Source organism: Priestia sp. MDV22-iso46 (genome assembly GCF_058629175.1).
Map to the genome: position 1 here is coordinate 346,029 of NZ_JBZVWT010000002.1, position 115,343 is coordinate 461,371.

The 115,343-nt window shown below is 38.5% G+C and carries 122 protein-coding genes, 1 riboswitch and 1 other annotated feature (2 of these 124 cut by a window edge); of the genes, 111 read left to right on the forward strand and 11 right to left on the reverse strand.

Annotated elements, in window-relative coordinates; translation table 11 throughout:
* On the forward strand, nt 1-961 hold the 3' portion of the coding sequence (locus AC4NPH_RS13730; protein ID WP_013059067.1) for a spore germination protein. It extends 521 nt beyond the left edge of the window; 961 of the gene's 1,482 nt are visible here — the last part of the coding sequence; the start codon falls outside the window, past its left edge; its stop codon occupies nt 959-961.
* Nucleotides 962-1,099: 138 nt separating this feature from the next.
* A complete protein-coding gene (gene lysA, locus AC4NPH_RS13735; RefSeq protein WP_013059066.1) occupies nt 1,100-2,419 on the forward strand; it encodes a diaminopimelate decarboxylase in 1,320 nt (439 codons plus the stop codon).
* Between the two features lie 50 nt (nt 2,420-2,469).
* On the opposite strand, the gene AC4NPH_RS13740 is transcribed toward lysA, so the two are convergent.
* Nucleotides 2,470-3,345, reverse strand: a complete 876-nt coding sequence (locus AC4NPH_RS13740; protein ID WP_013059065.1) for a DUF1002 domain-containing protein — start codon at nt 3,343-3,345, stop codon at nt 2,470-2,472.
* Between the two features lie 388 nt (nt 3,346-3,733).
* Between AC4NPH_RS13740 and AC4NPH_RS13745 the strand changes: the two genes are divergently transcribed.
* Nucleotides 3,734-4,168 (forward strand): peptidylprolyl isomerase, encoded by a 435-nt coding sequence (locus tag AC4NPH_RS13745; protein ID WP_013059064.1) that lies wholly within the window; start codon nt 3,734-3,736, stop codon nt 4,166-4,168.
* 244 nt (nt 4,169-4,412) lie between these two features.
* Nucleotides 4,413-4,766 carry a GNAT family N-acetyltransferase gene (locus AC4NPH_RS13750; protein WP_013059063.1) on the forward strand — a complete coding sequence of 118 codons (354 nt, stop codon included), beginning with the start codon at nt 4,413-4,415 and terminating at the stop codon, nt 4,764-4,766.
* A 75-nt stretch (nt 4,767-4,841) separates the two neighbouring features.
* Here AC4NPH_RS13750 and AC4NPH_RS13755 read toward each other — a convergent pair whose 3' ends face one another.
* Together AC4NPH_RS13755 and AC4NPH_RS13760 are read right to left on the reverse strand one after the other, a co-directional pair.
* Nucleotides 4,842-5,363, reverse strand: a complete 522-nt coding sequence (locus AC4NPH_RS13755; RefSeq protein ID WP_014458309.1) for a DUF309 domain-containing protein — start codon at nt 5,361-5,363, stop codon at nt 4,842-4,844.
* 132 nt (nt 5,364-5,495) lie between these two features.
* Nucleotides 5,496-5,594, reverse strand: a complete 99-nt coding sequence (locus AC4NPH_RS13760) for a YjcZ family sporulation protein (protein WP_170836726.1) — start codon at nt 5,592-5,594, stop codon at nt 5,496-5,498.
* A 198-nt stretch (nt 5,595-5,792) separates the two neighbouring features.
* Here AC4NPH_RS13760 and AC4NPH_RS13765 point away from each other — a divergent pair, with 198 nt between their 5' ends.
* The 12 genes from AC4NPH_RS13765 to AC4NPH_RS13820 all read left to right on the forward strand — a co-directional run bounded on the left by AC4NPH_RS13765 (nt 5,793) and on the right by AC4NPH_RS13820 (nt 17,559).
* Complete coding sequence (locus AC4NPH_RS13765; RefSeq protein ID WP_013059060.1) at nt 5,793-6,548, forward strand: segregation/condensation protein A; 756 nt, start codon at nt 5,793-5,795, stop codon at nt 6,546-6,548.
* Entirely contained in the window at nt 6,545-7,117 is a 573-nt protein-coding gene (scpB, locus tag AC4NPH_RS13770; protein WP_013059059.1) for an SMC-Scp complex subunit ScpB, read from the forward strand. Before AC4NPH_RS13765 ends, scpB begins: the two co-directional genes overlap by 4 nt.
* 118 nt (nt 7,118-7,235) lie before the next feature.
* On the forward strand, nt 7,236-8,384 hold the full coding sequence (locus AC4NPH_RS13775; protein WP_029320329.1) for a D-alanyl-D-alanine carboxypeptidase family protein: 1,149 nt from the start codon (nt 7,236-7,238) through the stop codon (nt 8,382-8,384).
* Entirely contained in the window at nt 8,377-8,976 is a 600-nt protein-coding gene (locus tag AC4NPH_RS13780) for a nucleoside recognition domain-containing protein (protein ID WP_013059057.1), read from the forward strand. Before AC4NPH_RS13775 ends, AC4NPH_RS13780 begins: the two co-directional genes overlap by 8 nt.
* Nucleotides 8,973-9,506, forward strand: coding sequence for a spore maturation protein (locus tag AC4NPH_RS13785; protein WP_013059056.1), 534 nt, complete (start codon nt 8,973-8,975; stop codon nt 9,504-9,506). Before AC4NPH_RS13780 ends, AC4NPH_RS13785 begins: the two co-directional genes overlap by 4 nt.
* Before the next feature lie 86 nt (nt 9,507-9,592).
* The gene (locus tag AC4NPH_RS13790) at nt 9,593-10,318 is read left to right on the forward strand and encodes a pseudouridine synthase (protein WP_013059055.1); all 726 of its coding nucleotides are present in this window, start codon (nt 9,593-9,595) and stop codon (nt 10,316-10,318) included.
* A gap of 197 nt (nt 10,319-10,515) precedes the next feature.
* Nucleotides 10,516-11,037, forward strand: a complete 522-nt coding sequence (gene resA, locus AC4NPH_RS13795) for a thiol-disulfide oxidoreductase ResA (protein WP_013059054.1) — start codon at nt 10,516-10,518, stop codon at nt 11,035-11,037.
* A 12-nt stretch (nt 11,038-11,049) separates the two neighbouring features.
* Nucleotides 11,050-12,672 carry a cytochrome c biogenesis protein ResB gene (gene resB / locus AC4NPH_RS13800; RefSeq protein WP_013059053.1) on the forward strand — a complete coding sequence of 541 codons (1,623 nt, stop codon included), beginning with the start codon at nt 11,050-11,052 and terminating at the stop codon, nt 12,670-12,672.
* A gap of 11 nt (nt 12,673-12,683) precedes the next feature.
* Complete coding sequence (gene ccsB / locus AC4NPH_RS13805) at nt 12,684-13,862, forward strand: c-type cytochrome biogenesis protein CcsB (protein ID WP_013059052.1); 1,179 nt, start codon at nt 12,684-12,686, stop codon at nt 13,860-13,862.
* Nucleotides 13,863-14,211: 349 nt separating this feature from the next.
* The gene (locus tag AC4NPH_RS13810; protein ID WP_013059051.1) at nt 14,212-14,928 is read left to right on the forward strand and encodes a response regulator transcription factor; all 717 of its coding nucleotides are present in this window, start codon (nt 14,212-14,214) and stop codon (nt 14,926-14,928) included.
* The gene (locus AC4NPH_RS13815; protein ID WP_028410715.1) at nt 14,928-16,700 is read left to right on the forward strand and encodes an ATP-binding protein; all 1,773 of its coding nucleotides are present in this window, start codon (nt 14,928-14,930) and stop codon (nt 16,698-16,700) included. The genes AC4NPH_RS13810 and AC4NPH_RS13815 overlap by 1 nt, the downstream gene beginning before the upstream one ends.
* A gap of 169 nt (nt 16,701-16,869) precedes the next feature.
* Nucleotides 16,870-17,559 (forward strand): peptidoglycan DD-metalloendopeptidase family protein, encoded by a 690-nt coding sequence (locus AC4NPH_RS13820; protein WP_013059049.1) that lies wholly within the window; start codon nt 16,870-16,872, stop codon nt 17,557-17,559.
* Between the two features lie 31 nt (nt 17,560-17,590).
* Here AC4NPH_RS13820 and serA read toward each other — a convergent pair whose 3' ends face one another.
* Nucleotides 17,591-19,165, reverse strand: a complete 1,575-nt coding sequence (gene serA, locus AC4NPH_RS13825; RefSeq protein ID WP_055992936.1) for a phosphoglycerate dehydrogenase — start codon at nt 19,163-19,165, stop codon at nt 17,591-17,593.
* A gap of 298 nt (nt 19,166-19,463) precedes the next feature.
* Nucleotides 19,464-19,606: riboswitch (FMN riboswitch) on the forward strand.
* A 154-nt stretch (nt 19,607-19,760) separates the two neighbouring features.
* Between serA and AC4NPH_RS13830 the strand changes: the two genes are divergently transcribed.
* Nucleotides 19,761-20,336: an ECF transporter S component gene (locus AC4NPH_RS13830; RefSeq protein ID WP_013059047.1), complete on the forward strand. Its 576-nt coding sequence runs from the start codon at nt 19,761-19,763 to the stop codon at nt 20,334-20,336.
* Nucleotides 20,337-20,414: 78 nt separating this feature from the next.
* Here AC4NPH_RS13830 and AC4NPH_RS13835 read toward each other — a convergent pair whose 3' ends face one another.
* Nucleotides 20,415-20,663, reverse strand: coding sequence for a ferredoxin (locus AC4NPH_RS13835; protein WP_013059046.1), 249 nt, complete (start codon nt 20,661-20,663; stop codon nt 20,415-20,417).
* A gap of 257 nt (nt 20,664-20,920) precedes the next feature.
* Between AC4NPH_RS13835 and AC4NPH_RS13840 the strand changes: the two genes are divergently transcribed.
* The 10 genes from AC4NPH_RS13840 (at nt 20,921) to AC4NPH_RS13885 (ending at nt 30,345) form a co-directional block, all read left to right on the forward strand.
* Nucleotides 20,921-21,970 (forward strand): YpbB family protein, encoded by a 1,050-nt coding sequence (locus tag AC4NPH_RS13840; protein WP_013059045.1) that lies wholly within the window; start codon nt 20,921-20,923, stop codon nt 21,968-21,970.
* 23 nt (nt 21,971-21,993) lie between these two features.
* Nucleotides 21,994-23,511, forward strand: coding sequence for a RecQ family ATP-dependent DNA helicase (locus AC4NPH_RS13845; protein ID WP_063672643.1), 1,518 nt, complete (start codon nt 21,994-21,996; stop codon nt 23,509-23,511).
* Nucleotides 23,511-24,116 carry a CPBP family intramembrane glutamic endopeptidase gene (locus AC4NPH_RS13850; protein WP_098239138.1) on the forward strand — a complete coding sequence of 202 codons (606 nt, stop codon included), beginning with the start codon at nt 23,511-23,513 and terminating at the stop codon, nt 24,114-24,116. The genes AC4NPH_RS13845 and AC4NPH_RS13850 overlap by 1 nt, the downstream gene beginning before the upstream one ends.
* Before the next feature lie 88 nt (nt 24,117-24,204).
* Nucleotides 24,205-24,660: a DUF2663 family protein gene (locus AC4NPH_RS13855; protein WP_063672639.1), complete on the forward strand. Its 456-nt coding sequence runs from the start codon at nt 24,205-24,207 to the stop codon at nt 24,658-24,660.
* A 54-nt stretch (nt 24,661-24,714) separates the two neighbouring features.
* The gene (locus AC4NPH_RS13860) at nt 24,715-25,089 is read left to right on the forward strand and encodes a hypothetical protein (RefSeq protein ID WP_013059041.1); all 375 of its coding nucleotides are present in this window, start codon (nt 24,715-24,717) and stop codon (nt 25,087-25,089) included.
* 20 nt (nt 25,090-25,109) lie between these two features.
* The gene (locus AC4NPH_RS13865; RefSeq protein ID WP_063672637.1) at nt 25,110-25,877 is read left to right on the forward strand and encodes a metallophosphoesterase; all 768 of its coding nucleotides are present in this window, start codon (nt 25,110-25,112) and stop codon (nt 25,875-25,877) included.
* A 107-nt stretch (nt 25,878-25,984) separates the two neighbouring features.
* Nucleotides 25,985-26,896 carry a MerR family transcriptional regulator gene (locus tag AC4NPH_RS13870; RefSeq protein ID WP_013059039.1) on the forward strand — a complete coding sequence of 304 codons (912 nt, stop codon included), beginning with the start codon at nt 25,985-25,987 and terminating at the stop codon, nt 26,894-26,896.
* A gap of 127 nt (nt 26,897-27,023) precedes the next feature.
* Nucleotides 27,024-27,626, forward strand: coding sequence for a genetic competence negative regulator (locus tag AC4NPH_RS13875; protein ID WP_013059038.1), 603 nt, complete (start codon nt 27,024-27,026; stop codon nt 27,624-27,626).
* Nucleotides 27,627-27,983: 357 nt separating this feature from the next.
* Complete coding sequence (locus tag AC4NPH_RS13880) at nt 27,984-29,249, forward strand: Glu/Leu/Phe/Val family dehydrogenase (protein WP_370506064.1); 1,266 nt, start codon at nt 27,984-27,986, stop codon at nt 29,247-29,249.
* Between the two features lie 124 nt (nt 29,250-29,373).
* Nucleotides 29,374-30,345 carry a YpdA family putative bacillithiol disulfide reductase gene (locus AC4NPH_RS13885; protein ID WP_057273987.1) on the forward strand — a complete coding sequence of 324 codons (972 nt, stop codon included), beginning with the start codon at nt 29,374-29,376 and terminating at the stop codon, nt 30,343-30,345.
* 19 nt (nt 30,346-30,364) lie between these two features.
* Here the strand turns inward: AC4NPH_RS13885 and AC4NPH_RS13890 are convergent, their stop codons facing one another.
* Entirely contained in the window at nt 30,365-31,336 is a 972-nt protein-coding gene (locus AC4NPH_RS13890; protein ID WP_029320392.1) for an asparaginase, read from the reverse strand.
* A gap of 198 nt (nt 31,337-31,534) precedes the next feature.
* On the opposite strand from AC4NPH_RS13890, the gene prsW reads away from it, so the two are divergent.
* From prsW to AC4NPH_RS13940, 10 genes are all read left to right on the forward strand, one after another.
* Nucleotides 31,535-32,185: a glutamic-type intramembrane protease PrsW gene (gene prsW, locus AC4NPH_RS13895; protein ID WP_013059034.1), complete on the forward strand. Its 651-nt coding sequence runs from the start codon at nt 31,535-31,537 to the stop codon at nt 32,183-32,185.
* 146 nt (nt 32,186-32,331) lie between these two features.
* Nucleotides 32,332-33,264, forward strand: a complete 933-nt coding sequence (gene sleB / locus AC4NPH_RS13900; protein WP_013059033.1) for a spore cortex-lytic enzyme — start codon at nt 32,332-32,334, stop codon at nt 33,262-33,264.
* Between the two features lie 17 nt (nt 33,265-33,281).
* Nucleotides 33,282-34,631: a germination protein YpeB gene (ypeB, locus tag AC4NPH_RS13905; RefSeq protein ID WP_029320395.1), complete on the forward strand. Its 1,350-nt coding sequence runs from the start codon at nt 33,282-33,284 to the stop codon at nt 34,629-34,631.
* A 155-nt stretch (nt 34,632-34,786) separates the two neighbouring features.
* A complete protein-coding gene (locus AC4NPH_RS13910; protein WP_098314827.1) occupies nt 34,787-35,452 on the forward strand; it encodes a flagellar brake protein in 666 nt (221 codons plus the stop codon).
* Between the two features lie 69 nt (nt 35,453-35,521).
* Nucleotides 35,522-35,698: a YpfB family protein gene (locus AC4NPH_RS13915; RefSeq protein ID WP_013059030.1), complete on the forward strand. Its 177-nt coding sequence runs from the start codon at nt 35,522-35,524 to the stop codon at nt 35,696-35,698.
* A gap of 162 nt (nt 35,699-35,860) precedes the next feature.
* Nucleotides 35,861-36,535 carry a (d)CMP kinase gene (gene cmk / locus AC4NPH_RS13920; RefSeq protein ID WP_013059029.1) on the forward strand — a complete coding sequence of 225 codons (675 nt, stop codon included), beginning with the start codon at nt 35,861-35,863 and terminating at the stop codon, nt 36,533-36,535.
* A complete protein-coding gene (locus AC4NPH_RS13925; RefSeq protein WP_013059028.1) occupies nt 36,532-37,119 on the forward strand; it encodes a lysophospholipid acyltransferase family protein in 588 nt (195 codons plus the stop codon). The genes cmk and AC4NPH_RS13925 overlap by 4 nt, the downstream gene beginning before the upstream one ends.
* Nucleotides 37,120-37,281: 162 nt before the next feature.
* Entirely contained in the window at nt 37,282-38,418 is a 1,137-nt protein-coding gene (gene rpsA / locus AC4NPH_RS13930) for a 30S ribosomal protein S1 (RefSeq protein ID WP_013059027.1), read from the forward strand.
* A 16-nt stretch (nt 38,419-38,434) separates the two neighbouring features.
* Nucleotides 38,435-39,487 (forward strand): type 2 isopentenyl-diphosphate Delta-isomerase, encoded by a 1,053-nt coding sequence (fni, locus tag AC4NPH_RS13935; protein ID WP_098314825.1) that lies wholly within the window; start codon nt 38,435-38,437, stop codon nt 39,485-39,487.
* 177 nt (nt 39,488-39,664) lie between these two features.
* Nucleotides 39,665-40,879: an MFS transporter gene (locus AC4NPH_RS13940; RefSeq protein ID WP_013059025.1), complete on the forward strand. Its 1,215-nt coding sequence runs from the start codon at nt 39,665-39,667 to the stop codon at nt 40,877-40,879.
* A 30-nt stretch (nt 40,880-40,909) separates the two neighbouring features.
* Here the strand turns inward: AC4NPH_RS13940 and AC4NPH_RS13945 are convergent, their stop codons facing one another.
* On the reverse strand, nt 40,910-41,047 hold the full coding sequence (locus tag AC4NPH_RS13945) for a YpzI family protein (protein ID WP_013059024.1): 138 nt from the start codon (nt 41,045-41,047) through the stop codon (nt 40,910-40,912).
* A gap of 120 nt (nt 41,048-41,167) precedes the next feature.
* Here AC4NPH_RS13945 and AC4NPH_RS13950 point away from each other — a divergent pair, with 120 nt between their 5' ends.
* The 37 genes from AC4NPH_RS13950 to AC4NPH_RS14130 all read left to right on the forward strand — a co-directional run bounded on the left by AC4NPH_RS13950 (nt 41,168) and on the right by AC4NPH_RS14130 (nt 73,835).
* Nucleotides 41,168-41,773 (forward strand): YphA family membrane protein, encoded by a 606-nt coding sequence (locus tag AC4NPH_RS13950; RefSeq protein ID WP_013059023.1) that lies wholly within the window; start codon nt 41,168-41,170, stop codon nt 41,771-41,773.
* Nucleotides 41,774-42,070: 297 nt separating this feature from the next.
* A complete protein-coding gene (gene der / locus AC4NPH_RS13955; RefSeq protein WP_013059022.1) occupies nt 42,071-43,381 on the forward strand; it encodes a ribosome biogenesis GTPase Der in 1,311 nt (436 codons plus the stop codon).
* 17 nt (nt 43,382-43,398) lie between these two features.
* Nucleotides 43,399-44,430 carry an NAD(P)H-dependent glycerol-3-phosphate dehydrogenase gene (locus AC4NPH_RS13960; protein ID WP_013059021.1) on the forward strand — a complete coding sequence of 344 codons (1,032 nt, stop codon included), beginning with the start codon at nt 43,399-43,401 and terminating at the stop codon, nt 44,428-44,430.
* A 315-nt stretch (nt 44,431-44,745) separates the two neighbouring features.
* Nucleotides 44,746-44,949, forward strand: coding sequence for a DUF2768 domain-containing protein (locus AC4NPH_RS13965; protein ID WP_013059020.1), 204 nt, complete (start codon nt 44,746-44,748; stop codon nt 44,947-44,949).
* Between the two features lie 24 nt (nt 44,950-44,973).
* Nucleotides 44,974-45,696, forward strand: coding sequence for a YphF family lipoprotein (locus AC4NPH_RS13970; RefSeq protein WP_098197240.1), 723 nt, complete (start codon nt 44,974-44,976; stop codon nt 45,694-45,696).
* Between the two features lie 229 nt (nt 45,697-45,925).
* Complete coding sequence (gene spoIVA / locus AC4NPH_RS13975) at nt 45,926-47,404, forward strand: stage IV sporulation protein A (RefSeq protein WP_013059017.1); 1,479 nt, start codon at nt 45,926-45,928, stop codon at nt 47,402-47,404.
* A 373-nt stretch (nt 47,405-47,777) separates the two neighbouring features.
* Nucleotides 47,778-48,050 (forward strand): HU family DNA-binding protein, encoded by a 273-nt coding sequence (locus tag AC4NPH_RS13980; RefSeq protein WP_013059016.1) that lies wholly within the window; start codon nt 47,778-47,780, stop codon nt 48,048-48,050.
* Nucleotides 48,051-48,198: 148 nt separating this feature from the next.
* Nucleotides 48,199-48,765 (forward strand): GTP cyclohydrolase I FolE, encoded by a 567-nt coding sequence (gene folE, locus AC4NPH_RS13985; RefSeq protein WP_013059015.1) that lies wholly within the window; start codon nt 48,199-48,201, stop codon nt 48,763-48,765.
* A gap of 25 nt (nt 48,766-48,790) precedes the next feature.
* Nucleotides 48,791-49,021, forward strand: coding sequence for a trp RNA-binding attenuation protein MtrB (gene mtrB, locus AC4NPH_RS13990; RefSeq protein ID WP_013059014.1), 231 nt, complete (start codon nt 48,791-48,793; stop codon nt 49,019-49,021).
* 278 nt (nt 49,022-49,299) lie between these two features.
* Nucleotides 49,300-50,094, forward strand: a complete 795-nt coding sequence (locus AC4NPH_RS13995) for a heptaprenyl diphosphate synthase component 1 (RefSeq protein WP_013059013.1) — start codon at nt 49,300-49,302, stop codon at nt 50,092-50,094.
* Between the two features lie 4 nt (nt 50,095-50,098).
* Complete coding sequence (locus AC4NPH_RS14000) at nt 50,099-50,803, forward strand: demethylmenaquinone methyltransferase (protein WP_013059012.1); 705 nt, start codon at nt 50,099-50,101, stop codon at nt 50,801-50,803.
* Nucleotides 50,804-50,884: 81 nt separating this feature from the next.
* A complete protein-coding gene (gene hepT, locus AC4NPH_RS14005) occupies nt 50,885-51,850 on the forward strand; it encodes a heptaprenyl diphosphate synthase component II (protein ID WP_013084891.1) in 966 nt (321 codons plus the stop codon).
* A 115-nt stretch (nt 51,851-51,965) separates the two neighbouring features.
* Nucleotides 51,966-52,415, forward strand: coding sequence for a nucleoside-diphosphate kinase (ndk, locus tag AC4NPH_RS14010; RefSeq protein ID WP_013059010.1), 450 nt, complete (start codon nt 51,966-51,968; stop codon nt 52,413-52,415).
* Between the two features lie 210 nt (nt 52,416-52,625).
* Nucleotides 52,626-53,408 carry a CheR family methyltransferase gene (locus tag AC4NPH_RS14015; RefSeq protein ID WP_053487716.1) on the forward strand — a complete coding sequence of 261 codons (783 nt, stop codon included), beginning with the start codon at nt 52,626-52,628 and terminating at the stop codon, nt 53,406-53,408.
* 134 nt (nt 53,409-53,542) lie between these two features.
* On the forward strand, nt 53,543-54,715 hold the full coding sequence (gene aroC, locus AC4NPH_RS14020; protein ID WP_013059008.1) for a chorismate synthase: 1,173 nt from the start codon (nt 53,543-53,545) through the stop codon (nt 54,713-54,715).
* Nucleotides 54,715-55,797, forward strand: coding sequence for a 3-dehydroquinate synthase (aroB, locus tag AC4NPH_RS14025; protein WP_491938790.1), 1,083 nt, complete (start codon nt 54,715-54,717; stop codon nt 55,795-55,797). The genes aroC and aroB overlap by 1 nt, the downstream gene beginning before the upstream one ends.
* Before the next feature lie 283 nt (nt 55,798-56,080).
* On the forward strand, nt 56,081-57,595 hold the full coding sequence (gene trpE / locus AC4NPH_RS14030; protein WP_013059006.1) for an anthranilate synthase component I: 1,515 nt from the start codon (nt 56,081-56,083) through the stop codon (nt 57,593-57,595).
* Entirely contained in the window at nt 57,588-58,613 is a 1,026-nt protein-coding gene (gene trpD, locus AC4NPH_RS14035) for an anthranilate phosphoribosyltransferase (RefSeq protein ID WP_013059005.1), read from the forward strand. Before trpE ends, trpD begins: the two co-directional genes overlap by 8 nt.
* Nucleotides 58,603-59,370 (forward strand): indole-3-glycerol phosphate synthase TrpC, encoded by a 768-nt coding sequence (gene trpC, locus AC4NPH_RS14040; RefSeq protein ID WP_013059004.1) that lies wholly within the window; start codon nt 58,603-58,605, stop codon nt 59,368-59,370. Before trpD ends, trpC begins: the two co-directional genes overlap by 11 nt.
* Nucleotides 59,360-59,986 carry a phosphoribosylanthranilate isomerase gene (locus AC4NPH_RS14045; protein ID WP_013059003.1) on the forward strand — a complete coding sequence of 209 codons (627 nt, stop codon included), beginning with the start codon at nt 59,360-59,362 and terminating at the stop codon, nt 59,984-59,986. Before trpC ends, AC4NPH_RS14045 begins: the two co-directional genes overlap by 11 nt.
* Entirely contained in the window at nt 59,983-61,197 is a 1,215-nt protein-coding gene (trpB, locus tag AC4NPH_RS14050; RefSeq protein ID WP_013059002.1) for a tryptophan synthase subunit beta, read from the forward strand. Before AC4NPH_RS14045 ends, trpB begins: the two co-directional genes overlap by 4 nt.
* Complete coding sequence (gene trpA / locus AC4NPH_RS14055) at nt 61,184-61,999, forward strand: tryptophan synthase subunit alpha (protein WP_013059001.1); 816 nt, start codon at nt 61,184-61,186, stop codon at nt 61,997-61,999. Before trpB ends, trpA begins: the two co-directional genes overlap by 14 nt.
* A 4-nt stretch (nt 62,000-62,003) precedes the next feature.
* On the forward strand, nt 62,004-63,107 hold the full coding sequence (hisC, locus tag AC4NPH_RS14060) for a histidinol-phosphate transaminase (RefSeq protein ID WP_098197238.1): 1,104 nt from the start codon (nt 62,004-62,006) through the stop codon (nt 63,105-63,107).
* Nucleotides 63,108-63,179: 72 nt separating this feature from the next.
* A complete protein-coding gene (locus tag AC4NPH_RS14065; RefSeq protein WP_029320451.1) occupies nt 63,180-64,283 on the forward strand; it encodes a prephenate dehydrogenase in 1,104 nt (367 codons plus the stop codon).
* Nucleotides 64,284-64,304: 21 nt separating this feature from the next.
* Nucleotides 64,305-65,594 (forward strand): 3-phosphoshikimate 1-carboxyvinyltransferase, encoded by a 1,290-nt coding sequence (gene aroA, locus AC4NPH_RS14070; RefSeq protein ID WP_055992957.1) that lies wholly within the window; start codon nt 64,305-64,307, stop codon nt 65,592-65,594.
* Between the two features lie 334 nt (nt 65,595-65,928).
* Complete coding sequence (locus tag AC4NPH_RS14075; RefSeq protein ID WP_278254607.1) at nt 65,929-67,191, forward strand: tetratricopeptide repeat protein; 1,263 nt, start codon at nt 65,929-65,931, stop codon at nt 67,189-67,191.
* 97 nt (nt 67,192-67,288) lie between these two features.
* Nucleotides 67,289-67,834 (forward strand): ReoY family proteolytic degradation factor, encoded by a 546-nt coding sequence (locus tag AC4NPH_RS14080; protein ID WP_013058996.1) that lies wholly within the window; start codon nt 67,289-67,291, stop codon nt 67,832-67,834.
* Nucleotides 67,835-67,951: 117 nt separating this feature from the next.
* The gene (locus AC4NPH_RS14085; protein WP_223268969.1) at nt 67,952-68,410 is read left to right on the forward strand and encodes a YpiF family protein; all 459 of its coding nucleotides are present in this window, start codon (nt 67,952-67,954) and stop codon (nt 68,408-68,410) included.
* Nucleotides 68,411-68,614: 204 nt separating this feature from the next.
* The gene (locus tag AC4NPH_RS14090; RefSeq protein ID WP_013058993.1) at nt 68,615-69,115 is read left to right on the forward strand and encodes a QcrA and Rieske domain-containing protein; all 501 of its coding nucleotides are present in this window, start codon (nt 68,615-68,617) and stop codon (nt 69,113-69,115) included.
* Nucleotides 69,116-69,118: 3 nt separating this feature from the next.
* Nucleotides 69,119-69,793, forward strand: coding sequence for a menaquinol-cytochrome c reductase cytochrome b subunit (gene qcrB / locus AC4NPH_RS14095; protein ID WP_013058992.1), 675 nt, complete (start codon nt 69,119-69,121; stop codon nt 69,791-69,793).
* Between the two features lie 110 nt (nt 69,794-69,903).
* The gene (locus tag AC4NPH_RS14100; RefSeq protein WP_013058991.1) at nt 69,904-70,671 is read left to right on the forward strand and encodes a menaquinol-cytochrome c reductase cytochrome b/c subunit; all 768 of its coding nucleotides are present in this window, start codon (nt 69,904-69,906) and stop codon (nt 70,669-70,671) included.
* Between the two features lie 135 nt (nt 70,672-70,806).
* The gene (gene lhaT, locus AC4NPH_RS14105; protein WP_013058990.1) at nt 70,807-71,394 is read left to right on the forward strand and encodes a lipoprotein heptaprenylglyceryl N-acetyltransferase LhaT; all 588 of its coding nucleotides are present in this window, start codon (nt 70,807-70,809) and stop codon (nt 71,392-71,394) included.
* Nucleotides 71,395-71,476: 82 nt separating this feature from the next.
* Entirely contained in the window at nt 71,477-71,887 is a 411-nt protein-coding gene (locus AC4NPH_RS14110; RefSeq protein ID WP_013058989.1) for a YlbD family protein, read from the forward strand.
* Between the two features lie 5 nt (nt 71,888-71,892).
* Nucleotides 71,893-72,129 (forward strand): YlbE-like family protein, encoded by a 237-nt coding sequence (locus tag AC4NPH_RS14115; RefSeq protein WP_013058988.1) that lies wholly within the window; start codon nt 71,893-71,895, stop codon nt 72,127-72,129.
* A 99-nt stretch (nt 72,130-72,228) separates the two neighbouring features.
* Complete coding sequence (locus AC4NPH_RS14120; RefSeq protein WP_098197237.1) at nt 72,229-72,615, forward strand: carbohydrate-binding protein; 387 nt, start codon at nt 72,229-72,231, stop codon at nt 72,613-72,615.
* Nucleotides 72,616-72,715: 100 nt separating this feature from the next.
* Nucleotides 72,716-73,162, forward strand: coding sequence for a YlbF/YmcA family competence regulator (locus tag AC4NPH_RS14125; protein WP_013058986.1), 447 nt, complete (start codon nt 72,716-72,718; stop codon nt 73,160-73,162).
* A gap of 397 nt (nt 73,163-73,559) precedes the next feature.
* Nucleotides 73,560-73,835 carry a YlbG family protein gene (locus tag AC4NPH_RS14130; protein ID WP_013058985.1) on the forward strand — a complete coding sequence of 92 codons (276 nt, stop codon included), beginning with the start codon at nt 73,560-73,562 and terminating at the stop codon, nt 73,833-73,835.
* A 79-nt stretch (nt 73,836-73,914) separates the two neighbouring features.
* Here the strand turns inward: AC4NPH_RS14130 and AC4NPH_RS14135 are convergent, their stop codons facing one another.
* On the reverse strand, nt 73,915-74,301 hold the full coding sequence (locus tag AC4NPH_RS14135) for a DUF7147 family protein (RefSeq protein ID WP_013058984.1): 387 nt from the start codon (nt 74,299-74,301) through the stop codon (nt 73,915-73,917).
* Between the two features lie 612 nt (nt 74,302-74,913).
* Here AC4NPH_RS14135 and rsmD point away from each other — a divergent pair.
* Both rsmD and coaD read left to right on the forward strand, forming a co-directional pair.
* Complete coding sequence (gene rsmD / locus AC4NPH_RS14140; RefSeq protein WP_013058983.1) at nt 74,914-75,483, forward strand: 16S rRNA (guanine(966)-N(2))-methyltransferase RsmD; 570 nt, start codon at nt 74,914-74,916, stop codon at nt 75,481-75,483.
* Nucleotides 75,484-75,518: 35 nt separating this feature from the next.
* Nucleotides 75,519-76,013 (forward strand): pantetheine-phosphate adenylyltransferase, encoded by a 495-nt coding sequence (coaD, locus tag AC4NPH_RS14145; protein WP_013058982.1) that lies wholly within the window; start codon nt 75,519-75,521, stop codon nt 76,011-76,013.
* A gap of 59 nt (nt 76,014-76,072) precedes the next feature.
* Here the strand turns inward: coaD and ylbJ are convergent, their stop codons facing one another.
* Nucleotides 76,073-77,281, reverse strand: coding sequence for a sporulation integral membrane protein YlbJ (gene ylbJ, locus AC4NPH_RS14150; protein ID WP_063672625.1), 1,209 nt, complete (start codon nt 77,279-77,281; stop codon nt 76,073-76,075).
* A 466-nt stretch (nt 77,282-77,747) separates the two neighbouring features.
* On the opposite strand from ylbJ, the gene AC4NPH_RS14155 reads away from it, so the two are divergent.
* Nucleotides 77,748-78,545: a patatin-like phospholipase family protein gene (locus AC4NPH_RS14155; RefSeq protein WP_013058980.1), complete on the forward strand. Its 798-nt coding sequence runs from the start codon at nt 77,748-77,750 to the stop codon at nt 78,543-78,545.
* Nucleotides 78,535-79,551: a SepM family pheromone-processing serine protease gene (locus AC4NPH_RS14160; protein WP_272812415.1), complete on the forward strand. Its 1,017-nt coding sequence runs from the start codon at nt 78,535-78,537 to the stop codon at nt 79,549-79,551. Before AC4NPH_RS14155 ends, AC4NPH_RS14160 begins: the two co-directional genes overlap by 11 nt.
* 27 nt (nt 79,552-79,578) lie before the next feature.
* Here AC4NPH_RS14160 and AC4NPH_RS14165 read toward each other — a convergent pair whose 3' ends face one another.
* Nucleotides 79,579-80,778, reverse strand: a complete 1,200-nt coding sequence (locus AC4NPH_RS14165; protein ID WP_025750385.1) for a nucleotidyltransferase — start codon at nt 80,776-80,778, stop codon at nt 79,579-79,581.
* Between the two features lie 179 nt (nt 80,779-80,957).
* Between AC4NPH_RS14165 and AC4NPH_RS14170 the strand changes: the two genes are divergently transcribed.
* From AC4NPH_RS14170 to AC4NPH_RS14185, 4 genes are all read left to right on the forward strand, one after another.
* Nucleotides 80,958-81,476, forward strand: coding sequence for a YceD family protein (locus tag AC4NPH_RS14170; protein ID WP_013058977.1), 519 nt, complete (start codon nt 80,958-80,960; stop codon nt 81,474-81,476).
* A 65-nt stretch (nt 81,477-81,541) separates the two neighbouring features.
* Complete coding sequence (rpmF, locus tag AC4NPH_RS14175; protein ID WP_013058976.1) at nt 81,542-81,715, forward strand: 50S ribosomal protein L32; 174 nt, start codon at nt 81,542-81,544, stop codon at nt 81,713-81,715.
* A 169-nt stretch (nt 81,716-81,884) separates the two neighbouring features.
* Nucleotides 81,885-82,652 (forward strand): enoyl-CoA hydratase/isomerase family protein, encoded by a 768-nt coding sequence (locus AC4NPH_RS14180; protein ID WP_013084864.1) that lies wholly within the window; start codon nt 81,885-81,887, stop codon nt 82,650-82,652.
* Between the two features lie 178 nt (nt 82,653-82,830).
* The gene (locus AC4NPH_RS14185) at nt 82,831-83,433 is read left to right on the forward strand and encodes an RsfA family transcriptional regulator (protein ID WP_013058974.1); all 603 of its coding nucleotides are present in this window, start codon (nt 82,831-82,833) and stop codon (nt 83,431-83,433) included.
* Between the two features lie 81 nt (nt 83,434-83,514).
* On the opposite strand, the gene AC4NPH_RS14190 is transcribed toward AC4NPH_RS14185, so the two are convergent.
* The gene (locus tag AC4NPH_RS14190; RefSeq protein WP_013058973.1) at nt 83,515-83,985 is read right to left on the reverse strand and encodes an N-acetyltransferase; all 471 of its coding nucleotides are present in this window, start codon (nt 83,983-83,985) and stop codon (nt 83,515-83,517) included.
* Between the two features lie 313 nt (nt 83,986-84,298).
* Between AC4NPH_RS14190 and AC4NPH_RS14195 the strand changes: the two genes are divergently transcribed.
* The 29 genes from AC4NPH_RS14195 to ileS form a co-directional block, all read left to right on the forward strand.
* Nucleotides 84,299-85,651, forward strand: a complete 1,353-nt coding sequence (locus tag AC4NPH_RS14195) for an acetyl-CoA carboxylase biotin carboxylase subunit (RefSeq protein WP_013058972.1) — start codon at nt 84,299-84,301, stop codon at nt 85,649-85,651.
* Complete coding sequence (locus AC4NPH_RS14200; protein WP_013058971.1) at nt 85,648-85,860, forward strand: biotin/lipoyl-containing protein; 213 nt, start codon at nt 85,648-85,650, stop codon at nt 85,858-85,860. The genes AC4NPH_RS14195 and AC4NPH_RS14200 overlap by 4 nt, the downstream gene beginning before the upstream one ends.
* Nucleotides 85,861-85,879: 19 nt before the next feature.
* A complete protein-coding gene (locus AC4NPH_RS14205) occupies nt 85,880-87,421 on the forward strand; it encodes an acyl-CoA carboxylase subunit beta (protein ID WP_098197236.1) in 1,542 nt (513 codons plus the stop codon).
* Nucleotides 87,422-87,579: 158 nt separating this feature from the next.
* Complete coding sequence (locus AC4NPH_RS14210) at nt 87,580-88,461, forward strand: 2-dehydropantoate 2-reductase (RefSeq protein ID WP_013058969.1); 882 nt, start codon at nt 87,580-87,582, stop codon at nt 88,459-88,461.
* Nucleotide 88,462: 1 nt separating this feature from the next.
* Nucleotides 88,463-88,846 carry a DUF3397 domain-containing protein gene (locus AC4NPH_RS14215; RefSeq protein ID WP_491938791.1) on the forward strand — a complete coding sequence of 128 codons (384 nt, stop codon included), beginning with the start codon at nt 88,463-88,465 and terminating at the stop codon, nt 88,844-88,846.
* 90 nt (nt 88,847-88,936) lie between these two features.
* A complete protein-coding gene (gene bshC, locus AC4NPH_RS14220) occupies nt 88,937-90,562 on the forward strand; it encodes a bacillithiol biosynthesis cysteine-adding enzyme BshC (RefSeq protein ID WP_029320486.1) in 1,626 nt (541 codons plus the stop codon).
* Nucleotides 90,563-90,895: 333 nt separating this feature from the next.
* The gene (gene rsmH / locus AC4NPH_RS14225; RefSeq protein WP_013058966.1) at nt 90,896-91,831 is read left to right on the forward strand and encodes a 16S rRNA (cytosine(1402)-N(4))-methyltransferase RsmH; all 936 of its coding nucleotides are present in this window, start codon (nt 90,896-90,898) and stop codon (nt 91,829-91,831) included.
* A 33-nt stretch (nt 91,832-91,864) separates the two neighbouring features.
* Complete coding sequence (gene ftsL / locus AC4NPH_RS14230) at nt 91,865-92,224, forward strand: cell division protein FtsL (RefSeq protein ID WP_098197235.1); 360 nt, start codon at nt 91,865-91,867, stop codon at nt 92,222-92,224.
* Between the two features lie 5 nt (nt 92,225-92,229).
* The gene (locus AC4NPH_RS14235) at nt 92,230-94,488 is read left to right on the forward strand and encodes a penicillin-binding protein (RefSeq protein WP_013058964.1); all 2,259 of its coding nucleotides are present in this window, start codon (nt 92,230-92,232) and stop codon (nt 94,486-94,488) included.
* Nucleotides 94,489-94,557: 69 nt separating this feature from the next.
* On the forward strand, nt 94,558-96,474 hold the full coding sequence (locus AC4NPH_RS14240; RefSeq protein ID WP_013084856.1) for a stage V sporulation protein D: 1,917 nt from the start codon (nt 94,558-94,560) through the stop codon (nt 96,472-96,474).
* A gap of 211 nt (nt 96,475-96,685) precedes the next feature.
* A complete protein-coding gene (locus AC4NPH_RS14245; protein ID WP_013058962.1) occupies nt 96,686-98,149 on the forward strand; it encodes a UDP-N-acetylmuramoyl-L-alanyl-D-glutamate--2,6-diaminopimelate ligase in 1,464 nt (487 codons plus the stop codon).
* Nucleotides 98,150-98,210: 61 nt separating this feature from the next.
* Complete coding sequence (mraY, locus tag AC4NPH_RS14250; RefSeq protein WP_013058961.1) at nt 98,211-99,185, forward strand: phospho-N-acetylmuramoyl-pentapeptide-transferase; 975 nt, start codon at nt 98,211-98,213, stop codon at nt 99,183-99,185.
* On the forward strand, nt 99,186-100,535 hold the full coding sequence (gene murD, locus AC4NPH_RS14255) for a UDP-N-acetylmuramoyl-L-alanine--D-glutamate ligase (RefSeq protein ID WP_013058960.1): 1,350 nt from the start codon (nt 99,186-99,188) through the stop codon (nt 100,533-100,535).
* A 61-nt stretch (nt 100,536-100,596) separates the two neighbouring features.
* On the forward strand, nt 100,597-101,697 hold the full coding sequence (gene spoVE / locus AC4NPH_RS14260; RefSeq protein ID WP_013058959.1) for a stage V sporulation protein E: 1,101 nt from the start codon (nt 100,597-100,599) through the stop codon (nt 101,695-101,697).
* A 540-nt stretch (nt 101,698-102,237) separates the two neighbouring features.
* On the forward strand, nt 102,238-103,143 hold the full coding sequence (gene murB, locus AC4NPH_RS14265) for a UDP-N-acetylmuramate dehydrogenase (RefSeq protein ID WP_013058958.1): 906 nt from the start codon (nt 102,238-102,240) through the stop codon (nt 103,141-103,143).
* 153 nt (nt 103,144-103,296) lie between these two features.
* A complete protein-coding gene (locus AC4NPH_RS14270; RefSeq protein ID WP_335481635.1) occupies nt 103,297-104,055 on the forward strand; it encodes a cell division protein FtsQ/DivIB in 759 nt (252 codons plus the stop codon).
* A gap of 425 nt (nt 104,056-104,480) precedes the next feature.
* Nucleotides 104,481-105,776, forward strand: a complete 1,296-nt coding sequence (gene ftsA / locus AC4NPH_RS14275; protein WP_013058956.1) for a cell division protein FtsA — start codon at nt 104,481-104,483, stop codon at nt 105,774-105,776.
* A gap of 41 nt (nt 105,777-105,817) precedes the next feature.
* Nucleotides 105,818-106,975, forward strand: a complete 1,158-nt coding sequence (gene ftsZ / locus AC4NPH_RS14280; protein ID WP_013058955.1) for a cell division protein FtsZ — start codon at nt 105,818-105,820, stop codon at nt 106,973-106,975.
* Nucleotides 106,976-107,251: 276 nt separating this feature from the next.
* Nucleotides 107,252-108,175 carry a sigma-E processing peptidase SpoIIGA gene (spoIIGA, locus tag AC4NPH_RS14285; RefSeq protein ID WP_053487710.1) on the forward strand — a complete coding sequence of 308 codons (924 nt, stop codon included), beginning with the start codon at nt 107,252-107,254 and terminating at the stop codon, nt 108,173-108,175.
* Nucleotides 108,176-108,205: 30 nt separating this feature from the next.
* Nucleotides 108,206-108,925 carry an RNA polymerase sporulation sigma factor SigE gene (sigE, locus tag AC4NPH_RS14290; protein WP_013058953.1) on the forward strand — a complete coding sequence of 240 codons (720 nt, stop codon included), beginning with the start codon at nt 108,206-108,208 and terminating at the stop codon, nt 108,923-108,925.
* Between the two features lie 148 nt (nt 108,926-109,073).
* Nucleotides 109,074-109,853 (forward strand): RNA polymerase sporulation sigma factor SigG, encoded by a 780-nt coding sequence (gene sigG, locus AC4NPH_RS14295; RefSeq protein WP_013058952.1) that lies wholly within the window; start codon nt 109,074-109,076, stop codon nt 109,851-109,853.
* A gap of 348 nt (nt 109,854-110,201) precedes the next feature.
* A complete protein-coding gene (locus tag AC4NPH_RS14300) occupies nt 110,202-110,456 on the forward strand; it encodes a YlmC/YmxH family sporulation protein (protein WP_013058951.1) in 255 nt (84 codons plus the stop codon).
* A gap of 74 nt (nt 110,457-110,530) precedes the next feature.
* Entirely contained in the window at nt 110,531-111,352 is an 822-nt protein-coding gene (gene pgeF / locus AC4NPH_RS14305; protein ID WP_029320498.1) for a peptidoglycan editing factor PgeF, read from the forward strand.
* Nucleotides 111,353-111,359: 7 nt separating this feature from the next.
* Nucleotides 111,360-112,043 (forward strand): YggS family pyridoxal phosphate-dependent enzyme, encoded by a 684-nt coding sequence (locus AC4NPH_RS14310; RefSeq protein ID WP_053487709.1) that lies wholly within the window; start codon nt 111,360-111,362, stop codon nt 112,041-112,043.
* 16 nt (nt 112,044-112,059) lie between these two features.
* Entirely contained in the window at nt 112,060-112,524 is a 465-nt protein-coding gene (locus tag AC4NPH_RS14315) for a cell division protein SepF (RefSeq protein WP_013058948.1), read from the forward strand.
* 3 nt (nt 112,525-112,527) lie between these two features.
* The gene (locus tag AC4NPH_RS14320; RefSeq protein WP_053487708.1) at nt 112,528-112,797 is read left to right on the forward strand and encodes a YggT family protein; all 270 of its coding nucleotides are present in this window, start codon (nt 112,528-112,530) and stop codon (nt 112,795-112,797) included.
* 50 nt (nt 112,798-112,847) lie between these two features.
* Nucleotides 112,848-113,621, forward strand: a complete 774-nt coding sequence (locus AC4NPH_RS14325) for a YlmH family RNA-binding protein (RefSeq protein ID WP_013058946.1) — start codon at nt 112,848-112,850, stop codon at nt 113,619-113,621.
* Nucleotides 113,622-113,705: 84 nt separating this feature from the next.
* Nucleotides 113,706-114,200 (forward strand): DivIVA domain-containing protein, encoded by a 495-nt coding sequence (locus AC4NPH_RS14330; RefSeq protein ID WP_013058945.1) that lies wholly within the window; start codon nt 113,706-113,708, stop codon nt 114,198-114,200.
* Nucleotides 114,201-114,269: 69 nt separating this feature from the next.
* Nucleotides 114,270-114,490 (forward strand) — a binding site (T-box leader).
* 71 nt (nt 114,491-114,561) lie between these two features.
* Nucleotides 114,562-115,343, forward strand: the 5' end (the start) of a protein-coding gene (ileS, locus tag AC4NPH_RS14335; RefSeq protein WP_098793012.1) for an isoleucine--tRNA ligase. It continues 1,984 nt past the right edge of the window; 782 of the gene's 2,766 nt are visible here — the first part of the coding sequence; its start codon is at nt 114,562-114,564; its stop codon lies beyond the right edge, outside the window.

Genomic DNA, 115,343 nt, shown 5'->3' on the forward strand with positions numbered 1-115,343 from the left:
TATGAAGGTAGGCGAACGTTCGAAACTGGACGTAGCGATTGGGTACATAAAGGGGGTAGCTGATCCAGGACTGGTTAAACTGATAAAAGATGAACTGGAAGCTATCGATGTAGATGGTTTGCCGATGGCTGACAAATCCATTGAAGAGTTTTTAGTCAAACAAGGAATTAATCCTTTTCCAATGGTACGCTATACAGAACGCCCTGACACAGCAGCAGCTCATGTACTAGAGGGGCATGTCATTATTATTACCGATACATCACCAAGCGTTATTATTACACCAACTACGCTGTTTCATCACGTGCAGCATGCAGAAGAATACAGGCAGTCTCCTTCTGTAGGTACCTTTATACGCTGGATACGGTTTTTAGGAATTCTTGCGTCTCTTTTCTTATTACCGCTATGGCTGTTATTTGTACTTGAGCCAGATCTGCTGCCGGCAAAATTGCAGTTTATTGGACCAAACGAAACAACAAATATTCCGACAGTTATCCAGATTTTCTTAGCCGATCTAGGGGTTGAATTCCTGAGGATGGCCGCCATTCATACGCCGACACCGCTTGCTACTGCGATGGGTTTAATTGCTGCAGCACTCATTGGACAGATTGCCATTGATGTAGGATTGTTTGTTCCGGAAGTTATTCTTTATGTAGCTATTGCGTCCATTGGTTCTTTTTCAACGCCAAGCTATGAGTTAGCAGTGGCAAATAAGATGCTGAGATTGTTTTTATTAATTTTTGTTGCGGCATTTCATACTCCAGGATTCCTTATTGCGACAACGGCTATCATTCTCTACATGGTACGTCTAAAATCATTGAATACGCCTTATTTGTGGCCGTTTCTTCCATTTAATCCGCAGGCTTTATGGCAGATTATCATTCGCACACCGGTTCCTGGAGCAAATCCGCGACCTAGTATTGTGCATCCGCAGGATAAAGACCGCCAGCCTGCAAAACCTTAAACAAAATATGTGGTTGAAACCTGTATGAAGATGTGATAGATTTGTTTTAAATATGGAAAATAATAAATATTTAGACAGTTAGCAGCAAATTGCCGTTAACTGTCTTTTTTACACTATACACAGGAACGGGGTCTAAACATGTTTTTACACGGAACAAGTCGCATAAATAAGCAGGGTCATCTTGAAATTGGTGGAGTTGATACGGTTGAATTAGCATCAAATTTTGGGACACCCCTTTACGTATATGACGTGGCTTTAATTCGGCAGCGTGCTAGAGGATTTAAAGAAACATTTGAAAAGCATGGGGTAAAAGCACAGGTCGCTTATGCAAGCAAAGCTTTTTCTACAATTGCCATGGTCCAAGTCGTTCATGAAGAAGGTCTTTCGTTAGACGTTGTTTCGGGAGGAGAACTGTATACGGCTTTAGCAGCTGACTTTCCGAAAGAACGGATTCATTTTCATGGAAACAATAAAAGCCGAGCAGAACTAGAAATGGCCATCAAAGAAGATGTAGGATGCATTGTAGTTGATAATTTTTATGAAATTGCATTGCTTCAGGAAATAACGGAACAGTATCAAAAAAAGATGCCTGTTCTTCTCAGATTAACACCCGGCATTGAAGCTCATACACATGATTATATCTTGACAGGGCAGGAAGACTCGAAGTTTGGGTTTGATCTTCAAAACGGTCAAGCAGACGAAGCTGTGCGTCTTGTGCAAAATAGCAAGGGGCTAGAACTTTTAGGTATTCACTGTCATATAGGATCTCAAATTTTTGAAACAACCGGATTTATTATGGCGACTCAAAAGCTTTTTGCAAAAATGAAAGAGTGGAAACAACGTATAGAATTTGTTCCGCAAGTATTAAATTTAGGCGGCGGCTTTGGCATTCGTTATACGGAAGAAGATCAGCCTATTCCTGTTTCGCAGTATGTGGAAGTTATTATAGAAGAGGTCAAAAAGCAGTCTAAACAGTTAGAGGTAGAAATCCCTGAAATTTGGATTGAGCCCGGCCGCTCTCTTGTAGGAGATGCTGGAACTACTCTGTATTCAATTGGTTCTCGTAAGCATGTACCTAATGTACGTGAATATGTAGCCATTGATGGAGGAATGAACGACAATATCCGTCCTGCGCTGTATCAAGCGAAATATGAAGCGGTCATTGCCAATCGAATGAATGATGAGAGTGATGAGCTTGTATCTATTGCGGGTAAGTGCTGCGAATCGGGGGATATGCTGATGTGGGATGTACACCTTCCAAAAGCAAACCCAGATGATTTATTAGCGATGTTTTGTACAGGCGCATACGGTTATTCTATGGCAAGTCACTATAACCGTTTGCCAAAGCCAGCTGTCGTGTTCGTAGAAGATGGAGAAGCACAGCTAGTCGTAAAACGCGAAACGTATGAAGACATTGTAAAAAATGACGTGAAATACAAAGTGACGGTAAAAAAGTAACGAGTGATTAACGTAAAAAAAAGAGCCTCTTGTTCAAGAGGCTCTTTTTTTTATGAGAATAACGATTTAATAGCATTAATAATATCAACAAAGAATTGCTTTAATTTATCAAGAAATGATTGGCCTTCTTCTGACTGAAGAAATGTTGTTACTTTTTCCTTTGTCGCGGAAAGTTGGTCTTTTACTTGATTCCAATCGATATTCATATCTTTTAAACGATTGAAAAAGTCAACAAGTGTATTAAGCTCTGAATCTGTTAATTTAATACCTAAATCATCAGCCACTCGCTGAATTAACGTGCGTAAATCGTCCTTTGTTTGAGGATTTTCTTTGGCAATTTCTTCTTTAATCGTTGCCATAAACTGCGCTGCTTTTTCTTTACCGATTTTTTCACCAAGCTCAGATGTCTGGACCATCTCTTCATTGGCTGCTTTTTTTACTTCTTCTGGGATTTTTTGATCTGTTTGAACTTCATATGCTTTCATAATACCTGTTAAAGCAGCTGTACCAGATACTTCAAATGGAGCGGTAATCTGGATTTTTGCATCTTTAACGCCGGCGGTCATCAAAGCATTAATATACATGTCGTCTGTAATACCATTAATATTTTGAGTTGATACGCTTAAACCTGAATCTTTTGAACCAAGGGTAATACTAGAAGATGAAATAGCACGAGATCCAATAGTAGCCTTTGGAATAAAGTCACCTAAATATTCATGCTCTTCTTGGTTTGTCACGGTTACTGTTTGAGCATTGCTTGGCGCATCAAGGTCATTTAATACCTGTTGCTTCTGAGAGCTGGTTAAGTCCTGACCTAATGTAATAATAACATCGCCCGGAGCGGCATCTGCAAAACTTTTTAAGGGTGCGGTTAGGAATAGAAGAAGACCTAATGTCACCATCATTGCTTTTATCGTTAATTTCAAACCTTTTTCCTCCTTTAATCCCATACTTGCCCTATTATAATACGGGCAGGTCTGAAGTAACAGAGTCAATTCATCATTTTCCCATAAATCAGTCTAGAGGCGTAGATTTCTATATGAAATGAAATCTATGTATCTCCATCACTGTATTAGACGGATGATACTATAAAAAGTTTCATCTCACAACTACTATTTTTTATTTAGAGCCCTACGAGAAGAAAGTGAAAAAGTGCATTCATTGAATTCATGAGCTTGTTTGTAGTAGAATAGAGTGAGTTTATAAATGTAAGTGTTCTACTCTAGGTGGCACTTACAATTTTTACGTTTTGCCGCTTTGATAGGGAAAACAGAGCCTATAGCGGTACTAATACATATATTGGAGGTCATTCATATGAAAAAAGCAAGTATTCTAATGGAAAATGGCGAAAAAATTCTAATCGATTTATTTCCGAACGAAGCACCAGGAACAGTAGAAAACTTTGAAAAGTTAGCTAATGAAGGATTCTACAACGGCGTAACGTTCCACCGCGTTATCCCTGGATTTGTTTCTCAAGGAGGAGACCCAACTGGTACAGGTGCTGGCGGCCCTGGCTACTCAATTAAATGTGAAACAGAAGGAAACCCTCACAAACACGAAGCGGGTTCTCTATCAATGGCACATGCTGGTAAAGACACAGGCGGCAGTCAGTTCTTTCTTGTTCATGAGCCACAGCCTCATTTGAACGGTGTTCACACTGTATTTGGAAAAGTAACAGAAGGACTTGATACAGTGTTAAAAATGAAAAATGGCGACGTAATGAAAGAAGTAAAAGTCTGGGAAGAATAAGAGCATACTGCTATAAATGGATATTAGCTAATAAAACGTCATAACAACCTTTTACAGGGGGTTACGGCGTTTTTTCTTCGCGCAACAGCTCAAAAAGCGTAATAGATTAGGTTTCTCATACACGCATGACATAGGACAAGCTTTTGTGTAATATTGCTATTTACTTATAAATTTTGTATGATAAAAGCAGTAAAAAACGCAGCGCATTAATTTGTAGGAAAGTTTGAGGACGAGGGAGAATCGTATGCTTATTCGCTATAAACGAAACTATGAAAAAATTGCCATGGGTCTTCTATCGTTTGTACCTACGGAAAAAGATTTAAAAAAACTTCAACAAACGATGAAAGAATATGAGCAAAACGAACATTGGCAGCTGTATCTTTGGAAGCAAGAAGAAGATATTATTGGGATTGTTGGCATTTCCATGCTCGATAAAAGTTTGATTGAGGTTCAACACGTCAGTGTAAACCCTTCACACCGCCAACAGGGCATTGGCAAAAAAATGATTAAAGCTCTTAAAGAAATGTATACGACTGCACAAATTAAGCCGAGTGAAATCATCGCTCCGTTTTATGAAAAGTGTCAGGCGGATGAATAAAGAAAAGCATGATTAGGTGAGGTGCGAAAGCTTCTTTCACATCTTAGTCATCATAAAACAACAGGTAGCTAGAAGCTACCTGTTGTTTTGTTTTGCCAATAAGTTCGCTTGTCTTTCCGCAATCACATCTGACCGATCTCGCGTGCTGTGACGATGAACAATCGCATCATTTTGCAGATTAGAAGCTGATAACCAGACAAGCTGTTTATCAGTGCTTCTTTGTTTGCAAGCTCGTAATAATGCTGGATCTTCAATGGGCAAGTTAATACTTTTATATGGCTGATAGGTATCGATTAAAGCTAATTGTTTGCGAAGAAGTTTAAGCAGTGAAGGATAATTAAGTCCAAGCTGTGCAATATTTTCTTCTTCCTTCGTTAAAATTGCCAGCGCCTTTTGCATCGTTCTTTTGGCTCCGGCGAAATTTTGGCGTCGATGATGATAGAGTGAAACAGCAATTTGAATAAGGCCAACCCAAATAATATTGCGGTGTCCTCTTTCGTCTTTTTTCCAGTGTTCTTCTAGCAGTTCATGACATTCAAAGTAATCCCGGTCGCCATGAAAATGAACTAAATAATCAATATAGGCTTGTGAATACAATCTTGTTCCCTCCTGGTAAGACTCTATATGTAGTGTATCACAAAAATTAGCTATTCATCAGCGCGGTGCCTTTAAAGAGACAAACGTGCTCAAGGTATGGCGAACACGTTTGTTTTTATTCAATATGTGTGGTTAGAAGCGTAAGCAAGAACAACCAACAATAATTAATAAAATAAACAGTACAACAATTAAAGCGAAACCGCTACCGTATCCACAAGATTTTTCACCCATGCGAGTTCCTCCTTCAGCCATTTCAAAATCTTATTACCTTGACATCATATGTATATTTAAACTTTTTGTATGGGCAAATGACCTATTTTTACGTTAATTTGTATTGGACATGTGTCTATAATCCTCTATACTAATGATAGTAACGTTATATAAAGCAGCAGAAATGATAAGCAATTGAAAAGTGTTGGTGAGATAAAAGTGGAGTATAGTGTAAAAGTAGATGCGTTTGAAGGACCTTTAGATCTTCTTCTGCATTTGATTAACCGATTTGAAATTGATATTTACGATATCCCAGTAGCGACAATTACTGAGCAATATATGATGTTTATACATACAATGAATGAGCTTCAGCTAGACGTTGCCAGTGAGTATCTAGTCATGGCAGCAACTTTGCTTCAAATTAAAAGTAAAATGCTTCTGCCTACGTATGAAGAAGATATGGATGAAATTGAAATGGTCGATGAAGAAGATCCGCGTGAAGAATTGATGCAGCGCTTAATTGAATATCGAAAGTTTAAAGAAGCGGCGGTAGAGCTTCAAAAGCTGGAAGAAGACCAAAGTCATGTGTATACAAAACCTCCAAGTAATGTGCAAATAAATGCAGAAGAACGTACGCAGCCTCAGGATGAAGGATTGGATATATCACTGTATGATATGCTAAGTGCTTTTCAAAAGTTGATGAAACGAAAGCAAAACAAAAAGCCTATGCAGACGAAAATAGCAAGGCAAGACATTCCAATTGATAAGCGCATGAGTGAAATTGTGAACGAATTAAAAGCCTTTAAAGGGAAAAAAAGTTTTTATCAGCTGTTTCCTTATCAAGAGCGTGATCATATTGTTGTAACGTTTTTAGCTGTGCTGGAATTAATGAAAGAAAATGAAATCGTTGTGGAACAGCAGCACAATCTAGACGAGCTTTATGTATCGTATCGAGAAAGGAATGAAGAGGAATGACAACGAATAATCTACAGGCTATTATTGAGAGCTTACTTTTTGTTTCTGGTGATGAAGGTCTATCCATTAGCCGGTTAGCTGAGATTATAGAAAAGCCTCATGAAGACATTCAAGGTGCTTTGGAGAGCTTAGAGCAAGAGTGTAAGTTCAGAGGAGTTACACTTGTTGAAATAGGAGGGGCCTATCAGCTTGTCACAAAAAAAGAGTATGCACCATATATTGAGAAGCTCGTAGAAGCTCCCGCTAATCAATCATTATCACAAGCAGCGCTTGAAACGTTAGCTATTGTAGCGTATAAGCAGCCAATTACAAGAGCTGAAATCGAAGAGATTCGCGGAGTGAAAACGGAAAGACCTCTTCAAACTTTAATTGGAAAGGTTTTATTAAAAGAAGTGGGACGAGCGGAAGGCGCAGGGCGGGCCATCTTATACGGAACGACAAAAGAATTTTTAGGCTATTTTGGCCTTAAAAGTATCGAAGAGCTGCCGCCGCTTCCAGAAGATTTATTACAAGAAGGAACCGATCAAGAAGCAGATTTGTTTTTTCAATCGTTTCAAGAAATGAAGTGAAAATGTAAAAGAACATAGAGTTTTTTCTATGTTCTTTTTTGTATGGACAAATCTTTTCATTCATAACCAAAAAAGACGAGCATAAACTTGTACAAACAGGTAGAGGGACGGGGATGACATGAAAAGAAGCAAAAAAAGTATCATCTATCTATTTATTGTATTGCTATGTCTCAGCGGTTGGCCTTCCACATCATCTGCAGCGGGGAGCGTAAGTGCTCATAGTGCTATTTTGATGGAACAGAAATCAGGGAGAGTGTTATATGCTAAAAATGCAGATCAAGTTAGCCGAATTGCTAGCATTACAAAAATTATGACAGCAATACTGGCGATTGAATCTGGCAAAATAAATAAAACAGTTACCGTGAGCCACAGCGCAGTTGGTGTTGAAGGTTCTTCTGTGTATTTAGTTGAAGGTGAAAAAATAAAATTAAAAGATTTAGTATATGGCTTGATGCTTCGTTCAGGTAATGATGCTGCTGTAGCTATCGCAGAAGCCGTTGGAGGAAGCGAAGATGGATTTGTTTATTTGATGAATAAAAAAGCAGAAGAAATTGGCATGACAAATACAACATTTCAAAATCCGCATGGATTAGACGATCATGAAAATCATCGCTCAACCGCGCACGATATGGCTCTGCTCATGCGCTATGCAATGAATAATAAAATTTTCAAAGAGATTTCAGGAACAAAAGTCTATCGAATGAAGCATCCTGAAGAGAAATGGGATCGAGTGTGGAAAAACAAAAATAAACTGCTGACAACACTGTATGCATACTGTACTGGCGGAAAAACAGGGTATACAAAATTAGCAAAACGAACGCTTGTGACAACTGCTACAAAAGATGGAATGGATTTAATTGCTGTAACGATCAATGCCCCAGATGATTGGAACGATCACATTTCCATGTATGAAAATGCATTTGATAAATATGATATGACCAGTTTAGCTGCAAAAGGAGAATTGGCAGATATAAAGGATTCTTTCTATAAAGATCAGTTGTATATTAAACGAAATGTCGTCTATCCTCTCACAAAGAAAGAACAAAGTTCTGTAGAAGTGAAAACAACGTTAATTCAGCCTAAAAAGCAGTGGAAAGAAACAGGGGAAGTTCCAAATGTGGTAGGAAAGCTCGATATTTATAGAAGTGGAGAGACGATTGACAGTGTTCCAATTTATTTCGAAAAGCAGTCCGAGCAGCAAAAAGGTTTTTTTGATAAAGTGAAGCGATTAATGTTTATTCAGTCTGGAGCCAAAACAGATGGTTAATATTATTTGGATGCTGCTGACCATTATCGGAATTGTTTTTGCGATTATAAATGGAAAAATTGGTGATGTAAATAAAGCAATTTTTCAAGGAGCAGGCGAAGCAGTGACCATCAGCATTGGGTTAATCAGCGTGCTGGTCTTTTGGTTAGGGATGATGAATATTGCTCAAAGTGCAGGGCTTCTCGACAAGTTAGCGAAACTGTTTCGACCCATCATTACAAGACTTTTCCCTGATGTTCCAAAAGATCATCCGGCCTTAGGGTACATATTGTCCAATATGATGGCGAATATGTTTGGACTCGGGAATGCGGCAACTCCTCTTGGCATTAAAGCGATGGAGCAGCTTAAAAAGCTAAACGGCGATAGAGACGAAGCAAGCCGTTCTATGATCACACTTTTAGCACTTAACACAACCAGTTTAACACTTATACCAACCACAGTTATTGCAATTCGAATTACGTATAACTCGGCTAATCCTACTGAAATTGTCGGTACCACACTTTTAGCAACTGTTGTAGCTACGATAGGAGCTATCATCATTGATCGCTTCTTTTATTATCGACGTACACGAAAAGGAGGAAAACGAAAATGACTATGCTTAATCAAGTATCATTGATGTTTATTCCTCTTATTGTAGGATGCATTTTACTTTATGGAACCTATAAAAAAATTCCTACGTATGAAAAGTTTGTAGAGGGAGGGAAAGACGGATTACAAATTGCTTTTTCCATCATTCCTTACTTAGTCGGCATGTTAGTGAGCATCTCTATTTTTCGAGCTTCAGGAGCCCTTGATTTTTTCTTATCTATTTTAAAACCTATGCTGCAAGCAGTCGGCGTTCCGGCTGAAATTGTACCTTTAGCTCTTATCAAACCGATATCTGGAACGGCTGCTCTTGGTATCACGACGGATCTAATTTCTACATACGGACCTGATTCTTTTATCGGTCGTTTGGCATCGACCATGCAGGGAAGTACAGATACCACATTTTATATTTTAACGGTTTATTTCGGAGCGGTTGGCATTAAAAAAATGGGAGATGCGCTGAAGGTTGGTTTACTGGCAGATTTGGTAGGAATTATTGCCTCAGTTGTCATTGTAATCCTTGTGTTTGGCCGGTAAGAAATCGAAAATTCTACCTCTGAGTGGCAAATAGACTTGTGTATTACTTCGTAAACAAGTAAGATGTTACAAGAGGTGAAGTGTTAATGGAACGATTACAAAAAGTGATTGCTCACGCAGGTGTAGCATCAAGACGTAAAGCTGAAGAATTAATCGGCCAAGGCCGAGTGAAAGTAAATGGAAAAGTTGTAAGAGAATTGGGCACGAAAGTAGGTCCTAACGATAAAATTGAAGTAGACGAAGTGCCGGTAGAAAGCGAAGCGCCCGTTTATTTTATGTTATACAAACCAAGAGGCGTAATTTCAGCTGCTAACGACGACAAGGGAAGAAAAACAGTCGTTGACTTCTTTCCACATGTAGAAGAAAGAATTTATCCAATTGGACGTCTAGACTATGATACGTCGGGTTTACTTCTTTTAACAAACGACGGTGAATTTGCTAATCAGCTAATGCACCCTAAATTTGAAGTGGATAAAGTTTATGTGGCTAAAATTAAAGGAATTCCAAGTCGTGAAAAAATCAGACAGCTGCAGCGCGGTGTGATGCTAGAGGACGGAAAAACAGCACCAGCTCGTGCAAAAGTTCTTTCTATTGATAAAAGCAAGCAGACGGCGATTGTGGAATTGACGATTCATGAAGGGAAAAATCGTCAAGTACGTCGCATGTTCGATGCAATTGGGCATTCTGTCTTAAAATTAAAACGTGAACGCTACGGACCTTTAGATTTACGCGGATTAAATGCAGGCGAAGCTCGTGAGCTTACAGCGCATGAAGTCAAACAATTATATTCAATGTCTCAAACAGGTAAGTAATTTTCACTTACCTGTTTTTTTTATGAAAAATGTCGTGAATTAGAAAAACAAGCAAGGTTTTTTGAAAAAATGTCGAACTTGTAGAATGAGAGGAAGACTTCACAGAAACGTCGAAATATTATTGGAAAGCCACTACCACAAAAATGATATAATGATAGAAAAAAGCGTATTGAAAGCGGTTAAAAGGAGTTCGTGCCATGAAAAAAAAGCGCTTGATTATTCGAACAGTTATATTGGCAGTTTTGCTGTGCGCGGTTGGATATACCCTTTATGCTCAATTTTTTGCTGATAAACAAAAGGTATCAGTAGGAGATAAGGCACCTGACTTTATATTAAGAGATGTTAATGGAGAAACTCATCAGCTATCAGATTACAAAGGCAAAGGAGTTTTTTTGAATTTTTGGGGAACATGGTGCAAGCCCTGTAAACAAGAGATGCCGGCTATGGAGAAGCAGTATGCATCATATAAAAAGCAAGGTGTTGAAATTCTAGCTGTTAACGTTGCAGAAACGAATATAGCAGTAGAGCAATTTGCTAAACAATATGAGCTATCTTTTCCGATTTTGATGGATAAAGATTCACAAGTTTTGGGTGCATACGGAATAGATCCTCTGCCGACTACATTTTTAATTGATAAAAACGGAAAGATTGTAGACAGTTTTATTGGGGGATTGGAAGAATCTAAAATAAAAGAATATATGGAAGAAATTAAACCATAGGGAGTGTTGACAATGAAACACGTAAAATGTGAATGTGGACACGTTAACCCGCATGGTACGATTTTGTGTGAAGCCTGTGGTAAGCCGATTGCAGAAGAAACAACTGATAAATTAGTAGATATGCGTTATGAAGGAAGCGCAAGGCGATCGCAAACGTACAATAAAACAGTTATCGATAAAATATGGAACTTTTTCTCTTCTGTAAAAGTAGGTATTTGGATCATTATTGTGACGCTTGTTGCGTCTGCAGTCGGAACCATTTATCCTCAAGAAGCTTACATACCTCCTAATGTGACAGCAGATGAGTATTACCAAAAGGAATATGGATGGACAGGAGAACTTTATTATAAGTTAGGTTTTCATCATCTCTATGAATCGTGGTGGTACTTGCTTTTAATTGCTGCTTTAGGGATGTCGTTAGTCATTTGCAGTTTAGATCGAGTCGTGCCTTTGTACCGAGCTCTAAAAAAGCAGAGTGTAACAAAACATCCAAACTTCTTAAAAAGACAGCGTTTATATAGCACTTCATCATTGTGGACGGATCAAGATTATGAACATGTAAAAAGCATGCTTAAAAAAAGAAGATACTCCATTCGTGAAGAAAACGGCAATCTGCTGGCTGAAAAAGGACGCTTCTCAAGATGGGGTCCATATATTAATCATATCGGTCTCATTATCTTTTTACTAGGTGCTATGCTTAGATTTGTACCAGGTATGTATATAGATGAAGTTCTTTGGATCCGTGAAGGTGAAACAAAAGTTATTCCTGGGACGAACGGAGAGTATTTTTTGAAAAACCATCGTTTTACTGTTGAAACGTATGATAAAGATAGCGAAAGCGCCGTGTTCCAAGAAGCAATTGATCGTGCAGGGAATAATAAAGTAGCCAAAAAATATGAAGCGGATGTTAGTTTGTATAAGCGCGAAGGAAAGCTTATACCGGGAGCAGATCCAAAGTTAAAGAAAATAAAAGATTCAGAGATTCGGGTGAATCAGCCGCTTAAGTTTGAAGGATATGCCATGTACCAAGTGGACTTCAAGTTAAATGAGTTTAGCTCTATGTCTTTCCATTTAACAGATAAAAATGCAAATAGAAACGTTGGTTCACTTACAGTAGATTTACATAATCCAAAAGAAACATATGATTTAAAAAACGGATATAAAGTCAAGCTCATGAGTTACTTTCCAGACTTTTTCTTTGATGATGAAGGAAATCCAAATACAAAGACCAGAGTGCCTAACAATCCGGCTTTTGTATTTAAAATGATTACGCCTCAGCATAAAAAAGGGGAAGTTGCTTTTGTTGGAATTAGAGAGAACTTGGAGCCGCTAGGAAATAACGATTATAAAATGACCTTTGCTGGTGTGGAAACGAAAAATGTAACGGGATTAACCGTTCGCAGAGACTATACGCTTTGGTTTTTAGGAATTGGCGGAGCAATCTTTATGATTGGTGTGATTCAAGGGATGTATTGGAATCATCGCCGCATGTGGATTCAAAAAGTCAATAATGAGATATGGTTGGCCGCACATACAAATAAAAACTGGTATGGGCTTAAAAAAGAACTAAATGGTTTATTAGAATCAACATCCCTTACACAGCTGAAGGACCAAAATGATAAAGAAACAAAATAGGAGGAAAAAGCATGGATTACGCGAGTATAAGTAGTAATTTACTGTATGTGGCGTTTATTGCTTATTTAGTTGCAACCTTTTTTTTCGGAGGAGCTATTCGAGATAAGCGAGCAGCTCAAAAGAAAACAAAGTGGGCAACGTTTGGAATTGCGGTTACCATCATCGGCTTTATTGCACAGATTGGCTACTTTATTACAAGGTGGATTGCATCAGGCCACGCTCCTGTTAGTAATTTATTTGAATTTACGACGTTTTTTGGCATGATGCTTGTTGGCGCATTTATTGTTATTTACTTTATTTATCGTCTTAGCATGCTTGGACTGTTTGCATTGCCGGTGGCTCTTTTGATCATTGCTTATGCAAGCATGTTTCCAACTGAAATTACGCCGCTGATACCGGCTCTCCAAACGAATTGGCTGCATATTCACGTTACAACTGCTGCTACGGGTGAAGCCGTGCTTTCCATTAGCTTTGTTGCAGGATTGATTTATTTAATCAAAACGATTGACCAATCCAAGCGAAATAAAAAAGCATTTTGGCTGGAATTCATCCTGTATACGCTTATTAGTACGCTTGGGTTTGTAGCGGTGACGCTGACTTTTAATGCGGCTCACTACGAGTCATCATTTAATTGGGTTAATAAAAGTGGAGAACAAGAGCAAGTCGTATATCATATGGTTCCGCTAGTGGGACCGCATCAAAGTGAGTGGACAGACGGGAACGATATACAGCCGCTTATTGATATGCCCGCTATTATCAATGCTAAAAAATTAAATACGGTTATTTGGTCGTTAGCCGGTGGCTTTGTCTTATATTGGCTGATTCGTCTTATTTTACGGAAGCGAATTGGAGCTGCGCTGCAGCCGCTTGTGAAGCAGGTAAACAGCGACTTGCTTGATGAAGTAAGCTACAGAGCAGTGGCGATTGGATTTCCTATTTTTACACTAGGAGCACTTATTTTCGCTATGATTTGGGCTCAGATGGCCTGGACGCGCTTTTGGGGGTGGGACCCTAAAGAGGTGTGGGCGCTGATCACCTTTTTATTTTACGCCGCTTTTCTTCATCTTCGGCTGTCTAAAGGGTGGCACGGTGAAAAATCAGCTTGGCTGGCAGTTGGCGGGTTTGCCATCATTATGTTCAACTTAGTTGCTGTGAACCTAATTATTGCAGGTTTACATTCATATGCGTAACCTTTAAAAATAGAATAGAGGCTGAAACAAAGATATTTTAGTTGAAGGAAGATCCGAACGAATGAGATTCTTGATGGAGAATCTCATTCGTTCGGATTTTTTCATTGAGATGGTGAACGTAGGGTTCATGTATGTAGGTGCTTATAGCCGTGCAACAAGCGATCCCTACTAGCTTCTTTATTTTATTTATTCAGCTGTAGATTGCATGGATTTCGTTGCGTCTCAGCTTCTTTTGGGTAAAAAAAGCTGTTTTTTGTAAAGGTGTTCACGAATTGTCACATTGTTTGGGTATCATAAGTAGAACTCGCCGGTTTTTTTTTGTACACTAAGACTAGGAGGTTGAAAATACATGCAAAACGAACAAAGATTACTGCTAGTAGACGATGAAGATCGCATTAGACGATTGTTAAAAATGTACTTAGAAAAAGAAGGATACATCATTGAAGAAGCAGCCGATGGGCATGAAGCAATCGAAAAAGCGTTACACATAGATTATGATTTGATTGTATTAGATTTAATGATGCCCGGCATAGACGGTATTGAGGTTTGTAAACAAATTCGGGAGAAAAAAGCAACTCCTATTATCATGCTTACAGCTAAAGGGGAAGAAGTAAACAGAGTCCAAGGGTTTGAAGTAGGTACAGATGATTATATCGTTAAGCCGTTTAGCCCAAGAGAAGTGGTTCTTCGCGTAAAAGCACTGCTTCGACGTTCTTCTCAAGCAACGTTTATTCAACCAGAAACGAGCGTGAAAAATCTTATTGTCTTTGATCACTTAACGATTGATAATGATGCACATCGCGTTACAGCAGACGGAAAAGAAGTTAACTTAACTCCAAAAGAATATGAATTATTATGCTATCTCGCAAAAACGCCAGATAAAGTATATGACAGAGAGCAGCTGCTGCGTGAAGTATGGCATTATGATTTCTTTGGAGATCTTCGTACGGTAGATACGCACGTCAAGCGTTTGCGTGAAAAGTTAAATCGTGTATCGTCACAAGCGGCGAAAATGATTGTAACCGTTTGGGGAGTAGGGTATAAATTTGAGGTTGAAAATAACTGATGTTTTGGAGAAGTGTAGTTGGTAAACTATGGTTTACTATCCTATTGCTCGTCACGCTTGTTTTATTTATTTTGACCATTTTACTGCTTCAGTTTTTTGAAAATTATCATGTTGTAGATGCAGAAAACCGTTTAACTAAAACGGCTGCTAAAATCTCTACCATTGTGCAGGAAACGGACGATGAAAAACTAGGACTATCGATTGCTCGTGAACTTGCAGACCAAGCAAGTGTAGTTATTGTTCAAGACAAAGATTTTTATTGGCATTCCACACATCCTGATAAAGAAAATAAGAAAGCTATTTCGGCCATTGTTAAACAAAACGATCAGCTAAATCAAGTGGTTGAAAAAGGTAAAGTAATACGGGAAAAAATGTACATGACTACAAAGAAAGACACGAGTGATGAGCCTTTAATGTTTGTTGTCGGTGTACCTTTAATGAAAGATAACAAACCAACAGGCGGCGTTTATTTGTATCAATCTCTTTCTGAAATTGAAGAACCCGCTCAATATACGACTAAGTTCATTTTATTGGCTGCAGGTATTGCTATTATTTTAACTACTATCTTTGCTTTTTTCTTATCCACTCGAATTACAGCGCCTCTTAGAAAAATGAGGCAGGCGGCATTTGAAGTAACAAAAGGCAACTTTGATACAAAAGTACCTATTTTAACTCACGATGAAATTGGAGAGTTAGCGATTGCTTTTAATCAAATGGGCAGGCAGTTAAAGTTTAACCTCAATGCGCTCAATCAGGAAAAAGAGCAGCTTTCAAGTATTTTAAGCAGTATGGCAGACGGTGTTATTACGTTTAGTAGAGACGGATCGATTTTAATTACCAATCCTCCAGCGGAGCATTTTCTTCAGACTTGGTATTACGAGCAGGATGTCAACAATCAGCAGGTCCCTGAGCTTCCAGCAAACGTCGTCCATTTGTTTCAAACGGTAGTAGAGACTGAAACGGAGCGAAGTGCAGAATTGAAAATTCAAGGGAAAACGTGGGTCATTTTAATGTCACCGCTCTATAATCAAACGAAAATTCGCGGTGCTGTAGCTGTACTACGTGATATGTCTGAAGAGCGTAAACTTGATAAATCGAGAAAAGATTTTATTGCAAACGTGTCTCATGAATTGCGTACACCTATTTCTATGCTTCAAGGTTATAGTGAAGCTATTATTGACGATATTGCAAGTACGGATGAAGAAAAGAAAGAAATTGCACAGGTGATTTATGATGAATCACTCCGTATGGGCCGGCTTGTAAATGAACTTTTAGATTTGGCGCGAATGGAAGCGGGACATGTGCAGCTTCACTTAGAATCTGTAGCAATGGTTGAATTTACAGAACGTGTTTTGCGTAAGTTTCAAGGGTTAGCTAAAGAAAAACATATTAAACTGTCTCTTAATGGAAAAATAGAAGATGAATTTGAAGCGATGATTGATTCAGACCGTATGGAACAAGTGCTGACAAACTTAATTGATAATGCGATTCGTCATACGGATGACTACGGAGAAGTAAAGCTGCATCTTGATAAAAGTCAATCCGAAATCCATCTTTCTGTTCAAGATACAGGAGCAGGCATTCCGAAAGAAGATCTTCCATTTGTATTTGAACGATTTTATAAAGCGGATAAAGCCAGAACAAGAGGGAAGTCAGGAACTGGTCTTGGGCTTGCAATCGCCAAAAATATTGTGGAGGCACATCAAGGGATCATTGCGGTTGAAAGTGAATTAAATGAAGGAACAACTTTCTTTATTAAACTGCCAAAGTAAGCACATGCTAAATAACAGTTTGTTCGGCTGAAATAATAAGAATAGCAAAGAGATGTGATTCAGTGGAAAATCACATCTCTTTATTTTTTCTATAAACAAGTCTAAAAGAGAAGGAATTGGCATATAGTATGTTTTGTGTGCAATGATCTACATAGGAGGTTCTTTCTTCATGATTGACGTGTTAAGAAGAATATTGGTTGTATTAGTAATGGGATTGTGTATAGGTCTTTTATTTTTGGGCGGGCAAATGGTAAAAGCAGAAGAGAAGCAGTGGGAGTGGCCGGTTGAAGGAGTCTTAACTGATATATTTGGTTCTCGTCACGCCAAACACTTTGGAATTGATATAGCAGCACCTGTTGGTACACAGGTGTATGCTGTTGCAAAAGGAGTGGTGAGCCGCTCTTACTATTCAAATACATACGGACAGGTTGTTTTTATCAAACAAACAAATGGATACGAAACGGTCTATGCTCATCTAGAGGAACGTTTTGTTGCAGAAGGAAATCGTGTAGCCGCAGGTCAAAACATTGGACGAGTTGGCAATACAGGGCGATCTTCAGGTGCACATTTGCATTTTGAAGTTCATCAAGAAAGTTGGAATCCGGATAAAACCAATGCAGTAAACCCACTTGCCAAATTGGACAAGCAAAAACTATCGGCATACGTAAAAAGCGATTTAGCTGCCACGGTTTTTCAGCAGTTACATCAGACTTCTGATAACTGTATTCTTATCCATCAAGGAGATACATTATCTGAGCTCGCAGTCAAATATGAAGTAGATATTGATCAGCTAAGAAAGTGGAATCATTTAGAAAATACGATGTTAAATGCAGGACAAGTGTTAAAGATAAGTCCATAAAAAAAGAGCCGCTAAGGCTCTTTTTTTAATGTCACAATTCAATACGCTGTATGGTCACAATTTCGCTTGTTTGTTTTAACGAGGAAATGACAGAATCATCTAAAAGTTTATCAAACGTAAGCATCATAATGGCTTCTCCGCCTTTTTGCTTACGGCCCACTTGCATGGTAGCAATGTTAATACGTAAATCTCCAAGTACTTTCCCTACATTTCCAATAACTCCGGGCTGATCACTGTGACGGATATAAAGAAGATGTCCTTCCGGATAAAAATCAATATCAAACGAATCAATATTAATAATTCGAGGTCCATAGCCTGCTATATAGGTGCCCGTAATGGTAAATATACGCTGTTCCCCTGTTACGGTAACGTCAATCATATTGGAATATCCTTGCGTATCTTCCGATGTTTTTTCACCAAATGTAATTCCTCGTTCTTTGGCAATCATAGAAGCATTGACTTCGTTAACAGGTGAGTCGATCCGATGAGTTAAAAAGCCTGATAACAAGCTCCGTGTAATATAAGTGGTTTCCAAATCCGTCACTGTACCTCCGTAGGAGATAGAGATATGCTGAACAGGTTCTCGCATGCATTGAGATAAAATGGCTCCCATTTGTTTAGTAAGGCTCGTAAACGGCTGAATTTTTTCAAAAACTTCTTTAGAAAGCGTTGGCAAATTAATGGATGAGCTTACAGGATTACCTTCTAGAAAACGCAGAACGTCATGTGCCACGTCCTCAGCAACGTTAAGCTGGGCTTCTTTTGTAGAAGCTCCTAAATGGGGAGTTGTAATAACTTGATCAAAATGTAACAAAGGGTTATCAATCGGCGGCTCAACTTCAAATACGTCAATAGCTGCACCTTGAACATGGCCAATTTCTAAATAATGAACTAAGGCTTTTTCATCAATGATTCCGCCGCGCGCGCAGTTTAATAAAAACACACCCTTCTTTGTTTTGGCTAATGTGTCATGATTGAGCAATCCCTTTGTTTCTTTCGTAAGCGGAGTGTGCACGGTAATTACATCCGCTGCTGCTAGTAATTCATCCAGGGATAATAGTTCTACTCCTAGCTTTTCAGCTCGGGAAGAGGTTAAAAAAGGATCGTAAACGTGAACGCTCATATTGAAGGCTTTTGCGCGTTTGGCAAGTTCTGAGCCAATTCGTCCAAATCCGATAATGCCCAGGTGTTTACGATTAAGCTCTGTTCCAACAAATGCTGAGCGGTTCCATTCGCGCGCTTTAACTGAAGCATTTCCTTGGGGGATATGACGAAACAAGCTAGCCATCATAGCAAATGTATGTTCCGCCGTTGAAATGGTATTTCCGTTCGGCGCGTTAATAACGACAACCCCTCGTTTGGTTGAGGCTTCAATATCAATATTATCGACCCCAACTCCAGCGCGAGCAACAATTTTTAAATTCGGCATTTTTGCCAGCAAATCCTCTGTAACCGTCGTAGCACTCCGTACTAAAAGCGCATCGTACGTATGCAAATCATTCTCAACTTCTTCAACTTTTTTTCGCGTAAGATTCACATGAGGAGCTTCAAGTAGTGGAGCAAGACCTTCATTGCTAATTGAATCAGCTACTAACACATTATACATGACGTGAACATCTCCCTTGGATTTTACTATCATCAAATATTTGATAATTTACCATGTTAAAAAAATTCTGTCAATTGTATTTTTCAAACTTTACGATTAGTTATCAAATACACAATTATAAGCGTAAATTGGAACTATAAATATGTCATAACGCTGTTGGTTATGCACTTATTTCCTTATTTTACATATAAAAACAGTAATGAAGTTTATAAAAGACATCAATTTAATATGAATTAAAAAACTTCTTTATTTACTTTTAATTCGAGATAACATATAATAAATTCATAATTAAATATTGGTCTATCTTCGGGGCAGGGTGAAATTCCCGACCGGCGGTAAAAAACAAATTGTTTTGAGCCCGCGAGCTTATATGTAATACATACGAGCAGATTTGGTGAAACTCCAAAGCCGACAGTACAGTCTGGATGGGAGAAGGTGGAGGTTCAGCGTTCAAAACCTAATGTGATGAACGTTTATTAAATATGCCTGCCATGTCTCCTCTCAACGAATCATTTGTTGGGAGGTTTTTGCGTGGGGATATAAAGTTGAACCTTTCTTCTTTGAAGAGTGGATCACAAAGAAGGAGAGAGGCAAGATGCAACAAAGTAAGAAAACTCAAAAGCTGGTTGTACTAGGAATGTTAAGTAGTATTGCTTATATTTTAATGATGATTAATTTTCCAATTCCTGGATTACCTCCGTTTTTAACAATTGATTTTAGCGAAATTCCTGCACTCGTAGCAGCACTTGTATTCGGACCGATGGCTGCTGTTATAGTAGAAGGAATAAAAAATTTATTGAATTATTTAATTCAAGGAAGTGCTACAGGGGTTCCAGTTGGTCAAGTGGCGAACTTTGTGGCTGGTTTACTGTTCGTTCTTCCTGTATCATACATGTTCAACCGATTTAAAACGGCTAAAGGCGTAACGATAGGTTTGGTTACGGGTACGGTGGTAATGACGGTACTCATGGCTGTCTTAAATTATTATGTCTTCTTACCAGCGTATACAATCTTCTTACAATCGCCAGAAATGTCTAGTGAACAAGCACGTCAATATATCGTTGCAGGTATTTTGCCGTTTAACTTAATAAAAGGAGCAGCAACAGGGGTTATCTTTGTCTTATTGTTTTCAAAAATGAAGCAATGGATCACGCGTCGCATTGCTGTTTAATTCAATCGCTCTCCCGGGGAGGGCGATTTTTATATATAAAAAAACCTGCAGCATGTACACTACAGGTTTGCTCAATACTTATTCGAATTTATTAGCATCGCCTTCGAATTTTTCATCCGCTACGCGAATTGAATCCGTAGGGCAGCCTTCCATTGCATCCATCATATCATCTTCTAGATCTTCTGGAATTTCTACTACACCTTGGTTATCATCTAATGTTACGAATGCAATACCTTCATCATCATAATCATAAATGTCTGGTGCTGCTGCTCCGCAAGCGCCGCATGCGATGCAAGTATCTTTATCAACAATTGTATATTTTGGCATAACAAGACCTCCTGTAAAGTGTTCGAAAATTTCTCATTATATAATCTCTTCGCGAATCAAGAGTGAAATTTCTCCTTATTCATTGTAAAATGATTTATAAAACTTTTCAATAGAAAAGTCACTGAGAATGCTTATCAAATCAAGGTTTCTTCACTTACCCAAACGTTTTGATACATAAAGGAAAGAGCTAAAAAGCCTTTATCTCACATGCTATTGGTCACTTTTGGTACAATGAATGAGAAAGGAAGTTGACACCTTTGAATTATATTCAAGTTAGCATTTTATTTTGTATAAAACAGTTAAAAGGTGAGCGAACCGCCTATGGTATTTATCATTTATTAACAGGTAAAAAGTCAGCTCAAACGATTCAAGACGGAAAAATTTTTGGAATTTCGTTTCTTTTTCAGTCATTTGTTTACTTAGATAAACGGTCTTTTGAAACCTGCGTTGCATATTTAAAAGAACAGCAGTATATTGAAGAAACTGAAAATCAAAAGTATGTGATGACAGATAAGGGACAAGCACGCCTTGAAGATGAACTGACGGCTCGACCCTTTCATCCAGCTTTAGACGGATGGAAATTCGCAAGCAGTACTCAATTATTTTTAGCAAGAATCACTTTGTTCATTCAGACCTTATCAAACCTACAGTATTTTCAAAAAGGGTTTTTACCCATTTCCAAAAATCCTGAGGTTATTCAATGGGTCAAAACTTATATTATGTCTCAAAAGCAAACGCGTCAAGAGTTAGCGGCCGAGCTATTCGAAGAGCTCCGAACGTGCTTGAAAGGTTGTACGGAACGGGACGCGTCTCTTTTTGTTTTGCAACTGACTGGATACCAAAGAGTAGGCTTTACAAAAAATCAGTTAGCATATCAATATGAACTCGATGAGCATTATGTTCATATTCAACTTTTAGGGGTTATTCACCATATCATTGAAAAAGTGAGTAAAAATAATGAAAGCTTTCATGTACTTTCTTCTTTTTTACGTGATCTATATTTAGAATTGCCTTTGACAAGCTCGACGTTAAAAACGTATAGCTGGCTTCAAAAAGGCAAGACGCTTGAAGAAATTGCTTATATAAGGCGTTTAAAAGAAAGTACAATTGAAGATCATATTGCAGAATTAGCTCTGTTTGTTCCATCTTTTTCAATCGATGCATACGTATCGCCTAAGCAGCAGGAAGAAATTGTCTCAGCCTTTGAAGGTTTGCGTACAAATAAATTAAAGGTGATAAAGGAAGAAGTAAAAGACGACGTTACCTATTTTCAGATTCGTCTCGTATTAGCAAAACATTTTACCTGATACTAAAAAAAGTGGTGTTTGATGTGAAGATAGAACAACTTCTACAGAAACAATTTGGCTATAGCCAATTTCGACTAGGACAAAAAGAGATTATTCAAGATATTTTAACGGGTCATAATGTGTTAGCGGTTCTTCCTACAGGAACAGGAAAATCATTGTGCTATCAGCTCCCAGCTTATTTGTTGAACCGACCGGTGCTGATTGTATCTCCTTTAATTTCACTGATGGAAGATCAAGTTCAACAACTAAAGGCAAGCGGAGAAAAGCGAGTTATTGCCTTAAATAGTTTCCTACAACAAGAAGAAAAACAACGAGCGCTAAAAAATTTAGCTTTTTATCGTTTTATTTATGCATCTCCTGAAATTTTGCAAAATGCTGTTGTAGTAGAAGCATTAAAGCAGGCAAAGGTAGGCCTTTTCGTTGTGGACGAGGCGCACTGTATTTCTCAGTGGGGACATGATTTTCGTTTAGATTATCTACAGCTAGGAGATATATGGAAGGAACTTGGCAGTCCGCTATGTCTGGCATTAACGGGAACTGCGACTAGGGAAGTAGTGGAAGATATTAAGCGCTACTTATCGCTTCCTGCTGTCAACGAGCACATCTATTCCATGAATCGAAGTAATATTGCGATGAAAGTTGATTTTGTTGCAAGTATTGAAGAAAAAAAAGAGAAGTTACTGATGTACGTTAGTGAACTGCAAGGTCCGGGAATTATCTATTGTTCCAGCCGATCTTGGACAGAAGCATTAACACAGCTTCTAAAGGAAAATGGGATACAGCGAGTGCAGTATTACCATGGGGGAATGGAACCGAATGAAAGAATGCTTGTTCAACAGCAATTTTTAGAAAATCAGCTTGATATCATTTGCTGCACAAGTGCATTTGGAATGGGGGTTAACAAATCGAATGTTCGCTTTGTTATTCATTTTCATACACCTACGCAGCTAGAAGCATATGTACAGGAAATTGGAAGAAGTGGACGCGATCAGCGAAACAGTATTGCGATCTTGCTTTATGCTGAAGGAGACGATGATTTTGCTCATTCTTTACTTGAAATTGAGCTTCCTTCTTCAGATACCATCTTATACTGCTTGTCGTATTTACGAAACCATGATCAGGCCATTCCTTTAAAACAAGTAGAGTCTCACTTTCTTTATACAGTGGGTGTTCAAGAAACACATTGGCGATTTATTCGTTATTATTTGTACAGAGAAAATGTAGTGGAAAATGAACATGTTGAACCCTGGAAAATTCCTGAATCGCTGCATGAAACGATTGTTACAGCTGTAAATAAACGTCTTCGAAACAAACATGACAAGTATCGTGCGATGAAGGGGTTTATTGAGACAAAAGAATGCCGTCGTCACGTGCTGCTTGGCTATTTCGATGAAACGGGAAAATCAGAGCTTGAGAATTGTTGCGATTGCTGCGGCTTGGATTTAGAAAACTATAAAAAAACAAATGGTGAGCAGGAGCAATGGACATTTCAAGGCTGGGAATTAGAATTAGCTCGTTTGCTTCGTCAAGGAGAGATATAATGGTAAAATCACAGCAAGAGCTTATTTCATCCATGACAGATGCAGAGCTAGTTAAAAATTTATATGTAACACAGCTGCTCATCTGCTTCATTGCTTTAGGCATCGGTTTTTTTACATTCGATTCGTGGAATTCCTTTTTGCAGTTTTTTCAGCTGGATTGGTCTTCTATTTTATTGTACGGGGGAGGGACAGCTCTCTTGGTAGTAGGAGGAGATATACTTCTAATGAAATGCGTACCTGAGCATTTATACGATGACGGAGGGATCAATGAACGTTTATTTGCTAATCGTTCTGTTCCTCATCTGGTTCTTATTTGCCTAATCGTTGCATGTTCAGAAGAAATACTATTTCGAGGGGTTATACAAGTTCAGTTTGGCCTTTTTTGGGCGAGTATCGTATTTGCACTCGTTCACATTCGATATTTAAAAAAGTGGTTTCTTTTTATTTCGGTTGTGTTTTTAAGCTTTTTAATAGGGTTACTTTTTTGTTGGACTGAAAATTTGTATGTCACGATTTTTACTCATTTTCTCATTGATTTTTTATTAGGCCTGCAGATACGAAAATCAAAAGGGGAATCTGCACAGCCAGAAGAACTAATGCAGTAAAGGTTAAGGAAACAGCCATTATTTTCAGTGCTACCCACATAATCTTTTATGTTCCCTCATATGTTGTACTAGCATACGAGGGGGTGGAATGATGGAAAACAAAGTGATAGACTTTGAAAGCGATGAAACACTTCAATATATATTAGCGAGCGTTATTAAAAGAAAAGAGACAGTCAATAAGCTGAAAGCTAAAGAGAAACAATGGAAGCTCTTGTTTTTAGCCAGTGTAACGGCTGTTATTAGCTACTTTTTTTTCATATTTCAAAGCGGTTTTTTTACGACGTTTAGCGAATTTTTTTCATTTTTGTTAGGCAACATGGGGCATTTGATGTTTCTATTGCTTACCGTCTCACTTTACTTTTATACTGTACAGCTGCGGAAAAAAAGCGAGAAAGCAGAAAAGACTTTTCAAGATTTGCGCTGTGAGATTATTAAAAGAAGCAAAGAGTTATGGGCGACGCCTGAAACATGGGAGCACCGAAAAGAAACGTTCCGCTGGATGCAGTCAACCTATGGAATTAATTTATATCATGAAAACAAATAGAATCGCATGAAAAAGCCTCTTTTTACATAGAAGTTTAGTGAAGGGGGTTTTTTTGTGAGGGATTGGTTTAACTTGCTGGCTGCGTGGTTATGCAGTTATTATATCAGCAGTTTAACGGCTGTAGGCTCAAAAGCTTCGTTAACCTATTTACTTATTCAAATGATTTTACATCCGTTAGATGTGTTTAGTGTTATAATCTTGTTTTTTACGGCTCTTTTTTGCCTGTCGGCGGCAGTTCGTAAAGTGTTTCTGCAAAGTCGGTTGCTTCTAAAAGGCTATAAGGTAAAATGGCATGAATACCTTGTTTCATGTCTATGTGTGATAGGAATTTTATCGTTAAGTGCAATTGCGCTTTATCAAGTAGTAGGTTTGTTAACAATTGCGATAATTTATGCCCTTTCTTCTTTAACAGAAACACACCGGGTATAAAATGAAAAGAAGGAGAATATATGGTTATTCTTTTAATTGTTTTAGCGTTAGGCATAGGCTTGCTGATTTTTATGTTTTCAGAAGCCCATCGTACATATGTCGAAGAAAGAACGATTCATTTATCAAGATTTCCTGAAAATCAGCAGCCTTTGCGCCTGTTTTTTATATCGGATATACATAAGCGAACAGTTTCGTCGAAGCTGTTGGAAAAAATACCGGGCGAAGTAGATTTTGTGATCATAGGCGGTGATTTATTAGAAGGAGGAGTCCCTTTATTGCGGGCTCGTCAAAATATTCAAAAGCTTAAAACGCTAGGACCCGTCTATTTTGTGTGGGGAAATAATGATTACGAAGTAAGTCAAATGCAATTGAAGCAGATGCTTAAAGATGAAGGAGTTATTGCCCTTAAAAACGAGCATGTCTTTGCCATTTCTAAATATGGTACTACATGCCATTTTGCGGGGGTAGATGATTTATCAGAAGGTCAGATAAATCTAAAGAGAGCTGTTTCTTCCATTGAACCTGAACAGCTTACCATTCTTCTAAGCCACAATCCTGATGTTATCTATTATGTAGATGAAGAATCAAAAGTAGATTTAATTTTGAGCGGACATACACACGGGGGACAGATACGCTTATTTAATTTTGGTATGTATGAATTAGGAGGGCTGAAAGAAAAACGAAAGATTCCTCTTTTTGTCAGTAACGGATATGGTACAACCTCATTGCCTCTCCGTTTACAAGCTAGAGCCCAAACGCATTATATCACTTTAAAAAGGAAAGAATAGCCTTGAACAAAATCTTTACATAGCATATACAAATTTTACACACAGGATAACTTATCCTATAATTCAATTAATAGATACAGTTCACGAAGAGTAGTTGGAGGTTACGTATGGCTCACGAAGGGAAGTATAATATTAAAGCCATCTCAAATATGGTCGGAATCCAGCCGGGAACTTTGCGTGCATGGGAACGACGTTATCAAATTTTAAATCCTGTCCGCAACGATTCGGGGCATCGGTTATATACAGAGGAAGATTTGCGGAAATTAAAATGGCTCACGGAAAAAGTGAGCGGAGGTTTTACCATAAGTCAAGCGGTTTCGTTATTAGAAACGGAAAGTAGTACAGTAGGAACGTTTGAAGAAGAAGGAGAAGTAGATTCCCCTCAAAAAATTAGGGATGAGCTGTTAACGATGCTTTTATCTTTTGAAGAAGGAAAAGCACAGGATTTAATTAATCATGCTTTTAGCCTGTATTCGGTAGAAAAAGTGGTTATTGATATTTTGGGTTCTCTACTCGTGACGGTTGGAGATATGTGGGAAAAAGGGCAAATTACAAGTGCTCATGAGCATTATACGACTCAAGTATTAAAAACGCGTATCAGCATGATTTTTTATTCGCTGCCTTCAAATGGCTTATTGCCTAAAGCGATTGCTGTATGCGGGCCTAACGAGACACATGAAGTGGGACTCCTAATCTTTACGCTATTTTTACGCCGTAAAGGGTTTGAGGTTATTTATTTAGGAAGCAGCATTGAAGATAAAGATGTTGAGTTAATTGTTAAAGAAGTAGACCCAACGTTTTTATTTATGTCATGCACAATGATGGAAAATGCCGAGAAAACACTAAATTTGACGAACCAAATGATAAAGAAATTCCCGCATCTCAAAGTAGGATTAGGCGGTTATGTGTTTGATGGTTTAGATAGCAAAAGAAAAGGCGAGGCCCAGCCGTTTATTTTAGGAAATACAAAAGAAGAGTGGAACAGCTGGCTAACAAAAAAATTAGCAGAAATTGATTGAGAATAGCTTGTCTTTCCTATCATAAACCTGTAAACTCGTAAGTAAACATCACGAACCGTTTTCCAAAAAATACATATACTGCATTATCGAACCATGTGGTTATGAGTGCAAGCGGGGAGGGACGCTAATGAGGCTTGAACGATTAAACTATAATAAGCTAAAAGTTTTTTTGACCTACGATGATTTAAAAGAAAGAGGGTTAACAAAAGAAGATCTATGGACAGATACATTCAAAGTAAAGCAGCTCTTTCGTGAGATGATAGAGCAAGCTTCTCAAGAACTGAACTTTGAACCTACAAATTCTCTTTCGGTAGAAGTTTTTTCACTTCAAGCACAGGGAATGGTTGTATTTGTGACAAAGCAGTATGAAGAAGAAACCAGCTACGGTGAGTTAGATGAAGATGAGTTCGAAGACTTCATTGAAATGCAGGTCATGCTAGATGAAAGCGAAGACATGTTTTTTGAGTTTGATTCATTTGAAGATGTCATTCAGCTGACCAAACGCATGTCAAACTTTTACGATACGGATAGCGTGCTCTATTCATTTGAAAAACGTTTTTACGTGCTGTTGGATTATCACATGCTGTCACCGGCTGAAGTGGGGAATATGATTGCGGTTTTGGCGGAGTATGGAAATCCCTCTACAATTACAAAGCACCGCGTAAATGAATATGGAAAAATGTTAGTAGAAAAGAGAGCTTTGGAGTATATTAACTCTGTCTTTTCTTAACTGTTTAATTGAAATAATTACACCCGTGAAGGATAAAGCACTTTTATTAAAATAAGAGTGGCTGCACTTTCAGCTTGTACAAAGTTGTTGAAAGTGCTCTTTATCACCGGGTGTTTTTTATTTTTTTTAGACGATTAAAGCATACTAGAAAAGAGGCAGACTTAAAACATTGTAGCATACCTTGTAAAGTTAATGGAAGCGTTTTCTTAGAAGAACACAAAAAATACTAAAAGTTCGATATTTTCCTTTGCAATGTAAAACTAAGGGTGTATACTATGTCATGAAAGAAGCACCATTCAATTAAAAACGAATAATTTTCGATACATTTTAGGAGGTTTACAGATGGTAGCCGACAAGATGCAAGACAGTAAAAATAGTCAAGAAGAGAAGCATGATGTTTTAAAATCTACACAAACAGTGATACATAAAGCGTTAGAAAAACTAGGCTATCCTGATGAAGTGTATGAACTATTAAAAGAGCCATTACGAATGATGACAGTAAAAATTCCTGTTCGTATGGATGACGGATCAGTTAAGATTTTTACAGGTCACCGAGCGCAGCATAACGATGCAGTTGGTCCTACGAAAGGCGGAATTCGTTTTCACCCAAACGTAACTGAAAAAGAAGTAAAAGCTCTATCTATATGGATGAGTTTAAAATGTGGAATCGTTGACCTTCCTTACGGTGGAGGAAAAGGTGGAATTGTTTGTGATCCTCGAAATATGTCTTTTGGAGAATTAGAGCGTTTAAGCCGCGGATATGTTCGTGCGATTAGCCAAATTGTTGGACCAACAAAGGATATTCCAGCGCCGGATGTGTTTACAAATTCACAAATTATGGCTTGGATGATGGATGAATACAGCCGGATTGATGAATTTAACTCACCGGGCTTTATTACTGGAAAGCCCCTTGTCTTAGGTGGTTCGCACGGCCGTGAAACAGCGACTGCAAAAGGAGTAACTATCTGTATTCGTGAAGCAGCGAAAAAACGAGGCATTGAATTACAAGGTGCACGGGTAGTAGTACAAGGGTTTGGAAATGCAGGAAGCTTTTTAGCTAAGTTCATGCACGACGCTGGCGCTAAAATTGTAGGGATATCCGATGCGTACGGAGCGCTGCATGACCCTAACGGTTTAGACATTGATTATTTATTAGATCGACGCGATAGCTTTGGTACAGTAACGAAATTATTCAATAATACAATCAGCAACAAAGAGCTACTTGAACTTGACTGTGACATCCTAGTTCCAGCTGCGATTGAAAATCAAATTACAGAAGAAAACGCCCATAACATTCAAGCGAGTATTGTAGTAGAAGCAGCAAATGGACCAACAACTCTTGAAGCAACGCGCATTTTGTCAGAGAGAGGAATTTTATTAGTTCCAGACGTTTTGGCAAGTGCCGGAGGTGTAACAGTCTCTTATTTTGAATGGGTGCAAAATAACCAAGGTTATTATTGGACGGAAGAAGAAGTAGAAGAAAAGCTTGAAAAAGTAATGGTTAAATCATTTAATAACATCTACGAAACCTCTACAACTCGAAAAGTCGACATGCGTCTAGCTGCTTATATGATAGGCGTAAGAAAAATGGCAGAAGGCTCTCGTTTCAGAGGCTGGATTTAAAAACAGAACAGCAGAACAATTGCGTAAATAGAAAAAATCTCCTATCATTAATGAGGAGATTTTTTTGTTTTACACTGCGTTAAAATAAAAAAAAGGTGCGTTTACAACTGAAGGAGTGACAGGCATGAAGAAAGAAAAAGTAATTATTGTTGGCGGAGGACCATGCGGCCTTTCAGCAGCTATTGAGCTTCAACATACAGGTATTGATGCCCTTGTAATTGAAAAAGGGAACATTGTGAATGCAATTTATAACTATCCTACCCACCAAACGTTTTTTAGTTCGAGTGAAAAACTAGAAATTGGGGATGTCCCTTTTATTACCGAAAATCGTAAGCCTGTGCGCAACCAAGCTCTTGCTTACTACCGAGAAGTGGTGAAGCGCAAGCAAGTTCGAATTCAGCCGTTTGAACGTGTCTTGCAAGTAGACAAACAAGCGGAAAACCAATTTATTGTCACAACATCTAAAGAGACATATGAAGCGGAGAATGTCATTATAGCTACGGGCTATTACGATCATCCTAATTATATGAATGTGCCTGGTGAAGATTTATCAAAGGTATTTCATTATTTTAAAGAAGCGCATCCGTACTTTGATAAAGATGTAGTCGTTATAGGCGGAAAAAACTCTAGCGTCGATGCAGCTCTGGAATTGGTGAAGTGTGATGCAAGGGTGACGGTTATTTATCGTGGCTCAGATTACTCACCTAGCGTAAAACCTTGGATATTGCCTGAATTTGAGGCGCTAGTTCGAAATGGAACAATTGGGATGCATTTTAATGCTCATGTAACAAAGATAACGGATGAAACGGTAACATATGAGCAGGAAGGGAAAGAATCTACGATTAATAACGATTTCGTTTTTGCCATGACTGGCTATCACCCTGATCATTCGTTCTTAACAAAAATGGGTGTGGAATTAGATGATGAAACAGGCCGCCCTTCTTTTAACGAAGAGACGATGGAAACAAACGTGGAAGGAATTTATATCGCTGGTGTGATTGCTGCAGGAAACAATGCTAATGAGATTTTTATCGAAAATGGACGTTTTCATGGAAAATCAATTGCTTCTCATATTATCAACAAAAACAACGCATAGGCTTCTATGCGTTGTTTTACTAATGATTAAATAGCTGCTGCAGCTCATCATGATTCGTTGTTACTTGGAGAGCAACTAACAGTTTAATGCGTGCTTTAGGACCATTTAAGCCATTTGAAAAAATAACGCCCATCTCTTTCAACTGCTTGCCACCGCCTTCATATCCATATACATCTTGGGCAATTCCATTAAAACAGCGAGAAACGAGCACGATGGGTATCTTTCGCTCCAAAAGCAATTGAATGCCTGGAATTGTGAGAGGAGGTAGATTTCCTTGACCGAGGGCTTCAATTACAAGTCCATCAACATTCATTGAAGCCACTGCTCGAAATAAATGGTCGTCCATTCCTGCATAAGCTTTTAATAAAGTGATTTGTTTATCTATCTGATTGACAGGATAAAATTCATGTTCTGTAGGCATGTGGTGAAAAGATACGCCGCGTTTTGTGATTAATCCTATTGGCCCGTACTGAGGGCTTTGAAATGTCGCCACGTTGCTTGTGTGGGTCTTGGTCACATTTTCAGCGGTATGAATTTCATCGTTCATCACAACTAAGACACCTTTTCCCTTTGCACCGTCACTAATAGCCACCCGAACCGCAGATATAAAATTATAAGGACCGTCTGAACCAATTTCATTGCTTGATCTCATGGCTCCAGTTAAGACAATTGGAATATCTGTATGCACTGTTAAATCTAAAAAATAAGCGGTTTCTTCCAGCGTGTCCGTACCGTGGGTTAACACGACTGCATCAATTTTGCCTTCATTAATTTTATCGCGTATTTTTCTTGAAAGTATAAGCATTTCCTTAGGAGTAATGTGAGGAGAAGGCAGATGAAATGCTTCTTCTACGATTACATTGGCCATACCTGAAACAGATGATGTTGAGCGGTGGAGCGGATTTTGAATATCTGGTGTTACCGATCCAGTTGCCATGTCTTCTTTCATAGAGATTGTGCCGCCGGTGTGAAGAATATAAACAGTTTTCATAGAGAGCTCCTTTCAATTTTTCATATAAGTATGATACATTTTTTGGTATACTTGTTTAAGGTCTTTGTTAGGCTTTGTAAATCGACAGCAAGTTATGTGAGCATTTACATATAAAGATAAGGACATTATAGACGGAGATTTTCATCCTAAAGATAACATGTTACTATTAAAAAAAATAGAGGAGATGAGGCGCTATTTATGTTGGCGATTGTATCTGCAGGCATTGCGCCAGGATTGGCATTGTTAAGTTTTTTTTATTTGAAAGATGAATATGAAACTGAGCCTATTTCAATGGTATTAAAAACATTTATTTTTGGAGCAATGCTTGTTTTGCCAATTATGTTTATTCAATATGTATTTGGTGAAGAACACGTTTTTCAATCACCTTTTCTTCAAGCATTTTTTACGACAAGCTTTTTAGAAGAATTTTTCAAATGGTTCATTTTATATTTCACGATTTATCAGCATGTGGAATTTGATGAGCATTATGATGGAATTGTTTACGGGGCAGCTGTTTCATTAGGTTTTGCTACCGTTGAAAATATTTTATATTTATTTGCAAATGGTTTAGAATCAGCGCTAGGAAGAGCCTTTTTACCCGTATCTAGTCATGCTTTATTCGGCGTCATTATGGGGTATTATTTAGGGAAAGCAAAGTTTTCTGAAGGAAAGGAAAAAACGAAGTGGACGCTGTACTCCGTATTTGCGCCGCTCATTTTACATGGAACATATGATTATATTTTAAAAACAATGGATCATTGGGTATTTATTATTATTCCATTTATGATTTATTTATGGTGGCTGGCGTTAAGAAAAGTAAAAAAGGCCAAACAGCCATCGATTGTCTAGGCTCAGCTTGTAAATCTTTTTTGAGAGATTTACGAGCTGAGTTTTTTTCATTTCGGTAAATTTTGCGCATCTTGTATAAAAAAACAACCTTTACAAAAAATACTCCTATCATCTTATCAGTTACATACGATGTAGGAGGTTTTGTCATGTTATCATTTCGATGTTTTAAAAAGTATGCATGTCTCATATGCATATGTTCATTTATTGCAGCATCCGTTGTGAGTCCAAAGGCCGCTCACGCGTTTTCAAATCAAGTCATTCAACACGGAGCAGTTGGAGATGACGTTATTGAGCTGCAGTCGAGACTTCAGTATTTAGGTTATTATAATGGGAAAATTGACGGTGTATTTGGATGGAGCACATACTGGGCACTGCGCAATTTTCAATATGAATTTGGCATTAAAAAGATTGACGGTTTAGCAGGCTGGCAAACAAAGATTAAATTAGCCAACGCAACAAAATATCACGAAAACTATGTGAAAAATCAAATTAGAAAAGGGAATAAGTTTACGCACTATGGCGGTCAGCCTCTTGATCAACAGTCTAAAGGAAGCGGTAGCAGTGGGAAAAGCAGGGTGAACAATGGTCAGCAAAAAGCACAAAGCGGATCTTCTCAAGCAAAAAAACCTGCCAGTCAGCCGCAGCGTAATACGTCTAAAGGAAATTCTGAACAACAGAAAGAAAAAGCACAAAAGCCAACAGCGGTGAATGTACCAAGCGGTTTTTCACAAAACGATATTCAGCTCATGGCAAATGCCGTGCATGGTGAAGCACGGGGTGAACCATATAATGGCCAAGTAGCCGTAGCGGCCGTTATTTTGAACCGAGTTAACAGTCCGTCATTTCCAAATACAGTCGCTGGAGTTATTTTTGAACCGCGTGCATTTACTGCCGTAGCAGATGGGCAAATTTGGCTTGAACCCAATCCAACATCTAAAAAAGCGGTTATGGATGCGATTAACGGATGGGATCCTACTGGGAATGCTATTTATTACTTTAATCCGGATACAGCAACAAGCGCATGGATTTGGTCACGTCCTCAAATTAAGCAAATCGGGAAACACATTTTCTGTCGATAAAGAGAGGTGAAGGAAACATGATTCGAACAATTTTAATTGTATTATTAGCTATTGGTGTTGTAGGTGTAGGGTATTGGGGGTACAGCGAACATCAAGAAAAAGATGCTGTGCTGCTTCAAGCGGAGAATACGTATCAACGAGCATTTCATGATTTGTCATATCAGCTAGATTTATTAAATGATAAAATTGGTGGCACGCTCGCCATGAGTTCGAGAGATCAGCTTTCGCCCGCGCTTGCAGAAGTATGGCGTTTAACTTCTGAAGCTCATAACAATGTAGGACAGCTGCCTTTATCGCTTTTACCGTTCAATAAAACAGAAGAGTTTCTTTCAGATGTTGGTGACTTTACGTATAAAGTGGCGGTAAGGGATTTAAGCAAATCCCCCCTAACAGATAAAGAGTATAAAACGTTAAATTCGCTTTATGATCAGTCAGGCGAAATTCAAAATGAAATGCGCCAAGTACAGCATCTAGTCATTGATAATAACTTGCGCTGGATGGATGTTGAGCTAGCCTTAGCCACAAAAGAAAAGCAAGGGGACAATACGATTATTGACGGATTAAAAACCGTTGAAAAAAGTATGGATTCTTTTGCCGAAACAGATTTAGGCGTTATGAATGCAACGAATGAGCAGGAAAAAAACGCTTTTCATCAATTAAAAGGTAGAGAAGTTAGTGAAGATGTTGCAAAACAAGTGGCGCGTTCGTTTTTGAATTTAAAAGGAAATGAACAAATTCATATTGTAAAGAGCGGAAAAGATGCCGATTATGAGGTGTACAGCTTAACCATTACAGATCCAAAGACTAAACAAGAGACGTATATGGATATTACACAAAAAGGTGGATATCCGCTTTGGGTGCTCGAAGATCGAGATATTAAAAAACAAAATATTAGTTTAAACGATGCTATGAACAAAGCGACTAAGTTTTTAAAAGATCATCGTTTTGAAAGCCTAGTGATGGCTGAAAGCGCTCAATATGATAATATGGGAGTCTTTACATTCGTAGAGCAAACGGAAAGTGGAGTTCGGATTTATCCCGATTCAGTTAAAATGAAAATGTCTTTAGAAGATGGATCTGTGATTGGTTTCTCAGCTAAAGACTTCTTATTAAAACATCGTACAAGAGATATTCCAAAACCTAAAATTTCGAAAGAACAGGCAAAAACCAAGCTGAACTCGAATGTAAAAGTGATGGAAGAACGCTTGGCAATTATTACGAATGATTTAAACGAAGAAGTGCTATGCTATGAGTTTTTAGGGACAATAAAAAATGATACGTATCGTATTTTCATCAATGCCGATACGGGTTTTGAAGAAAAAGTCGAAAAACTGCAAAACTCAGAACCTTTATATAATGAAGTGTAAAGTTGATAAAAACCGGTGTCTATAGACACTGGTTTTTGTGTTTTTTAATATTTTATTGAGTCTAAATAACTAATTTATATTTACAAAATAAACATATTTGACTATGTTTAAATAAAGGGAAAAAGTGTATATAGTGGAACTGAAGGAGAGAGAAGATGATAAAAGCGGGAATGAGGTTGACGTTAGAGAGCGGGCACAGAGAGTCTACATTACAACAAACATATCGATGTAAAGTATTTGAGTTTACCGAAGACGTGATTTATATTAGCTATCCGCTAAATGAAGAAACGCAGCGAAGTGCTTTTTTACTAAAAGGTACAAAATTGCTTGCTACGTTTATTGGATATGATCAAAATGTATATACCTTTCCAACTGAAGTAACAGGGCGTGAAATAAAAGGCATGCCTGTTGTGAAGCTCTTTTACCCGGGCGATAAAAAGTTAAAATCCATCCAAAGAAGAAATTTTTTCCGTGTGCCGCTTACAGTGAAGGCGGTGATAGAAAGTGAACAAGAACAGCAGGATGTAATGGAAATCATGACTAAAAACATCAGTGCAGGTGGAATAGCCGGCTCCTTCCATCACTCGCTGCTTTTTAATGAGAAAGATTCGGTTGTTGTACGATTAAGTCTTCCTAATCGTGAGGGAGCTTTGCAGCATCTTGAATTAAAAGGGGAAGTTGTACGAATTACCGCCCCGACTCCTTGTAAAGTAGGTCAGCTATCTATTAAATTTATGAATATGGAAAAACAAACGAAAGAAATGATGATTCGTTATACCTTAAAGCGTCAGCTCGACCTAAGAAGAAAAGGTCTTCTTTAGCGTATAAAAAAAACTTCTCTTTCCTAAACTGTAAGCAAAGGTATTACTTCTTACAAAAGGAGAAAAAAGGTGAATCGAATAGAACGAATTTTAATTAAATTAGTGGTTATTCAATTTGTGTTTTTAATAATTGCCCAATGTATTTTACTATCTAGCAGTCACAGTACATATTTCTCAAAGGTTATTCAGTATGAGGGAGTTAGCAAAAATAATTTTAATAAAATTATTGAAACATTCGACCAGTAGTCGGACGTATGGTAGAATAACTAGGAAAGAAACATGCAGTGAACACCAGGCAGGAGAAGACCCCCTGCTCTTTTTTTCGTTTATAAACGCTTCATATAAAATGGCTCATTGTATAAAAGATGAAAGTGGTTTGTTCCTGTTTTGAAATTAAGGGAGGCACTTATGGAAAAACAAATTTCAATCGCGATTGACGGTCCTGCAGCTGCTGGGAAAAGTACAGTGGCAAAGATTATAGCAGAAACCTTATCATATATTTATGTTGATACAGGAGCGATGTACCGTGCTCTAACGTATCAAGCGCAGAAAAACCAGGTAGATTTGCAAAATGAAGAAGAGCTATTGCATTTGCTTAACGAAACAGTAATCGATTTAAAACCGTCTGAATCTGGACAGGTAGTCATCTTGAATGGACAGAATGTTACAAGTGAAATTCGTTCCGCAGAAGTAACTAACTCTGTATCCATCGTAGCGAAACATCGTGCAGTTCGTGAAGAGATGGTAGCGAGACAGCAGGGCCTTGCTAAAGATGGAGGCGTTGTAATGGATGGACGTGATATCGGTACACACGTGCTTCCTCACGCAGAAGTTAAAATCTTTTTATTAGCGTCTGTGGATGAAAGAGCACAGCGACGCCACGACGAAAACATAAAAAAAGGTTTTGAATCAAATTTAGAGCGTTTAAAAGAAGAAATTGCCCGCAGAGACAAGCTGGATTCTGAGCGCGAAGTAGCACCTCTTAAAAAAGCTGAAGATGCAATTGAAATCGATACAACTTCCTTATCGATTGAAGGAGTTGTAGAAAAAATACTTTCTATTACAAAAGAAAGGATTGGATGATTTTGAGCTTTTATATGTTTGCACGTGCCATTGTAAAAGGCATTTTAACACCAGTTTATCGTTATGAAGTAATCGGTGCAGAAAATATCCCTTCAGAAGGCGGAGTGTTGCTTTGTTCAAATCATATTGACAACTTAGATCCGCCTACTGTAGGTGTGACATGTCCAAGGCCTATTTCGTTTATGGCAAAAGCAGAGCTGTTTAAAGCACCTTTTCTGAAGACGGTTCTGCCAAAGTTAGAAACATTCCCTGTAAAGCGCGGGATGGCAGATCGTGAAGCTTTGCGCCAAGGGTTAAAGATTTTAAAAGAAGGAAAAGTGCTTGGATTATTTCCCGAAGGAACAAGAAGTAAAGATGGGAAATTAGGAAAAGGGATGGCTGGAGTAGGCTTTTTTGCTTTGCGTTCAAAAGCCGCTGTTGTGCCTTGCGCTGTTATTGGTCCATATAAGCGTTTTGCAAGGTTAAAAGTAGTATACGGACCGCCAATTCAGATGGATGAGCTTCGCGAACGAAAAGCATCAGCCGACGAAGTAACCGAAGCTATTATGAAAAGCATTGGTAAATTAATTGAAAAATATCAATAGTTTGTAACCTTATGACTTGACAAAAGATTCTATTTATTAGAAGTTAGTAACAAAGAGAGTTTTTTCTATACAGAGCTATATACAATAATGATGAGCTAAAAGAGTGAAGAACTCTTACAAGGGAATACATATTGTAGATGGATATTGGAGGAGGAAAAGACGATGACAGAAGATATGAATCAAGTAGAGGTAACGTCATTAGAAGTAGGAGAAACAGTAAAAGGTACTATTACAAAAGTAGAAGAAAAGCAAGTGTATGTAGATGTACCTAACAGCAAACTAGACGGTATTATTCCAATTAGTGAATTAGCGAGCTTACATATTGAAAAAGCAGGCGATGTAATCCAAGAAGGTGCCGAAGTCGAAGCGAAAGTAATTAAAGTGGAAGACGATTTGCTTGTGCTATCTAAAAGGGCTGTAGATGCTGAAAAAGCATGGGATGGTTTAGAAGCAAAACTTTCTTCAGGTGAAGTGTTTGAAGCGGTAGTCAAAGAAATTGTCAAAGGCGGACTAGTAGTAGATATTGGTGTAAGAGGGTTCATTCCAGCTTCTCTTGTTGAAACTCATTTCGTTGATGATTTTGCAGAGTATCAAGATCAAACTCTTACGGTCAAAGTAGTAGAATTAGATAAAGAAAAAAATCGCGTGATCCTTTCGCATCGTGCAGTTGTAGAAGAAGAGCTTGTACAACAAAAAGAAAATGTTCTTGAGTCATTAAAAGAAGGTCAGGTTTTAGAAGGAACCGTTCAGCGCTTAACAGACTTTGGTGCGTTTGTAGATGTAGGCGGAGTAGATGGGTTAGTGCACATTTCTCAGCTTTCACACACGCGTGTAGAAAAACCTTCAGACGTAGTAGCTGAGGGAGATGCTGTGAAAGTCAAAGTATTGTCTGTTGACAAATCAACGGGGCGTGTTTCATTATCTATTAAAGATACGTTAGAAGGTCCATGGTCCAACATTTCTACGAAGCTTCGCCAAGGTGATGTAGTAGATGGAACCGTTAAAAGACTTGTATCTTTTGGAGCTTTTGTGGAAGTTCTACCTGGAGTAGAAGGACTTGTACACATTTCTCAAATTTCCCATAAGCATATCGGGACACCGCATGAAGTGCTTTCTGAAGGCGAAAAAGTGACGGTGAAAGTACTTGATGTGAATGAACAAGAACGACGCGTTTCGTTAAGCATTCGTGATCTTGAGGAAGAAGAACAAGAAGATTACGGTGACTATGAATTACAAGAAGAGTCAAAAGGTTTCCAATTAGGTGATATGATTGGGGATCAATTAAAAAAATTAAGATAAGTAATGGTGATGATTTGTGAGCAGAGCAAAGCGTAAAATTGATCACATTCATCATGCGATTCAAACGGGACAGCATCGGCTGCACGGGCTAGATGATATTCGCTTCGTTCATAATAGCTTACCAAATACAGGCGTGCAAGATGTTCATATTGATACAAAAATTGGCGAACTTTTGTTAAGTTCGCCAATTTTTATAAATGCTATGACGGGTGGAGGCGGACAAGAAACGGAACGGATTAACCGTTCGTTTGCTCAAATTGCTCATCATGGTCAATTAGCAATGGCCGTTGGATCGCAGATGGCTGCGATTAAAGATGAAAAGGAAGAACAATCATACAGAGTAGTGCGTCAAGAAAACCCTAACGGAATTATTTTTGCCAACCTAGGCAGTGAAGCTACAGTTGAACAAGCTAAAAAAGCGGTTGATATGCTTGAAGCAAATGGACTTCAAATTCATTTAAATGTTATACAAGAACTGGTCATGCCAGAGGGAGATCGTGATTTTACCGATGCATTACGTCGTATTGAACGCATTGTCCGAGAAGTAACCGTTCCTGTAATTGTCAAAGAAGTAGGTTTTGGGATGAGCGCTCAAGCAGTGCAAAAACTTAAAGATGTTGGTGTTGAAATCGTTGATATTGGTGGGTACGGCGGTACCAATTTTTCGAAAATCGAAAATGAAAGACGAGCAAAACATTTTCACTTCTTTAATGATTGGGGAATTTCCACAGCAGCTTCTTTAGCGGAAGTATCTCAGCATGTAGAAGGTATGTCCATTATTGGTTCAGGAGGTATTCAAACCTCTATGGATATTGCTAAGTCTATTGCGTTAGGAGCTTCTGCAACGGGAATGGCAGGATATTTTTTAACCATTTTAATGAAGTCTGGTTTAGAAGCAGTTGTAGAAGAGATAGCCGAGCTGCATGAGGAGTTAACGTTCATCATGGCTGCGTTAGGAGCAACTTCTATTGCTAAGCTTCAGCAAATGCCTCTAGTTATTACAGGGGATACCCATAGCTGGCTGACTCAGCGAAATGTATCTATAGAAACATTTAATAACAGATCATAAAAAAGCATGCAGTTGACTGCGTGCTTTTTTATTTCTTTAGAAGATGAATGATCGCGTTTCCATTTTGAAAAACAAAAAATGTTGGCAGAAGAAGTGACAAAAAGCATGAAATCCCAAACGTTAGCCCCTTATAATAAGTTAAATGAACAGAAAAATCAGAAAAAAAGAGGTGGCGTAATGAAAAAGGGACATCCTATATTTACAATTTTTCTTTTCTTTTTAGGCTGGGTTTTCATGTATGCAGATCGTAATATTTTATCTCCGGTTATGGGAGATATCGGTGCGCAGTGGGATCTTAATAAAGCTGAACTTGGACTAATGTCTACCGTGTTTTTTGCAGCGTATGCAGCTATGCAAATTCCAACGGGTTTTTTGGCAGATCGATTTGGTCGCGTTAAGATCTTAGTAGCTGGATACATCTTGTTTGGAGTTGCCACATTTTTCACAGGACTTACAACTACTTTCGGTATGTTCTTACTCATGCGGGCGCTGACAGGGCTTGGAGAAGGAACGTATTATGGTTCACAATACGGAATTTCTTCAAGCATCACGTCCGAACGATACCGAGGTTTAGTGGCTGCGCTCATTAATAGTGGAATGGCTTTTGGTATATCACTTGGTTTTATCGGTTCTACATACATTACATATACGTTAGAAAAAGACTGGCAGTTTACTTTTTACTTATTTGCTATTCCGACTATAGTAATAGCTATTTTAATAGCTTTCTTTGTAAAAGATAAGCAAAGGGATCAAGAAAAAAATGCGCCAAATAAAGAAACAAAGCAGTCGCTAAAAGTATTATTTACAAGAAATCATATTTTCGTATACATTTTAATCTTCTGCTCTCTTTACGGATTTTTTGGGATGCTTACGTGGCTTCCGTATTATTTACAGCACTCGCGAGGCTTAGAAGGGTCTCAAACAGGCATCATAGCATCTTTAGTACCTTGGGCGTCTATTCCAGGAGCAATCTTCTTTGGATATATATCTGATCGAATTGCAAATAAAAAAGCATTAATTGTGAGTTTGTCAGTAGCGGGCGCTTTATGTCAATTTTTTATTCCCTATACAGAGAGTTATTCTTGGCTATTAATCGGCTTAATTGTGTACGGTCTGATAGGTAAATTAGCATTAGATCCGATTTTGATTTCGTATATGGCGGATATTACTCCATCGTCCATGTACTCTAAAGTGTACGGTTTTTTTAACTTCAGCGGCATGCTGTCATCCATCTTTGCACCTTACATTACCGGATATTTTGCAGATAAACTTGGAAGTATGGAATTCGGATTTTATTTGTCAGGAGCACTATTGTTAGTGGGAGGAGTTCTCTTTTTGTTTACAGGAAAGAAAGAACGTTCCTATCCTGTTTCACATCCAGTTTTAAAATAAAAAATGCGCTGACTAAGTCAGCGCATTTTTTTATTTGTGCTCATTTAACTCGCGCGCTTCTTCAGGACTTTGCAAGCTAGTTGCTCCCGGATAGTGAAGTCCTTGATCACGGTCAGATTCAACTCGTTTTGATTCTTTTAATTTTTTCTCTTGACGATCTTTTCCCATTTTAGTTTCCCTCCTTTTTTCTGATAGGTTGTCCAAAATAAAGGGTTCTATTCTAAAACTCCGATTAAGTTTTACCAAATTGATACATACTGATGACAGGTAGAGGAGGTGCCATATTCAGTGGACGGAATTTTCTTTTATTGGCTTTCGTGGATGGGATGGATTGTTGCGACTTTTCTTATGCCCAAAACACCTAGGCGTTGGAAGGTAGCAGCCATTATATTAATCAGTATACTCCTAAGCGGAATGAACATGCATATGGCTCAGTTTTCATGTAGCTACACCGCTTTGTTTTTAGTGGGAGTAGCGTGTGTTTATGCTTCAGGCTACAGCAGGTTTCAGCAGTTATATTATGTTATTGTATGCGGCATTATAATAATTGCCTATGCTGGTTTTTGTTTACTTGAGCTCTATGATCCTGTATGGATTTTTATTGATCGTAAGTGGATTTTGACTGGACTTATCTTATATATTTGCTTTATGGTGATTAAAGATGCTGAAAAAAGATTCGCAGCGATCATTTTAGGTGTAGTTGGAGGAGATTTTTTATACGCAGTTGTTATTCGAGATATTGCATCTTATGAAGTAGGGTCTCTTCGGACACTCGACGTTTTAGCAACAGCAGTAGGAACTATGTTTATTTGGGAGATGCTGGTTTATTTTTCTGCTTATTTAGATTTGTACGTGCTGAAGTCTCACAGGCAAAAGCAAAGTACTTACAAATAGAAGAAGAGATTTCGTAAAATTATATTGTTGTTACCGGTGATTTTTGATAAAATTGTTTGATTGAAAGAGTAATGCTTATTCAGCGGATAGGCAGTTAATCAGCTTGGTGTAAAATAGAGCTGATAAAAAGCCTGCTTTATCGCTTATGATCGATTAGTAGAGGTCATGCCACGCTGCATGGCCTCAATTTTTGAAAAAAGAATGATCTTATTTATTTGTACATGTAGATAAATACCTTTAGTCGATTAAAGACTGGTTGCCGATACATAAAAAAGATCAAGGAAAGGGAAGAATCGTATGCCAAAACCAATTATTGCGATTGTTGGTCGTCCCAACGTAGGAAAATCAACAATTTTCAACCGAATTGTAGGAGAGCGAGTATCTATTGTAGAAGATATTCCGGGTGTAACTCGTGATCGTATCTATAGTTCAGGTGAGTGGCTGAATGTGGACTTTAACATTATTGATACTGGCGGTATTGATATTGGAGATGAGCCATTTTTAGAACAGATCAAACAGCAGGCAGAAATTGCAATTGATGAAGCGGACGTAATCATTTTTCTAGTGAATGGACGCGATGGAATTACTGCAGCTGATGAAGAAGTGGCGAAAATTTTATACAAATCCAAAAAGCCTGTGGTCCTAGCTGTTAATAAAGTAGATAATCCTGAAATGAGAGAATTAATCTATGATTTCTACGCACTAGGATATGGAGAACCGTTCCCAATCTCAGGAACGCATGGTTTAGGTTTAGGTGACCTGCTAGACGAGGCAGCTAAGCACTTTCCAAAAGAAAAAGACGAAGATTACGGAGAAGACGTCATTAAATTTTCATTGATTGGTCGTCCTAACGTAGGGAAATCTTCATTAGTTAATGCTCTTCTAGGTGAAGACCGTGTTATTGTCAGTGATCTTGCCGGCACGACACGCGATGCCATTGATACAAAGTTTACAAAAGAAGATCAAGAATATGTTGTTATTGATACAGCTGGAATGAGAAAGCGTGGAAAAGTGTACGAGAGTACTGAAAAATACAGCGTACTGCGCGCATTAAAGGCAATTGAACGCTCAGATGTTGTCTTAGTTGTATTAAATGCTGAAGAGGGTATTATTGAACAAGATAAGAAAATTGCCGGCTATGCACAAGAAGCTGGAAAAGCTGTTGTCATCGTTGTGAACAAATGGGATACAGTAGAAAAAGATGAAAAAACAATGAAAAAATTTGAAGAAAATATACGTGAGCATTTTCAGTTCTTAACATATGCTCCAATTGTATTCCTTTCAGCTAAAACGAAAAAACGTACGCATACGCTATTGCCAATGATTGATCTTGCAAGCGAAAGCCATGCGGTACGTGTAGAAACAAGCATCTTAAATGATGTGATTATGGATGCAGTAGCAATGAACCCTACGCCTACTCACAACGGCAACCGCTTAAAGATCTATTACACAACTCAAGTAGCAATCAAGCCGCCAACTTTTGTTGTGTTTGTAAATGATCCTGAGCTAATGCACTTTTCATATAAACGTTTCTTAGAAAATAAGCTTCGTGAAGCTTTTGGATTCGAAGGAACTCCAATTAAAATTATTGCAAGACCAAGAAAATAACAGAGGATGTGATCGGCGTGGAAAGAATAGCTGTACTAGGAGCAGGAAGCTGGGGAACTGCATTAGCTTTCGTATTGGCGGAAAATGGACACGATGTTCGCATTTGGGGACATAGACAACAAGTCATTGATCAAATCAACGAGACGCATCAGAATGAAAAATATTTGCCTGGTGTAGAGCTTCCTCATCAGATTAAAGGTTTTACGTCATTAGAAAAGGCAATAGAGGGTGTTGAAACCCTTATTTTAGCTGTTCCAACGAAGGCCATTCGTGAAGTGTTGCAGCAGCTAAAATCCCTTACCGATGAACTGTTTACAATTGTTCACGTGAGTAAAGGGATTGAACCTGATTCTCTTTTACGTATATCTCAAATGATTCAACAAGAAATTGATACAAAAGACATCGTTGTCTTATCAGGTCCGAGTCATGCTGAAGAGGTAAGTAGAAGGCAGCCGACAACCGTGACGTCAGCTTCAACAAATATACAAGCAGCAGAAAAAGTGCAGGATTTATTTAATAATCAACAGTACTTCCGTGTTTATACAAATCCTGATGTGATTGGTGTGGAAATTGGGGGAGCGTTAAAAAATATTATTGCTCTTGCTGCTGGTATCACGGATGGACTTGGATATGGTGACAATGCGAAGGCCGCTCTTATGACTCGTGGCTTAGCTGAAATCGCTCGTTTAGGTACTGTGCTTGGCGCCAATCCTCTGACGTTCTCAGGTTTAACCGGGATTGGGGACTTGATTGTAACGTGTACAAGTGTTCATTCTCGAAATTGGCGCGCTGGTAATCTTCTTGGGAAAGGCAAAAATTTAGACGAAGTATTAGAAAATATGGGAATGGTTGTAGAAGGTGTACGCACGACGAAAGCAGCTTACCAGCTATCTCAAAAATATGACGTAAAAATGCCGATTGCTGATGCTTTATATAATGTACTGTTTAATGATGTGAAGGCAAAGGATGCAGTAGACGCGCTTATGTCTCGTACTAAAACACATGAAATGGAAGATTTAGCGAATGTTTTAGGAGAAAAATTAAATTAAGTGCAAAGAAATATGAAAAAATAGGCAATTGGCGATACCCAAAATCATTTACTTGCATAAAATAACGTGTAAATAAAGATGAGTAGAACTGTTAGTATGGGAATATTTAGTTATGATCGAAGCGAAGAGCCCCCTTCGCTTCGATTTTTTTTATGCGAAAAAGCAGGAATTTGTCAATTTAATAGGAAAGTAATTACTATAGAGCATGAATCACTGGAAGGTAAATAAATAGTGAATTTAGAAAGTTCTATCAATATCCATCTTAACTATAAGTCCTTATGTTATAATAACGGTGAAAAAAGGAGTGGATGCAATTTGTCGCCAGGTTTGTTAAAGATGTGGATTTCATTGGGTTCCATTGTATTTATGTTTATTTCGGTATTTTCTATTTACTTTAGTCGTTATAAAATTACGAACCGCATTGGTAAAATTGTACTCGCTTTCATTGCCTATTCGCTTATGATTGTAGCAGGTCTTATTATGGTAATTGTTGTATTCAGCGGGCCGACAGATGCTTAATGTACATATGGTAGGGTGAGAAAAATGAAAAAATTCATGCTAACGTCTATTGTTGGGTTAACCATTTTTATATTATCCGGTTGTTTGTACCCGGCGGAAAGAATGTCTCAAAATCAAGTTCCTTATAAAGATCAAGTTGCTTCCGTGCAAACGGCGGTTGATCAATTTAAACAAGAAAGCGGAGGCTTATTGCCGATAAAAACGAAAGATATGGACACGCCGATTTATCAAAAATATCCGATTGACTTTACGAAAATTGTTCCTAGATACATGCAAGACGCACCTGGGAATTCGTATGAAAGCGGAGGGATATTTGCGTACGTGCTTGTGGATGCAGAAACAAAGCCGACGGTTAAATTATTAGACTTACGGATGGCGGATACGATTCAAGATGTTAACGTACATTTGAATATATACCGTCAAAATCATAAAGGGTACGTACCGTTTAAAGACGTCATCGCTCCCGGCGTATTCTCTATTAATTATAAAAAATTGAATATGAAAGAGCCTCCTGTCGTTACTAGCCCATATACAGGGAATAGTCTTTCTTTAATTGTTAATGGACAGGGAGATGTATTTGTAGATTATCGCCCTGATTTGTATGATGCCATTCAAAAGCATAAAAGCTTCTACAAACCTGGTGAAGATATACGAAAGCTCCTTGTGGAAAACAGTGATTTTGTACCTGCTTACTCTCTTCCTTATACAGTCAACGATAAGAATGAACCAATATTTTTTAAAAAATAAGTCATGAACCCCTTCTCCTTGAATAATATTCAGAGAGAAGGGGTTTTCTCTTTCTTGTACACCAATAATGATAATCAGAATGACTAAGTCAGCATGTGCATGAAAAAAATCATAAATTTTTCTATCAAAAGTCATATTTTAATAGGACAACGTCATAACTATATAGTGTCCTAATTTACTCTCGCAATGGATGTCATATTCCATGAACTCATAGATCGGAGGGGATCTTTTGGAAAAGGTGGATGTATTTAAAGATATCGCTGAACGTACAGGAGGCGATATATATTTAGGTGTGGTGGGAGCAGTTCGAACAGGAAAATCTACATTTATTAAAAAATTTATGGAGCTGGTGGTCCTGCCTCACATCGAGAACGAGGCAGAAAGAGCTCGCACACAAGATGAACTACCACAAAGTGCAGCTGGAAAAACGATTATGACAACTGAGCCGAAATTCGTACCGAATCAAGCAGTTAATGTTTTGGTAGATGACGGGCTAGAAGTTAACATACGGTTAGTAGATTGTGTAGGATATACGGTGCCTGGCGCTAAAGGGTACGAAGATGAAAACGGACCTCGAATGATCAATACACCTTGGTATGAAGAACCAATTCCATTTCACGAAGCGGCTGAAATTGGAACGAGAAAGGTAATTCAAGAACACTCAACGATTGGTGTCGTCATTACAACAGATGGCTCAATTGGAGATATACCTCGTCAAGATTACGTGGAAGCAGAAGAGCGCGTCATTAATGAGCTAAAAGAAGTAGGCAAACCATTTATCATGGTTATTAATACCGTACAGCCATATCATCCTGATACAGAAAAGCTTCGTGCAAAGCTTAATGAAAAATATGATATTCCAGTATTAGCGATGAGTGTGGAAAGCATGCGTGATACTGATGTGATGAACGTATTAAGAGAAGCACTCTACGAGTTCCCTGTATTAGAAGTCAACGTTAATCTACCAAGCTGGGTAATGGTTTTAAAAGATAAACATTGGCTGCGTGAAAGCTATCAAGAAGCCGTTAAAGAAACGGTAAAAGATATTAAGAGGCTGAGAGACGTTGAACGGGTAGTAGAGCAATTTAGCCAGTTTGAGTTTATCGATCAGGCTCGATTAGCCGGAATTGAGATGGGGCAGGGAATTGCCGAAATTGACTTATATGCTCCAGATGACTTATACGATCAGATTTTGAAAGAAATCGTGGGAGTAGAAATTCGCGGAAGAGATCATTTGCTGCAGTTAATGCAAGATTTTGTGCATGCAAAAACCGAGTATGATCAAGTCTCTGATGCCCTTCGTATGGTTAAACAAACGGGTTATGGTGTAGCTGCACCTTCGCTTTCGGATATGAGCCTTGATGAACCTGAAATTATTCGCCAAGGATCGCGTTTTGGGGTTCGTTTAAAAGCAGTGGCACCTTCTATACACATGATTAAAGTGGATGTAGAATCAGAATTTGCGCCGATTATCGGAACGGAGAAGCAAAGCGAAGAATTAGTTCGTTATTTGATGCAAGACTTTGAAGATGATCCGCTTTCAATTTGGAATTCAGATATATTTGGCCGCTCTCTAAGTTCAATCGTAAGAGAAGGGATTCAAGGAAAGCTGTCGCTGATGCCTGAAAATGCGCGATATAAGTTAAAAGAAACGCTAGAACGGATTATTAACGAAGGATCTGGAGGTTTAATCGCGATTATTTTATAAGAATGTAACGTTAGGCTCCTCATAAAGGAGCCTCTTCTTTTTGGATAGAACATACAAAACTTTACATATATTGTGATAGATCGCGTGGTTATCTTATTCCTGCGTTATTTTCTGCTTGCTATGCCTTGTTCAATATGTTAATCTTTTAACAGAAATCGATCGATCATACTGTTTTCATTACATACATACGGCAGATGAATGAAAAACATTGAATTATTTAGTTCAATCGTTTATGATTAGGCTTGTCGATACATAGGTTATGTATAATATCCATTTGTTTTGTTAAAGAATGAGATATAACGAATTACTAGATTCCTTTTCTAACAAGGTTTTTAGTTATTATATGATCCGATTTTGGGAGGAGGTGAATGGCATGAACAAGACAGAATTAATTAATGCTGTTGCAGAAGCAAGTGAGCTTTCAAAAAAGGATGCTACAAAAGCAGTTGATGCTGTTTTCGATACAATTTTAGAAGCTTTAAAAGCTGAGGACAAAGTTCAACTTATCGGTTTTGGTAACTTCGAAGTACGTGAACGTGCTGCTCGTAAAGGACGCAATCCACAAACTGGCGAAGAAATCGAAATTCCTGCTAGCAAAGTTCCTGCATTCAAACCAGGTAAAGCTCTTAAAGATGCTGTAAAATAATATCTACATAAAATGGCTTTATTCATAGCCGTTGATGAAGAGCTTTGAAAGGTCGCACATTTGCGACCTTTCTTTTTTGCCTTTGGTATATACATATGCTAGAATTTTTTTCATAAAGTCGTAATGCAACGAATTGGAGGGCAACAACATGTCATCTGTAAATAAACCACAGATCGAACAAGCCGTGAGACTAATTTTAGAAGCAATTGGCGAAGATCCAAACCGTGAAGGATTATTAGATACCCCAAAGCGAGTAGCTAAAATGTATGAGGAAGTCTTTTCCGGGTTGAATGAAGATCCAAAAGAGCATTTTAAAACAGTTTTTGGAGAAGACCATGAAGAGCTAGTGCTTGTAAAAGATATTCCTTTTTACTCTATGTGTGAACATCACTTAGTTCCTTTTTATGGAAAAGCTCATGTTGCGTATATTCCAAAAGGCGGACGAGTGACCGGTTTAAGTAAGCTGGCAAGAGCGGTAGAAGCTGTTGCGAAACGTCCTCAGCTTCAGGAGAGAATTACATCTACAGTGGCGGATTCTATTGTAGAAACATTAGAGCCGCACGGGGTAATGGTAGTAGTGGAAGCAGAGCACATGTGTATGACCATGCGAGGCATTAAAAAGCCTGGAGCTATGACAATCACTTCTGCTGTACGTGGAGTGTTAGAACACGATGCAAGTTCTAGAGCTGAAGTTTTATCACTGATTAAATCATAATGTGGATGATGAAGGAGAAGAGAATATGACACAAAAAGGAACGCCCGAGTATATTGTCATTAAAGCGGTCGAAGATGGAGTTAACGTAATTGGATTAACGCGAGGAGCAGATACGCGATTTCATCATTCAGAAAAACTAGATAAAGGCGAAGTAATGATTGCGCAGTTTACTGAGCATACATCCGCAATTAAAATTCGTGGCAAAGCCGTCATTCAGACTGTTCACGGAGAAATTGAATCCGATACGAAAAAATAAGCAGGGATTTTCCTGCTTTTATTTATATTTAAAATAAATGAATAAGAACAGGAAAAACATGGTGAAACTAAAAGCAATATCTTAAATTACTGTCTGAGAAATCCAGATGGTATGTAGATGAACGGTGTTCAAGCGGATGAGCAGCTAAATGATTTAAACCGTGAAAAAGCTTCAAAAGAATTTAAAGGGTATTTTATAATGTAATTATGTTATAATTGACACTATCGATTTGGAGTTAAAAGAACTTTAAACAAATAGTGATGGAAAGGGAGACAAGGATGATGAGCGTAAAAACCATCTATGATATTGTGGCCAACATGAAAGAACAGCTTCATGTTGAATTAAGTCATCCATATGTAAAAAAATATATTCATCATCCGCGTATTGATGAAAATAGATTACTGTACATGTGTTCGTTCTTAGATACTCTTTCAATGGAAGAAGAAAAAAAGAACAGCTCTGTGCTATCTGTGATGCTCGTTCAAACCGCACTTGATACCCACGATCTAGTCTCCACTCAAAATGTTAGCGGAAATGAAGGAAAGCTGCATGAGCGGCAGCTGGTAGTTTTGGCCGGAGATTATTACAGCGGCCTGTACTATTACTATTTAGCTCAAAGCAACCAGCTGAATTTAATGAAAGTTATAGCATCTGCTATTAAAGAAATTAATATCGCTAAGATACACATTTATAACAATCGCTCTACTAATCCACACGACGTTATGAATAGTTTTTTAGCAGCAGAATCATCGTTTGTAAGATGCTTATGTGACTATTTTGAACGTGAAGAGTGGAAAGAACTTTTAAAACATGCAGCGTATTTGAACGGGATATTAAAGCAATTAAAGTCATTACAGCATAAAGAGCCTACTCTCTTGCTAAACTATTGCAAACAAATTGGCATGAATCAAGAGCAAATAAAAGAACACCTTTATTCGTATACTCAACAGTCTGTAAACATTGTTAGAGGATACTTACGAAGTGAATTTGTGATGAATGAGTTTTTAAGAGAGCACTTAGATGAACTTACATCTAGCTTAGAAGTGCTGAAAAATGTCGTAGGAGAAGGATAGAGATATGCAGCAATCAAAAGAACAGCGTGTCCATGGCGTATTTGAAAAAATATACAAAAATTATGATCAAATGAATTCTGTTATTAGTTTTCAGCGTCATAAGGCATGGCGCAAAGATACGATGAAGCGAATGAATGTTCAAAAAGGAACAAAAGCTTTAGATGTTTGTTGCGGAACTGCGGATTGGACGCTAGCTATGGCTGAAGCAGTTGGAGAAACAGGAGAGGCAGTTGGCCTGGATTTTAGTCAAAATATGCTAAAGATTGGTGAAGAGAAAGTAAAAAACTCACCTTTTTCAAATATTACCTTACTACATGGCAATGCAATGGAACTTCCTTTTGAAGATAATTCATTTGACTATGTAACGATTGGATTCGGACTGCGCAACGTGCCCGATTACCTTCAAGTTTTAAAGGAAATGCAGCGCGTCGTGAAACCTGGCGGAAAAGTGGTTTGCCTTGAAACGTCTCAGCCCACGATGATCGGCTACCGACAAATGTACTTGCTTTACTTTAAGTATATTATGCCTGCGCTTGGAAAGATGGTCGCTAAAAGCTATGATGAATATTCATGGCTTCAAGAGTCAGCAAGGGACTTTCCAGGTCAAAAGCAATTGGCTGATATGTTCCGTGAAGCCGGTTTGACAGATGTTGAAGTGAAATCTTACACAGGTGGAGTAGCAGCGATGCATCTAGGGTACAAACGATAAAAGAGAAAAAGCTTGTCCTACAGGTGCAACAGCCTGTAGGATAAGGAGTAAAGAATGAATATATAATGCAAGGTGAGTCCAATGAAACTAAAAATGATGTACGCTTTTTTGAATACGGATATTACCCTTATTGAGAAAGAACTTGAACAAACTGTTCATACCGATGAAACACTTATCACAGATGCTTCTCTTCACCTTTTACAAGCAGGGGGGAAACGAATTCGCCCTGTATTTGTTTTGTTGGCAGCTAAATTTGGGCATTACAACATCGACCAAATCAAACACGTGGCAGTAGCGCTTGAGCTGATTCATATGGCGTCTCTTGTTCATGATGATGTTATTGATGACGCTGATAAGCGACGCGGAAAACCAACAATTAAGGCAAAATGGGACAATCGTATTGCTATGTATACAGGGGATTACATCTTTGCTCGTGCGCTTGAAGTTATGAGCGAGGTTAAAGATGTGGAAGCACATAAAATTTTATCTAATACGATGGTGGAATTAACGCTCGGTGAAATTGAACAGATTAAGGACAAATACAACCTAAACCAAAACTTACGCGTGTATCTGCGTAGAATTAAACGTAAAACGGCACTGCTAATTGCTGCAAGCTGTCAGTTAGGCGCAATTGCAGCGGGAGCTCCTGAAGATATACATAAACGTTTATTTTGGTTTGGATATTACGTGGGAATGTCATTTCAAATTACCGATGACATTTTAGATTTTATCTCATCAGAAGAACAGCTTGGGAAACCAGTTGGCAGCGACTTACTGCAAGGAAATATTACGCTGCCAGTTTTGTATGCCATTGAAAATGCTGAGTTTCGAGATAAAGTAGAACAGCTTTTCGAGAGGGAATATGAGCAAGAGCTGATCAATGAAATTATTTCTGATATTAAATCTTCTAACGCCATTGAACGTTCATTTGAGATGAGCGATCGTTATCTGCAAAAAGCGATGAGCATTTTAGAAGAACTGCCGCCAAACAAGGCGAAAAAAACGCTGCATCAAATTGCGAAGTACATTGGAAAACGGAAATTTTGATTTATTTACTTTCATAAGTTGTAAACTGCTCGAAACAATGTTAATATCTTCATGAGGTGTGATTGCGCTTTCAAAACTTGTTTACATATCATGAACTTCAGGGGTGGAGAGTAAAATGATACAAAAAACGTTTTTAATGGTCAAACCAGATGGGGTACAAAGAAGCATTATTGGTGAGGTTATTTCTCGCTTTGAGAAAAAAGGTTTTCAATTAGTCGGAGCTAAGCTTATGCATATTTCGCAGGAATTAGCTGAAACACACTACGGTGAACATAAAGAGAAACCTTTCTTCGGTGAGTTAGTGAAATTTATCACATCAGGTCCAGTTTTTGCTATGGTATGGGAAGGTGAAAACGTGATTTCAGTATCACGTCAAATGGTGGGGAAAACTAACCCTCAAGAAGCGCTTCCTGGAACTATTCGAGGTGACTATGGACTGATTGTCGATAAGAATATTATTCACGGCTCAGATTCACCAGAAAGTGCGGAGCGTGAAATCAGCTTATTCTTTGAAAGTGAAGAGCTGACTTTCTATAAAAAAGACGCAGACGCTTGGATTTACTAATTTAGATAGCGCAAGGAGACGAATGAATTTTCATTCGTCTTTTTTATTGTGTTTATACATAGGTCCTAAGCTATTGATTGCGAATATCTCTCTACATAAACATTTTCACAATGTATTCCGATATATTAGTAAGAAGATAAGTGTATATAAAGGTTTTATTTCTTTATACGTCTAACATCAACGTATAGAAATGAGAAAGGAGAGTCAAAAATGATAGATGAATACGACGCGTTTGTGGAGAAAATAAAAATAAAAACAGGCATTGATTTATCACTATATAAGCAGTCTCAAATGAAACGCCGCCTTACCTCCCTATATGAAAAAAAAGGTTTTTCTAGTTTTTTTGAATATTATCGAGCAATGAACAGTAAAAACGAACTGCTTGAGGAGTTTTTAGATCGGATGACGATTAACGTGTCAGAGTTTTATCGCAACTATCAGCGGTGGGATATATTGGAACAAAAAATTTTACCGACTCTTGTAAAAGGAAAAACAGACCTGAAAGTGTGGAGCGCTGCCTGTTCAACAGGGGAAGAGCCATATACACTAGCGATGGTTTTATCGGCATTTTTTCCTCTTTCGCGTATTTCTATATTGGCGACCGATTTGGATGAAAAAGTGATAGAAAAAGCAAAAATAGGCTTTTATGATGAACGTTCACTTCAGGAAATGCCTGTTTCGATGAAAAATAAGTACTTTCAACAAAGAGGAACCGGGTACTTATTAGATAAAAAAATCAAAAAAACAGTTGTTTTTCAAAAACATAACTTACTGTCAGACTCTTTTCCAAAAAACGTTGACTTGATTGTTTGTCGCAATGTGCTTATTTATTTTACAGATGAAGCTAAGCATGCTTTATATGAAAAATTCAGCAGAGCTTTAGCACCTGGCGGCATCTTATTTGTAGGTAGCACAGAACAGGTTTTTACTCCGCAAAAGTATGGATTTGAAACGGCTGATACGTTTTTTTACAGAAAAGTAAAGACCATTTAATCGAGATAACCTGAAGCGGTTTCTTAAAAGCTAGGGTGAAACTTTTTGTACATTCTTATGTTATAGTATGGTATAGTCATATTTAAAAATGGAAAAATTCTGACGAATAATACATATTAAGCGGAGGTACGATTATGCGATATTTAACAGCAGGAGAATCACATGGTCCACAGTTGACTACTATTTTAGAGGGTGTTCCGGCAGGGCTTCCTTTAACAGCCGAAGACATCAATACAGATTTAGCGCGAAGACAAAAAGGTCATGGTCGCGGAAGACGTATGCAAATTGAAAAAGATCAAGCGGAAATTTTAAGTGGTGTCCGCCACGGCTATACGCTAGGATCTCCTATTACGTTAGCGGTAGAAAATAACGACTGGAAACACTGGACAAAAATTATGGGCATCGAGCCAATTTCTGAAGAAGAATCAGAAGAAGTAAAGCGTAAAATCTCAAGACCAAGACCAGGGCATGCCGATTTAAACGGCGCTATTAAATATGGTCATCGCGATATGAGAAATGTATTAGAACGTTCTTCAGCTCGCGAAACAACTGTAAGGGTAGCAGCAGGTGCTGTCGCTCGTCAAATCCTTGCTCAGTTCGGGATTTCTGTAGCTGGACATGTATTAGAAATTGGCGGCGTACAGGCAAATCCGCCTCAATACAAAAGCTTAGAGGAACTTCAAGAAGTCACTGAAGCTTCTCCCGTAAGATGTTTTGACTCAGCTGTTGAGAAAGACATGATGCAAGCAATCGATGATGCTAAGAAAAATGGCGATTCTATCGGAGGCGTAGTAGAAGTTATTATTGAAGGCGTGCCAGCAGGAGTAGGCAGCTATGTTCATTACGATCGTAAATTAGATGCGAAGATTGCTGCAGCTGTTATGAGCATTAATGCATTTAAAGGCGTTGAGTTTGGGATTGGATTTGAAGCGGCTCGCAGACCAGGAAGCGAAGTTCATGACGAAATTCTATGGGATGAAAAGAATGGGTATACCCGTAAAACAAACAACTTAGGCGGCTTTGAAGGCGGCATGACAACAGGTATGCCAATTGTAGTACGCGGTGTAATGAAGCCTATTCCAACGCTTTACAAGCCGTTAAAAAGTGTTGATATTGAAACAAAAGAAGCCTTCGAGGCAAGCATTGAACGTTCAGACAGCTGCGCTGTGCCGGCTGCAAGCGTTGTAGCAGAAGCTGTTGTAGCTTGGGAATTGGCTGATGCGCTAATCGAACAGTTTGGACAAGACCGAATTGATTTAATTGCTGAAAATATTGAGAAAATGCGTGCACATGCGAGGGAGTTTTAATGTTGCAAATTGATATTCAAACTTTATCCAAAACATATCCTCTTTATGTAGGCAATGGATTAATTGAAAAGCTGCCTTCTATTATCGAGAGTGTAAAATCTAATCTGTCGTCCGTGTTAATCATTACCGATTCAGCTGTAGATTCATATTATGGAGAAGCGGTTGTAAAAGCGATTGAGACAAAGTTTAAAGTGGCTAAATACGTAGTGCCAAGCGGTGAACATGCAAAGTCATTTCAACATTACTACGATTGTCAGACATTTGCGCTCGAACAGCAGCTTGACCGCAATGCACTCGTTATTGCTTTTGGCGGAGGGGTAGTAGGCGATTTAGCTGGATTTGTAGCCGCTACTTATATGAGAGGAATTTCTTTTATTCAAGTGCCAACGACGCTTCTTGCTCACGATAGTGCTGTAGGCGGTAAAGTAGCCATTAATCATGAGCTTGGAAAAAATATGATTGGTGCTTTTTATCAGCCTGAAGCGGTTGTTTATGATATTGATCTTCTTAAAACGCTTCCCGAAAGAGAATGGCGTTCCGGTTTTGCAGAAGTGATTAAACACGCTTTTATTCACGATGAAGCATTTTATGAATGGCTTCAGCAAAATATACAATCGCTGACTGATTTACAAGATGAAAAATTAATTTATGCTATTCAAAACGGTATTTTAGTCAAAGCATCTGTTGTAAAAGAAGATGAGACAGAAGCTGGCGTTCGCGCTCATCTGAACTTTGGACATACGCTAGGACATGCGATCGAAGCAGAATGCGGCTATGGACAAATCAGCCACGGAGAAGGCGTAGCGATTGGTATGCTGTTTGCTATGAAAGTCAGCAATGTTCTTGAGAAAAGTCAGTTCTCTGTGGACGACATTGCGAAATGGTTTGAAAAATTTGGCTACAAGACGTCTGTCCCAAACCATCTTTCAGCTGAAAAACTGCTCGTAAGAATGAAAGCGGACAAGAAGTCTAAATCAAGCAATGTTCACATGGTACTGCTTGAAGGCATAGGCAAACCTTTTGTTCAACAAGTAGAAGATGAAGTGATTCTTAAACTGCTGAATGAAGAGCTTAAAGCTTAGTTTCGTCTAAAGCCAAGTAGATAGTAGTTGACAAATGAATTTGAAACGTACTACAATTGGTAACAAGTTAGTTTAGAGATTTTAGTTATGAGAAAACAATAGACAGTTTAGTTGAGATTAGGGTAGACGAGAATGAGACAGTTGAGCAGAGTTTAGTTGAGTGAATTTTACCATTCGTATACCCAAAGACCCATTTTTGATGTGTCTTTGGGTTTATTTATTATATCCTCTTTTATATAACCTCATCTATTCTCATTCTCCATGAAATGGAGGATTGAAAGATATGACGAACACGTATACTTCTTTTTTAGAAGACTCTACAGAGTATTTAACCATTCCAATTATCAAAAAAATATTTATCGATAGCATGACACCTGTTGATCTTTTTCAACAAGTAAAAGATGAAGCCGTATATTTGCTTGAAAGTAATGATGAATCATCACCATGGTCCAATTATTCTTTTATTGGCTTAAATCCATTTTTGTATGTTGAGGAAGAAAACGGAACCTATCTAGCAAAAAACAAGCAGCTTCAGCCTATGCTGCAAGGAGACAGCTTTAAAGAGGTGTTTTGTAAAATTCAGCAAGAGCTGAAAGTGAAAGTACCAGACCTTGCACTTCCTTTTAAAGGAGGGGCAGTAGGGTTTATCAGCTACGACGCAGTATCGCAAATTGAAAAAGTAAACGTACATGCCCAAAATGATTTGAACATGCCTACTTTTCACTTTATCTATTGTCAAACGATGCTTGCTTACAATCATCGAACAAAAGAGCTTATGGTGATTCACTACATTCAGCTTAATGAGCAAGACAAAGAGCAGCAGAAAAAAGAAAAATACGGTGAAGCTTTAGCAGAGATCAATAGATATGTTGAAAGAATAGCGCAGACGGTGAAAGAAAAGCCAATGATGTTTGAAAGCGAGCAGCGCGAAGTTAGCTTTGAAGGCGTGACATCGTCATACCAAAAAGATAAATTTGTGCAAGATGTGGAAAAAATTAAGGAATACATTAAAAGTGGAGATGTTTTTCAAGCCGTATTGTCGCAGAGATTTCAAATTGATACGACCGTAGCTGGATTTGATATTTACAGAGTATTGCGATTAGTTAATCCGTCTCCTTATTTATTTTACGTGAAAGTAAAAGGCGTGGAGTTAATTGGAAGTTCTCCTGAGCGGTTGATTCAAATTGAAAACGGCCATTTAGAAATTCATCCGATTGCAGGAACGAGAAGACGTGGCAGAGATGCAGAAGAAGATGCGCGCTTATACGAAGACTTAATTAACGATGAAAAAGAGCGGGCAGAACACTATATGCTCGTGGACTTAGCAAGAAATGACATCGGCCGAGTTGCACAGTATGGAAGTGTCCAAACACCAGTATTAATGCAGCAGGTTAACTTTTCGCACGTCATGCACTTGATTTCTAAAGTGACAGGGCGCCTTGACGAAAAAGTACATCCCATTGATGCGCTGCTTTCTGCATTTCCAGCGGGTACCGTATCTGGCGCTCCAAAAGTGCGAGCGATGCAAATCTTAAATGAAATTGAACCAGTTGCGCGAAATGTATATGCAGGAACCGTAGCATATCTCGGATTTGATGGAAACATTGATTCGTGCATTGCGATTCGGACCATTCTTTTGAAAGACCAGACCGCTTATATCCAGGCCGGAGCAGGAGTGGTTGCTGACTCAAAACCGGAGCTTGAGTGGAAAGAAACCCGCAATAAAGCTAGCGCTTTAATCAAAACAATTCAATTAGCCCAAGACATCTACGATAAAAAGGAGGATGTATATGTTTAAAGAATTGTTAAAAAAGTGTTTGCGCGGTGAGTCACTTTCAGCGGAAGAAGCAGAAAAAATTATGAATGATATTATGAACGGCAAAGTCCCGGCAGCTCAAATTGCTAGCGTGCTAACCATCTTAACGTACCGAGGAGAAACCGTCGATGAAATTGTTGGTTTTGTCCGAGGTATGAAAAATAATATGAATGCTATTTCTCTAGAAGAATTAAACGTAGTAGATACATGCGGTACGGGAGGAGACGGGGCCTCTACGTTTAATATCTCGACGGCTAGTGCGATTGTGGCATCTGCTGCGGGAGTAAAGGTTGCGAAACACGGAAATCGCGCCGTATCTTCTAAAAGCGGAAGTGCAGACGTGTTAGAACATCTGGATATATGGATTCAAGGAAATGAAAAAGAAGTGAAAAATGCGGTGGCTGACCTCAACATGTCCTTTTTATTTGCGCCGCTTTATCACCCTGCTATGAAACACGTTGCTGCTACTCGAAAGGAATTAGGGTTTAGAACCGTTTTTAATGCATTAGGTCCATTAGCAAACCCTACTAACTGCACAAAGCAAGTAATTGGCGTTTATTCCATTGAGCTTGCACGAAAATTAGCAGAAGCGCTTGTTGTACTGGGAGCTAACCACGTCCTTCTGGTTGCAGGCAGGGACGGTTTAGATGAAATTAGTGCCACGGATGTAACGGATGTTGTAGAAGTACAGGGCAATGTCATTACAGAATATACGCTTGCACCAGAGGATGTACACTTACAGAGAGGGAAGCTTGAAGACTTAGTGGTAGAAGATGCGAAATCGAGTGCCGAGCTTATTGAATCGCTATTTTTAAATAAAAGTAATGTAACTGCTAAAAACGCAGTCGTATTAAACTCTGCTGCAGCTATTTACGTTAGCGGAAACGTTTCTACTTTTGAAGAAGGAGTAGCTGTAGCTTTAGAAACAATTGAATCAGGTGCTGCATACACGCAATTACAACGATTGAAATCGAAAAAGGTGGTTGAACATGCTCAATAAAATTATTGAAACAAAAAAAGAAGAAATTCAAAACCTACAGTTACCCGAACAGCAAAATGTTGCAAAACGATCGTTTTTAGACGCTTTATCAAATCCGAATCGAGAGCTGGCTCTTATTGCAGAAGTGAAAAAAGCCTCGCCTTCTAAAGGATTAATAAAAGAGAATTTTCAGCCTGTGGAAATTGCTAAAGCCTACGAGAAAGGGAAAGCAGATGCTTTGTCTGTGTTAACAGATCAGCACTATTTTCAAGGACATCGAACGTTTTTAAGTGACATTAAACAGCATGTCTCTGTCCCTGTGCTTCGCAAGGATTTCATCATTGATTCCATTCAAGTGGAAGAAAGTGCAAGAATCGGTGCTGATGCTATTTTACTCATTGGAGAAGCACTTGAACCATTAAAATTGCAAGAGCTTTATCTTCAAGCTGCTGAAAAAGAGTTAGATTGTTTAGTAGAAGTACATTCTCTAGAAACGCTTGAAAAGCTGCTAGCTGTATTTACCCCGAAGATTATTGGAATTAATAATCGAAATCTTCACACGTTTGAAACCAGCTTGCAGCAGACAAAAGAAATCGCCAAGCATGTTCCGAAAGATCAGCTGTTAGTGAGTGAAAGCGGAATTTACTTATACGATGATGTTTCCTACGTAAAAGAAGCGGGAGCAAAAGCTATTTTAGTAGGGGAGTCGCTTATGAGGCAGGATAATCAAACCAAAGCGATTGAAAAGCTGTTTGGGGAAAGTGAATATGCTCATTAAGTACTGTGGTATTCGATCAAAACAAGATATAGCTTTAATCGAAAAGTCGGCTGCTACTCACATTGGCTTTATTTTCTATCCTAGAAGTAAACGATATGTAAAGCCTGAACGAGTAAATGAGTTTGTAACGGATGAAATAAAAAAACAAGTCTCGCTAGTAGGGGTATTTGTTAATACACCGGTAGATCAAATACTTGAAATTGCCTCCGTAACAAATTTAGATGTAATTCAGTGCCACGGGCAAGAAACAGCTGCGGACGTACGTCAGTTAAAGCAGCGTGGATATGAAGTGTGGAAAGCGCTCCCTCACAATAAAGAAACGCTGCAGCAAATGCATGTATATGAAGAGGCTGACGGGTATGTAATTGATAGCAAGGTTAAAGAACAATTTGGAGGAACAGGCGTCGCTTTTGATTGGAGCTTCGTTCCTCAGTATGAATCAGCTGCCCAAAGGTTAGGTAAAAAATGCTTTATTGCTGGAGGAATCAATGCTTGTAACATTGAGAACTTGTTACCCTACCAGCCTGGGGCGATTGATATTTCTGGCGGTATTGAAACAAATGGAACGAAGGACTATACAAAAATTATAGAGATTGAAAGGAAGATCATACTATGACATACAATCATCCTGATGAATTTGGCCGCTTTGGTGAATTTGGCGGAAAATACGTACCTGAAACATTAATGAAACCACTTGAAGAAGTAGAAGCAGCTTTGAATCAAGCAATGAAAGATCCGGCATTTAAAGATGAGTATCTATCCTTACTTGTTAACTACTCTGGGCGACCAACAGCTTTAACATATGCTGATAATATTACCGAAACGCTCGGCGGGGCAAAAATTTATTTAAAGCGTGAAGACTTAAATCATACGGGTGCTCACAAAATCAATAATGCCATTGGACAGATTTTACTTGCTAAACGGATGGGAAAAACAAAAATTATTGCTGAAACAGGAGCGGGTCAGCACGGGGTAGCCACAGCTACAGTAGCTGCAAAGTTCGGAATGGAATGTAAAGTATTCATGGGAGAAGAAGATATTGAACGTCAGGCGTTGAACGTTTTTCGCATGAAGCTTCTAGGAGCGGAAGTCATTCCCGCAACTTCTGGAACAAAAACGCTAAAAGATGCAACAAATGAAGCAATTCGCTACTGGGTTCAACATTGTGAAGATCATTTTTACTTAATTGGTTCGGCTATTGGACCGCACCCTTATCCTAAAATGGTTCGAGATTTCCAAAAAATTATTGGAGAAGAAGCAAAAGAACAGTTTACAGCGGTAGAAGGCAAACTTCCGAATGCTGTCGTGGCATGCGTCGGAGGCGGCAGTAATGCAATCGGAATGTTTTATGATTTTATTAAAGAAGAAAATGTACGCTTGATCGGTGTAGAAGCAGGAGGGAAAGGACTAAATACAGCCCTTCATGCTGCTAAAATGGCTAAAGGCACAAAAGGTGTTATTCACGGAACGCTCACGTATTTACTTCAAGATGAAAATGGTCAGATTACAGAGCCTTATTCTATTTCAGCAGGTTTGGATTATCCAGGTATCGGTCCAGAGCATTCTCACCTTTCATCTATTGGAAGAGTGGAATACGAAAGTGTAACGGATGATGAGTCAATCGAAGCTCTTCAGCTGCTGGCGAAAACAGAGGGAATCATCCCGGCTATTGAGTCCGCCCATGCGCTGGCAAAAGCATTTGAACTGGCTAAAAGCATGACGAAAGAAGAAACAATTTTAATTTGCTTGTCAGGTCGAGGAGATAAGGACGTTCATACATTAGTAAACTTGCTAGAAGGGAAGGAAGAAGAACATGAATACGTTTGAAGCGAGACTACCTAAACATGAAACATTGTTTATTCCATTTATTACAGCAGGAGATCCTCATGAAGATGCAACGGTGGATATTGCTTTGTCTTTGCAAAAGCAAGGTGCTTCTATTTTAGAGCTGGGCGTACCATATTCCGACCCTTTAGCAGATGGTCCAATTATTCAAGAGGCGTCCAAAAGAGCTTTATCTGGCGGTATGTCTATTTCAAAAGCCATTAAGCTTGTATCGGTGATGAGAAAAAAAGGTGTGAAAATACCGGTAATTCTCTTTACCTATTTTAATCCTGTGTTACAATTAGGTTTAGAATCCTTTTTCGCGTTAATGCGAGAAAATGAAATAGATGGAGTGCTAATTCCGGATTTACCGTACGAAGAGAGTGGCCGTATCCGGGAGCTTGCCGCTGAAAATGAAGTTGCGTACATTTCGATGGTTGCTCCTACATCTAAAGAGCGTATTCAAAAAATCGCTGCAGATGCAACGGGCTTCTTATACTGCGTGTCGTCTTTAGGCGTTACTGGGGTTCGCTCTACGTTGCCAGCTGATATTGGCACCTTTTTAGAAGATGTGAAAGCAGCAGCTTCTATACCGGTTGCCGTCGGTTTTGGGATTTCAACAAGTGAACAAGTAGAGGTGTTAAAAGAACATAGCGACGGCATTGTAATTGGAAGTGCAATTGTTAATAAAATTGGCCAGCTTGAACAAGTTCTTTTAAATAAGGATACACGCCGAGACGGATTAAATCAAATTGAGGAGTATGTTGCATCCATCGTTTCGCCTATACAAAAATGCGAGGTGTAACACGTTGAAGGTAAAAGAACAATTACTAACTTTATCTCCATATAAACCAGGTAAGCCAATTGAAGAAGTAAAGCGTGAATTTAATTTAGATCGCGTGGTAAAATTAGCGTCTAATGAAAATCCTTACGGCAGTTCTGCTTTAGTAAAAGAGGCGATTGCTGCAGAAATCGAAAATATGGCGCTTTATCCAGACGGCTATGCAGCTGAACTGCGTGCAGCAGTAGCAAAGCACGTAGGCGTAGAGCAAGATCAGCTGATTTTTGGAAATGGCTCTGATGAAGTCATTCAAATTATTTGCCGAGCTTTGCTATCGGCTGATACAAATACTGTCATGCCGACGCCGTCATTTCCTCAATATAAGCACAATGCCGTAATTGAAGGTGCAGAAATTCGTGAAGTACCGCTGCGCGGCGGAGATCATGATTTAGATGCTATGCTTCGTGCAATTGATGAAAATACGACAATTGTGTGGGTATGCAGTCCTAATAACCCAACGGGAACGTATGTGAAGGGCGATGAGTTAATTTCTTTTATGAAACAAGTTCCTAAGCATACATTAATCGTTATGGATGAAGCCTATTTTGAGTATGCAGCAGATCAAGCCGACTATCCGAATACGGTAGAGTTTTTGAATGAATACGAAAACTTAATTGTACTTCGCACATTTTCAAAAGCATACGGCTTAGCTTCTTTGCGCATTGGTTACGGTATTGCAAACGAATCATTGCTACAAAAAATTGAGCCGGCTCGTGAACCTTTTAATACAAGCCGCATGGCTCAAAAAGCAGCAATCGTTGCTCTTGAAGACCAAGCGTTCATTGAAGAGTGTAAAAAGAAAAATGAAGAAGGTTTGCAGCAATACTATGCTTTCTGTGATAAGAATGCCTTAAACTATTATCCGTCTTTCACTAATTTTGTTCTAATTGATTTTGGTCGTCAAGGCGATGAAGTGTTTCAATTTTTATTGCAACGCGGATTTATTGTTCGTTCAGGGAATGCATTAGGCTTCCCAACTTCCGTTCGTATTACAGTGGGAACAAAAGAACAAAATGAACAAATCATTGAATTGCTTCAGCAGTTTGTTGACCAAGCAGCAGCGAAAGCTTAATACCTAATATAGTAAAAGATGAGAGTGTGATTTCACACTCTCATCTTCATATGTACAATGAGGTGAAGGAAAGTGAAAGAAAATGTTTTTGTTATAGGTTTGGGGTTAATTGGAGGATCGCTGGCACTTAATATAAAAAAGACGCACCATCATCATCTTGATGTAATAGGTTTTGACATTAATCAAGAGCAGCTGGAGCTTGCCAAAACCCTAGGTGTAATTGACCAAGCGGCTTCTTCTTTACAACAAGGCGCGGAGCAAGCGGATTATATTGTTATTGCCATTCCGGTCACTCAAGCAGCTGAAGTGCTAAAACAGTTAGAACATTTTACGCTCAAACAGTCTGTTATCGTCACAGACGTAGGGAGTACAAAAGAAGAGGTAGTGAAGACAGCGGAAGCTCTTATCGCTAAAGGCATTGAGTTTATCGGCGGTCACCCAATGGCTGGGTCTCATAAAAGCGGAGTAGCTGCTTCTAAAGCTCATTTATTTGAAAATGCAATGTATGTATTGACACCTTCATCTTCTACTTCTTCGGAGGCTTTAGACAGTTTAAAGGAATTGCTAAGTGGTACAAAAGCTAAAATTATTGTGATGTCACCAAAAGAACATGATAAATTAGCGGGTGTCATCAGCCATTTTCCTCATATTATTGCTGCAAGCCTTGTTCATCAAGCAGAATATTACCAACAAGACAACCAGCTAGTTTCGCAGCTTGCAGCTGGAGGGTTTCGTGATATTACACGTATTGCTTCAAGCAGTCCAGCGATGTGGAGAGATATTTTGCTTCATAACCAGGATGCGCTTCTTTCAATGTTTGACCACTGGCTTGAAGAAATGAATGACGTGCGAAATATGATCGAACGAAAAGACGCGAACGATATCTATACATATTTTTCACAAGCAAAACAATTTAGAGATCAGCTTCCTGTACGAACCAAAGGAGCGATTCCATCCTTTTATGATCTCTATGTGGATGTTCCTGACTATCCGGGGATTATTTCAGAAGTAACGGGTTATTTAGCAGAAGATGAAATCAGTATTACAAACATTCGAATTTTAGAAACACGAGAAGACATATACGGAGTGTTACGTTTGAGCTTTCAAACAGAGGAAGATAGAAAGCGGGCAAGAGCGTGTCTCCATCAGCATCAATATCAGACGTTTATTTCTTAATGTACGAAAGGTGTGAATGAAATGAGTGGAAAACAATTAAAAACTAATCTTTCATCTCTCCAAGGAGAAATTTCTATTCCTGGAGATAAATCGATTTCTCACAGAGCTGTGATGTTCGGAGCGATGGCAGAAGGGAAAACAACGATTAATCATTTTTTAGCAGGGGAAGATTGCTTAAGTACGATTTCGTGTTTTGAAAAGATGGGCGTATCGATTAAAAGAGAAGGCGAGTATGTCGAAGTGGAAGGTAAAGGTATCGAAGGGTTAAGTGAACCTACTTCCATCCTAGATGTAGGAAATTCAGGAACGACTACTCGTTTAATGCTTGGGATTCTTGCAGGTGTGCCATTTCATACGTCTCTAATTGGAGATGAGTCGATTGCCAAGCGTCCTATGAGCCGCGTTACGGTGCCCCTGCGCTCTATGGGTGCAAAGATTGATGGGCGTGAGCACGGCCAATATACGCCTTTATCCACTCGAGGAGGAGCTTTAAAAGCAATTCATTACCATTCTCCTGTAGCAAGTGCACAAGTAAAATCAGCGATTTTACTAGCGGGACTTCATGCGGAAGGCACAACAAAAGTAACCGAACCTTTTACATCACGGGACCATACAGAGCGTATGCTTCGCGCCTTTGGAGTAGACGTAGAGGTAGATGGAACGACTGTAAGCATTGAAGGAGGACAATCTCTGCGCGGAACGGATGTATACGTACCTGGTGACATTTCTTCAGCCGCGTTCTTTCTTGTTGCAGGAGCCATTGTTCCAAACAGCCGAATCGTTTTGAAAAACGTCGGACTCAATCCTACAAGAACAGGTATTATTGATGTGCTTCAGCAAATGGGTGCACGCCTTACAATTTCTAATGAACGTATTCAAAATGGAGAGCCTATTGGCGATTTGACGATTGAAACGTCTCAGTTGAAAGGGATTGAAATTAGGGGGGATTTAATTCCTCGTTTAATTGATGAAATTCCAGTGATCGCTCTTTTGGCGACTCAGGCGAATGGGAAAACAGTTATTAAAGATGCCGAAGAATTAAAAGTAAAAGAAACGAACCGTATCGATACGGTTGCAACGGAGTTAAGCAAGCTCGGTGCCTCTGTTACTCCAACAGCTGATGGCCTCATCATTGAAGGCAAGACGGCCCTACAAAGCGGTGAAGTAGACAGCTATGGAGATCATCGAATTGGAATGATGCTTGCGGTCGCAGCAGCCATTGCAACGGGAGAGGTAACACTAATGAGAAGTGAAGCTATTCACGTATCCTATCCTACTTTCTTTGAAGATCTTGATAAACTAAGCGAATAAGAAAGAGGCTGGAACAAACGCATTTTGGTTGAAGGAAAATCCGAACGATGAATTGATATTCTTGATAGAGAATCAAACTCGTTCGGATTTTTATTGTTAGGGTGAACGTAGGTCTCATGTATGTAGGTGCTTCTAGCTGTTGATTAATGTAGTCATGCCTCAATCTCGTTTTTATTCGAAAAATGTAAGCGTATTCAAATTGATTTGTTGAACAAACGCTCAAACTATTTTATCATGGTGTATAGAAGTATGAGTTCTTGCTTCGGTTTGGAAAAAATAGAAAATTAATTCGTTTTATTTGTATATAAAAAGTGAATGTAATAATAAAGGAGAATTGTGTGTGAAAGAACTAGACCGCGCGATAGGTTACGTAGAATCCAATGAAATTGAAAAAGGTCTTGCCCTTATTCATGAATTGAAAGATAAAGCTACAGACGAAGAAAAATTTCTAATGGCTGAACAGCTTCAGGAGTGGGGACTAGTAAATGATGCGCTGCCTTTAATAGACGAGCTCATCGCTAAATACCCAGAAGAAGGCGAGCTGTATTTATTAAAAGCTGAAATGCTTATCGATTTAGAAGAAGAAGAAGAAGCAATTCATATTTTAAATCAAATTAGTAGCGAAGATGATAACTACGTGCCAGCTCTGCTTCTTGTAGCTGACTTATATCAAATGCAAGGCCTTAGTGAAGTAAGTGAGAAAAAGTTAATGGAAGCGAAAAAAATGCTTCCAAATGAGCCGGTTATAGATTTTGGGCTCGGTGAATTTTACAGCAGTCAAGGAATTTATCAAAAGGCGATTCCTTTTTATCAAACGCTGCTAAAAACAGAAAAAGAATTTAACGGCACGGATCTTCGTCAGCGATTAGCTGAAAGTTTAGCGGGTATCGGCCAGTTCGAAGAAGCGCTTCTTTACTTTGATCAAGCGCTAAAAGATAAGCTTGAGATTAACACACTATTTGAATATGCGATTTCAGCGTATCAAGCAGGTCATTATCAGACCGCTATTGAAAAGTTCACAGAACTAAAAGAGCTAGACCGTGAGTACCATTCTCTTTATTTATATTTAGCAAAATCATATGAACATGAAGAGATGCTAGAAGAGGCTGCGGTGGCTGTCAACGAAGGTCTTACCCAGGATGAATTTCAAAAAGAACTTTACTTTTTTAAAGGGAAGATAGCATTAAAGCGCGGTCTAGAAGAAGAGGCTGAATCGGCATTTCAACAAGCGATTGCACTAGATCCAGGGTACATTGAAGCCATTTTAACTCTCTCTAAACTTTATATGAGTCAAGAGAGATATGAAGATGTAGTAGAGAATATCGAGCACGCCAAAGAATATAATGAGCATGACCCTCATTTTGAATGGGATTTAGCAAAAGCTCACCAGGAATTAGAAAATTATGAAGAAGCGCTAAAATACTACGAATCTGCATACACTGTTTTTAAAGAAGAGTATGCGTTTTTAGAAGAGTATGGCTACTTCTTATTAGAAGAAGGACAGCGCTCGAAAGCGAAGGGGATTTTCCAAGCCTTATTAGCAATGGATCCAACAGTAGATGAAATTCAAGACATATTATTTCAATTAGAAGAATAAATAATAGTTCAGAGGATTTTATTGCTGCCGTGTGGAATAAATAACTGTAAAAGGTGTTTTAACTGAGAGTTTAAACACAGAGGAGGGAAGTGAGAATATGACGACCCCTGTTACTGTCAACGAGAAAAAAGAATTTGTTCGCTGGTTTTTAACGAATTATCAGCTGAAGCGAAGAGAATGTGTATGGATTTTAAATTATTTGATGAGCCATGATCAATTGATGAAACGAGTTCACTTCGTTGAGCAAGCACAGTTTTGTCCTCGCGGGATGGTGATGTCTACGCACTGTGTGGAAGACCCTCCATTTCGTTTTTATAAAGAAAATATCATGACAACCGATGCAGAAAAATCATTTCATGATATTCGTTTGAATCGAGAAGAAGACATTTATATTCAATTAAACTTCCGATCGTTGTATTCATCGCCTCAATATGTGGCTGTACTGGAAGACAATCCGTATATGCCAAAAGCTAATCAAACAAATGAAAAAGACAGAGTATTAGCTGAGCAAATATTGGAAGAATCTATTCAGAAGTTTCAGCGATCAAAAATCATGGAACTAATTGATAAAGCATTAGATGAAAACGATAAAGAGGAATTTCAGCGCTTAAGCGAATATTTAAATAACCATTATGTACAGTAGATAAACGAGGGATTGGCTAGCTTCTTAGAAAAAGGTCAATCTCTTTTTTTATCTCCTTATTCATTTTGGAAAATAAATAAGACAAGCTTTAGCAGGCTTGCTGAGAGGAGAAGGAAGTTGAAGCTTCAGGCCAAGGAAATGGATGTGTATCTACAATCCAAAAGTTATGTTGATACCGTATTGGTTCCACTCATTCCGATTGATTTCGGAGAAGATTTAAAGCTTACTGCATCTATGAGTGAATATACGACTGCTCTTACTGAAGAGTTAGAGAGGCAATTTAAAGGAAGAGTGATTTTAACACCTAGTTTTACATACTTAAAAAAAGATGGAGTAGCTGCTGTTTATGAAACATTACTTCGTTGGAATGAGCATATAAATGACAATGAAGTCAAACATCTTTTTGTGCTTACTAGCGACCGAGACTGGCTGCAGTTTGAAAAAGAAATAGGGGCGTACTGCATTTGGATACCTGCTTTACCGCTTGAGCATATAGATGAGTCGCATAAGTATACGCTCATACATGAACAAGTTCAACAGCTCTTACCGATTTTTATAGAGAAATGGAGTGTTTAAAAAGACTGTAGAATAAGTAATGGAAGCGCAAACAAAATAATGACAAAAAATTTAGAAAAATAAAGATTATTTCCATGTTTTAGGTTTTTATTGTATTGACCTTCCAGAAATATTAATATATCATGATTATGTCCTAGTTTAATAGAATGGTCCATCATGTGTCCAAAATTCTCTGGACTGAACTTTTTTAAAGGGGGGAAAAGCATGGGTGATCGGGTATCAAGACGACAGTTTTTAAACTATACGCTCACTGGTGTAGGGGGATTCATGGCTGCTGGAATGTTAATGCCAATGGTGCGCTTTGCAGTAGATCCAATTTTAGAAAAAGAAGCGGGTCAGGATTTAGTAGCTGTAGCGCAGGTTAAAGACATTACAAAAGAGCCGAAACGTGTCGATTTTAAAATCAAGCAAGTGGATGCGTGGCATAAATCAGAAGAGCCAAGATCGGCTTGGGTGTACAAAACTGATAAAGGTGAAATCGTCGCGCTGTCACCAATTTGTAAGCATTTAGGCTGTACGGTTAACTGGGCTGGCGACAAAAACTATCCACACCGTTTCTACTGCCCTTGTCATGGGGGAATGTATGAAAAAAGCGGTAAAAATGTACCGGGGACACCACCGATGGGACCGTTAGATGTATACGTTCAAAAAGTAAAAGGCGGTACGTTATATCTAGGAAAAGCCAAACCACAAGGAGGGGCATAGAAAATGTTGAATAAAATCTATGACTGGGTGGATGAACGGCTAGATATTACTCCTTTATGGCGAGATGTGGCCGATCATGAAGTGCCAGAGCACGTAAATCCTGCACATCACTTTTCAGCATTTGTGTATTGTTTTGGTGGATTAACGTTTTTTGTTACCGTTATTCAAATTTTATCAGGCATGTTTTTAACCATGTATTATGTACCAGATATAAAAAATGCATGGGAATCCGTTTATTATTTGCAAAATGAAGTCGCTTTCGGACAAATTGTTCGAGGTATGCATCACTGGGGAGCAAGTTTGGTTATCGTCATGATGTTTTTACATACACTTCGTGTTTTCTTCCAAGGAGCATACAAAAAACCCCGCGAGTTAAACTGGATTGTGGGTGTGTTAATTTTCTTTGTTATGTTAGGTTTAGGTTTTACAGGTTATTTGTTGCCGTGGGATATGAAAGCGCTATTTGCAACGAAAGTAGGTTTGCAAATTGCTGAATCCACACCAATTATAGGCCAGCAAGTGAAGACATTACTCTCAGGACATCCAGACATCGTTGGTGCTCAAACACTAACTCGCTTTTTCGCCATTCACGTATTCTTTTTACCCGGAGCCCTACTTGGCTTAATGGGTGCCCACTTCTTAATGATTCGTAAACAAGGAATTTCAGGACCACTATAAAATTTTATACGCTTTATTCAAGTATTCAATCACACTAGTCATTATATGCATCAAGCACATACTCCGTTGTTAGTACTTTCACTAGAACAGTGAGAAAAAGGAGGGAGAACATGCATCGTGGTAAAGGGATGAAGTTTGTTGGAGATTCACGTGTTCCTGCAGAACGAAAACCCAATATTCCAAAAGATTACTCTGAATTTCCAGGGAAAACAGAAGCATTCTGGCCAAACTTTTTACTAAAAGAATGGATGGTAGGGGCAGTTTTTTTAATCGGTTATCTATGTTTAACCATCGCTCATCCATCTCCTCTTGAACGTATTGCCGATCCGACTGATACGGGGTACTTGCCTCTTCCTGACTGGTATTTTTTGTTCCTATATCAATTGCTTAAATATTCATTTGCTTCTGGTCCATATAATATTATAGGTGCATTTATTATTCCAGGGATTGCATTTGGCGCATTAATGCTTGCTCCGTTCATTGATCGAGGACCAGAAAGAAGACCAGCTAAGAGGCCGTTTGCAACAGGATTCATGCTTTTGGCTATAGCAGCAGTCTTTTTCCTAACGTGGCAGTCAGCGACACAGGTGGATTGGAAAGCGCGTGAAGAGCAAGGGAAAATTAGAGAAGAAGTAGCGATTGACAAAAATTCAGAAGGCTACAAAATCATGCAAGAGCAAACGTGCTTGACCTGTCACGGTGATAATCTACAAGGAGGCCCTGCGGCTCCGGCTTTAACAGGAATTGATTTATCTCCTGAAGAAATCGCCAATATCGCAAAAAATGGTAAAGGCAATATGCCAAAAGGTGTTTTCAAAGGTTCAGATAAAGAATTGAAAACGCTCTCGGAATTTGTCGGCAACTTAGGGAAAGAATAGTGAAAATCAGCCAAAGGGCTGGTTTTTTTTTGAATTTATTTAATGCTGTGTTTTACATCAATGAGATAGGTGCTTGCTATTGTTCAAAAACTGTACATAATAAAGAAGAGATTAAATGTAAAGGAGACTTTCTAAATGGCTTGGTTATGGTATACCTTAAAAGATAAGCGTTTTTTAACGCTTTTGCTGATTGTGAATATACTAGGAACAATCTACGGATATATTTGGTATGGAAGTCAATTAGCGGAAACGCCTAAGAAGTTTTTATTATTTGTGCCTGATAGTCCAACGGCAAGCTTGTTTTTTGTTATTGTACTTATCGGTCTTTTACTTGGAAAGCATTTCTCACTGTTTGAAGCTTTAGCAATGATCACGCTGTTTAAATACGGGATTTGGGCCGTCGTAATGAATGTATTGGTCTATGTGTTAACAGGATACATTGATTGGATGATGCTTATGTTAATGGCTTCTCATGCAGCAATGGCTTTTCAAGGGCTTTTGTACGTACCGTTTTACCGGATTAAATTATGGCATGTAGCTGTTGCTGCTGTATGGGCTGTACATAATGATATCATTGATTACGTTTTTTCTATGATGCCAAGATACAGCATGCTCAATGCGTATATGTCTGAAATTGGTTATTTTACATTTTGGCTAAGCATTTTATCTATTTTCATTACATACTGGTTCACAGTTCGTGCTTCTTCAAAAAAACAGCTATAAAAAAATTTTGAAATAGGCGCACGAAACGAGCTCTCTTTTTCTAAGATATAGTAGGCTATATTTAAGTATGAGGTGAGTGACTGTGAAGGAAACCAAACGAGAGCTTCATCCGTCCGTTGTGGAATTTAAACAATTTGTAAAATCACATCCCAAATTAGTAGAACAGGTTCGAAAGCAGCAAAAAACGTGGAAAGAGCTTTATGAAGATTGGTATTTATTCGGTGCAGAAGATCCAATGTGGGAGGCATATCGTTCAGAAGAAAGTGCAAAGGCTGAACCAGCTGCTGCAACAGAGGAGAAAAAAGATATTATGGGTACAATTGTATCCTCGCTGAAAAACATGGACTTGAATCAAATGCAAAATCATATCACAAATGTAAATTCAGCTATTTCCAATATTCAACAAGTACTGCAGCAATTTCAGCCATCTAAGCCATCCGGTGGAGGAGCAGCTTCCGGGCCAGGGAATCCATTTGGCTTTAGGAAAGATTAAACGCAATGAGAAAAGATATATACGAGTATATGCAGTCTCGTCCTAAACTCAACGACTTCGTTCGTGAACAGCCAATGTGGTACCGGCGTTTATCTAGAAATCCTGAAGAACTGGAGAAATTTGAATTAGAATCCAAGCACTACTACAAACAAACGATTCCTCATAAAGTCGAAAAGTTTTCGAATTCGATTCAAATGGCAAACATGATGTTTCATATGTTTCAGTCCATGAAAAATCAATGATCTCTGCATACATAGCGATGCAGAGATTTTTGCACGTCATGAGTAAAAACAAAGAGTTTGTAAACACTATGGAGAAACGAATGATAAAGGAATGGTATTATGCGCTTACTATTAATGACGGCCTTATGTGTAGTTTCTCTGCTAGGATGCAACCATGATAAACCAAAACCTGAAACTAAAATTTCCTCTCAACCGCGGGCAGCTGAGACGTTTGGTGCAATGAATACAAAACCTTCACTGATGGTACACCAGCATGTGAAAGGACAAAACGTATACGTCGAATGTATTCTAAGCGGGTTTTCATTTTCAACAGAGAGTGGATTCCTTCAAATCAAAGTAGATGGAAAACCATTTAAAGAAATGAAGCAAGCAGCCTTTGTTTTAAGTGATCTTCCAAAAGGATCTCATACTGTTACGATTGAACTGATGAAATCTAAAGAAGAAAGTTATCAAGTGAGGAATACCTTTACGGTTGAAATTATATAGTTAAAAAGTAGAACTTGTAGTAAATCAGTGTAAGCTGTTTTAGCAAGTTCTTTTTCTTTAGATCCAAAACGTGATAAGATAAAAACGGAGGTGCACAGCCATGCTAACAACAATGAGAACTGTTGAATTACTCGATGAGTCTGATCACGTAGCGAACATGGTGTTACAATCAGACGTAGCCGAGAACTATCGTCAATGTTTATATAGATTAAATAAAGATTCACATGCACAGGCATTAATTGCTGAATTTGTGAAAATAAAGGAACAGTATGAGGATGTTCAGCGATTTGGAAAATATCATCCTGATTATAAAACCATTACGAGACAAGTACGTGATGTAAAGCGTGAAGTTGATTTACACGCGACAATCGCTGCGTTCAAAAAAGCAGAAAATGAATTACAAAAGCTGCTTGATGAAATTAGCGTTATCCTTGGTCAAGCTGTTTCAGAGCACGTGAAAGTACCGACGGGAAATCCGTTTTTTGATACGGGAAGCAGCTGCGGCGGTGGCTGCGGATCTGGTGGAAGCTGTGGGTGCAGCGCATAAGCCGTTCACTGTATAAATCGAACGCAATCAGCACAGGAATTTCCGCAGCAGGCCATTTTACGCTGTGGAACGTAAAACCTGTGCTGATAGACATAAGTAAGATGCTGACTTCTGACAAAAGTCGAGCGCCACGTAGCATTTGTATTGGATGTAGCAAAAATAGATGAAGCTTCTAGAAGCTCATCTATTTTTCTACGCTTAATTGATGTGTTTATATACAAAAAGGGTATATTTGTGATTTTTTTGAAAATGACTTGTTCAATAGCTCTCTGCTCGTTAAAATGAGTAAGAAAGAGCATCCAGATATCATCTAAATTCATACATAAAGCACCTACTTCATATAAAAGAATTTATGATAAAGAAAACCAATATAATGTATGCAAAAGGGGAACTAAATATGTTTGTTGAACGTCAAGGAATTGTGGCGTATGTACATTCTGTCAAGCAAGCAAAAGCATTGCGAAAGTACGGAAATGTACATTACGTATCTAAAGAATTAAAGTATGTTGTCTTATATTGCAACCAAGATGGCATTGAAAAAACAATCCATAAACTTCAGTCTCTACCTTTTGTGAAGAAAGTAGATCCTTCTTATCGGCCGTTTTTAAAAACAGAATTCGAAAATTCAAAGCCGGATAAGGCGAAGGAATATGACTATAAGATAGGAATTTAAACAAAAAAGGAATGTGATGTACATTCCTTTTTTTATTTTACTTGCCCTTAGTAAACGAATAGGCAGGGATGAGATGAGATTATTGCATTGGCGGAATAAAGCGGTTCATTCGCAAAATGCCAATAAGGTGCTGATAGTATAGTGCTGTTTCTGGAAATGTAGTAGATGGTTTGACATCGAGTACCACAATTTCTTTTCCCGCTTCCTCAGCAGCTTGTTTAAATAACTCAACGCGCTTGCTGTCGCTTTGTTTTAAAACAATTCCTTCTCGGCAAACGTAAAGCGGTTGGAAATTCCCTTCAGCTGTTGGATGCAAGACAGCGACAAAAGAAGCTACTTGTCGATCTTCTTTTACTGTTCGCAGCATAATAAGATGAGCAAGACGGTGTTTGTTGCTTTTGACAATCTCTAACAGCTCATAAATATCTGAATACCCTTCTCCGAGCTCAATAAAACGCTGAATCATATGTATTTCCCCCTTTATGTATTAAAAAAGCAAACTCACGTAGTTTAATGTATCACTGAATATTTTAAGAGTAAATAAAAAAATCCCTACAACTACTCATTGTAGGGCCCTTCAATAAAGGGGTGTAATCACCTCTGCGATTACAAGCACCTTGATGAAGGCAAAGGGAGAGGAGAAACCGGAGGAAGAACTTATGGGGAAACGTAAGTCTTCTCCGCGGTTGGCAACAACATCGGTTAGATGATGTTGTTACTAGTAAGTATGTCCGTTTTAAACGTTCATATACCTGTCTTGTGAAATTCACTTTTTAATACATAAAAGACTGATAACATGACAGAGAAAAAGGGTAAATTTACGTTTATTATGACATATTAAAGCAAAGGAATTCTTCTGTGAACGAAATGCCGAATGATCTTCATAGGTGTATCTTTTAGAAAAGAATCAGTGTATCTAAGGACACGGTCGTAAAAGTCCAGCATAAAAGCAAGCTGCTGGGTTATTGCACAGAATGTATCCAGCATTGAATAAATTGAGGATTTTTGCTAGTCTTTGTAATTCAAAATATGTTAGGATAATGAAGAATAAGGAAGTAAAAGTAAGGTAGTGATAAGGATGAGAGTAGTAGCAGGTTTATATAAAGGCCATGCGTTAAAGGCGGTTCCAGGATACTCAACCCGCCCTACAACAGATAAGGTGAAAGAAGCTATTTTTAATATGATTGGACCGTTTTTTGAAGGTGGAACAGCTCTTGATTTGTTCGGTGGAAGCGGTGGCTTGGGAATTGAAGCTCTAAGCCGAGGAATAGATAAAGTCATTTTTGTGGATCGGGATGGCAAAGCGATTCAGACGATTAAAGCAAACTTAGCATCTTGCCGGTTAGAAGACCGCGCTGAAGTGTATCGAAATGATGCAGAACGCGCACTGAAAGCGATAAAGAAAAGGGAGCTGACTGTCGATTTACTTTTGCTTGATCCACCGTATAAAGCACAAAAGTTGAAAGCGCTTATCGAAACGGTAAGTGAAGAAAACCTTCTAGCAAAAACAGGAATTATTGTAGCGGAGCATTCTCATGATGTACAGTTAGATAATGAGATTGGTTTATTTGAAAAAATAAAAAGCGAAACGTACGGTATCATTGGTGTTTCTATTTATACATACAAAAAAGAAGAATCAGTTGACTAAATCAATGAGCTGTTAGATGTAGAAAGGGGATACGTATGGGCAGTATAGCTGTTTGTCCAGGAAGCTTTGATCCAGTTACAAATGGGCATTTTGATATTATTAAACGAGGCGCAAATGTATTTGATACGATTTATGTGGTTGTTTTAAATAACTCTTCAAAAAGTCCTCTATTTACAGGGGAAGAGCGAGTAGCTTTGCTGAAAGAAGTAACAAAATCACTTCCTAATGTGGTAGTAGAGTCGTACAGCGGATTATTAATGGAATATGCAAAAGAAAAGCAGGCAAAAACCATTTTAAGAGGTTTGCGTGCAGTATCGGATTTTGAGTACGAAATGCAAATCACATCTGTAAATCGCGTATTAGATAAAGAAATCGAAACGTTATTTATGATGACAAATAATCAATACTCGTTTTTAAGTTCTAGTATTGTAAAAGAAGTAGCTAAATATGGCGGGAATATTTCTGAATTAGTTCCTCCCCCTGTTAGAGAAGCGCTTGCGGAAAAATTTGAACAGCTGTCTCAAAAATAAGATAAAAAAGAACGTGACGTTTTCTTTGCCGATAAGAAAACGTCACGTTCTTTTTTTTACTAGGAACGATGAAGAAACGTTCGTTTTGAATATATATAAATATAGCAGCACAGCGTAAAAATCGTTAAGAGCGGACCGTACACGTTTAGCCACTGCGATAGAATCGTAACGGACTCCAAGTGAGAAAAAACCGGCAGTGCTCCTTCAGATGCTTGAAAAGTAGTAATGGATTCTCGAAGAGGATCCCATAGAAAGATAGTGAATACTACCGCAAAACAGCCGTGAAAAATGCGTGCAATAAAAAATGGGAAAAATCGAATATCTGTTTCGGCGAGTATGCTAGCCACTTGTGCTTGAACGGAGAAACCGCTGAAGCCTAATACAAAGCTAACGATGATAATTTGATGAAACAGCAGCGTGTCTGGAGCTTCGCTTGCTAGACGGCTTCCTAGCGTGATTTCAAAAAGCCCTGAAATAAAGGGAAGGCTCAGTTCAGTCCCTATATGACACAGGGAAAATAAATAAGCTAGACCGCTGCTTAAAACGGCCGTGATATGAGTAACATATAAAAGTTTGTTTAATACAGAAAATAAAATGATAAAACCGCCAATCATTAAGAGAGATTGAACAGCAGAAGTAACCGCATCTCCTAGAAGCTTCCCGATAGGACGCTTATCTTTTAAACGCGTTTTATGCATTTCATGAAAAGCTAACGATAAAGAAGGTTTTTGAGTTACTTGTCCTTTCGGTTTTGCTGATCCATAAAAACGCATCACCAGCCCTACACAAATATTCCCTATGTAATGAGAGAGAGCTAATATGATACCGACAGCTGGATTGTGAAAAAAGCCAACTGCCACAGCTCCAAAAATAAAAATAGGGTTAGATGAGTTAGTAAATGATACGAGTCTTTCAGCTTCGATAGCTGTTAGCTGCTTTTCTTGACGCAGCCGGGAAGTGATTTTTGCACCTGAAGGAAACCCAGAAGCCATGCCCATTGCTAAAGCAAAACCCCCTACTCCAGGTACTCGGAATAAAGGCCTCATAAACGGCTCTAATAAGATCCCAATGAACTTCACTACGCCAAACCCAATAAGCATTTCTGAAACAATAAAAAAAGGCAGCAGAGAAGGAAAGACGACCTTCCACCATGTGTTGAGACCTCTTACTGAACCTTCTAGCGCTTCTTTTGGATATACAATAAGCGCAATAGCGAGAAGCGTTACGCTCGTCCCGAGCAGAAGTGTTTTCACCATTGATTTATTCAACGAACGATTCATCTCCTTTTCTAAGCTCACGTCATCTTGATATGAATGAAATGAGGAGTTTTAGGCAAATGTACAAGTTCTTCTATATATCAATATACGAAGCTATGCATCGACTTTATGCCTATGAGTAAGGAGAAAATAAATTCATATTGAATAAAAAGGCGTCTTGTCACATTTGGAAATACAATTCATATACATAAATCAATGCACTTCTAGGATAGTCAAGGAGTAAAAAAACGTATACGCAGCAAGCGAAGAGTAAGAATTTCTTAAAACAACCTTCAGTATAGTATAATGCTTAATAACCACCGTGTATTGAGTAAAACATATCTTTAGCTTCATACTAAATGAACAAATAGAAAATGAAGAATAGTCCTACCCAATACAGGGCAACAATGATAGAGAAGCTCATCAAATGTTTTTACATTTTTAGAAGTCTATAAGGTAAAACGAGGGGGCAGGTAAAGTGGAAAGCCCAAAAATAGGAGTTGCGTTAGGCTCAGGTGGAGCTAGAGGTTTTGCACATTTAGGAGTAATCAAAACGCTAACAGAAAATAACATTCCTATTGATTTTCTAGCTGGCAGCAGCATGGGAGCTTTAGTTGGTGCACTATATGCGTCAGGTATTGAACTGGCAACTCTTTATAAAATGGCGCTAACGTTCAAACGAAAGTATTATTTGGATTTTACCGTGCCTAAAATGGGATTTATTACGGGCAACAGAGTAAAATCGCTGGTTCGCACCTTTACGCAAAATAGAACTATTGAACAGCTATCTATACCGTTTGCCATTGTAGCGACAGATTTAAAAACAGGAGAGAAAGTGGTGTTTAAAAAAGGACCTATCGCTGAAGCGGTCAGAGCAAGCATTTCAATTCCAGGAATCTTTGCTCCCGAAGTAATTGATGGACGATTGCTTGTAGACGGGGGGGTAGTGGACCGTATTCCTGTGTCAGTTGTAAAAGAAATGGGATCTGATATTGTCATTGGAGTCGATGTATCAAAAGCGAAAGTGAATGCAGAAATCAGCTCCATTTTTGATGTCATTATGCAAAGTTTAGATATTTTGCAAGATGAGCTAGTAGCTCATCGGACCATTGCTTCAGACATTATGATTCGTCCTAATCTCGATACTTTTAGTTCCAGAGCGTTTACAAACATTCAAGAAATGATTTCAATTGGTGAACAAGCAGCACATGAGCAGTTGCCTTCTATTCTACAAGCAATTGATCATTGGAAGGAGAACAAAAAAAGTGAAATCTAGAATTAGAATTTTGGTATATTTGGCTGTTATTGCAGTGGTGGCAATGCTTTGTTTTTATCCTTTGCCGTACTACATTACAAAGCCTGGAATGGCAGAAGAACTTGCGCCTATTATTAAGGTAGAAGATGGATACCATGAAAAAGGGACGTTTATGCTGACAACTGTAAGAATGGGCAGAGCAACTCCTCTTTCATATGGTCTTGCGAAAATACAGGACTTTCATGAAATTTTCCCTACAAAGCAAATCTTGCAGCAAGGTGAAAGCGATGAAGATTACTCGACAAGGCAATTACATATGATGGATACGTCAAAAAATGCCGCTATTTCAGTAGCATACGAAGCAGCTGGAAAGAGCGTTTCCTATCTCAATAAAGGCGTATATGTTACATATGTCGTAGAAAATATGCCTGCACATGGAAAACTTCATGTTGGAGATGTAGTGACGAAAGTAGACGAGAAAAAAATTCAAACTGCTGAGGACTTAATCAACTACGTATCGACTAAAAAAGCAGGAGATTCAGTATCAATTTATGTAAAAAGAGATGGCAAAGAAAGCAAACATACTCTAAAAGTTAAAGCATTCCCTGACGAGCCGAAACGAGTAGGCCTAGGAATTGCCTTAGAAACGAACCAAGAACTAAAAGTTAAGCCCGATATACATATTGATACTGAAAAAATAGGAGGGCCTTCAGCGGGACTGATGTTCTCGCTTGAAATTTATAATCAGCTTGTTAAAGAGGACATGACAAAAGGCCATCGCGTTGCAGGTACAGGGACTATCAATGATAAAGGAGAGGTAGGGCCAATCGGAGGTATTTCGCAAAAAATTGTAGCCGCAGATAAAGAAGGAGCAGAGATTTTCTTTGCACCAAATGAAAAAGGGGCTGCGGGCTCTAACTACCGAGAAGCAGTGAAGACGGCTAAAAAAATAGACAGTGATATGAAAATTGTACCCGTAGATTCATTTTCGGATGCGGTAACGTATTTAGAAAAGCTGAAACCATAAAAAAATCGTCTCTTGCAGACGATTTTCTTATGGCCAAATGATAGGAGGCTGCGTGTATTCTTGTTTCATAAATTGAGAGCGCAGAGGCTCTTGAAACGGCATACTATAAACATGTGTCGCTTTAATATCGGTATCAATTTCTTTTAGTTTACATTGCGATACAGTGGATACAATAGGAAGGGACAGCTTTTTCTTAATTGTTTTTAAATAGCCTTGTCCTGTCTTTGACATTCCCAATAAGCGAATGTAAGGATCAGCTTGTTGCATCTCACTTTTTGTTGTATTGGTTAAAAGGTGAACGCACATGCGCTGTAAACGGGTTCTCGTATATCGCTTCGTTTTAACATTTGTTAAAAAATCTTCAAATGAAGTAGCTGAAGAAATATAAGATAGGAGCCGATGTTCAATACCTTCTTCTATTTCATAAATACGCTGTAAGTCATAAAGCGGAGTAGTTAATAATTTGTATTTCAAAAATGGGAAATAATGCTCCCAATGATGAAACTGTCCGTGTGCTTGCTTGTAAGCTGTTAATTCATTTGCCGTACTAACTGGCATGTGCTTGCTCAGGTCCCCATGGCTGCTGCTGTCAAAAATAGCTTTACGTATGCTTGTAGCACTTGAAATAAAAGAGGAAGATAGGGAATCATCGTGATAATGTGATTGAATTCGAGTGATTGTATATGGTTTAATAGATGCATGCTGTTTTTTAATGGCAGCTACATAGCTCATTCCAAGCACATTATTTGGCTGAGATAGATCAATAGGAGCCTCCGTGAAAAGCTGTAAGAAAGCATTGGAAGCTGCTTTTGGATAACTGTTCCCTTTTTTCATCTCTTGTTGAATTAAAGCGGATAGTTCTGATTCATGAGCTTCGAGCAAATCAGCGGTGCGGGTAAATGAGTCAATATTGCCATTTTCGCTGCCAAAGCATACAAAGTCAGCGTGAAGGGATTCTAAAATAGAAATAGCGCCGCTTGCGAATGTTTCAGCTTTTTGAGTAGAAAAAGCATAGGGTAATTCAACGACTAAGTCTGCACCAGCGGCTAAAGCCATTCTTGTGCGGGACCATTTTGATACAAGAGCAGGCTCTCCGCGCTGCAAAAAGTGCCCGCTCATCACAGCAATCACACAATCTGCTCCGGTTTGTTGTTTCGCTTGCTGCAAATGATAAGCGTGTCCGTTATGAAAAGGATTATATTCGACAATTATTCCAACTGCTTGCATAATGTCTCCTTTTAATTTATTATTTTTAGTCTAGCTCTTTGTTTTAAAAACATTTTTTTATGAAAGTAAGAAATTTTTACAAAAAAGCATATTTAAGTACATTATAGTGTAAAGAAAAAATATTGACAAATAATCTTGTGAAAGCTATAATAACCTTTGTTGCCTTGAGGTGATTAACAATGAAATGGACAATACATCAATTGTATCAGTTGCAAAATAAAGGTCTAACATTTGATGAAGTGATTGACGGCAAAGAGTTTATGAATGCTGATCCTCAAATTCGTAGAATGTCAGATGTAAACGTGAAAGGAAGAGCCGACATTAGCTCTTCGAAAGTAACGTTTCACCTTAAAATTTCAGGAGAAATGACGTTGCCTTGTGCTCGTACATTAGTTGACGTTCCGTATCCGTTTGAAATTAACGCAACTGAAACGTTTTTATTGAATGTGAATGCTGATTATGAAGAAGATGCTGAAGTACGCATTGTAGAGGGAGAAACGGTTGATTTACAACCTTTGATTCAAGAGTTAATTATTGTTGAAATTCCTCTGCAGGTATTTAGTGAAAATCAGCAAGCGGCAGGAGCAGCTCCACAGTCAGGAAAAGACTGGGAAGTTGTTACCGAAGAAGAAAAGCAGGAAAAAGTAGATCCCCGCTTAGCCGTACTCGAAAATTTCTTTAAAGACAAAAAGAAATAAAAATGCGAAGATCCGGCTTTCGGGCCTTCATATGATTTTAAAATTCTTTTAAGGAGGTGGGAATAATGGCTGTACCTTTTAGAAGAACATCTAAAATGAAGAAAAGAACGCGTCGTACGCACTTTAAATTACAAGTTCCTGGTATGGTAGAGTGCCCAAATTGTGGTGAAATGAAACTATCACACCGCGTATGTAAAGCTTGTGGTACTTACAAAGGAAATGACGTAGTAAGCAAATAATTGCTTATTTAAATAAAAGACCCTCTTAAGGGTCTTTTATTTTTTTTTGCCTTTTTTCCTTCTTTGCCCTTTGGAAGAGAAGGATTTTTCTTATAGAACAAGAACTCTTTTTAAATAAACAATTACTGTTGTAAAAGGATTCATACCTTGTCTATAGGGAGGAAAAAGCATGAAAAAAAGCGAGCTGTTTACTACAAGCCAAGGCATTGCTACGTTTGTGATTAATCGTCCTGAAAAGCGTAATGCCATTGATTATGATGTTATGAATGAACTGCAGCAAGCTGTAGATTATGTGAAACATGATCAGTTAGTAAAAGCTTTTGTAATTACAGGTGCTGGTTCAGATGCATTTTGCAGTGGAGGAGATTTAAGCGTATTTCATGAGCTAAAGACTTCGAAAGAGGCGTCTCAAATGTTAACGAAAATGGGGAAAATTCTTTATGAGATTTTAACACTCCCAAAACCAACAGTTGCTCTTTTGAATGGAACATCGGTTGGAGGAGGATGTGAGCTTGCGATTGCATGTGACTTCCGTATAAGTGCAACACATAGCGAAATGGGCTTTATTCAAGGGAATTTAGGAATTACAACAGGCTGGGGAGGAGGAACCATTCTTCTTGAAAAGCTGCGTTATCAAGAAGCGATGGAAATGATCTACAGTGCTCAGCTGTATGGAGTAGAACGAGCAAAGCAAATTGGATTTCTTTCCTATGTCACGTCGTTTAAAGAGCTAACTATGAGGTGTGAGGAGTGGTTAGCGCCTATCACTCATAAACCGACCCAGGTATTGCAAGCTTACAAAGAAATCGCTATTGAGAAATGGGAGCAAAGCCGGGTTTGGAATCGGATGGAACAAGAAATTCACCGCTGTTCGATATTGTGGGAGTCGCCTGAGCATGAAGAAGCGGTTCAAAAGGTCATCGTTAAAAAAACATAGTTATGAACTGCATTTCCATAGCAATATAGTTAATAAGCGAAAGATGAAAGAATCACGGGTTTCCCATTTTGCTTCAAAGTATATGAAAGATTTTCTTGATTGAGAAGAGGAACAATAGTCTATCTTATCTAGTAGGTGCATATTCATTTAATAAGTACGGATAAGGAGGGATAGAAAAATGACTTCTTCTCGTCAAGATGCATGGACTCATGATGAAGATTTATTACTCGCAGAAATTGTACTGCGTCATATACGTGAAGGTGGCACTCAGCTAGCTGCATTTGAAGAAGTGGGGAAGAAACTTACACGAACATCAGCAGCTTGTGGCTTCCGCTGGAATTCTTTTGTGCGCAAACAATACAAGACTGGTATTGATCTTGCGAAAAAACAGAGAAAAGAATTAAAAGCAAGAACTGTTTCAAAAGATGACGAGCAGCCTGCACGCTTATCATATATGGAAGCAGAGAAACATATTTCGCTTAATGAGGTAATTAAATATTTAGAAAATGTAGATCAAGGGCAAAGACACTCGTCAGAGCTTCTCGAAGCTAATGAAGAACTGCAGCAAAAGATTGAACGTCTACAAGAGAAAGTAACGATTTTGGAAAAAGAAAAAAAAGCTTTGCAAAACAACTTGTTAATTGTGGAGGATGACTATAAAGCTCTTATTGAAATTATGGAGAGGGCTCGTAAAATGGTTGTATTAAAAGAGGATGAAAAAAGTAGAAAAGTGAAATTTCAAGTGGATAAAAATTTAAATTTAGAAAAAGTTCAAAAGTAAAGCGATAGTTTGAATGCTCCCTACTTCATGTTGATCATATATACCACATAGATATAAAATAAACAGCTGGAAATCAGCTGTTTATTTTTGTTCGCTTACACCATTTGGTAGCCAAATAAGAGGGTTTTCTCCCAAATCGCGATCGATATCATACGTTACAGGTACGAACCCCATTTTTGACCAAAAATCACTCGATTTTACTCGTGGGCTTGTTTTGATAGGTAATTGAAAGGATTTGGCATATTCAACGAGCGTTTGACCTAATCCTTTGCGCTGAAAATCACTGAGCACTTCAAGTTTCCACACTTCAATATACGTTTGAGGCGGCTCGAAATATTGATCGTACTGTTTGTTTCGCTTATAGAGACTCATACGAGCCACTAAGCTATTTCCAAAATAAATGCCGTAAAACGGAGAATTTATTTCATTATCGGAAATCTTAGCATGTAATTCTTCTAGCATTGAAAGTTCTTGAATGCCATATTCTTTGAATTTCTTGAACTCTTCTAGCGTTTTAAAATTAATTTTTAAATGCTTCACTTCGTAATTCATCCTATATCCCCCTTGTTATGTCTCCTTGCTAGGCGAACGAACTGGCTTGGTTCGTTCATCTAATATTATATAACAAAAATACAAAATATTCTGTTTTCATGATTGGTGAACGAATGTTCAATGCGCATAAAGAAAAATGAATTCTTTCAGTTAAATACGAAGAATACATTACTATAAGCATCAATTTTTAGAAAGGAAGCAAAGGGAAAGGGAGATTCAAATAGAAAGCGTTTTCAAAAATTGTAGAGGAGTTTTAAAATTATTGTAGAATTATATGGGGGAAAGTAGAAATTTGAGGAAAGGGGAGAGAAAGGTGAAAAAAATACTGATTGCAAATCGAGGAGAAATTGCTCTTCGTATTATTCATACATGCAAACAAATGGGCATTGAAACGGTGGCTGTCTATTCCGATGCAGATGCAGAACTTCCTTATGTTCAAGCGGCTACAAAAGCACGTCGAATTGGAGAGCCTCCTGTGCAAAAGTCATATTTGAATGTAGAAGAATTGCTGCGAATTAGTCATGAAGAAAAGGTAGATGCCATTCATCCTGGATATGGATTTTTATCGGAAAATAGTGCATTTGCTAAAAGAGCGATTGATGAAGGTTTTTGTTTTATCGGTCCTTCTCCCGAAATCATTTCGATGATGGGCGACAAAATTGCTGCTCGTGCCGCGATGAAAGAAGCGGGTGTACCTGTTGTCCCCGGCAGCCAAGGCGATGTGACGTCAGTTGAAGAGGCTTGTAAAGTAGCGAGTCTAATTGGATATCCCGTTATGTTAAAAGCAAGCGGAGGCGGCGGAGGAATTGGGATGGTGCGCTGCGATAACGAAGAAGCAGTAAAACAAGTGTATGCCTCAACAAAAGCAAGAGCAAAAGCATATTTTGGTCAAGAAGGAATGTTTATTGAAAAGCTTATCACAAATGCAAAACATATCGAAGTACAGGTGTTTGGAGATCAGCATGGTAATGTCGTTCATCTTTTTGAACGCGATTGTTCCGTACAAAGAAGAAATCAGAAAGTGATTGAAGAAGCCCCTGCGCTTTCTTTAAAAGAAAGTACGCGACAAGCCATGCAAAACCAAGCCGTTCAAGCGGCTAAAGCAATCGGATATTATAATGCAGGTACGGTGGAGTTTATCGTGGATGAAGACGAAAATTTTTATTTTCTTGAAATGAACACGCGGCTGCAAGTTGAGCATCCGATCACCGAGCAAATTGCAGGGGTCGATTTAGTTAAGTGGCAGATCTTAGCTGCACGCGGAGAAAAGCTTCCTCGTGTGCAAGAGGAAATAGCAGCAAATAACTATGCCATTGAATTTCGAATTTATGCAGAAGATCCGTTTACTTTTTTACCGGCTCCAGGAAAAATTACGGGTTATCACTTGCCAGAGCGAACCTATGCGCGCGTAGACAGCGGCTACAGTGATATGAATGCGGTTACACCTTTTTATGATCCAATGATTGCAAAAGTTATCATTACTGGTCGTACGCGTTCAAATGCAATTGAACTAGCTAAATCATATTTTACGGAAGCTGTTGTAGAGGGAATCAAAACGAATATTCCTCTATTTAAGCAGTTGTTAAATGAAGAGTTATATGAAAAAGGCACCTATAACACATCGTTATTATCAACAGTATTAAATAAAGGAGGAGCACCACAATGAGTGAAATCAAAGCGACAATGGCAGGCATGGTATTTAATGTGTTTGTTCAGCAAGGTGCAAGTGTAGCCAAAGGAGAAGTTGTTGTTGTATTAGAATCTATGAAAATGGAAATTCCTATTGAAAGCGATCAAGCTGGTATTGCAGAGACTGTCCATATAGCCGTGGGGGATTTTGTGAACGAAGGCGACGTTTTGGTGACTATTTCATAACTCATAAAGGAGAGATATCATGATACATACAGGTGAATCTCAGAAAAAATATGATGAAAATCGTCAAAAAGTAGAGCGTGGCAACGCGGAGAAGTACAAAGAGAAACTTGCAACACAACAGAAGCTTTTTGTAAGAGATCGTTTAGCGCTTTTATTTGATAACGGGAAATATGAAGAAGACGGCATGTTTGCAAATAATAAAGCCGAAGGGTTGCCGGCAGACGGTGTTGTAACTGCAATTGGAAAAGTAAACGGTGAAACGGTTTGTGTAATGGCTAATGACTCTACTGTAAAAGCAGGGTCTTGGGGGGCCAGAACAGTAGAGAAAATTATTCGGATTCAAGAAGTAGCAGAAAAACTGCATGTGCCTTTGCTGTACCTAGTGGATTCTGCAGGAGCACGTATTACGGATCAATTAGATATGTTTCCAAACCGCCGAGGCGCTGGACGGATCTTTCACAATCAAGTAAAACTTTCCGGCGTCATTCCTCAAATTTGTTTGCTTTTCGGTCCGTCAGCAGCTGGAGGGGCATATATCCCTGCATTTTGTGATATTGTTGTGATGGTAGATGGAAACGCTTCTATGTACTTAGGTTCGCCGCGTATGGCCGAAGCTGTTATTGGAGAAAAGGTTACGCTAGAGGAAATGGGAGGAGCACATATGCACTGCAGCATTAGCGGATGTGGAGATGTGTTAGCTTATTCTGAAGAAGAAGCTATTTCGTATGCCAAATCTTATTTAACCTACTTTCCACAAAACTATCAAGAGAAGCCTAAAGTACAAAAAGCTAAAGAGCCTAAGCAGACAAAGGGTTTAGTAGAACTAATTCCGGAGAATCAAAATGTTCCATTTGATATCTATGAAGCAATTGATACCCTTATTGACGAAGGGAGCTTCTTTGAAGTGAAAAAACTGTTTGCCGCCGAATTGGTAACAGGGCTTGCACGAATAGATGGAAAAGTAGTAGGGATTATTGCCAATCAGCCGAAGGTCAAAGGAGGAGTGCTGTTTGTAGATTCAGCAGATAAAGGCGCAAAATTTATTCAACTGTGTGATGCCTTCCATATTCCTTTGCTATTTTTAGCGGATGTACCTGGATTTATGATTGGAACCAAAGTAGAAAGAGCAGGCATCATTAGACATGGAGCAAAATTGATTGCAGCGATGAGTTCAGCTACAGTTCCTAAAATTTCCGTAGTCATGCGCAAAGCTTATGGCGCAGGGCTTTACGCTATGGCTGGTCCAGCTTTTGAACCGGATTGCTGCCTTGCATTGCCTACTGCTCAAATTGCCGTAATGGGTCCTGAAGCTGCAGTAAATGCCGTCTATTCTAATAAAATTAATGAAATTGAAGATCCCAAAGAGCGGTTTATGTTTGTCAAACAGAAACAGCAGGAGTATAAAGAACACATCGATATCTATACGCTGGCTTCTGAACTTATTATTGACGACATCGTTCCTGCTAACGAACTGCGTCAAACTTTAATTGATCGCTTTCGATTATATGAAACAAAGAATGTGACCTTTAGCCGTCGTAAACATCCGGTGTATCCCGTATAATAGAAAAAAACGGGATCACTCTAAATAATTTACAACAAGCCCGGTGATTTTTAATCACACGGGCTATATGAATAGGTAAAATTTAAAGAATGCATTTAATTCAAAGCATTTTTTTGCTAAAATGAAACTCAATAATAGAAAGAGGAACAAAAAATACGATGAAAACTATAGGTATTATTGGAGGCGGATCATTAGGTCTGTTGTTTAGCGCGTATTTATCAGACTGTTATGATGTAACCTTGTACACCAAAACAAAAACTCAAGCAAAGTGTATTAACGAAAATGGAATTACCTTACATAGACAAGGGGAACATCACACTAAAAAAGTCAGTGCTATCCCTCTGGAAAAAAACATAAAAGAAGCAGATTTAATCATTATTACTGTAAAACAGTATCATTTAAAAGAGATAATTCCTTTTATCCAAACCCTTACTATACATACTCCCCTTTTGTTTATCCAAAACGGTATGAGCCATATTGAAATTCTCAAAAATCTCCCGCAGCGCACTCTCTATTTGGGTACAGTTGAACACGGGGCAATGCGTACAAATATGGATAGCGTCCATCATACAGGAATAGGAACAACCCGTATTGCTTCGTACAGAGGAGAAATGGAGTCTATCTTGCCAATTGTGAATTTTCCTTGGGTGATTGAAACAGATTGGTATGCGATGCTGGTGAAGAAATTAGTTGTAAATGCGCTCATCAATCCTCTTACGGCGCTGTATCGGGTAAAAAATGGGCAGCTGATTCACAACAGCTACTTTTATAAAACGATGCGTCTATTGTTTGAAGAGATTGCGTCTGTGTTAAAACTGGATTCAGCTTTTAATTATTGGGAAAATGCGCTGGGGGTTTGTTCACGCACGAGTACAAATCAATCTTCTATGCTAAAAGATATACAGGAGGGGCGGCAAACAGAAATTGATGCTATTTTAGGCTATATCCAAACACAAGCTGCTGAAAAAAGAACGTCGACGCCTATTGTTGACTTTTTATATGGGTCAATAAAAGGAATCGAAGAAGAAAAGGGTGATTAACATGGGAAGTTTTATTGCTGGAGTTTTTGCGACGTTTGTCACTCTGCCGCTCGTTGGTTTTTTTATTCTATACATGCTTTTACGCAAACTGACGAAAAATAAAAGGAAATCTGTCCACATAGCAACGTACATTACTACGGTTTTTCTTATTTTATCCGTGCATTATGCAGCTGTGGAAATTTTCGAGCACTCTTTTTTGTGGTTGATTGCGTTAGTCCTTTTAGTTGTAGCAATGATTATGATGTTTGTACATTGGAAAGTCAAACATGACTTAGAAATGAAGCTTATTGCGAAAGGGTTCTTTCGGATGAATTTTGTTTTGTTTCTTATTGCACATATTGTATTAAATATAGGTGGAATCGCTTTTCGTATTTCCTCTCTGTAAAGCATGTTACTAGACGTGAGCAGTTACATTATGGATAATGAAGCTATATGTAGAGAATATAAGTATTAGGAAAAGAAAGGAAGTTCTTTCATGGAGATTACAGACGTCTCTTTAAAGGCGGGAAACAAACTAACGAACGATTACATAAAAGGTGAAAAGCAAGCACTTTCCTTTTTTCATTATAATATACACGAAAAAGACGTATATGAAAAACGTTTAGCGGATGTTCAAAAGCAGTCTTATCCAAGAGAACAGCTTGCTGAGTATCTGCTTGATTTTAATAAGCGCTACGGAGCATCTTCTAAGACGATTGAAAATATTGAAAAGCTAAAAGATCCTAACAGCGTAGTGGTCGTTGGAGGTCAGCAAGCGGGGCTGCTTACGGGTCCTTTGTACACCATTCATAAAGTGATTTCAATTGTGCTCCTAGCTAAACAACAAGAGGAAGCTTTAAACGTGCCCGTGCTTCCGGTGTTTTGGATTGCTGGAGAAGATCATGATTTTGCTGAGATCAACCATGTATACACAGAGCATAAAAACCAGCTTTTAAAGAAAACGCTAAAGCATTCTTTAAAGAAAAAGCAAATGGTTTCTCAAATCGAACTAGACCATGAAGCCTGTAGAAGCTGGGTTCGTGATGTATTTCAAACGTTTAACGAAACGGCGCATACAAACCAGGTATTACACTTTGTTTTAGAGGCGTTAGATAAATCACGTACCTATGTCGATTTCTTTGCTCATTTGGTTACCACAATGTTCGCAGAGTCAGGTCTTATTTTAATGGATGCAGCCTCTAAAGAAGTGCGCAGCATTGAATCTTCTTTCTTTGTGACGTTAATTGAACAAAATGACAAATTATCGTCAGCGGTTATGGAACAGCAAACAGAGATTCAAAAACAATACGGACGAATGATTGAAGTGGGAGAAGAAACGGCTCATCTCTTTTATTCACACAACGAAAACAGAGTACTTTTAGAAAGAGATGCAGAACAAGAGCAGTTTGTTGGAAAGCAAAATGAACTCGCGCTGTCTAAAGAAGAGCTGGTTCAAATTGCTAAACAAACGCCTGAGCTTCTTAGTAACAACGTTGTGACTAGACCCCTTATGCAGGAGTACTTACTTCCTACCCTTGCGTTTATTGCAGGTCCCGGGGAAGTAGCGTATTGGGCAGAGCTTGAAAAAGCATTTTCTTTATTTAGCTTTAAAATGCCTCCCGTGGTCCCTAGGTTATCCTATGCAATCGTAGAAAGACATATCGAGAAGTATATGGATGAACTTCAGTTAGATCTTTCGAACGTAGTGAACGAAGGCGTAGATGCAGAGAGGGAGCACTGGCTTAAGACAGAAGTTCACAACCCATACGAAATGTATTTTGAAAAAGCGAAAGAAGATTTCGAAAAAATTCATAAAACTCTTCGTGAAAATATTCAAAAAGAAGACAAAACATTTGATGAAGTCATGCTTAAAAATCGAGCGATTATTCAAAAACAGTTTGAAACCATTCAAAAGATTGTCGAATCCAAACAGCTAATTAAGCACGATGTGAAGCATTCAAAATATGCTCAAATTGAACTTGCTCTTCGTCCCTACAATGCTCCACAAGAACGCATGTGGAATATTATGTATTATTTAAACGGTTATGGTATGCAATTTGTGTCAGATTTACTAAGTGCTGAAGTCGAATTAAATCACCGGTTAAAAGTCTGTTATGTCTAATAAAATCCTGCTGAAAAGCAGGATTTTTATTTTGGAAAAGAGAAAAAGTCTACAAGGTGAATGTTAACCAATTGAATCCTTATAAGGTATTTATTTCTAATTGTGCAAAAAACCTTATATTCCTTACATTTTATTCTACGAATATGTCCTACTTTTAACAAAATGACACTATTTGTGACAAAAAGACAAAATTCTACTTAATTCTTATATAAATAGCTGAAATAATGTTGAACTTTGATATATAATATAAACGTGTATATATATCAAAGAAAAACACCGTTTTTTGCTTTTTGTATACATAACTAAGTAGTTTAGAAAGAAGTAGGTGTCATAATGTTTAATCACACAACTGTTTTGCTTAAAGAAGCAGCGGAAGGCTTAAATATTAAGCCGGATGGAGTATATGTCGACTGCACGCTTGGCGGAGCAGGTCATAGTGAATATATCGTAAAACAGCTATCAGAAAAAGGGAAATTAATTGCGTTTGATCAAGACGATGTCGCTCTTGCAAATGCAAAAGAGAAATTGGCCCCGTATCTAGACAGAGTTATTCTAATCAAAAGTAATTTTCGCTATTTAAAAGAGCAGCTAATGAAACATGGAATTGAAGAAGTAGACGGAGTATTGTTTGACCTCGGAGTCTCGTCTCCTCAGTTGGATACACCAGAGCGAGGGTTCAGCTTTCATCATGATGCCCCGCTTGATATGCGCATGGATCAAAACTCAATGTTTTCTGCGTACAACGTAGTAAATGAATGGCCTTATGAAAAACTTGTAAAAATCTTTTTCCAATACGGAGAAGAAAAGTTTTCGAAACAAATTGCCCGCAAAATTGAAGCATATCGAGAGTCTAAGCCAATTGAAACAACGCTAGAGCTGGTTGATCTTATTAAAGATGGTATTCCAGCGCCAGCTAGACGAACGGGTGGACATCCGGCAAAACGAATTTTTCAGGCTATTCGAATTGCTGTAAATGATGAGCTTCAAGTATTTGAAGATGCAATTGAACAGGCTATGGATGTGATCAAAAAAGGTGGACGTGTAAGTGTTATTACCTTCCACTCACTTGAAGATCGAATTTGTAAAGTTGCGTTTAAAAATGCAAGCACGGTTCCGCAGCTTCCGCATGGACTGCCGATTATTCCAGAAGAATTTAAACCTAAAATGAAAGTTATTACAAGAAAACCTATTTTACCTTCAGAAGAAGAGATAGAAGAAAATAAGCGCGCGCGTTCGGCAAAGCTTCGAATTGTTGAGAAATTAGTGTAATTAAAGGGTTTTATCAAAGAGGAGGGGACGAGAATGAACAATGTAGCATACAAAGTAAGAGAGCAAGATCAGCAGCAGAAGCAGCAAAAGACAGTACGTCAAGTTGTTCGGAAGACAAAAAGAAAAATCACGGTTGGTGAAAAAATTGTGTATTCTGGATTTGTCGCACTCATGCTGTTTGGGTCTGTGCAAATCATTTCAAATCAATCTTCGCTTTATAGCATCAGTGAAGAAGTGCAATCACTCGATGGAAAGATTGACAAGCAAGAAGCAAAAAACAATGAGTTAAAATTACAGGTAACAGAGTTAAGTGCATACGATCGTATTTGGAAAAAAGCAAAAGAACTTGGACTAAAATTGAATGAAAATAACGTAAAAGTCGTTAACGATTAATTGCGATGACTACGCCAAGAAAAAATAGCAATATTAGTACAGGAGCAGCAATATTAATTTTAATATTTGCATTGCTCTTTTTTGTATTAGCCATCAGGTTCTTTTACATCCAAGCGACGGGCAAAGCAGACGGAGAAGCTTTAGCCGAAATTGCACAAAAACAGCATACGCGAACGTCTAAAATTGAAGGACAGCGCGGTACGATTTACGATCGAAACGGAGAAGCAATCGCCCAAGACACGGGTGCTTATACGGTTGTGGCGATTTTGAAGGAATCGCAATCAGAAGATAAAGATCATCCACAGCACGTGGTAGACCCTGAAAAGACGGCTGAAAAATTAGCCCCATTATTAAAGATGGACGAATCAAAAATTGACAGCATGTTAACAAGAGGAATTAAAAGGGGAGCATTCCAAGTCGAACTTGGCCCAGGCGGACGTGACATTGATAACGTGCTAAAGCAAAAAATTGAAAAACTAAATCTCCCAGGCATCACGTTTTTACGCGATTCGAAGCGCTTCTATCCAAACGGTGTATTCGCCTCAAGTATTTTAGGATACGCACAAAAAGATGATACGGGTAAAATCGTAGGGAAAATGGGAATTGAAAAAGTATTTGATAAGCAGCTTTCTGAAGAAGATGGATATGTAAAATACGAAGCTGCTAAAAATGGAATTAAGCTTCCGGATCCAAAAGAGTCAATTGTAGCTCCAAAAAATGGAGACAGCGTCACGCTTACGATTGATGAAAAAATTCAAACGTTTTTAGAGGATGCAATGACAGCTGCTGCTAAAGAATATAAACCAGAAGAGCTAATGGCAACGGTAGTGAATCCGAAAACCGGTGAAATTTTGGCAATGTCAAACCGCCCTTCATTTGACCCAAATATTCGTGATATCACGTCTTATCGTAATCCGTTTGTCGAAAACAGCTATGAACTTGGTTCAACGATGAAAATCTTTACGCTAGCAGCCGCGATTGATGCAGGGGTCTATAACGGCGAAGACCGCTATCAGTCGGGATCTTATAAAGTAACGAAAAACAGCGTTCCGATTAACGATCACAACGGTGGAGTCGGCTGGGGTGCTATTACATTTAATGAAGGAATTCAAAGGTCTTCAAATGTAGCGGTTGCCATTTTAGCCAATGAAAAATTAGGTACCGACCGTTTGTATAAATACTTGGACAAGTTTGGCTTTATGGATAAAACGGGAATTGACTTGCCAAACGAAGCTTCTAGCAAGTTAGTGACGAAGTACCCGAGAGACCGCGTAACTACTGCGTTTGGACAGGCGTCTGCTTTTACGCCTATTCAAGAAATTCAAGCGGCTACTGCGATTGCAAATGACGGGAAAATGATGAAGCCTTACGTGATTAAACAAGTAGTGGATGAAACAAATAAAAAAACGATTAAGAAAACAAAACCTACCGTAGTAGGACAACCTATTTCTAAAAAAGCAGCGAACGAAACGCTAGATATTTTAGAAACCGTTGTTTCTTCTGATGACGGAACAGGGAAACCTTACGCGATTGAAGGGTACGATGTCGCTGGAAAGACGGGAACAGCTCAAATTCCTGGTCCTAACGGAGGCTACTTGCATGGACACGGGAAAAATTTCATTTCCTTTATGGGCTTTGCACCTGCTAAAGATCCAAAGCTGCTTGTCTATGTAGCTGTTAAAAATCCAACTCTCACACCTCAAGAGACGGGTACTGCACCGCTTACAGCCGTATTTAATCCGGTGATGAAAAACAGTCTGCAGTACTTAGGGGTGGAGCCTGAAAAAACAGACGAAGATGGAAAGAAAACAGAAGAGAAAAAGGTAGATTCAGAAATTACGCTTAAATCTTACGTTAACGAATCAGTTGATAGTGCCGTGAAAGACTTAAAACAAAAAGGACTTGTTCCTGTTGTAATAGGTAAAGGAGATACGGTAGAAAGCCAATCACCTACTTCTGATACCATTGTCACTGGTCAACGCGTGTTCATTAAGACAAATGGAAAAGCCACAATGCCTGATTTAACAGGTTTTTCACATCGTGATGTTATTCGCTTTAGTGAATTTGTCAACGTTCGACCTAGCGCACTTGAAAATGGTTATGTTGTAAGTCAAAGTATTAAAGCAGGCGATCCGCTAAAAGCAGGAACGTATCTGAAAGTGGAACTTGAAACGCCTAAAGAGTTTTCAAGCACGTTAAATAAGTTAAAAGAAACGGAAAAAAGTGATTCTGATAGTAAAAAAGACGATAAGCAACTTGACTAGAAAATAAGTTCTAGTGAATCCTGTACAAGCATATATTGGAACGAGCCGATTCAGAGGAGGTTCTAATATATGCGGGTATCAGGAGTCACAGTTCGTAAAAGGCTAGCCATTGTTTTGTTTGTCGGTTTTATTGTGTTTTTGATTATTGATACAAGGCTTGGATATGTACAGTTGCTGACTGGGGATACGCTAACTGAAAAAGCCAAAGACTTATGGAGTCGGAATATTCCTTTTGAACCTGAAAGAGGAAAGATACTAGATCGCAATGATGTGGCACTTGCTACAAATAAAAGTGCACCGACCGTTTTAGTTATGCCAAGACAAGTTGAAAATCCAGCTGTTACGGCTGAAAAGTTAGCAAAAGTGCTGGGAGCATCAAAAGAAAAAGTATATGAACAAATAACAAAAGCTTCTTCTAGCGTATATTTGCGTCCTGAAGGAAGAAAAATTTCACATGCGAAAGCAAATGAAGTGCGAAATTTAAATTTAAAAGGCGTATATATAGCTGAGGATTCGAAGCGGTACTATCCGTTTGGAAGTTATTTGTCGCATGTATTAGGCTTTGCGGGAGTAGATAATCAAGGGTTAACAGGCCTTGAATTATATTATGATAAAGAGCTAAAAGGACAAAAAGGTTCAGTTAAATTGTATTCGGATGCTAAAGGTAAAAAGATGCCCAATATAGCCGATGACTACACAGCACCTGTGGACGGGCTGGATTTGAGATTGACCATTGATTCACGTGTGCAAACGATCATGGAGCGTGAGTTGGATAATGCTCAGACAGCTTATAATCCAGATGGTATGATTGCCATTGCCATGAATCCTAAAAACGGTGAAATTTTAGGTATGTCAAGTCGTCCGGGCTTTGATCCTACGGATTTTAAAAATGTGAAGCCTGAGGTGTATAATCGCAATCTTCCAATCTGGAGCGTATATGAGCCCGGATCAACGTTTAAGATTATTACACTGGCAGCGGCTCTTGAAGAAAAGAAAGTGGATTTACTAAAAGATCAATTTTACGATGATGGAGCCGCGGAAGTTGGCGGAGCGAGACTTCGCTGCTGGAAAAAAGGCGGACATGGACAGCAGTCTTTTTTAGAAGTTGTACAGAACTCATGTAACCCTGGTTTTGTGGAGCTTGGGGAACGTTTAGGAAAAGAGAAATTGTTCAAATACATTAAAGAATTTGGCTTTGGTCAAAAAACAGGTATTGATTTACAAGGGGAAGCAAAAGGAATTTTGTTCCCGCTTGAGCGCGTAGGGCCGGTTGAACAAGCTACAACAGCTTTTGGGCAAGGGGTTGCTGTTACGCCTATTCAACAAGTAGCTGCTGTTTCCGCAGCCGTAAACGGTGGAACGCTTTATGAACCTTATATTGCAAAAGAGTGGGTGGATCCAACTACCGGAAAAGTTGTAAGCAGTCATAAGCCGGTTGCTAAGCGAAAAGTTATTTCCGAGGAAACGTCTAAGCAAGTGCGTTTTGCTCTTGAAAGTGTAGTAGCACAAGGAAGCGGAAAAGGAGCTTTTGTGGAAGGGTACCGCGTTGGAGGAAAGACGGGTACTGCGCAGAAAGCTCAAAATGGAAAGTATTTAAAAAATAATCACATCGTTTCTTTTATCGGTGTTGCACCAGCAGATAACCCTGAAATTGTCGTGTATGTTGCGGTTGATAATCCAAAAGGCACCATTCAGTTTGGTGGAGTTGTAGCAGCTCCGATTGTAGGTAAAATGATTGAAGACAGTTTGCGTGTGATGGACGTTAAACCGCGTAAAGGACAAATTGAAAAAGAGTTAACGTGGCTGGACACACCAATGATAAAAGTACCAAATGTCGTAGGAATGTCAAAAAAAGAGTTACAAGAACAGCTACTTAATTTAAAATTAGATGTGAGTGGCGAAGGAGATAAAGTGGTCAAGCAGTCTCCTGCAGCCGGAACGAAAGTTAAAGAAGGCGAAACGGTTAGAATTTATATGGGAAAATAAAAATCTCTATAAACCACTATTCTTCCTTGCATGATAATCAGCAGGTTACTCTGCGTGTGAACATGAAATCAACAAATAAGCCTTGGGGGTGTTCCCTCCGGGCTTCTTTTTCTGTAAAATGTAATAGGTTAGGTGCTAGAAAAAGAAGAATAGTTGCCATAGCGTCTTATAACAAACGTTTCACTTTACAAATAGAGAGGACATGGTAGGAATGGATTTACGAGAACTACTAACACATTTACATGATTTTGTTCAGCTTCCTGAACAGAATATTGATATTACGTCAATTGAAATGGATTCAAGAGAAGTTAAGCCCGGAGCATTGTTCATTTGTATAGACGGCTATACAGTTGATGGCCATAGCTTTGCACAGATGGCTGTGGAAAAAGGGGCAGTAGCAATCTTAGCGGAAAAGCCTGTGGATGTAGAAGTACCTGTTGTACGCGTAAAGAGTACAAAACGAGCAATGGCAGTGCTAGCGGATGCTTTCTACAATCAGCCCACACAAAAAATGCATTTAATTGGTGTAACAGGCACAAATGGAAAAACAACGATTACACATTTAATTGAGCATATCTTTAAATCACAACATAAAAAGACGGGTCTAATTGGAACGATTGAAATTCGTATTGGTGATACGTCTTATGATGTGAAAAACACAACGCCTGAATCGCTTACGCTCCAAAAAACATTTCACCAAATGGTGGAAGAGAATGTAGAAGTAGCGATGATGGAAGTATCATCTCATGCACTTGACTTAGGACGCGTACACGGGTGCGACTTTGACGTGGCAGTATTTAGTAACTTAACGCAAGATCACCTGGACTATCATCATACAATGGAAGATTATCGTCGTGCGAAAGGGTTGCTATTTGCACAGTTAGGAAACGCTTATAACCATAATCGTCCTAAATTTGCTGTTCTTAATGCTGATGATGCGGCAACCGAGGAATATATTAAAAACACGGCTGCTACAGTGATTACCTATGGCATTGACCGTGACAGTGATATTCGTGCAACAAATATTCAAATTACAAACAGCGGCACAACGTTCGACTTGACAACACCGACAGAAACGGTTCGTGTAGAAATGAAGCTTATTGGGAAATTCAGCGTCTACAATGTATTAGCGGCTACGGCTTCATGTTTAGTGTCAGGTATTCCTCTGTCAGTTATTGTCGAGGAGATAAAAGTGTTAGAAGGCGTGTCTGGGCGTTTTGAAGTGGTTGATGCGGAGCAAGATTTTACGGTTATCGTTGATTATGCCCACACGCCGGACAGCTTAGAGAACGTGTTAAAAACTGTAAAAGAATTCGCAAAACGCAATATATATGTTATTGTTGGTTGTGGCGGAGATCGAGATCGTACAAAACGACCAATCATGGCTCGGATTGCAGCTGAATACAGTACACAAGCTATTTTGACATCTGATAATCCACGAAGTGAAGATCCATTGGCTATTTTAAAAGATATGGAAGAAGGTTTGGATACAGATAACTATGTGACGATTGCTGATCGTGCAGAAGCTATTCGCTATGCAGTGGAAGCAGCGCATGCAGATGATGTTGTTGTCATTGCTGGAAAAGGGCACGAGACCTATCAAATTATTGGTAAAAAAGTATTTGATTTTGACGATCGAGAAGTAGCACGCAAAATGATTGAGGAGCGAAAGTAGTAATGAAATGGGTAGAGAACAAAATGAGTCGGAATGAGTTGGAAGTTAAGGAGGGAACATCGTGCTAGAACAATCAATTTTATTGACAATCGGCGTAGCCTTTTTGATTACGGTTGTATTGTCGCCGATTTTTATTCCCTTCTTAAGAAGATTAAAGTTTGGTCAAAGTATTCGTGATGAAGGCCCAAAATCTCACCAGAAAAAATCAGGTACACCTACAATGGGCGGTATCATGATTTTATTATCTATTATTGTGGCAACTCTTATTATGGTCAATCAGTATGCAGAACTTACATATAAGACGTTTCTATTATTATTTGTCACAATCGGATTTGGTTTATTAGGATTTTTAGATGATTTTATAAAAGTAGTGTTAAAGCGTAACCTTGGATTAACATCTAAACAAAAGTTTTTAGGTCAGGTTGTCATTTCAATTATTTTTTACTTTATTGCAAGACAGTTTGAGTTTTCAACTGAAGTGACGATTCCTGGAATTAAAGACCCAATCGATTTAGGTTGGTTTTATGTTGTTTTCCTCATCATCTGGCTTGTTGGTTTTTCAAACGCGGTTAACTTAACAGATGGATTAGACGGACTTGTATCTGGTACAAGTGCGATTGCTTTTGGTGCATTTGCAGTTCTTGCCTGGAATGCAGAGCAGTTTGAGCTATCTATTTTCTCAGTTGCTGTAGTAGGAGCTGTGTTAGGATTTTTAGTTTTTAATGCCCATCCTGCAAAAGTATTTATGGGAGATACGGGTTCTTTAGCGCTAGGAGGAGCTATCGCTACGGTGGCTGTCTTAATGAAAATGGAATTCTTGCTTGTTATTATCGGTGGTGTGTTTGTTATTGAAACACTATCTGTTATTATTCAAGTCGCATCTTTCAAAACAACAGGAAAACGTGTGTTTAAAATGAGCCCGCTTCATCACCATTACGAGCTAAGCGGCTGGTCGGAATGGCGCGTAGTTATGACTTTTTGGGCTGTAGGACTATTATTTGCAATGCTTGGAATTTATATCGAGGTGTGGATTTAAATGAAATCAGTCAATACGTATCAAGGTAAACAAGTACTTATTTTAGGATTAGCCAAGAGCGGTTTAGCAGCCGCTCAGTTAGTTAAACAGCTTGGTGCTAAAGTAGTCGTTAATGATCAAAAACCGTACGAAGAGAACGTAGCAGCACAGGAATTAGAAAAAACGGGCATTGAAGTTGTCTGTGGACATCATCCGCTTGAGCTTTTAGACAAAGCGGATGTTATTGTAAAAAACCCTGGGATTCCGTATTCAAATGTTTTATTGCAAGAAGCATTAAAGCGAAATATTCCGATTTTAACAGAGGTAGAATTGGCTTATGAAATTAGCGAAGCTCCTTTTATCGGAATTACGGGAAGCAATGGGAAGACAACAACAACAACGCTAATTTATAAAATGTTAGAAGAAGATCAAAAGCAGCCGTTGATTGCTGGAAATATTGGAACAGTAGCTTGTGAAGTGGCGCAAAAAGCAACAAAGGACAATGTAATTGTAACGGAGCTTTCTTCTTTTCAGCTGATGGGAATTGAAAAATTCCGTCCGAAAATCTCTTTATTATTGAATTTGTTTGATGCTCACTTAGACTATCATGGCACAAAAGAGGAATATATCAAAGCGAAAGCAAATCTCTTTAACAATCAAACAAGTGAAGACTTTGCCGTTATTAATGCGGATGATGAGCTAGTGATGAAAGCTAGTGCAGATGTTAAAGCGACAAAAGTACCTTTTTCTGTTACAGCTCAAACGACAGAAGGAGCGTATATTAAAAACGAAACGATTTTCTTTAAAGATGAAGAAGTGATGTCGTTAAAAGATGTGGTGCTGCCAGGCAAACATAATCAAGAAAACATTTTAGCAGCTGTATCCGTTGTGAAGCTGTACGGCTGTTCAAATGAAGCTATCTACCGCGTGCTCACAACGTTTGCTGGTGTTAAACATCGCGTTCAATATGTCACGACAATCAACAAACGTAAGTTTTATAATGACTCTAAAGCTACGAATATGCTTGCTACAAAAGTAGCTCTTTCCGCTTTTTCGCAGCCGACGATTCTACTTGCAGGTGGACTCGATCGCGGCAATGAGTTTGATGATTTAAAAGAAGAGTTTAAAAATGTGAAAGCTGTGATTACGTTTGGTGAAACGGCTCCTAAAATTGAACGCGTAGCAAAAGAAGCGGGAATACAAATTGTAAAACGTGTCGATAATGTTAAACAAGCAGTTTCAGAAGCATATGCTTGTTCAGATGAAGAAGATGTTATTTTATTATCTCCTGCTTGTGCAAGCTGGGATCAATTTAAAACTTTTGAAGAACGTGGTGACATCTTTATTGAATCTGTGCATAAACTGAAATAAGGGCTTGTCTAAACACCTAGAAAATACACTAGCCCTAATCTATTTTTAGAGGTGTGTGACAGTGTCGACAAAAAGGTCTACCCCAGATTTTTTTCTCATAATCGTTACGCTTTCCTTGCTAACCATCGGCCTTATCATGGTATACAGCGCAAGTGCGGTATGGGCTACATACAAGTTTAATGATTCTTTTTTCTTTGCTAAACGCCAGCTCTTATTTGCAGGGCTTGGAGTATGCGCAATGTTTGTTATCATGAATATTGATTATTGGATGTGGCGTACTTGGGCGAAGCCAATTGTAATCATTTGCTTTGTTATGCTGGTACTTGTATTGATTCCGGGAGTAGGGCTAGTACGGAATGGGTCGCAAAGTTGGATAGGAGTTGGAGCGTTTTCGATTCAGCCTTCAGAATTTATGAAGTTTGCTATGATTATATTTTTAGCGAAATATTTATCGGAAAACCAGAAGAAAATTACATCTTTTAGAAAAGGAATGTTACCGGCGTTATTACTGGTTTTCTTACCGTTTGGCATTATTATGATGCAGCCGGATTTAGGAACGGGAACGGTGCTTGTTGGAACTTGTTTAGTCATGATTTTTGTTTCAGGAGCAAAAGTAAGTCACTTTGCAGGTCTTGGGTTGCTTGGCGTTGCTGGTTTTGTAGGGCTTGTTTTATCGGCTCCTTATCGGATTAAACGCATTACCTCATTTTTAAATCCTTGGGAAGATCCGCTTGGAAGCGGGTTTCAAATCATTCAATCTCTTTATGCAATTGGGCCGGGGGGATTGCTTGGATTAGGGTTAGGGCAAAGTAGACAAAAGTTCTTTTATCTGCCGGAGCCTCAAACTGATTTTATTTTTGCTATTCTAGCAGAAGAGCTCGGTTTCATCGGTGGAACGCTTGTTCTGCTTTTGTTTAGCTTATTGCTTTGGAGAGGAATTAAAGTAGCGCTCGGAGCTCCTGATCTTTACGGAACGTTTTTAGCCTTAGGAATTATTTCAATGGTTGCGATTCAAGTCATGATTAATATAGGCGTGGTAACAGGTCTTATGCCTGTTACGGGAATTACGCTTCCATTTTTAAGTTACGGCGGATCATCGCTGACGCTCATGCTGGCAGCAGTTGGAGTTTTGTTAAATGTTAGTAGATATTCTCGCTATTAATTGAAAAAAATTGTATAATGTCAAGTAGGCAATGGTCTACTGAAGTAAACCGTCATCTTAAATCCAAGTGCACGCCGGATTTTGTTGGCGGTTTATTTTCGATTTTTTACAGGTAGATGATATTTTTGTATGAAATGTTTTTAAAATGTAATGTTGTGATAACCAATTTTGAGTCCAACTATGGTATGATGTGTAAGGTTAAATGTTTTATCTTAGTGAGTAAGTGAACGTATGTGCACTTATGAGCGTAGCGTTTTTTTATGACTGTCAGCATGTGTTTAACTTCTAAATGAAAAACGATAAAAAAACAATCAAAATTACTTTATATAGCAGATGAACGTACATTCTATGGGTGAATGTCATACGATAAATAAAAATGATGAAATTGACAACAGAATAGAGTGCCTTCGTAGAAAAAAGGTATCTTACAAGGTGCTGCTGCTTAGTTATGAATCTGTTCTTATTATTCTTATGCATTAGAAGTAAGGGCGCATTGACATGAAAGTTTTATAACAGCAAAGAGGGTTTTAGGAGGTTCTTATGGAAGCGTTAGTAAAAGAGTTAGTCGAAGCGAATATTGGAAAGGTTCGTGAAAATGAACCGCTAGCAAAACATACAACAATGAAAATTGGTGGTCCAGCAGATGTGCTTGTAGAACCTGATTCTGTTGATCACTTAAAAGTTACAATGGATATTATTAAAAAACACGGCGTGAAATGGAGAGCGATTGGTCGAGGATCTAATCTTCTTGTTTCTGATAAGGGAATTGAAGGTGTGGTCATTAAGCTCGGAGCCGGATTAGATGATTTAACAGTAGATGGAGAGACGGTTACTGTAGGTGGGGGATACCCTAGCATCAAGCTTGCAACAGTTATTACAAAACAAGGTCTGTCTGGACTGGAGTTTTCAAGTGGAATTCCTGGATCCGTGGGAGGCGCTGTTTATATGAATGCAGGTGCCCATGGTTCTGATATGTCTCATGTAGTCGAAAAAGCGTTGATTTTATTTGAAGATGGCACTCTTGAGTGGCTGACAAATGAAGAGCTTCAATTTTCGTATCGTCATTCAATTCTACAAAAAGACCGTCCTGGAGTATGTGTAGAAGCCGTGCTGCGTTTGAAAAAGGGAACGAAAGATGATATTGTGGCGGTCATGCAGAAAAATAAAGACTATCGCCGCGAAACACAGCCTTGGAATTTCCCTTGTGCAGGAAGTATTTTTAGAAATCCACTTCCAAATTATGCAGGAGACTTAATTGAAAAGTCCAACTTAAAAGGTTTTTCAGTAGGCGGGGCGCAAATTAGTGAGCAGCATGCGAACTTCATTGTCAACACAGGAGATGCAACGGCTTCAGACGTGCTGAATTTAATTGCTCACGTTAAGAAAACAATTAAAGAGAAATTCGATATTGATATTCATACAGAAGTTGAGATTATCGGTCGCTAATTACCCAGCCCGTGGCTGTATGGTTATACGTGAAAAGGTAGCTTTTATGTGTTTATTCTATGCTATAATGGGGATATTCTCATGAAGCAAAGATTGGAAATAAATGGATGGTAATTCCTCGTTTATTTTCTCAAATGGATAAGGGTGAAAAAAATGGAAAAAGGTAAGTTAATTGTTTTAGAAGATCGGGTACCGAAGTTGCAAGAACAGCGAAAGCAAAAAGCAAATAGACGGCTTATTTTGTATTTATCACTCTTTTTCATCCTTATTTTATTTATTGTATATTCTCAATCTTCTCTGAGTAATGTTTCTAACATTGAAGTACAAGGGAATAAACATGTAAGTGATAAGGATATTGTCAAAGCGAGTGGTCTGTCCAAAAAAACCAGCTACTGGAAAGTTGATGCTGATCAAATTCAAGAAAAAGTCGAAAAAAACCCTGAGGTAAAGGAAGCTGTCATTCACAAAACATTTCCTAATAAGGTCGTAATCGACGTAAAAGAGTACGCAAGAATTGCATATGTAACCTCGGGGAATAAATATTTCCCTGTGAATGAAAATGGAAAAGTTTTAAAAGAAGTAAGTGCTAAGAAAGTGTCATCCGAAGCTCCGTTGCTAATTGACTGGAAAGACGGAGAAGCTATACAAAGCATGGTTCAAGAATTAGCTAAAACGCCTAAGAGTATAAAAGGGGCTATTTCTGAGATTTACTATGCGCCGACAAAATCAGAACCTCTTCACATAGAGGTATTTATGAATGATACGCGTGAAGTAAGCGGGAAAATTAGCAACTTCTCTGATAAAATTGTTCATTACCCAGCTATTGCAAGTAAATTGAGTGATGATCAAAAAGGTATTATTGATTTAGAAGAAGGATATGCATTTAAACCTTATAAAAAGAGCAAGCAGTAATTATTTTTTATAAGTGTTAATTAAAGGAAATAGATGAGTTGAGACTGGCAAACTAGCCCTTGTACATTGTATAATCACATGCAAGTATTCTGCATACATATGATTTTCTTCTCCGGTGCTGTGAAATGGAAATGTAATATTTGTTCTAGGTAAGTTTCGCTTTTCTCAGTGTACATCTTAGTGTAGACTTGTAGTTAAATAGCTTTTTTTCAGTGAATTTTAGGCTTAAATCTAAAAAAAGTCAAAACAAGAACGTTTTGTTCTTTGAAAGAGATAAAGTCTGTGAAAAACTTGAAAAAAATTGATTTTACAAAAGGGAAACAGATGTATTTGTTGAATATTTTCATATAATAAAAAATTAATATTGTTGTTCTTCTTAATTTATTAAGATGACATGTGCAGAAAGAAAAAGGAGGTGCCAAAGAATGAACAGCAATGAAATATACGTTAGTTTAGACATCGGTACATCCAGTGTGAAAGTAATCATCGGAGAGATGAGTAACGATTCATTGAATATCATTGGTGTAGGGAATGTTAAATCACACGGACTAAAAAAAGGTTCTATCGTTGATATAGATGCAACAGTTCAATCTATTAGAAAAGCAGTAGAACAAGCTGAACGAATGGTAGGCATTACAATTAAAAAGGTTGTAGTGGGCATAAGCGGAAATCATGTATTTTTACAGGATTGTCACGGAGTAGTAGCCGTGTCAAGCGAGAATCGTGAAATTACAAACGAAGATATTCATCGAGTAATTGATGCTGCTCAAGTCATGTCTATCCCGCCAGATCGTGAAATCATTGATGTTATTCCAAAGCAATTTATTGTAGATGGCTTAGAAGGTATTAACGATCCTAGAGGTATGATTGGGGTACGTTTAGAAATGGAAGGCACAATCATAACAGGATCTAGAACGGTTTTACATAACTTATTACGCTGTGTAGAAAGAGCTGGTTTAGAAATCAGTGATATTTGTTTACAGCCTCTAGCCGCTGGTTCAATTGCATTATCTCGTGATGAAAAAAACTTAGGTGTCGCACTGGTAGATATCGGTGGAGGTTCAACAACGGTTGCGATCTTTGACCAAGGACATTTGAAAGTAACAAATGTACTAGCTGTTGGTGGAGAGCACATTACCAAGGATTTATCGATTGGCCTTCGCACATCGACTGAAGATGCGGAAAATATTAAGATAAAGCATGGACATGCTTTCTACGATCATGCTTCTGAAGAAGAAGTATTTAGTGTACCGATCATTGGAAGCGATCAGCATCAGCAGTTTAATCAGCTCGAAATCTCTGATATTATTGAAGCTAGATTAGAAGAGATTTTAGATATGATTACGCAAGAGGTAAATCGCCTAGGATACAAAGATATTCCAGGAGGATTTGTTTTAACAGGCGGAGTAGTAGCGATGCCTGGTATTCTTGAGCTAGCTCAAGTAATTTTAAAGAATAACGTGCGCATAGCAGTGCCTGATTATATTGGAGTACGTGAGCCGCATTATACAACAGGCGTAGGATTAATAAAATTTGCATACAAAAATGCTAAAATACAAGGCCGGGAAATTGGAGCGCCAGTTGTGGAAGAAGAGCCGATTGAGCAAGAAATGATCAAACCTAGCCCGAAACCACAGCAGCCGCAACAATCAGCTGAGCAGCCGAAAAAGAAAAATGACCAAAATTTAATGAAGAAGTTTTTTGGATACTTCTTTGATTAACGTTACGGATTGGTAATTTCGAAGAATTAGGAGGAACTATCATGTTGGAGTTTGATACAAGTGTAGACCAATTAGCGACGATTAAAGTAATCGGTGTCGGAGGCGGCGGTAACAACGCGGTTAACCGAATGATTGAACATGGCGTCCAAGGTGTAGAATTTATTGCAGTTAATACAGATGCACAAGCATTAAATTTATCAAAAGCTGAAACAAAAATGCAAATCGGCGCTAAATTAACAAGAGGATTAGGTGCAGGTGCTAATCCAGAAGTTGGTAAAAAAGCAGCTGAAGAAAGTAAGGAACAAATCCAAGAAGCACTAAAAGGTGCAGATATGGTTTTCGTAACAGCTGGTATGGGTGGAGGAACTGGAACTGGTGCAGCTCCAGTCATTGCCCAAATTGCTCGTGAGCTAGGAGCACTAACGGTAGGTGTTGTTACTCGTCCGTTTACATTTGAAGGCCGTAAGCGTTCTACTCAAGCGGCAGGCGGCATTGCGTCAATGAAAGAAGCAGTGGACACGCTGATTGTTATTCCAAATGATCGCTTATTGGAAATCGTTGATAAAAACACGCCAATGCTAGAAGCGTTCCGTGAAGCGGATAACGTATTGCGACAAGGTGTGCAAGGTATTTCAGATTTAATCGCAGTTCCTGGATTAATTAACTTAGACTTCGCTGACGTGAAAACAATTATGTCTAACAAAGGATCTGCACTTATGGGGATCGGTATTGCAACTGGTGAAAACCGCGCTGCTGAAGCGGCTAAAAAAGCTATTTCAAGTCCACTTCTTGAAACATCTATCGATGGAGCTCAAGGTGTATTAATGAACATCACAGGCGGTACAAACCTAAGTCTTTACGAAGTACAAGAAGCTGCAGATATCGTTGCTTCGGCTTCTGACCAAGAAGTGAACATGATCTTTGGATCTGTTATTAACGAAAACCTAAAAGACGAGATTGTTGTTACAGTTATTGCAACTGGCTTTAGTGACCAAGATTTATCACAGCCAAAACCAGGTCGTCCTTCGTTATCGGCGAATCGCATGCAGCAATCGACACAGCAGCCGGCCCCACAGCCGAAGCGTGAAGTAAAGCGTGAAGAACCTGTACAGCAAGAATATACGCGTCCATCTCAGCCACAGTCTGAAGATGCGCTAGATATTCCAACATTCTTACGAAACCGTAATCGTAGACGCTAAGAAAATAAAAAGCCAAGACCTCTGTTTTATACAGAGGTCTTTTTTTATGCCATGAAGCTAGAAAACTCCAAAAGAATATAAAAAACATTCGACATGGTCAATATGATGCCTTCAAAGGGTTTGTGTTTTCTTTCTAAAAGTGGTGTGACAAATATCGAATGATTTCCTCAAAAATACTGCTTGTTTCTCGGCATGAACTGACAGACTTTCTAATAGGATGTACTATATACTAATTTTTAACAGAAAAATTCAGAAAGAATGGAGAGGTTATAAACATTGCCAATCTATTTAGATTTAATATGGATGCTGAATTTTGGGTTAGATACGATTTTACTAATGTTATGTGCAGTTGTACTTAAACGGAATTACAAGTGGTGGCGGCTTTTGCTTGGGGGCTTTATCGGTTCATTGATTGTCCTTCTTATGTTTACGCCTTTTTCTCATCTTATGGTTCACCCTGCTATTAAAATTTTATTCTCTTTTTTTATGGTATTGATGACGTTTGGTTATAAACGACTGCGCTTTTTCTTTGAGAATTTATTAACGTTTTATTTTGCAACCTTTGTTGTGGGTGGAGGATTAATGGGCGTTCACTTTTTATTTCAAGATCAGTTCCTTGTTCTTAATCAAATGGTTGATACGAAATCTCCACAGTTTGGTGATCCTATTAGCTGGATATTTGTTCTTATCGGTTTTCCGCTATTATCTTATTTTTCAAAAACACGAGTTGATGATTTGCGAATGAAAAATATTACATTTGATCAGCTGGTAGATGTGGAAATTATTTTAAACGAACAGACGCTGTCGATGAAAGGACTTATTGATAGTGGAAACCAGCTTGTAGATCCGCTGACGAAAACCCCGGTTATGATTGTTACAGCAGATTCTTTAAAAGAAATATTGCCTGAAGGCTTAATGGAATTAAGCAAAAATGTCCAATCCTTTTCACACAGCGAAGATATTGATCAAGAGTGGTATTCAAAAGTCCGCTTTGTCCCTTATCGAAGCGTGGGCCAAGCCAATCAGCTGCTGCTTGCTCTAAAGCCAGATATGGTAAGGCTTGTGCATCAGTCCAATACGATTGAAGTCACTAAAGTATTAGTAGGTATTAGTCATACAACGCTTTCAGTGGAGAAGCAATATGAGTGTATTGTTCATCCGAAGCTTATTGTTATTGGAGAAGTAAGTTCCGCATCGTAAAAGGTGTGAACAAATAAAGGAGGATACAGAATGGCTACATATCGAATTCGATTTCAATTATGGTGGTACAAATTATTAATTAAACTTAAGCTAAAAACAGATGAAGTGTACTATATAGGAGGAAGTGAAGCTCTTCCACCCCCTTTAACAAAAGATGAAGAAGAAGTGCTCTTAAAAAAACTTCCATCAGGAGATGAAGCAGCACGTTCGCTGTTGATTGAGCGTAATTTGCGACTTGTTGTTTATATTGCCCGCAAGTTTGAAAATACGGGAATCAATATTGAGGATTTAATTAGCATCGGCACCATTGGTTTAATTAAAGCAGTAAACACGTTTAATCCTGAAAAGAAAATTAAGCTAGCGACGTACGCCTCTCGCTGTATTGAAAATGAAATTTTAATGTATTTGCGCCGCAACAATAAAATTCGATCTGAAGTTTCATTTGATGAGCCGTTAAATATTGATTGGGATGGAAACGAACTGTTATTGTCTGACGTGATGGGAACCGAAGAAGATATCATCACAAAAGACCTAGAAGCCAATGTAGATCGAAAACTCTTGTTGAAAGCACTGCACCAATTAAATGATCGTGAAAAGCAAATTATGGAGTTGCGTTTTGGGCTAGCCGGCGGGGAAGAAAAAACGCAAAAAGATGTAGCTGATATGCTAGGCATTTCTCAGTCTTATATTTCAAGGCTTGAAAAACGAATTATTAAACGGCTGCGAAAAGAATTTAATAAAATGGTTTAAGTAAAAAAGCTGATTGTATAAGGGCTGAGAAGCATCTTATACAATCAGCTTTTTTAGTGGAGAATTGTCAGAATTGTAAAAGTGCATATTTTTTCCTTCTGAGGAGATACTGAATTCAGAACATCATCTCCTGTTAGGAGGGAAAGAGTTGACAAGAAATAAAGTAGAAATTTGTGGAGTAGATACTTCGAAACTTCCCGTATTAAAAAATGAAGAAATGCGAAAGTTGTTTAAACAAATGCAGGCTGGAGATGGAACAGCAAGAGAAAAGCTAGTAAGCGGAAATTTACGTCTCGTACTCAGCGTGATCCAACGTTTTAACAATCGTGGAGAATTTGTTGATGACTTATTTCAGGTTGGATGTATTGGATTAATGAAATCCATTGACAATTTTGATTTAAGTCAAAACGTGAAGTTTTCTACATATGCTGTCCCAATGATTATAGGGGAAATTCGCCGCTATTTACGTGACAATAATCCAATCCGTGTTTCTCGTTCCCTTCGTGATATTGCTTATAAAGCTCTTCAAGTTCGTGAAAGACTTATGAGTGAAACATCCAAGGAACCTACAGCTGAGGAAATTTCAAAAGTCCTAGAAGTACCGCATGAAGAAATTGTGTTTGCTTTAGATGCTATCCAAGATCCGGTTTCTCTATTTGAACCTATTTACAATGATGGTGGAGACCCAATCTATGTCATGGATCAGCTAAGCGATGAACGCAACCGTGATTCAACTTGGATTGAAGAAATTGCTTTGCAAGAAGGTATGAGAAGATTGAACGAGCGAGAAAAACTAATTTTACGAAAGCGCTTCTTTCAAGGTAAAACACAGATGGAAGTGGCTGAAGAAATTGGTATTTCTCAAGCGCAAGTTTCTCGTTTAGAAAAAGCTGCTATTAAACAGATGAATAAAAATATTCAAAGTTAACAAAAGCTATCTAAACTGGCAGCTGCTCGCGTTCATACAATTAATACCATCCACTTTATTTGATGTTCAACTTAATAAGCATCGTGTCTATAAAAACAGACACGGTGCTTATTTTGTATGTATCGATGTATAATACATGACCAAAAGATATTCATATCAGATTTCCTATTGCTGTGAGGACTTCTAGCTACTCATTGAGAATGTCTCTTGCTAAAAAACTGTGTAATTAGTAAACAAAATGCCTATAGAAAGAGAATGGCAGAGAAAAAATAAGCTTTTCCTTCATGAAATGAAAATTTGAAAATATATATAGGCTAAGGAATAAAGTTGGCTATAGGAGGAGAGAGCATGTTAAAGATTTCAGAATTTCAGCTGAAAGATGTAGTGAATGTAGCTGATGGCAAAAAACTTGGAAATGTAGGGGATATTGATATTGACTTAACAACGGGAAAAATACAGGCCGTCATTATCGGAGGCTCTCGTGTATTGGGCTTCTTTGGAAAAGATGATGAAATTGTGATTCCGTGGAAAAATATTGTGAAAATTGGTTCTGATGTCATTTTAGTACGTTATAAAGACGCATTTCAGCCTGAAGAGAATTAGTTTTTTGTCAACAGCACCTAGCAATCTGTGGTACAATATGTGAGAACAAATGAAACAAGGGATGTGTCACATACATGAATCCTGAGCCATTAAAAAAAAGTCATCACGAGTCGTTTATGTGGCTGAGCCCTTGGGTAGAAAAGAATGATATGCTTGTTGCTGGTTTCACCACAAAAAATGGTGGTGTGAGTAAACCTCCATTTGCTTCTTTTAACCTAGGGCTTCACGTAAACGATAACGTAGAAGATGTTATTACAAATAGAAAAATTTTAGCAGCCGAACTAGACATGTCTTTTGAAAGCTTTGTATGTGCTGAACAAGTACATGAAGCAACTGTTCAAAAAGTAACAAAAGCCGACTGTGCAAAAGGAATCTACAAGTATGAAGAGGGCATAAAAGCAACGGATGGCATTTATACAAATGAATCTGATATTTTGTTAGCTTTATGTTATGCAGATTGTGTTCCGCTGTACTTCTATGCGCCTGATCACCATTTAGTTGGTCTTGCTCATGCTGGGTGGAAGGGAACAGTGAAAGATATTGCAGGAAATATGATTCGACGTTGGGTAGAGCAAGAAAATGTTCCGGTTGAAGATATTTACGTGGCGATTGGCCCTTCGATTGAAGATTGCTGTTATGTTGTCGATAACCGCGTCATTACACAAGTAAACGAAGTAGTTGGCCAAAATGGATATCAAGAAGTAAGCCCTGGACAATACGCGCTTAATTTAAAAAAAGTCAATAAGCTGCTGATTCAAAACGCAGGCGTATTGCCGGAACGAATTTTAACATCGTCGTATTGTACAAGCTGTGAAGATGACCTGTTCTTCTCACATCGCCGCGACCAAGGGAAAACAGGACGCATGTTTAACTTCATAGGCTTTAAGGAGGAGTAATTACATAGTGACAGCTAGCGTAAGTGAAAATCTAGAAGCAGTTCAACAAACAATTGCTGAAGCGTGTAAAAAAGTTAATCGAAATCGAGAAGATGTAGAGCTGATTGCTGTAACAAAATACGTTTCCACAAAACGAGCAGCAGAAGCAGTGGATGCAGGCATTTTACATCTCGGAGAAAACAGGGATGAAGGTCTTCTAGAAAAGTATGAATCAATCGGTGAGAAAGCGACCTGGCATTTTATCGGAAGCTTACAAACAAGAAAAGTAAAAAATGTGATTGATAAAGTTGACTATATTCATTCACTAGACCGATTATCTTTAGCAAAAGAAATTGATAAACGTGCAGAACATCGTATAAAATGTTTTGTACAAGTTAATGTTGCCGAAGAACAATCAAAGCATGGCCTTGCTGTAGAAGATGTAATTCCATTTATTCAATCTCTTGAAGCATTTGCAAATATCCAAGTGGTCGGATTGATGACAATGGCCCCTCACACAGATGATGAGTCTACGCTTCGCAGCTGTTTTAAAGGTCTAAAGAAATTGCAGAATCGCATACAAGAACTAAACTTGCCATATGCACCGTGTACAGAGCTATCAATGGGAATGTCAAACGATTATGCAATTGCAATTGAAGAAGGAGCAACATTCATTCGACTAGGAACCACGTTAGTTGGGAATGAACGTTAAGGAGGTGTAATTCAAGATGAGTATGAAAAATCGCTTTAGAAGTTTTTTTGCTCTTGATGACGATACTGAATATGTAGAAGAACATTACGAAGAAGAAGAGTCGGTAGAAGAGCCTGTACAGCAGTCGAGACCAGCGAAAGCTAGTCAGCAGCCGAATCAGCAGCAAAACGTGATTAGCTTGCAAAGCGTTCAAAAATCATCAAAAATGATGCTTTGCGAACCTCGCGTCTATGCCGAAGCACAAGAAATTACGGATCATTTAAAAAATCGTAAAGTCGTAGTTGTGAATTTACAGCGCATTCAACGAGATCAAGCAGTGAGAATTGTCGACTTTTTAAGTGGTACAGTTTATGCTTTAGGCGGGGACATTCAAAAAATTGGAACCGACATCTTTTTATGTACACCTGATAATGTAGACGTAAGCGGAAGCATTTCAGATATGATGGGAGAACATGATACAACAAACGTAAAGAGGTGGTAGTTTTTGGACATCCTTTTTGGGATTCTTGGGCAATTAATTGGTCTTTACTCATGGGCACTGATTATTTACATTTTGATGTCTTGGGTACCCGATGTAAGGGCATCTAAGTTTGGTCAGCTGCTTGGCAGTATTTGTGAGCCTTACTTAGAGCCTTTTCGTAAAATCATTCCGCCTATTGGCATGATTGATATTTCACCTCTTGTTGCAATCTTTTTACTACGATTTGCGCAAGCAGGTGTACGTTCACTTCACAGTATGGTTGGATTTATTTAAAAAGGAATCGCTGGATTCCTTTTTTACATACCAATAGTAGGAGTAATAATATGTCTATTTATGAACATTTTAGGCAAGAAGAACATGGATTTATTGACCAGGTTCTTCAGTGGAAAGAAGATGTCCTACATCAATACAGCCCAAAGCTAACGGACTTTTTAGATCCAAGAGAGCAGCAGATTGTGACGGCTATTGTCGGGACTGAAGGAGAGGTTCAAGTTTCATTTGATGGTGGACAACCGTTTGCTGAACGCAAGCGTGCGCTGCTATACCCGGATTACTATGTACCTGAAAGCGAAGATTTTCAGTTGCATATGTATGAGCTCAATTATCCTAAAAAGTTTGTGACGATTGAACATCCTCAAGTTCTTGGTTCGGCGATGTCCTTAGGACTGCGCCGTTCAAAATTTGGCGATATTTTGGTCGCGGGAGACGATATTCAGCTTGTAGCTGCAGAGGAAATTTCTTCTTATATTGAGATGAATTTAACATCAATTGGAAAAGCCAAAGTTTCACTTTCTTCTATTCAAAGGGAGCAGCTGCATGTGGTAAAAGAAGAGCTGATTGAACACGTTTATACAGTTTCTTCAATGAGGCTTGATGTTTTGCTGTCGACCATTCACAATTTATCAAGACAAAAAGTCCAGCCGTTTATTGCAAATGGAGCGGTAAAAGTAAATTTTAAAGTCATTGAACAGCCTTCTTTTGAATGTCATGAAGGTGATATTTTGTCACTTCGTGGTCACGGCAGAAGTCGTATCGTTTCACTTGAAGGTAAAACAAAAAAAGAAAAATGGCGAATTGTTGTAGGAAAGCAGAAATAAAGAAATCTACTAGCAGGAAATTTTAAAAATATGTCGAATAAACCATTACTAATGACGTAATGAGACAACACGGAGGTGGCCTAGATGCCTTTAACCCCTTTGGATATTCATAACAAAGAGTTTAATCGCGGATTTCGCGGATATGATGAAGATGAAGTAAATGAGTTTCTTGACCAAGTAATTAAAGACTACGAGCTGGTAATGCGTGATAAAAAGGAGTTAGAAGGAAGAGTATCTGAATTAACAGATCGTCTTGGACATTTTACTAACATCGAAGAAACGTTAAATAAATCAATTTTAATTGCTCAAGAAGCAGCGGAAGATGTGAAGCGAAACGCTGAAAAAGAAGCGAAGCTCATTATAAAAGAAGCAGAAAAAAATGCGGACCGTATTATTAATGAAGCACTGTCTAAGTCTCGTAAAATTGCGATGGACATTGAGGAGACGAAAAAGCAGTCTAAAGTATTCAGAACTCGTTTCAAAATGTTAATCGAAGCACAACTTGAAATGTTAAACAGCGACGACTGGGATCAGTTGATGGATTATGAGATGCCAGCGCTAGAAGAAAAAATTGACTAGTCAAGACATCATCTTGACTTCTCACGTTTTGTTGTCATATAATTTGGTAACAGATGAAATTTCATATCTAACAGTACGGAGACAGGGACAGTAGCTTTTTTAGTTTGTCAAAGCGAATCGAGGATGGTGTGAGCTCGATAACAAACAAAAAAGTGAAAATCACCCTAGAGTACCATTGCTGAACTGATGATAGTAAGCAGTGGCGGTTTATTCACGTTACGAATGCAAAGAGGATTTGCGTGCAGCAAATCTACTAGGGTGGTACCGCGGGAGGCCTTCTCGTCCCTTTTTGGGATGAGGAGGTCTTTTTGTTATGGTACAAAAAGATATGAAATTTACGTTTTTTTTTGGAGGGTAAAACATGGAATATAAAGATACATTATTGATGCCAAAAACTGAATTTCCGATGCGTGGAAATTTACCGAACCGCGAGCCTAAAATGCAAGAACAGTGGGCTGAAATGAATATTTATGAAAAAGTACAAAAACGTACGGAAGGCCGTCCGCTATTTGTCCTGCATGATGGACCTCCATATGCGAATGGCGATATTCACATGGGACATGCATTAAATAAAATTTTAAAAGATTTTATCGTTCGCTATAAGTCGATGTCAGGCTTCTGCGCACCTTATGTACCAGGCTGGGATACACACGGTTTGCCAATTGAAACAGCTTTAACAAAAAATAAAAAAGTAAACCGCAAAGAAATGACGGTAGCTGAGTTCCGTAAGCTTTGTGAACAGTATGCTTGGGAACAAGTAAACGGCCAGCGTGAGCAGTTCAAGCGTTTAGGCGTACGCGGAGATTGGGATAATCCATATGTAACGCTTCAGCCACAGTACGAAGCGCAGCAAATCAAAGTGTTTGGTGACATGGCGAAAAAAGGCTACATCTACAAAGGGTTAAAACCTGTGTACTGGTCCCCTTCAAGTGAGTCTGCTTTAGCAGAGGCGGAAATCGAATACTATGACAAGCGTTCAGCTTCTATTTACGTAGCGTTTAACGTAAAAGATGGTAAAGGTGTGCTTGAACAAGATGAAAAATTCATCATTTGGACGACAACACCATGGACAATGCCAGCTAACCAAGGGATTGCTGTCAATCCTGAGCTTCAGTACAGCGTAGTTGAAGCAGATGGAGCAAA

Coding starts and splice junctions, on each gene's coding strand:
- trpB (WP_013059002.1), top strand. CDS start 59,983: ATGACATACAATCATCCTGATGAATTTGGCCGCTTTGGTGAATTTGGC.
- bshC (WP_029320486.1), top strand. CDS start 88,937: ATGGAGATTACAGACGTCTCTTTAAAGGCGGGAAACAAACTAACGAAC.
- hepT (WP_013084891.1), top strand. CDS start 50,885: ATGAAACTAAAAATGATGTACGCTTTTTTGAATACGGATATTACCCTT.
- trpA (WP_013059001.1), top strand. CDS start 61,184: ATGAATACGTTTGAAGCGAGACTACCTAAACATGAAACATTGTTTATT.
- AC4NPH_RS14180 (WP_013084864.1), top strand. CDS start 81,885: ATGAAAAAAAGCGAGCTGTTTACTACAAGCCAAGGCATTGCTACGTTT.
- AC4NPH_RS14315 (WP_013058948.1), top strand. CDS start 112,060: ATGAGTATGAAAAATCGCTTTAGAAGTTTTTTTGCTCTTGATGACGAT.
- AC4NPH_RS14015 (WP_053487716.1), top strand. CDS start 52,626: ATGATAGATGAATACGACGCGTTTGTGGAGAAAATAAAAATAAAAACA.
- AC4NPH_RS13880 (WP_370506064.1), top strand. CDS start 27,984: ATGCAAGACAGTAAAAATAGTCAAGAAGAGAAGCATGATGTTTTAAAA.
- folE (WP_013059015.1), top strand. CDS start 48,199: ATGTCATCTGTAAATAAACCACAGATCGAACAAGCCGTGAGACTAATT.
- AC4NPH_RS13980 (WP_013059016.1), top strand. CDS start 47,778: ATGAACAAGACAGAATTAATTAATGCTGTTGCAGAAGCAAGTGAGCTT.
- AC4NPH_RS14135 (WP_013058984.1), bottom strand. CDS start 74,301: ATGATTCAGCGTTTTATTGAGCTCGGAGAAGGGTATTCAGATATTTAT.
- lysA (WP_013059066.1), top strand. CDS start 1,100: ATGTTTTTACACGGAACAAGTCGCATAAATAAGCAGGGTCATCTTGAA.
- AC4NPH_RS13745 (WP_013059064.1), top strand. CDS start 3,734: ATGAAAAAAGCAAGTATTCTAATGGAAAATGGCGAAAAAATTCTAATC.
- sigE (WP_013058953.1), top strand. CDS start 108,206: ATGGCTACATATCGAATTCGATTTCAATTATGGTGGTACAAATTATTA.
- trpE (WP_013059006.1), top strand. CDS start 56,081: ATGACGAACACGTATACTTCTTTTTTAGAAGACTCTACAGAGTATTTA.
- AC4NPH_RS14165 (WP_025750385.1), bottom strand. CDS start 80,778: ATGCAAGCAGTTGGAATAATTGTCGAATATAATCCTTTTCATAACGGA.
- AC4NPH_RS14215 (WP_491938791.1), top strand. CDS start 88,463: ATGGGAAGTTTTATTGCTGGAGTTTTTGCGACGTTTGTCACTCTGCCG.
- rpmF (WP_013058976.1), top strand. CDS start 81,542: ATGGCTGTACCTTTTAGAAGAACATCTAAAATGAAGAAAAGAACGCGT.
- aroB (WP_491938790.1), top strand. CDS start 54,715: ATGTTGCAAATTGATATTCAAACTTTATCCAAAACATATCCTCTTTAT.
- trpD (WP_013059005.1), top strand. CDS start 57,588: ATGTTTAAAGAATTGTTAAAAAAGTGTTTGCGCGGTGAGTCACTTTCA.
- trpC (WP_013059004.1), top strand. CDS start 58,603: ATGCTCAATAAAATTATTGAAACAAAAAAAGAAGAAATTCAAAACCTA.
- AC4NPH_RS13790 (WP_013059055.1), top strand. CDS start 9,593: ATGGAACGATTACAAAAAGTGATTGCTCACGCAGGTGTAGCATCAAGA.
- rsmD (WP_013058983.1), top strand. CDS start 74,914: ATGAGAGTAGTAGCAGGTTTATATAAAGGCCATGCGTTAAAGGCGGTT.
- mtrB (WP_013059014.1), top strand. CDS start 48,791: ATGACACAAAAAGGAACGCCCGAGTATATTGTCATTAAAGCGGTCGAA.
- AC4NPH_RS13970 (WP_098197240.1), top strand. CDS start 44,974: ATGAAAAAATTCATGCTAACGTCTATTGTTGGGTTAACCATTTTTATA.
- AC4NPH_RS14100 (WP_013058991.1), top strand. CDS start 69,904: ATGCATCGTGGTAAAGGGATGAAGTTTGTTGGAGATTCACGTGTTCCT.
- ndk (WP_013059010.1), top strand. CDS start 51,966: ATGATACAAAAAACGTTTTTAATGGTCAAACCAGATGGGGTACAAAGA.
- prsW (WP_013059034.1), top strand. CDS start 31,535: ATGTTGGCGATTGTATCTGCAGGCATTGCGCCAGGATTGGCATTGTTA.
- AC4NPH_RS13995 (WP_013059013.1), top strand. CDS start 49,300: ATGATGAGCGTAAAAACCATCTATGATATTGTGGCCAACATGAAAGAA.
- AC4NPH_RS13910 (WP_098314827.1), top strand. CDS start 34,787: ATGATAAAAGCGGGAATGAGGTTGACGTTAGAGAGCGGGCACAGAGAG.
- AC4NPH_RS13940 (WP_013059025.1), top strand. CDS start 39,665: ATGAAAAAGGGACATCCTATATTTACAATTTTTCTTTTCTTTTTAGGC.
- AC4NPH_RS14130 (WP_013058985.1), top strand. CDS start 73,560: ATGTTTGTTGAACGTCAAGGAATTGTGGCGTATGTACATTCTGTCAAG.
- scpB (WP_013059059.1), top strand. CDS start 6,545: ATGACAACGAATAATCTACAGGCTATTATTGAGAGCTTACTTTTTGTT.
- AC4NPH_RS13945 (WP_013059024.1), bottom strand. CDS start 41,047: ATGGGAAAAGATCGTCAAGAGAAAAAATTAAAAGAATCAAAACGAGTT.
- AC4NPH_RS13780 (WP_013059057.1), top strand. CDS start 8,377: ATGGTTAATATTATTTGGATGCTGCTGACCATTATCGGAATTGTTTTT.
- AC4NPH_RS13925 (WP_013059028.1), top strand. CDS start 36,532: ATGATTTTGAGCTTTTATATGTTTGCACGTGCCATTGTAAAAGGCATT.
- AC4NPH_RS13785 (WP_013059056.1), top strand. CDS start 8,973: ATGACTATGCTTAATCAAGTATCATTGATGTTTATTCCTCTTATTGTA.
- ftsA (WP_013058956.1), top strand. CDS start 104,481: ATGAACAGCAATGAAATATACGTTAGTTTAGACATCGGTACATCCAGT.
- AC4NPH_RS13890 (WP_029320392.1), bottom strand. CDS start 31,336: ATGAAAACTGTTTATATTCTTCACACCGGCGGCACAATCTCTATGAAA.
- AC4NPH_RS13850 (WP_098239138.1), top strand. CDS start 23,511: ATGGTAAAATCACAGCAAGAGCTTATTTCATCCATGACAGATGCAGAG.
- AC4NPH_RS13865 (WP_063672637.1), top strand. CDS start 25,110: ATGGTTATTCTTTTAATTGTTTTAGCGTTAGGCATAGGCTTGCTGATT.
- AC4NPH_RS14000 (WP_013059012.1), top strand. CDS start 50,099: ATGCAGCAATCAAAAGAACAGCGTGTCCATGGCGTATTTGAAAAAATA.
- AC4NPH_RS14325 (WP_013058946.1), top strand. CDS start 112,848: ATGTCTATTTATGAACATTTTAGGCAAGAAGAACATGGATTTATTGAC.
- AC4NPH_RS14185 (WP_013058974.1), top strand. CDS start 82,831: ATGACTTCTTCTCGTCAAGATGCATGGACTCATGATGAAGATTTATTA.
- ftsZ (WP_013058955.1), top strand. CDS start 105,818: ATGTTGGAGTTTGATACAAGTGTAGACCAATTAGCGACGATTAAAGTA.
- AC4NPH_RS14170 (WP_013058977.1), top strand. CDS start 80,958: ATGAAATGGACAATACATCAATTGTATCAGTTGCAAAATAAAGGTCTA.
- AC4NPH_RS14115 (WP_013058988.1), top strand. CDS start 71,893: ATGAGAAAAGATATATACGAGTATATGCAGTCTCGTCCTAAACTCAAC.
- aroC (WP_013059008.1), top strand. CDS start 53,543: ATGCGATATTTAACAGCAGGAGAATCACATGGTCCACAGTTGACTACT.
- rpsA (WP_013059027.1), top strand. CDS start 37,282: ATGACAGAAGATATGAATCAAGTAGAGGTAACGTCATTAGAAGTAGGA.
- murB (WP_013058958.1), top strand. CDS start 102,238: ATGGAAGCGTTAGTAAAAGAGTTAGTCGAAGCGAATATTGGAAAGGTT.
- AC4NPH_RS14045 (WP_013059003.1), top strand. CDS start 59,360: ATGCTCATTAAGTACTGTGGTATTCGATCAAAACAAGATATAGCTTTA.
- AC4NPH_RS14125 (WP_013058986.1), top strand. CDS start 72,716: ATGCTAACAACAATGAGAACTGTTGAATTACTCGATGAGTCTGATCAC.
- AC4NPH_RS13750 (WP_013059063.1), top strand. CDS start 4,413: ATGCTTATTCGCTATAAACGAAACTATGAAAAAATTGCCATGGGTCTT.
- AC4NPH_RS14080 (WP_013058996.1), top strand. CDS start 67,289: ATGACGACCCCTGTTACTGTCAACGAGAAAAAAGAATTTGTTCGCTGG.
- AC4NPH_RS13775 (WP_029320329.1), top strand. CDS start 7,236: ATGAAAAGAAGCAAAAAAAGTATCATCTATCTATTTATTGTATTGCTA.
- der (WP_013059022.1), top strand. CDS start 42,071: ATGCCAAAACCAATTATTGCGATTGTTGGTCGTCCCAACGTAGGAAAA.
- AC4NPH_RS13815 (WP_028410715.1), top strand. CDS start 14,928: ATGTTTTGGAGAAGTGTAGTTGGTAAACTATGGTTTACTATCCTATTG.
- AC4NPH_RS13810 (WP_013059051.1), top strand. CDS start 14,212: ATGCAAAACGAACAAAGATTACTGCTAGTAGACGATGAAGATCGCATT.
- AC4NPH_RS14200 (WP_013058971.1), top strand. CDS start 85,648: ATGAGTGAAATCAAAGCGACAATGGCAGGCATGGTATTTAATGTGTTT.
- resB (WP_013059053.1), top strand. CDS start 11,050: ATGAAACACGTAAAATGTGAATGTGGACACGTTAACCCGCATGGTACG.
- resA (WP_013059054.1), top strand. CDS start 10,516: ATGAAAAAAAAGCGCTTGATTATTCGAACAGTTATATTGGCAGTTTTG.
- sleB (WP_013059033.1), top strand. CDS start 32,332: ATGTTATCATTTCGATGTTTTAAAAAGTATGCATGTCTCATATGCATA.
- rsmH (WP_013058966.1), top strand. CDS start 90,896: ATGTTTAATCACACAACTGTTTTGCTTAAAGAAGCAGCGGAAGGCTTA.
- murD (WP_013058960.1), top strand. CDS start 99,186: ATGAAATCAGTCAATACGTATCAAGGTAAACAAGTACTTATTTTAGGA.
- AC4NPH_RS14190 (WP_013058973.1), bottom strand. CDS start 83,985: ATGAATTACGAAGTGAAGCATTTAAAAATTAATTTTAAAACGCTAGAA.
- AC4NPH_RS13855 (WP_063672639.1), top strand. CDS start 24,205: ATGATGGAAAACAAAGTGATAGACTTTGAAAGCGATGAAACACTTCAA.
- coaD (WP_013058982.1), top strand. CDS start 75,519: ATGGGCAGTATAGCTGTTTGTCCAGGAAGCTTTGATCCAGTTACAAAT.
- ftsL (WP_098197235.1), top strand. CDS start 91,865: ATGAACAATGTAGCATACAAAGTAAGAGAGCAAGATCAGCAGCAGAAG.
- AC4NPH_RS13830 (WP_013059047.1), top strand. CDS start 19,761: ATGCAACAAAGTAAGAAAACTCAAAAGCTGGTTGTACTAGGAATGTTA.
- ypeB (WP_029320395.1), top strand. CDS start 33,282: ATGATTCGAACAATTTTAATTGTATTATTAGCTATTGGTGTTGTAGGT.
- AC4NPH_RS14210 (WP_013058969.1), top strand. CDS start 87,580: ATGAAAACTATAGGTATTATTGGAGGCGGATCATTAGGTCTGTTGTTT.
- AC4NPH_RS14090 (WP_013058993.1), top strand. CDS start 68,615: ATGGGTGATCGGGTATCAAGACGACAGTTTTTAAACTATACGCTCACT.
- AC4NPH_RS14205 (WP_098197236.1), top strand. CDS start 85,880: ATGATACATACAGGTGAATCTCAGAAAAAATATGATGAAAATCGTCAA.
- AC4NPH_RS14240 (WP_013084856.1), top strand. CDS start 94,558: ATGCGGGTATCAGGAGTCACAGTTCGTAAAAGGCTAGCCATTGTTTTG.
- AC4NPH_RS13820 (WP_013059049.1), top strand. CDS start 16,870: ATGATTGACGTGTTAAGAAGAATATTGGTTGTATTAGTAATGGGATTG.
- AC4NPH_RS13875 (WP_013059038.1), top strand. CDS start 27,024: ATGAGGCTTGAACGATTAAACTATAATAAGCTAAAAGTTTTTTTGACC.
- AC4NPH_RS13885 (WP_057273987.1), top strand. CDS start 29,374: ATGAAGAAAGAAAAAGTAATTATTGTTGGCGGAGGACCATGCGGCCTT.
- aroA (WP_055992957.1), top strand. CDS start 64,305: ATGAGTGGAAAACAATTAAAAACTAATCTTTCATCTCTCCAAGGAGAA.
- AC4NPH_RS14270 (WP_335481635.1), top strand. CDS start 103,297: ATGGAAAAAGGTAAGTTAATTGTTTTAGAAGATCGGGTACCGAAGTTG.
- lhaT (WP_013058990.1), top strand. CDS start 70,807: ATGGCTTGGTTATGGTATACCTTAAAAGATAAGCGTTTTTTAACGCTT.
- AC4NPH_RS14235 (WP_013058964.1), top strand. CDS start 92,230: ATGACTACGCCAAGAAAAAATAGCAATATTAGTACAGGAGCAGCAATA.
- AC4NPH_RS13835 (WP_013059046.1), bottom strand. CDS start 20,663: ATGCCAAAATATACAATTGTTGATAAAGATACTTGCATCGCATGCGGC.
- AC4NPH_RS13870 (WP_013059039.1), top strand. CDS start 25,985: ATGGCTCACGAAGGGAAGTATAATATTAAAGCCATCTCAAATATGGTC.
- ccsB (WP_013059052.1), top strand. CDS start 12,684: ATGGATTACGCGAGTATAAGTAGTAATTTACTGTATGTGGCGTTTATT.
- pgeF (WP_029320498.1), top strand. CDS start 110,531: ATGAATCCTGAGCCATTAAAAAAAAGTCATCACGAGTCGTTTATGTGG.
- AC4NPH_RS13760 (WP_170836726.1), bottom strand. CDS start 5,594: ATGGGTGAAAAATCTTGTGGATACGGTAGCGGTTTCGCTTTAATTGTT.
- cmk (WP_013059029.1), top strand. CDS start 35,861: ATGGAAAAACAAATTTCAATCGCGATTGACGGTCCTGCAGCTGCTGGG.
- AC4NPH_RS14120 (WP_098197237.1), top strand. CDS start 72,229: ATGCGCTTACTATTAATGACGGCCTTATGTGTAGTTTCTCTGCTAGGA.
- AC4NPH_RS14330 (WP_013058945.1), top strand. CDS start 113,706: ATGCCTTTAACCCCTTTGGATATTCATAACAAAGAGTTTAATCGCGGA.
- AC4NPH_RS14245 (WP_013058962.1), top strand. CDS start 96,686: ATGGATTTACGAGAACTACTAACACATTTACATGATTTTGTTCAGCTT.
- AC4NPH_RS14300 (WP_013058951.1), top strand. CDS start 110,202: ATGTTAAAGATTTCAGAATTTCAGCTGAAAGATGTAGTGAATGTAGCT.
- qcrB (WP_013058992.1), top strand. CDS start 69,119: ATGTTGAATAAAATCTATGACTGGGTGGATGAACGGCTAGATATTACT.
- serA (WP_055992936.1), bottom strand. CDS start 19,165: ATGTATAATGTGTTAGTAGCTGATTCAATTAGCAATGAAGGTCTTGCT.